This window comes from Bremerella sp. TYQ1, from assembly GCF_020150455.1.
Taxonomy (GTDB): domain Bacteria; phylum Planctomycetota; class Planctomycetia; order Pirellulales; family Pirellulaceae; genus Bremerella; species Bremerella volcania_A.
Genome location: NZ_CP083740.1, coordinates 5,246,633 through 5,361,975, shown reverse-complemented (window position 1 = coordinate 5,361,975; position 115,343 = coordinate 5,246,633). Strand labels below are relative to the sequence as shown.

Sequence of the window (115,343 nt, the reverse complement as noted above, 5' to 3'; positions counted from 1 at the left end):
CCTCAAAAGCAACTGACCAAAGATGACTCAACGCTGCTTCTTGTTGAACCGTAACGCAGCGATGGCAAGAACTTACGCCTGCCAGACGGAACAAGAATCAACAGCCTCAATAGTTCACCCCTGAATAACTACGCCGAGGAATGTCACATTGGCCACAGGCGGCTGTGCTATGGATCACTCTACTTCGTTAAGTTGCTTCAAGTAGCGATAGACTGTCGCATTCGACAACTGCAACTTTTCAGCAGCCTCAGCGACCTTAGCAGCTTTCTTTCCCGAAAGGGTCGGCCATAATTCGAGAAACTTACGTTGCTTTTGGGGAAGCGGAGGTGGCTCAAATGCGGCTTTCAACGCTGATGCACAATATTCTCGATACTCTAACTGCTTCTCGAAAAGCTTTCGCCAAGGTCGATTAGCATAGTGCTTATATAAGAGCTTATCTCCCTCGTGCGGAATTCCGTGAGCCAAGGCAACGCTTGCCACCGTCGCATTACCCTCATCGCCTCCGCACCAATCGCTAAACTGGTTTCGTAGTGTACCGGGTGGCAAATCGGCGACAGGTAATTCCAATCGCTCGCAGTCTGCTTTTAGTGTTTTGAAATGGCTGGCGAATCCACTTTGTCCATTTTTTGATTGGTCACGATAGAGTGGATTACCGCTTTCGGAAATGATCAGCCGATCTGTGCCACGAACTTCTCGACCAAGAATTCGTTCACATTCTTTCCGCCAATCCTTCAATAGTGCGACGGTCTCAGGCCAAAGTAGCCACCATCCAAGCACATCCGTTTTTGGCCTAAGGATACCTACCCAATTCCCGCCTTCCCAAATATTTAATCCCTTAGTTTTCCACGGGTGATCCTGATCGAGATATAAATCTTCCCAAAGGACCCGACCAACTTCTGCCGCACCATGAGAAGTATTCAAACACCAGACGATCCAAAGCTTTTCCGGCATCTTAGCAACCTGGATCAAACGCTTAAGGTCCTCCAAGCTGAAGGTTGCCATACCGCCATCTTGAATACTCTGTTTCTTGGCTTTCTCCTTGGCGATACTTCTGGAGAGTCGAAGAAAATTTTCCGGCTCTGTCCAATTGAATTCATCTCCCACATGTAGCCAATTGAAGAACTGACCTAGTTCACGCAACTGTGCCCCACTTCGCTTCTCGGTGTAATTGCCTCGCCCATCGTGACGTGGTGGACGCTGCCGCCAGTAGTCGATCATCTTGCGACAACTCTCGATGCCTAGCGTAGCAAGAGGCTGATCAGGATGTCGTTGTTTCAGTTGTCGAATCTTGGAATGCCTGTCCTTATTGGAAGGCTGCAATTTTTGAACGTAATTTTCGTATGCTGTCAGTGCCTCTTGGAGGTGGCCGGCAATAGGTCTCACCTCGCTCGCATTGTGACCGTCAATATCGGAGATGATCGCAACCTGTTCCTCCAATTGATTGGTTGCGAACTGGCGTATGCCGGCCAGAACATGCTTACTAATGCTCGTGTCACGTGATTCGCCCAGTGTCGCCCAAGGAATGGAAGGCATTTTATGGACAAGCAGCGAACGCCAGGGAACCCACGGTAGACGCTCGTGCCATAGATGCGTCGAAAGATCCATGGCTGGTAGTGGTACAGGAACACTGCCCTTCCTCACCTCGTCAGCGATGAAGTTGGAAAGGTCGTTCCACCCCCCACAGACATCGTAGACTTCTTTGAGCCGAATCGTCCGATCCTCGACCTCTTTGTCGGACACAGACCGAGAGAATTTGAACGTTCTATAGTCACCACGCCCACCAATTTTGATGACGCATTGCCCTTTGTCATTTCGCTTGGGCACCCGAGTCCGACGAGTCTCTGCCGTCATTTCTTTGAGATCCTTTACTTTCTCACCTGGGGAAGGATTTTGCGATCCATCGTATCCTTGTGGCACCCCATGTTCAATGCTGTGGCACCCCTTGTGGCACCCTTCAGACAGGCAAGAACCCTGCAAAAACGCCGAGAATTGACGCAAATCCAAAGAAAAAACCGAGTTGCGATTTCTCACAACTCGGCTCAAGTGGAGGCGGCGGGAATTGAACCCGCGTGCCGCGATATTTCCATGCAAGCGTCTACGTGTGTATTCGATTATTTAAGGTTCGCAATCCGGGACTCCAATCGACAGGATTCCCGGGAAGCTAGAGGAGAACTTTATTTAGCCTCAGGCGTGCTCCACGTGACCATCAGCGAGTCGGAATTGGCGTCCGACTTTCAGGTCTCTCCGACAAAGACCCTCAGTCGGGGCTACAACTAATTAGGCAGCCAGTGCAAAGTTATCGTTTGCAGTTATTGTTTGGTCGGCTTTTTACGTGGCCTGCTGACCAACCACGACACGCAACTTACACTTCAGACTATCCGGTCGATACCAGTTCGCCCCCGGTGTAAGCTTCTTCAATCCGGCGGCCACTCGAAATTCGAGTTTTCGCCCTCTACCTATCGGCAGTTGGCCCCGTCGGCTTGAAGAATTGAGTACAAAGAGACCGACGTCTCAGTTCAACGCCCATCTCCAACGTTAAGTTTAGGTTGTCCTTGTCCGAAAGAAAAGCGACCCAGCCGACGGAAAGTGCCAATCAAGCCTCGCTTTCTCCCGAAATACCTGCACCCGTGCGGCGTTTGGGCCATGTTTCCGGCCTTTTTGCCCTCGATCGGGGACTGTTTCTGCTTCCGTCCCGAATTGCTTTGGACGTGACACGTCGGCAGGCGATTGGGTTCATTTCGCATGCGCACATGGATCATGCGGCCCGACACGCCCTGGCGCTGTGTACCGAACCGACGGCCAAACTAGTACAGCATCGCTTCGGCAATGTGCCAACCAAGGTGATGCCGTGGGGGGAAAGCATCGACGTCGCTGGGCATTCTCTGAAGGCTTTGCCAGCAGGCCATATCCTTGGGGCGGCCATGCTGCATGTCGAACATGAGAAAGGCTCTCTGCTGTATACCGGCGACTTCAACTTAGGCCAATCGGCAACTGCCGAACCCGCCCAGCTTTGCCACGCCGACTATCTGATCATGGAATGCACGTTCGGCCATCCCCGTTATCGCCTGCCACCTCGCGAAACGGTCGTCGAGATGCTGGTCGAAAACGTCCGACAAACGCTTCGCCGTGGCGCTACCCCTGTCATCTCCGCTTATGTTTTGGGAAAGTCGCAGGAGGTGACGAAGATCCTTACTTCGCACGGCATTCCTGTTTTGCAGCATCCGGCGATCTACGAAATCAGCCAGATCTATCAACAAGCCGGCTGCGACTTGGGAGATTTCCGTCTCTACGGAGGAAGGCCGGTTACCGGCTGTGCGGTGATCGTTCCTCCGAAGCCGATCACCCCTGGCGGCTTGCCGGGGGCCGTTCATGTCGAAAAATACCATGTCACCGGCTGGGCGCAAGATCCGCAGCGGCGACGCTCCGCTCCGAATGATCACTGGATTCCGCTATCCGATCACGCCGACTTCGATCAACTCATCCAAGCGGTCGAGATCGTTGCCCCTAAGGCCGTTTTCTGCACCCATGGGCCGAAGACATTCGTCGACGAACTCCGTAGCCGGGGGCATGATGCTCGCTGGTTGGCTTGATGTTTGCCGGCTCGATAGATGCACTTGGTATCATCCACAAATATTGTCCAGCTGGCGAGCTTTTTTCGCTCGCGATGCTACCACAACGACTTACGTTCCATTCTCTGCGCCAATGGCGAAACCAGGAGGGCGGTCTGCCCTTAATTTTGCCTCGAATGTCCTCGCACAACGGCAATAACTCAGCATCACTGTACGTTCACTTTCCGAAGACTTGCTGCATTTCTTTTGTACACTTGGACAATACTTCGTTATAATTGGCGCAAGAGAGATCGCCTAAAGCTGCTTTTCTTTTTAGCGGCGTCCAAATCGACGTTACGAATCGCTGACCGCTTCTTCGATTTTTTCTTCGACGCTCGGCCGGGCCAGGTAATCGACAGCAAGAACCGCAATCGCCGCAACGATCATCAAACCGAAACAAATAACCGCTTCGTTGGCATACGGCGTTTCGATTTCGTCTCCCTGCCAGGGCCATAACTTTCTGAGGGCTCCGATCATGAATCCCCCCATCACCGACAACGTCACCGCTTCATGCTGATGCAACAACCACTTCAGCAGCTTGCTGAAAGAAAGCAGGCCAAACAGACAGCCTACCGCAAAACAGCCAAATGCGAAGAGATCGCCAAGAACGATTTCCCCTTTCACCAAAGCTTTGGGGACGCCGCTGAAGTAATGATAGGCTCCGAAGACAAGCAACAAGTACGAACCGCTGATGCCTGGCAGAATCATCGCGCAGATCGCAATCGATCCAAGCAAGAAGGAAACAAGCGGATTCGGGGCCGCATCGAATTCTTCCAGTGCCGGCAGTCCTGTCAGCCACCACGCAAAGCCAGCTCCGCCAATCCCGAGCAGCACGCACAGCACGCCATGTCCGGCACTCGCAGGACGCACCATCTTGGCGACCAAGTATCCAGACGCCACGATCGCCCCAAAAAATACCGCATACACAAACGGTCGCGTCGACGCGGGATGCTCCGCTTCGCCGATCAGTTCGTGCAAGACGACGACGAACGTCAGCAGCCCGCAAATAATTCCGCCGAGCAAAACCAGCAGAAAACGGAGATCGAACCGCTCGATCAATGTTCCCCATTGTCGTTTACGAAGCAGCGAGAACGCCTCGACGTTGACTTGGCTCACCGCATCGACAAGCCGGCGATAGATCCCCAGCACCAACGCAACCGTCCCGCCAGAAATGCCTGGCACGGCGTCGGCCGCTCCCATGGCGATCCCGCAAAGAAAGTGTCGGACTGCATCAATTTTCAAAGGAGCCATTCCAAAGTTCCACATTATCCAGCTGACGAAAAGTCCGAATTCTAAACCACTTAGCCCTTCCTTGGCAGAGCAGTATCACGCATCGCAGCGAGTGACTAGTCGGTGGCTTAACGGCTTCGATCGCGAGTTATTGCCCCAGGGCCGACTCGAGGAAATCGATCAGCTGTTAAGGTTTGACGAAATCAACGTTTCTGCCCAGGCGATTCCTCGGAGGCGTATCGCGACTTGGCTAGGATGAACCTTCGCCACTCACCTGTCGATGCGTGCTACCGCTGTCAATGCGCGGTCTTCCGATACCCATGTCACAATCATCCCCTGAAGTCGCTCCACATCGATTCTGGCTGGTCATCGGTGCAATCGTTCTGCTGACGTTCATCGCTTATCACCGCACGTTTACCTATCCATTTCATTTTGATGGGCAAACGAATATTCAAGCGAAATTAGCCGCGAAAGAGATCACCTGGGATAGCTTCCCGACAGGGCCTCGATCGCTGGTCGATCTAAGTTGGCAATTGAACCATCGAATTGGGGGAGAAAACACGCTCGGCTATCACGTGGTGAACTATATCATTCATGTGGCAGCCAGCTTGCTTCTGCTGGGGTTCGTCTATTCGACATTACGCTTGCCGAACATCCCGGAATCGTTTCAGGCAAACGCGCTGACTTTGGCGGCGACGATAGCCATTTTGTGGGCCATTCACCCACTGCAAACCCAATCGGTCACCTACATCACGCAGCGATACGAATCGTTGATGGGGCTGTTCTTTTTGCTGACCATGGTTTGTCTTTGCCGAGGCTCCACGGCGGCGCGAGCGACAGGATGGTACGTCGGCTGCATTGCGGCCGGGCTGGCAGCTACGCTATGCAAGGAAGTCGCCATCGTCCTGCCGCTGGTCATGTTGTGGTACGACCGAGCATTCCTTGCCTCGTCGTGGGCGGAGATCTTGCGAAAGCGATGGTGGGTGTATGGGGGCGTGTTTTGCGGATGGTTGATCTTAGCGCAAGTCTTTGGCGTGTCGCTCGACTCGCTGGAGCGGGGCGGGGCGGTCATCGTCGAAGATACGCTTTACACCGAAGCTGGCGTTGTCCGCCGCACGGTTGGTCCGCTGGAATACCTTTACAGCCAAGGCCGAGCCATTCCTTTCTATCTGCAACTGACATTGTTTCCGGTGGGGCAATCGCTCGATCATGGCTGGCGGGCATCGTTCTCGTTGGCTGAAGTGATTTGGCCAGGTATCGTCGTTGTGCTGCTGCTGGGGCTTACGATCTGGGCGATCTTCAAAGCTCCACGACTGAGCTTTCTCGGCGGGTGGTTCTTTTTAATCTTAGCTCCAACGTCCAGTATCTTGCCGATCCGTGACATCGTATTCGAGCATCGCATGTACTTGCCACTGGCAGCCGTTCTGTCGGCGATTGTCTTGGGCATATTCGCACTGCTGAAGTCGTGGGAAGGGGCCGGCAAGCGAGAGTCGATGCAGATGACCGCTTCGCAAGGATTGATGGTGCTGCTGGTTTTGTTGGTAGCCATTTATGGAAGTGTGACCATCGCGCGGAACGAGGTGTATCGTTCTGACTTCGCGATGTGGCAGGATGTCATCGATAAGAATCCACGGCATGCGCGTGCTTATCATGGCATGGCCCACAGTTTCGTGATGCGTGACGACTGGGAAAGTGCAATTCCTTACTTAGAAAAGACGATCGAGCTCGACCCGGAATATGCATTCAAGCCTTATTACGGCAAGCAGTTTTTCGCGGGGGCAAAGCTGGCGCTGGAGCATGACAATCTGCCGATGGCGGTCCGGCTGTTAGATCTGACGATCAAGATGGATCCGCAACATGTCGACGCGTACGTGATGCTCTCGAAATTGTTGTCGCGGCAGAACCGTCGCCGCTCGGTGGCGCTGCTGCAACTGGCCGTCAAAATCGACCCCAATCATGCCGAGGCCCAGCAAACGCTGCGACAGATGACGCAGTAAAAGAATAGGTGTTGTAGAGCAATCTTGCGGTTACCAGAAATGCCTGACGCATGCGAGGATTTTCCCCGCTTTCTGTAGGAAAAAGTACGCCAGGCAAACTCCTCTCGAATCGATGGTGATTTACCTTGACCGAGCTGGGAGGGAGGGATAAATTGCGTTAACACTCGCCGGTATCGGTGATAGTGTGCGCATTAATCGAAACAGAGAACTAGCTTCGCGTGACTCTTCCTTCCGTGGTTCCTCTGGCACACGCCCTGGGTTGGCGTTGTGATGATTGGCAAGAGTCGCACCAGGCACCGGCAAAGTGGCACGGATGTATTTCCAGCGATCGGCTTCCAGTGTATCCGTACTCGCTCCAGCGAAGATCAACCTTTTTCTAGAACTGCTGGGGAAACGGTCGGACGGTTTTCATGAACTGGAAACCGTGATGGTCGCGGTCTCGCTGTTCGATCGCCTGGAAGTTACCCCGACCGAAGCGCCTGACGTGGTGCTGGACTGTGCATGGGACAAGGGGCAAGAGGCGCAAGCCAGAAAGCTGGGCGACTATAGCCAACTGCTCGGCGACCTTCCACCTCAGGAAAGCAACTTGGTGTATCGAGCCGTCAAACTGTTGCAAGCCGAAGAAAATGTCCGCCTCGGCGCGAGAATCGTTTTACGAAAACGAATTCCCTCCGCGTCAGGTTTCGGAGGGGCATCGAGCGACGCTGCTGCGGCATTGTTCGCCGCAAGCCAGGCGTGGAACTTGAACCTTTCGATCGACCGCCTGAGCGAGCTCGCGGCGAACCTTGGCAGCGATATTCCTTTCTTCTTTCATGCCGGCCAACTTGGCAGCGGTCAGGCAATTGCCACTGGACGCGGGGAAAAGATCGAGACATTCGACGGCAAACGGCTGCACTTGGTGCTGATCCGACCTGCCGGAGGGATCTCGACCGCCGAGTCGTATCGCCGCTGTGTGCTGCCGGAACGCCCTGACTCGTCGGCCGAACTGCTGGCGAGTTTAAAAACGGATCAACATACGTCGATCCCACGTAATTTAACCAATCGCCTGACACGACCGGCGCGAGAACTTTCGACGCGGATCGACCAACTCGCTACCATTTGTGAACAATTGGATGTGGTCGCCCATCAAATGTCAGGCAGCGGTTCCGGCTACTTCGCCATTTGTCGGAACCGTACGCACGCGCGGCAAATCGCCGCCAGGCTGAGCGCCCAGAACGTCGGGATGGTGTTTCCCGTTTCGACGTGCGGGATGCGCTCGCTGCGAAACTGACGCCGCATTTTAACGTCCCGGGAGTATGCAACCGTGAAGATCACCGAAGTCCGCATCAAGCTGATGGAAGATTCCAGCGATCGGTTGCGAGGATTCTGCTCCATCACCTTCGACGATGCCTTCGTGATACGCGACTTGAAAATTATCGAAGGCGCCAACGGTCCGTTCGTCGCGATGCCCAGTCGCAAACTGACAGGGCACTGCCCCAGTTGCGGCTGCAAGAACCATCTGCGTGCCTCTTACTGCAATCAGTGCGGTATCAAGCTGAAACAGCCGCACATCGAACGGGGTTCGGACCAACGAGCGAAGCTGTATGCCGATATCGCCCACCCAATCAATTCCGAGTGCCGCGAGCAAATCCAATCGCGGGTCATCGAAGAGTATCTCAACGAAATCGAAGAAGCCAAACGCCCCGGCTACCGCTCGAAGTACGACGACTACTTCAGCGACGCCGGTGAAGATTACGATCACGACGACGACGATCAGCCTTCCTCCAGCAAGCCAGCGTCGCGCGACGATGCCGAGCCCAATCCCCCGACGTCCCACGAACGCTCGGAAGAGTCGTCGCAGCTGAAAGGCCCCCATTCCCGCCGCTCGGACAGCTCCTCCAGTTCGTCACGCCCCCAGAAATTCGGGGAAGGGATTTTTGACGATTAAATCCGCTTCGATCGAGCCAAGTCATTGTGCTGGGGCAGCCATGCGCCGGGCCTCTTCTTTCGCCTCGGATCGAACCGTTTTAAAATAGCGGTGTCTGTTTCCAACCCATAACAACCGGCAGGGTCAGAGGCGTTTCGCCCTGCCTGGTTCGAATCGTCGAAGAGGCCGAAGATATGTCCGAGTTCCGAACTGAAAAAGACTCGATGGGGGAAGTTCAAGTTCCCGCGAATGCTTACTACAGCGCTCAAACGCAGCGAGCCGTCGAGAACTTTCCGATCAGCGGGTGGACGCTTCCTCCGGCATTGATCCACGCCATGGGCTGGGTCAAATACGCTTGTGCGGTCGCCAACCGCGATCTCGGCAAGCTGACCGGCACCGGCAAGAATCCTCTTTCCGACGACCAGGTCAAAGCGCTGCTCGACGCCTGTATCGAAGTTCGTGAAGGAAAGCTGGATGGCGAGTTCCCGATTGACGTCTTCCAGACCGGCAGCGGCACTTCCAGCAACATGAACGTCAATGAAGTGATCAGCAATCGGGCCATCGAAATCATCGGGGGAGATCGCCTCGCCGCGACAAAGCCGATTCATCCGAACGATCACGTCAACATGGGGCAAAGCACCAACGACACCTTCCCGACGGCCATTCATGTAGCCGCGGCGATGCAGATCAAGTCGAGCCTGATTCCCGCCCTCGAAAAGCTCCATGCTTCGCTGAAGAAGAAAGCGGAAGCGTGGGACAAGATCATCAAGATCGGCCGCACGCACTTGATGGATGCCACGCCGCTGCGACTGGGACAAGAGTTCGGCGGCTTCGCACGGCAGATCGAACTTTCGATCAAGCGTGCCAAGATTGCGATGGAATCGGTTCTCGAACTTCCGGTCGGTGGTACGGCCGTCGGCACGGGGATCAACACCCATCCGCAGTTCTCGGACAAAGTTTGTGCGGCGCTCGCCGATGGGCTCGACATTCCCTTCATTGAAGCGGTCGACCACTTTGAAGCGGCTGCCAATCGCGACGGTTTGGTTCAGTGCCACAGCGAACTGAAAACAATCGCCACGACGCTGTTCAACTTCTCGAACAACGTGCGTTGGCTCGGAAGTGGTCCACGTTGCGGTTTCTATGAAGTCGCGCTGCCGTCGCGTCAGCCTGGCAGCAGCATTATGCCTGGCAAAGTGAATCCCGTGATGAGCGAAAGCATGATGCAAGTTACCGCCAAAGTGATCGGCAACGATGGCTGCATGGCGTTAAGTGGCGCCGCCGGCGGCAACTTCCAGCTCAACATCATGATGCCAGTGATGGGGCACACCGTACTGGAAAGTATTCATCTGCTGGCCAACTCGTGCGATGCGTTCGTCGACTTCTGTGTCGAAGACATGGAAGCGAACGAAGAGCAGTGCAACGCCGCCGTCGAGCAAAGCCTCTCGATGTGCACCAGCTTGAATCCACTGATCGGCTACGACAAAGCGGCCAAGATGGCCAAAGATGCCTTCGCGAGTGGCAAAACGATCCGAGAACTTGCCGAAGAGCAGGGCGAAATCGAACCGGAAGCCCTCAAGGATGCCCTCGATCCTTGGAAAATGACTTACCCGCACGAGTAAGCAGAATTCGTTTGATTGTCTGCTTTCGCCATTGATAAACTAGCCTCCGGGTGGTGCCATGCCGCCTGGGGGCTTTTTTTGTGCCGACGATCCAAAGGCTTAATCATGCGTGTTTCCTATCTGATCATTTCGGGCATCTTTATCACGGTGGCATCTTTTATGGCAGTCGCCCAGGAAGAGAAATCGTCAAACGCCGACACTCTCCAAAATCGCCTCCACGAATTACGGACCGAACGTCGCGATACGTTGGCCGAATCATTAGATCTATTACGAAGCCAGCTCAAAGCCAGTTTGATTCAGGTCGACGTTGTCTACGCGGCCGAAGCTGAACTCGTCCTGGCCGAGCTTGAACTAACGCCAGATTCCAAAGAGCGATCTCCGCTTCACAACAAGCGAATCTACTGCCTCCGCCAAAAAGAAGAGTTCCTGCAGACACTGCATCAAGCTGGTAAAGCCTCTGAAAACGAATGCCTCGAAGCGAAAGCGGAACGTATTCAGGCAGAGATCGAATTTCTCGAAGAGGGTGTTAAAGAATAGCGTTTTGGCATGGGTGACGTTCTGTTGGTCCATTCACTGTGTTGGATGGAACTTGCCTGGGGAAGGCACAACAGTAAGCAAAATTCGTTTGATTGCCTGCGTTCGCCATTGATAAACTAGCCTCCGGGTGGTGCCATGCCGCCTGGGGGCTTTTTTGTGCCGAAACCCAAAGGCTTTATCATGCGAATGCTCACTCTCTTTCTCGCACTCTCTCTTGCGGTCGTACACATAGGCAACATCTTCGCGCAAGAGGCGGCTCCTTCGAAGGAGGCAGAAGAATTGCGTCCAGACGACCAGCCTCCTTCCGAAAAGAGCGATGTCCCCAAAACTCGAACTCCACGCCTGCTTTCGGAACGTGGCACGGCAGAAAAAATCGAAGCAATGAAAGCGGAACGCCTGGAACTGCTGACGAAAGTCTTCGACGAAACAGAACGACAATATCAAGACGCCGACGCCAGTGTGGATGACTTGCTGCAGGCAGAAGCCGTGATGACCGATGCCGATCATGCGATACGCGGGACAAGGGCCTGGAACGCAAGTAGAAAACGTCTTAATGACCTGGCAGAAACATTAAGCCAAGATCCAACACGAACCATCGATGCCATGAAGGTCAAAGCACAGTACCTAAAGGTTTACGTAGATGGGCTCGAAGCGGTACAAAAATACAATGGCTGGGCGCCCTTTTCGCGACAGTAATTGATGCGCCGACGGAACTGCTTTGTACAACTATTTTCGTTACACTCCGCTTGGCACGATGGAGTGTTGGTATTTCCATTTTCGTGCTTCAGGAAAACTACCATGCGAATCGCTTGCTCGCTGATGGCCGTGACTGTTGTCGGTTTGGTTACCTTGTTGGCCTGGGGCCAGGATCAGGCCGAACCGAAAGCGGTATCGATCGAGTCAAAACTTTTGGAATTGATGAAAGAGCGGCGGCAGACGTTGTATCAGGCAGTGCAGTACCAACGGACAAGTTTCCAGCAAGGGACCGCCTCGATCGAGGATTTGCTGGAGACCGAAGTCGCGTTGGCCCACGCCGATCTGGCAATCGCTCCGACGCTCGAGACTCGGCAGATCGTGCACGAGCGACTTATCAATCAGCTACGAAAGCAGGAAAAAGTTGTCGAGGAACGCTTTGCCCTCGGGACCGTCACGCAAATGGAAGTCTTCGAGGCGAAAGCGGCCCGACTGCAAGCCGAGATCGACATGCTTCGCGATCGGGGTGAATGACGAACATGGTCCCCGCCACGGTGAAGGCTCCCTGGCGAAACATCGATAGAATGGATACGCACCAGGATGACTTACCTACTGTTTGCCGGGCTGAAAGTCTTCACGTTTGTGATTTGGCTGGTCGCATTGTGGCTTGGCCTGAAATGGGTGAAAGCCCCGGAGACTGCTTGGTGGCGGATCTTGCTGATTGGCGTTTTCATCCTGGGCGGAACGCAACTGCTCATCAGTTTCTTCCTGCCGATGATGGTCGCATCGGGCGCGCCGCCCCTTTTCATCTGGGCCATGATCGGTGCGTTTGCCCTGTTCGGCACGCTTCTCTTGGTCGGCAAGCAGTTTCGCCTGAGTAGGAAAGAAACGATCCTTGCGTCGCTACCGACGTTCGCCGCGCCGTTGTTGGTGCTGCTGCTCATCACTCAGTTCGCGAAACCGAACTTCGCCGAGGCGTATAAGATTCCGTCCGGAGCGATGAGCCCGACATTGCTCGGCGACCACATTCGCGCGGAATGCCCTGAGTGTGGTGCGCCGCGGTACGCCACCGCTCCGCGAGGCCCCATGCGGCCTGACTTCTTCGAGGAGCTTGAAATGATTTGTGACAACTTTCATATCACGCGTGGTTGTCCGCCGACCGACGAGTCGTTTCCTGGAGATCGCATTCTTGTCTCGAAGTTAAAAGCTCCGCAGCGGTGGGACCTTCTCGTGTTTCGAGCTCCCCCGCAACCGGAAGTGATCTATGTCATGCGATTAGTCGGCCTGCCAGGCGAAACGATCCACATCGAAAACGGTGCCCTCTATGCCGATGGTGAAAAGCTCCCGCTTCCGCCGGAACTGGAAGGCATCACCTATGCCGACCACTTGGAAGGCTTGGGCGGACTTACACTATGGGGTAGTGCCGAAGAACCTGCCACGCTCGCCGAAGAGGAGTACTTCGTGCTGGGGGATTTCACCACCAACGCAGCCGACTCTCGCCTGTGGCCGAGTCCCAAGCAAACCGGCGTCAGCCCTTACGCGGTTCCCAAGGAAAACATCATCGGCGTCGTGAGCGAGATCTATTGGCCGTACGACCGGGCCCGATCTTTTTTAAAATGACTTCCGCTCTAGAAGCCGCTGGCCGTGCTATCACTCTGCCGAATCGCTCTATCCCTCTTTCGGCGAACTCGGTAAAGTCCGCTGCGGTACCCTTAGGTTGAAGAGCCCCTGGCTCAGATTTTAGTGACGAGACAACGGTCATGCAGAAGATGCTTTGGCAATCGGTTGGGACATTATGCTTGTTGATGGGCTGCGCATCGCTTGGCTTCGGCCAGGACGTGAAGGCGCTGATCACCGAAGCGGCCCAATTGAGCGACACAGCCGAATCCCAAGACGAACTAACGCGGCTGATCGAGATCTGCGCCGAGGTCGAGCCGCTGGAACTTGCCCAGCCACAAGTCGACTACTTTGCGAAGCTTGAGGCCTGGGCACGCAACAAGCGAGGCGAGATCTACGCCGAAACATCGCTGATGACCGACGACGAAGAAGCGATTCAAAAGCTGGAAGCGGCGGCATTGAAAGACTTTTCGCTGGCCATCAAAAAGAACCCCAAGCATTGGCAAGCGATCCACAACCGAGCTCTTTCGTACGCAATGCTCGGCCAAACCCAACAGGCCCTAGCCGACTTGGACCTGGCCATTCAGCTGAACCCCAACTTCGAGACCGCATTGTTCAACAAAGCGGAGCTGCTGTACGAAGCGAGTCAGTTCGCAGCGGCGCTGAAGCAGTATCAGACGGTGCTGAAACTGAACCCCAAAGATGTCGGCGCGATGACCGGTCAGGCCCACTGCTTCTATCGGCTGGAAAGCTACGAAGCGGCGATGACCGCTTATAACCAGGCCGTGAAGCTGGCCCCGAACAACGCTTTGGTTCTCGCCAATCGAGCCGATGCCTACAGCGACTTGGGTTATTTCAAGGAAGCGATCCACGACTACAAACAAGCTTTGGTGCTGGAGAAAGATCTCCCCCGAGCCCAGCAAGGCCTCGCTTGGATCTTGGCGACTTGCCCCGACGATACGTACCGCAATCCGGAGCTGGCTCTACGCTTCGCCAAAGCTTCGGTGGCTCAGTCGGAACATGTCGACTTCCGCTTCTTCGACACGCTCGCTGCCGCTGAAGCTGCGATGGGCCAGTTCGACACCGCCAAACAACGCGTCGCCGAAGCCATGAAAGCCGCCCCCCGCTCCGAAAAGCCGTTCCTGAAACACCGCCTGGCCCTCTACGAAAACCGCCAAGCCTACCGCGAACCGAAACGGTAGACGCGTGTCTGACAGTTCACTACGACGTAGGATGGCTACGCCAGAAAACGGGAGCGAAGTTGACGCTTTCGGGACTTCTGAGGTTCGCCGCATTGATAAAAAACGGTGAAATTTTCGCCTTCCCCATTCGTGGGCCTTGGTATACAAATAGGGTGTTGAGTGGCTAGGGCGCTTTGGCGTCCCTTATTAGTTCGTGACCCCCGCTAAGGGTCGCGGTGTGACTTTTGAATGCCGCTCGTTGGTGTTAACTATTGGTCAGTTAAGCCTTTACAGGGATTTAGTCCCCCACATTTATGAAGACCATCCATCTTCTCATTCTTCCGACGCGACGTCCCATTGTGGTGGGACCAGGAATTTCAGCCGCCGCTTAGGCTGACGTTCCCCTCTCGACATATGCGCTGGCTCCTCCCCAAGTGACCTAGCGGGAAAAGCCAAAACCAGTAAGATGCTGGATCAATATACGCAGGCTCACTCCGCCCATACTAGGCAGACTGGGCCCGATGTCCGAGACGAGTCAGTAGCGGTTTTACCGGATTCTGTTTCCGATTCATGGTTCGGGGCTTCTCTTACTATCCCACCGAGACGACCTGAGCCCTTTCGCACCTTACACCTGTTTTTCAATTCAATCGTGACATTATGGACCTGAAGAAACTACGAAACATCGGTATTTCGGCTCACATCGACTCCGGTAAAACGACGTTGAGCGAACGCATCCTGTTCTACAGTGGTCGTATCCACAAGATCGAAGAAGTCCGCGGTGGTGGCGACGGCGCGACCATGGACCATATGGAACTGGAAAAGGAACGTGGTATTACCATTACCTCGGCCGCCACGAGCGTCGCTTGGAATGGTCACCCGATCAACCTGATCGATACCCCTGGCCACGTTGACTTTACCGTGGAAGTGGAACGTTCGCTTCGCGTGCTCGACGGTGCCATTCTCGTTCTCTGCTCGGTCGGTGGTGTTCAGGCTCAATCGCTCACCGTGGACCGCCAGATGAAGCGTTACAAGGTTCCCCGCCTGGCGTTCATCAACAAGATGGACCGTACCGGGGCCAACCCAGAAAGCGTCATCAAGCAGATGCGCGACAAGCTGGGCGTCGACGCGATCGCTTACCAGCTTCCCATCGGTGCGGAAGACAACTTCAAGGGCGTAGTCGACCTGATCGAAATGGAAGCCATTTACTACGATGGCGATCAGGGCGAAAAAGTCCGCAAGGAAGAAATTCCGGCCGACCTGAAAGACGCAGCCGTTGAAGCTCGCCAGGAAATGCTCGAAGCGCTGTCGAACTACAGCGACGAGATCATGGAACTGCTTCTCTCCGAAGAAGAAGTCCCCAACGACTTGATCTACAAGACCACGCACGACGCCGTCGTCGGTCTGCAGATCACCCCAGTCTTCATGGGTACTGCTTTCAAGAACAAGGGTGTGCAAACGCTTCTCGATGCGATCGTGCGTTACTTGCCGTCGCCACTGGAAGTGAAGTACCACGCCAACACGTTCGTCGAATCGGACGAGAAGATTCCACTGTCGTGCGATCCGAAGAAGGATTTCGTCGGCATGGCGTTCAAGATCGTCGAAGATCCCTACGGTCAGCTGACGTTCATGCGTATCTATCAAGGTACCATCGAAAAGGGTCAACCGTACGTCAACCAACGTACCGGCAAGACCGAACGTTTCGCTCGTATCGTGCGAATGCACTCCAACAAGCGTGAAGAAATCGATTCCGCAGGTGCCGGCGACATCATCGCCGTGACGGGTATCGATTGTGCTTCCGGTGATACCTACGCCAAAGAACGTGAGTACTGCTCGCTGGAAAATATCTTCGTGCCGATCCCGGTCATCAAGATCTCGGTCGCCCCGAAGAGCCGCGACGACAGCGATAAGCTGAGCAAGGCTTTGCAGCGTTTCCGCAAGGAAGACCCAACGTTCCACGTGTTCACCGATCCCGAGACGAACGAAACGATCATCGCGGGCATGGGTGAGTTGCACTTGGACGTCTACGTCGAGCGAATCAAGCGCGAATACAAAGTGGAAGTCGTCACCGGCCCACCGAAGGTTTCGTACCGAGAAAGCCCGACGCAAGCTGTCGAATACAACTACAAGCATAAGAAGCAGACCGGTGGTTCCGGTCAGTTCGCTCACATCGTGGGCAGCATGGAACCAATTCCGCAAGACACGGAAGACGCCGAAAACTTCATGTTTGAAGACAAGATCAGCCAGGGTCGTATTCCTAAGGAATACATCCCAGCGGTCAAAGCTGGCTTCGAAGATTGTATGGCCAAAGGCCCTGTCGCCGAGTTCCCTGTTGTGGGCATGAAGATCGTCCTGTCGGACGGTTCCTACCACGACGTCGACTCGTCCGAAATGGCATTTAAGACGGCCGCTAAGGGTTGCTTCCGCGAGAACTTCATGAAGATGAAGCCAACGCTGCTGGAACCAATCATGAACGTCGAAGTCGAAATCCCTGAAGCGTTCCAAGGCCCTGTCACCGGCGACATCATCGTCCGCCGCGGCATGGTCAATCAAACCGACATGAACGGTGACACCACCGTGATCCGCGCCGAAATTCCTTTGGCCGCCATGTTCGGTTACGCCACGGAACTTCGCAGCATGACCCAAGGCCAAGGTACCTTCAGCATGGAACTGGGTAGCTACAAGCCAACCCCAAGCCACATCCAAGAAGAAGTGGTTGCGGAACGCAAGAAAGAACTGGAAATGGCGAAGTAAGCACTGCTTACGCCGTTTTGAAATAACAAGCACCCCGGTTAGGTCACCATACCTTTCCGGGGTGTTTTTTTGCGCCCATAGATAAGAGAACCCAACTTCTCGGGTTGCCATAGATGCGTATTTTGGCGACTTTATAGGACGAGCGTTTACTCCGATCTTAAGTCCCGATGGGGATTGAGACGTAAGACCTCGTGTCCACAGAACCTCAGCGCTAGAGCTTTCCTCCTCGAGCAAAACCATGAAATTCTTCGCCTTCCATTTGATGCCTTGGGATCGCCTTCCGGATGACTTTTCCGAGAAGTACGATACCGCTTGGACTTGGCTTCCCAACGAAATGTTCGATCCCGAACATGGCGGCGAACTGTACAACAACTACCTCGACCAACTCGTGCTGGCCGACCAGCTTGGCTTCGACGGTGTTTGCGTAAACGAGCATCACCAAAACGCCTACGGCACGATGCCGAGCCCAAACCTGATGGCGTCGATCCTGGCTCGCCAAACCAAGAACTGCAAGATCGCCGTCGTGGGCAATGCGATTCCGTTCTACGACCCGCCAACGCGCTGCGCCGAAGAGTTCTCGATGATCGACTGCATCAGCGGCGGGCGACTGATCGCTGGGCTCGTCGTCGGTGGCGGTCCAGAATATTACAGCTTCTCGAAGAACCCAACGTTCGCTCGCGAGATGTACAAGGAAGCGTTCGACCTGATCATGCGAGCATGGACCGAGCCAGGTCCGTTCGAGCATTACGGTAAGCATTGGAAGCTGAAGTATGTGAATCCGTGGCCGCGACCGATTCAGCAGCCGCATCCACCGATCTGGATTCCCGGAGCCGGTAGCCGCGAGACGATTCAGTTCGTCGCCCAGCGCCGCTTCGCCTATATGGGCATCCCGTACTTCCACATGGATTTCTTCCAACGCAACTTCGACATGTTCCGCGACGAATGCGAGAAGTGCGACTACACTGCCGATCCGGAACAACTCGGTTGGCTGCTTCCGATCTACTGTGCCGAGACTGACGAGCAAGCCTGGGCCGAGTACGAGAAGCATCTGTGGTACTTCGTGAAGAAGCTGCTCAAAGGGCTGGTCGTCTTCCCGCCAGGCTATACATCGGCACGCTCGATCGCTGGCATTCAAAAGGGCCTGCAGCAGTTCATGAGCACCTGCGAGACCCGCGAAGATATCGAAAAGGGAGGCTACGCAATCGTCGGCAGCCCGGAAACGGTTCGCCAGAAGCTTTCCGAAAACATCCAGAAGCTGGGCGTCGGCAATTTGCTTGGCCTGTTCCAACTGGGAACTTTACCACACGACTTGACCTGCAAGAGCATGAAACTGTTCGCCGATAAAGTCATGCCAGGCCTGCGTGAAGAAATGAACGCCGCGCTGACGAGCTAGTGCCTGCCTCTTCTTGCTGAAAACTGAACACTGAAAACTGAAAACTGCCCCTGCATGAACATCGAAAACAAAACGCTCAACGTTGCCGGCAAGAAGACGCAGCTTACGATCCTGGGCGAAGGACCGCCGCTTCTTTACCTGCACTCGGCCGGGGGCGAGACCGAGCCTATCGAGTTCCACAAAAAGCTGGCCGAGAAGTACACCGTCTACCTTCCAGCTCATCCTGGCTTTGCGCTTAGCGAAGGGCTCGACCAGATCCAGGACATCCACGACCTGGCATGGCACTACGTCGATCTTCTTGCACAGCTGAACCTGGAAAACGTCCCTGTCGTTAGCTACTCGCTGGGGGCTTGGACGGCGGCGGAAGTGAAGCTTATTCGACCGAACCTGATCGGACCGATGGTAATGATCGCCGCGGCCGGACTGCACGTCGATGGCTCGCCGATGGAAGAGCTGTTCATCGACAGTTTCGACAAGCTGCGCGAACTACTGTTCTTCGATCCAACAACCCAGCAAGCGATTGACTACTTCCCCAGCGACACCAACGACCCACGCATCTTGATGTGGCTCCGGGCTCGCGAAGCGACGGCTCGCGTTGGCTGGAACCCTTACCTGCACGATCCAAAGCTGGCTGGTCATCTGCATCGTCTAAACAGCCCGACGCAAATCATCTGGGGTCGCCACGACAAGCTCATCCCACTGGCTCACGGCGAATACTACGCCGAGCATTTACCTCAGGCAAAGCTGACCGTCCTTGAAGAATGCGGACACATGGTGCCGTACGAAAAGACCGAGGAAGCCGCGAAGATCACGTTGGACTTCCTGGGATCGACGTAAGTGCCGAGCCCCTTAGCCAGCCCCAAAGGGCCTTGGCGTGATTCGCACAACAACGCATCGCTGCAGCAGGCGACTTCGCGTTACACGTACCGGTGCATCGGCAGGTCGTAGTGCGGGGCCCAGCCTAAGGGCATGGTGATGCCGGTAATCCAGCTCGCTTCGTCCGATACGAGAAAAGCCACCGCGTTGGCCACGTCATGGGGCACGCCGGCGCCCAACGGATGGCACGCTTCGATGTCTTGGCGGAGCCGTTCGACCTCTTCGCGGGTCTCGCATTCTTCGGCGAAACGCATGGCCATCGGCGTGGTAACGATTCCCGGAGCAACGGCGACCACGCGAATCTTTTTGGGGCCCAGCTCCCACGCGAGCGACTGCGTGAACCCGGTGAGCCCTGCTTTACTGGCGCTATAGACCGAGAAGCCGACGCAGCCCCCCAAACCCAATGCCGAGGCCACGTTCAACACCACTCCACCTGGCGAAGGAAGCAGCGGCAGAAAGGCCCGCGTCATTCGAATCGCCCCGGTCAAGTTAATGTCGAGCAACTCTTGCCATTGGCCCTCTTCGTAATCTTCCAGATTCTGGCAGAGCTCAATCCCAGCGTTGTTGATCAGAAAGTCGACTTTGCCAAACTTCTCGTGCGCGGCCGACTTCAGCTGGCCGATTTGCTCGTCGCTGGTGACGTCGCAATCTTGATAGAGATATGGAGTCCCTTGCCGTTCGAGACGCTTGAGAACCCGCTTCGGCTCATGCCGATTAGCTACGACGATCGACGCCCCTTCCTTCGACAGTCGCTCGACAATCGCTCCACCGATTCCTCGATCACTTGCCCCTGTGACGAGGGCAACTTTCCCAGAGAAGCGTCCAGAAGGGGTCGCGTCGCTCATTCAACGTGGACTTTCAGGGTGTTCTTAACCTTGCCCAAGGATGCCAGGTGTCATGCCCACGCGGACAAGGGCACGGCACCCAATCCATTGAATAATTTAGTGCGTCTTCGCAGGGCGATCGAACCACTTGCGAAGCGTATTGAACGTCGTATCGCGGCCGACTTTACCGATGCTCATTGTCAGCGGGATCTTCTTCGGACAGACGGCGACGCAGTTCTGGGCGTTACCGCAGACCTGAATACCACCTTCTTGGGTCAACGCTTCGAGGCGTTCGCTGGCCATCATCTTCCCGGTGGGATGCAGATTAAAGAGCACCACCTGGCTGATGGCGGCCGGGCCGACGAAGCCTTCGGTGTAAGCTTCGGTCTTACGGTTCTCGAACTCTTCTTCCGATTCACCCGAATGCGGCATCAGCTCGATCTTTGAGTACTGCGGACATGCCTCGACACAGCAGCCGCACGTCATGCACTCGCTGAGCGGGTACGCCATTTCCTGATTCGCACGCGACTGACGCGGGCCTGGGCCCAAGTCGTAATAGCCGTCGGCTGGGACCCAACCCTTCACGCGTTTCAACGCGGTGAACATACGGCTACGGTCGACGAACAAGTCTCGCACGACAGGAAACTTGGTCATCGGACGCAGTTCGATTTCGCTGCCAACTTCCAGCAGCTTGTCGACCAACGCCGAGCAGGATTGACGCACTTTGCCGTTGATGACCATCGTGCATGCCCCGCAAACTTCCTCGAGGCAACCACAGTCCCAACAAACCGGCGTGGTCTTTTCACCACTTGAGGTTTTCGCTTTCGCGGCGATCTTCTGCAGCACGCTAATCACGTTCAGTTCAGGCTCGTAGTCGAGCTCGAACCGCTGCCAATAGCTCGGCTTGCCCGGGCCATCCTGACGAAGGATCTTCACGGAGAACGTTTTCGGTGTCGTTTGCGAATGGGCGATCATGATGATTCGTTTTCAGTTTTCAGTGTTCAGTTTTCAGACGGCAAAGAAAATCTAATTCGCAGCGGTCGCTTCTTGAGCAGCGGCTGCTTTCTTCTTCGCTTTGCGTTCCTTCCACACTTCGCTGATTTCTTCGGCGCCGACCAAGCCGTAAAGTCGCGGCCGGGGCGGTTCGATGCTGGTATCGACTTCTTCGTAATCGACGGTAACGTCTTTGCCGTCGTAGGTTGCGATACTGCTATTGAGGAACTTATCGACATTTGCCTCGAATTTATCGCACCATTGTTCGGCTTGGCGACGACGCTCGACAGGCTCTTCGGAAGTCAATCCAGGCAGTTCAAATTCTGGCTTGTAGTGGGCACCGCGGCATTCGTCTCGCTGCAGAGCTCCCTTGAGAATCGCCTCGGCGATGGGGAACATATCTTGCAGGGCCTTGGTGAACAACACGTTTTGATTCGACCAGTTCCCGGTATCGCTGAGAGCACACTTCCACGCTCGCTCTTTGAGATCTTTGAGCTTGCCGATCCCTTCTTCGAGCTGTGCGTTTTGACGCACCACGGTGGCAACGTTCGTCATCATGTTGCCCAGCTCTTGATGAATCAGGTAAGGGTTTTCGTCCCCCTTCTGTTTCAGCAAGTTGTCGTGACGGGTCTGGTGCTCTTTAACGGCACTTTCGTACAGCGAACTAGGCTGATCGGCTGCCGAAGTGCCAGGGCCCATGCTGCCAAGAAGCGTCTCTAAACCAGGCGCGACAAACAACCCAGAGAAGATACACGACAGCAGCGAATTCGCACCCAAACGGTTGGCACCGTGGTAGTGGTAATCAACTTCGCCGATCGCGTACAGATTCGGGATGTTGGTCATCTGGTTCACCGGCGAACCAGCCACCAAACCGCCATCTTCTTTCTTGTCGTAGTTCGACCACAAACCACCCATGCTGTAATGGACGGCCGGGAAGATACGCATCGGCGTGTAACAAGGATCGACCCCTTGGAACTTACGGTAGATATCCAAGATACCGCCGAGCTTACGATTCAATTCGCTCGCTTCTATGTGCGTCAGATCCAGGTAAACGCACTGGCGATCCTTTTCAACACTCAAACCGCCGTTGACGCAGACGTCGAAAATTTCACGCGTTGCGATGTCACGTGGAACGAGATTACCGTATTGCGGGTAACGCTCTTCCAGGAAGTAATATCGTTCGCCTTCCGGAATGTCCTTCGGAGAGCGGGTATCTTGCGGCGTCTTAGGAACCCAAACGCGTCCCCCTTCACCACGAGCCGATTCGCTCATCAGACGCAACTTATCCGCGCCGGGGATTGCCGTCGGGTGAACCTGAATGCACTCGCCGTTGCCGTACTTGGCGCCGGCTTGCACGCAGCGACTCGCAGCCGAACCGTTACAGGTCATGCTCATCGTGCTGCGGCCATAGATCAAGCCGCAACCGCCGGTCGCAACCACCACGGCGTCGGCCGGGAAGCTACGAATTTCCATGCTGTAAAGATCTTGAGCGACCGCACCGACGCAAGTGCCGGATTCGTTTTTGATGGGGCCGAGGAAGTCCCACATCTCGTACTTCTTGACCAGCCCTTCCACTTCCCAGCGGCGGACTTGTTCGTCCAGCGCGTAAAGAAGTTGCTGCCCAGTGGTCGCGCCGGCAAAAGCGGTTCGCTTGTACAGCGTTCCACCGAAACGGCGACGGTCGATAAAGCCTTCCTGGGTTCGATTGAACGGAACCCCCAAGCGGTCCATCAGGTCGATCACCTTTGGAGCCCACATGGCCATTTCGTAAACCGGAGGCTGGTGGTTCAAGAAGTCACCACCGTAGACCGTGTCGTCGAAGTGTTTGTATTCGTCGTCTCCCAGTTGTCGGGTCGCGTCGTTGACGCTGTTGATCCCGCCCTGAGCACACACGCTGTGCGAGCGTTTGACCGGGGTCAGGCTCATCAAATCGACTTTGATGCCTAACTCGGCCAGTTTCATGGTGGCAGCCAAACCGGCCAAACCACCACCGACAACCAGGACTCGCTTATCTGCCATTCCCATCCACCTTTGGCTCTTGGGTTTTCAATTGGCGGCGTTTCTCTTTTCGTATTTAACCGAAAGGAGGCACGTAGCTTTAACGCTGCGACTCGGCCTTGGCGGCGTCGCCGTCATCTTCCGCGTGGTAGTACTTCGATTCTTTGGAATGCTTGTGATCGTTCGGCATGACGTCGCCGGTTTCGACCAGCAGTTCGTATGCTTTGTCTTCTTCCTTGCGGACTTCGACGATCTTCTCTTTGCTCATCGAATAGAGCCCGACGATCGACGTCATCCCCACGACAGCCAGCAGCACGAACACCACGTTGGCGAACATCTTGGCTCGCTCCTGAGCTTTGGCACTGATCCACAAACCCCAGGTAATCCCAAGGGTGAACAAGCCGTTGGCAAAGTGGAACGTGGTCGCCAAGACACCGATGGCATACAAGATCGGCACGATGATCGAGGCCTGCATCGCTTCGGCACCGCTACTGGCCGCGTTGTACGGCGAGAACTGCGAACCGAACAACGGATGGGCGACGTTCTTTACCCAGAAGTCCGCATGAATCCAACCATGCATATGGAACACGTGCCAGGCAATAAACAGGAACGCAATCAGCCCTGTTGCCCGCTGCATCGTGTAACGGAAGTTGCTGTTGTACGGATAGTTTTGTGTATTGGGGTTACCATCCTTGGTGATGATCAGCCCGTACACGCCGTGGAAAATGATCGGCAGGAAGATAAACGTCCATTCCACGAGCGGCAACAGGGGGCCGAGCGAGTGAATATGGAAGACCAACCGCTGAAATAAACGGGGCGATCCGAAGACGCTGGCGTTCACCGTCAGGTGCATCACCATGTACGCGCCAACGGGAACGAGGCCCGCCAAAGAATGCAGGCGTCGCAACAGAAATTCGTTGCGTTGTAAAAAACTAGGTGCCGAGCTCACCACAGACCCTTTCCGAAATCGAAATGCCACCGATAGGGCGGAAATTCGCTTGCAAGTGTTGTCTTTAGATCGGTTTACGGCGTTCAACACGCCCCTCGGCCGCTACTCCGACCAACCATCGAAGGGGGCCGCTCGCATGTCACAAGTTATAGCGGAATCACGACTTAGTTATAAGTACCCCTTAACAAGCAGACCGAAAATCGCTGCTAGTATCAACAACGCTGATAAAGTAGGCAACGTTTCTCAACGAAACTGTCAGATTGGCAGAAGGTGATCATGAATTGGCCATGTTCACCGGATGAAGTCGTGCAGAAGATTCCGATTTCGCACGTATTTACCGCAGTCGATCGATCGGTATTGCCCCTGTCAGGCATTCTAGCCAAAAATGGGAACTACATTTGCATGTTTATGCGTCGAAGCTTTTGTCCTGCCAACACGTTACGTGTGCGTCAACAAAAAGTGCCATGCGAAATATCGAACATCCCACCATGCTGATCACCGACGACGATCGCTCGTTCCGCGAGACGATGGCCGAAGTGTTTGCACGTCGTGGCTTCGAACCGATCTTGGCAGCCGACGGCGAAGAGGCAATCCACGTAGCCCAGGGAACTACGGTACACGTGGCACTATTCGATTTCCACATGCCCCAACGGACCGGGCTGGAATCGATTACCGTTTGCCGCAGCCTCGGAATCGACATTCCGTACATCTTGCTTACCGGCGGACTCGACCCAGCCATTGCGACTCAGGCCGAAAGCGTGGAGGTCTTCTCACTGCTGGAAAAGCCGGTCAGCATCCAAATTGTGACGGGCGTGGTCAAAGAAGCGATGTCGAGCCATTACCCCTGGTACGAAGCTAGTCGATAACGCCGCTTGAAGCTCTCCTCGTATCTGGCCGTCGTCACGATTGCTACGCCGCTTACGGGGACGCTTCCGCCACTTCCAACAATCCATCTTTCTGAACGACGCGATACTGCGTCACCTCTCGCCGAGTTGGATCAGCAATGTGGGTCGTCAATTCGGTGCTTCTGCCGTTGAAGACTTTCCCGGTAACAAGAATCGTTTCGTTATCGACGCGTTTCGCGGTATCGATTTGGAACAAGATAAGATCGTCTTGGTCTCGCTTGAGCTGACCGTACGAAGTGATCAACTGGGGAAACTTCTCGAACCTGGCTGCAAACTCGGCCGACGGCATATCTCCGTAAACCAACACCAACCAAGGAATCCGTTTCGCTTGAGGGTGATTCAGTTCATGGTCGATCTGATACTGCAGCGTAGCAGCCGCGACCTCCATCGCATCTTGCTCGGAAATCGACCAGGTATCGTATGGCGCGTCCGGGCCGGCACTAAATTGCCAAAACGTAACCGCAGCCCCAAACAAAATACCAACCACCCCACTGACCACACGCCACATCGCCTGCCCCCTCTGAAATCTGGTACGGATCGATAAGAGATCCTCAGAGAGTACCCAATCGCGATAGGATGTCGCAAATAAAAAAAGGCCAAGAGCGAGCGCCCTTGGCCTTTGATCGTTTAAAAGTGCGGAACGTCGATTCGCTCTCGCTTAACTCCCTTGGTCCATCGAACCCGCTGGCGGGATGTCGTCGGAGTTGATTTCCTTGGGGGTGCCGTGGCGTTTCATTTCGGTACCGGGGACGATGCGGGGCCCATCGGAGGTTTCTTCGATGACTCGCTTCAATTCTTCCGCGTCGACCACTTCCAGTTCCATCAAACGTTCGGTCAGCGCGATGAGGGCTCCACGGCGATCTTCCATCATGTCCTTCGTCCGCTTGAGGAGTTCGTCGATGATGCGTTTGATCTCCAGATCGATCTCGCGATACGTTTCCTCGCTATGCGATCTCGCACGTTCTTCCGACTGTTCGGGAATGAATGCCGATCGTCCGCTGGCTCGGAAGTTCACACGACCTAAGCGACTCATGCCGAAGTCGGTGACCATGCTGCGAGCGATTTCGGTGGCACGTTCCAAGTCGTTCTGAGCGCCAGTCGAGATCTCTTCGTAGACCATTTCTTCCGCCAGCGTTCCGGCTAAAAGAACCTGGATACGACTTTCCAGTTCGCTTTGCGTCATCAGGAAACGATCTTCGGTCGGACGCTGCATCGTATAACCGAGGGCGGCCAGACCACGGGGGATGATCGAGACTTTGTGCACAGGGTCGGTGTTCGGCAGACAGTAAGCTACCAACGCATGACCACTTTCGTGATAGGCCACACGTAGCTTTTCGTCTTCGTGCATCACGCGCTGCTTCTTTTCAAGACCCGCGGTGACACGCTCGACACCTTCGTCGAATTCTTCCATTCCGACAGCTGCTTTACCTTTACGAGCGGCCAGCAGCGCTGCTTCGTTTACCAGGTTAGCCAAGTCGGCTCCGGAGAACCCAGTCGTGATCGCGGCAACTCCTTTCAAGTTGACGGTATCGTCCAGCTTCACGCTACGAACATGGACACGTAGGATGTCTTCGCGTCCGCCGGCATCGGGTCGGTCGACCAACACCTGGCGATCGAATCGGCCAGGGCGGAGCAGGGCAGGGTCCAACATTTCCGGTCGGTTGGTGGCGGCAATAATGATGATCCCAGCATTCGCTTCAAAACCATCCATCTCGACAAGCAACGCGTTGAGCGTTTGTTCGCGTTCGTCATGACCGCCGACAATGCCGCCGCCACGAGCTTTCCCGAGCGCGTCCAACTCATCGATGAAGATGATACAGGGGCTCTTCGCTGCGGCTTGCTGAAACAAGTCACGAACACGTGCCGCACCGACACCGACAAACATTTCGACGAAGTCAGAACCACTCATGCTGAAGAACGAAACGCCAGCTTCCCCGGCAATCGCTTTGGCCAACAACGTTTTCCCCGTTCCCGGAGGTCCGACCAACAGCACGCCTTTAGGAATACGACCGCCCAACTCTTGGTACTTCTCTGGCGACCGCAGAAAGTCGACAATTTCTTTCACTTCGTCGACGGCTTCTTCAATACCAGCGACATCGTCAAAGCTGATGTTCAAATCGTCCTGCATGTGCAGCTTGCCGCGACTGCGACCAAAGGCGATGGCGCTGCCGGTGCCGCCGATGCGACGAATCATGAAATAGCAGAACGCAATCCCCAGGCCGATCATCAACAGCGGGCCGCCGTAGATCTCGAAAAAGTTAGGGGGACCGGTCGCTTTGTAATCGGAAAAGCCAACGCTATCCAATTGCGACTGAATCTTGCCTGGGGCATTCTCGCCGCGGACCAGGTAAGTAACAATCTTCTGCCCTTCGGTTTTTGCTTTGCTTGGATCTTTGCTGTCGGTATCGTAGCGATCGACGATCCCCACCACCGAACTCGGACCGATTTCGACATCTCGCAGGTTCGAGTAACGGATCTTCGACGATTTGCCGTCGCCATCTTTTCGTTGAACGACGATGCCAGGCTCGACACCTTCTTTCGATTCTTGACCGATCGAGCTGATCAGCCGCTCTAAATCAGGCTGCGGCAGTTCTTCCGAACCAGGCTGCAGCAGGTACATGGCCACCAGAAATACGGCCGCTCCTGCTACGAGTACGTACCACAGGTTGCCCGAATTTCCCTTATCGCTGCGTCGTTTGGGAGAATCGTCGTTGTTATCCATGTGCTTCCACTAGGTTTATGAAAAGTTTGGGCTGCCCCCAAGCAGTTGCTACCCGGAGAGTGAATCTCATAGTATACCGGGCATGCTCCTACGACTATCTTCGCCACCTGGCAAAAGCTGACAAGCTGCTAGCGATCGGGCCAGGGCATACCGGTTGGTACGATTGTGCGGACCAGCGATCACTTTAAGGGAGACGATCGCGACGCTACAAGAGAAACAGCACGACGAAACTTCTTCCTGACAGGTGCATCTGCGTGCTGGCATCTTTATATTAAGAATTCACCCTAATCCCCCAAGCACCGCAACGAACCACGCTGCGTTTACCTATCTTCTCAGGATGCTTGCCCCACAGCCGGCGACGGAATGCCATACGAATTTTTGAGACTCGCGACCCTTTTTCGTAGGTTTCCTGATGCTCCGCTCTTACTTGACCACGTGTGGCTTGCTCGTTGGCTCGCTGTTGGTGAGCTCGCCGTTAACGGCTGAGGATCATCTTTTGACCGTCGGCGGTGGCCCTGTCGCCGATGGCAATCAGATCTCGCTGGAAAACAACGTCCTTTACTTCCAACGCGTTCTTTCGCAGCTGGGCATGGATGAGGTCGAACATCAGATCTTGTTCGCCGACGGAACCAATCCGGCCGTCGATCTGCAGTACGAAAACGTCGATCGAACCGAAGAAGACATCCACCGCTTAATGGCCGAAATAGTCGGGCCAGGGCAGGGGATCAAGTACGATTACCGCTCCAGCACCATCCCCGGAATCAACGGCGAAGCAACGCCAGAGAGCATCGAAAAAACACTCGCCGATCTGTCCCAGCGACTGAAATCGGATGACCGCATAATCTTCTACTTCACAGGACATGGCGGCAAAGACCGCACCAAGCCCAAGCCTCCTCCGAAAGCTAAGCCAGAGGCGGATAAGAAACAGGAAGAGGAGAAAAACGACACGGAAGAAAGCGATCCGACCAAGGACGACTCATCCGAAGAAGCGGATGCCAAAGACGCCGACGACAAAGAGCCTTCCCAAGACAAGCATGACGAAGAAGAACCGTCAGAGTCGAGTGATGAAAAGGAAGAAGAGAAGCCTGCCAAGAAGCATCGGACCGAGCCCACGTACAGCGGCAACGTGACCCACTTGTGGTTTCGCGACAAAATGACTGCCACAGACTGGACTGAAAAGCTGGACGAACTGCCAACCGATGTCCCGTTTGTCGCCGTCATGGTGCAATGTTACAGCGGTGGATTCGGCAATCTGATCTTCAAAGGGGGTGATCCCGATAACGGCCTGGCCGACCATCCGCGGTGCGGCTTCTTTTCCACGGTGCCTGATCGCGTGGCAGCTGGCTGCACGCCCAACATTAACCAGGCCGAATACCGCGAATACTCTTCCTATTTCTGGGAAGCATTGAGCGGCGTCACGCGAACCGGCGATTCGATCGAAAAGCCAGACTTCGATCAGGACGGTACCACGTCGCTACTCGAAGCGCATGCGTACACAGCGTTGAACGCAGACACGATCGACATCCCGACGCGTACGTCCGACTTCTTCCTTCGCGAATATTCGACGCTGAAGGGGGAGAAAGATCTTTTCACCGTTCACACACCGATCGATCAGCTGCTGGAAGGTGCCGATCCTTGCGAGCGTGCAGTGATCGAAGGCCTGAGCAATCGCTTCGAGTTTTCCGATGCCGATCGCGGTAAGCAAGTCGAGGAATCCATCCGCGACAAAAAGGGAGCCAAGCGAAAGACCGACGGAGACGTTCGCAAGCAGTTGGGCAAGATCAGCGGGCTGAAACGCAAGATCCGCGACTCGCTGGAAAAACAGTGGCCCGAGATCACCAATCCGTGGCATCCCAAAACGGTCAGCCTGCTGACCGAAGAACCAGAGACACTGCGAACGGCGATTGTCGAGCATGACGAGTATGCCCCGCTCCGTGAAGCGAGCGAAGAACTCGACAAGCTTCGGGCCGATCAGGAAGCTCTCGAACTGGAGATCGTCAAGCTGGAACGCCTCAAGTTCTGGCTCGAACGTCGCGCACGCGTCATGAATCTTCCTAAGACGGCCGACAGCGACAAAGTCGAACGCCTCAACGCGTTGGTTCATCTTGAATCGCAGGCCATCTAGCGGCGCCCCCCCCAACCGTTCGCGGCCTGATCTCTACCTATCAGAGCCGCGAACAGGGCCGGTTGCGACAAGAACGCTCTTTCGCCCGCAACCAGTCTCAGCCCCCTGCCATCATTCTCAATAGGCGGGGCCACCTCCTTAGAGACAACGCTGAAAATAAAAGCGGAAGTTCCCGGCATTAATCCGTCGTTGTCGAACGCTAACTCTTTTGCCAGTAGCTAACTCCCCCCAGACAAACCATCTTTGGGCCCATTGAGGCAGCCAACCCCGCAGAGGGTGGTATTGTTTTCTTAGTAAAAGCCGCAATTATCTCAAAGCGGACTCCCAGCAACCCTAAAAGCTGATATAAAGCTGGCCAAGGCACCGATAAATTGTTTTTGCCTTATCTCCTCTTCTTACATCTTGTTCTCTTCTCATCTTGGGGAATCGCCATGAATCGCTCCTGCAAGCCGCGTGGTTTCACGCTGGTCGAGCTGCTTGTCGTCATTGCCATCATTGGGGTCTTAGTTGCCCTTCTCCTTCCTGCTGTCCAACAAGCCCGCGAGGCCGCTCGTCGGATGCAGTGCACAAACAATCTCAAGCAACTTGGGCTCGCGATGCACAACCATCACGACACCTTCAACGAGATGCCACCTCTGGGGAACTACAACGTCGACGGCAACTGGGGCTCGAACCGCGTGTTTGCCTGGACGATCTACGTTCTGCCGTACATCGAACAGAACGCTTTGAACGACGCCATGCGGGATCGTGCCGACAGTTCGTCCCTGCCGAATCCTTGGAGCACCGGCAACAACACTTGGGAGAATCAGTACTGGAAAGTCGACATCGATGCTTTCATGTGCCCATCGGACGCCCCGCCAACCAACCGCGGTGAAAGCCCTTCGGTACTCAACTACAAAGCCTGCGTGGGGGACGACTATCACCAGAACCAGTTCCGTCCAGCCGATGGTCGCGACAACCGCGGCATGTTCCAGATTGATCGCAAGCTGAACTTCTCGTCGGTCACCGATGGTCTTTCCAACACGATCATGATGGGCGAAACGGCTGGGAGTGGTGGACCACGTTCGATTCGTGGTGGTGTCGCATTGAACATGAAGAACTGGAACCCTCAGGCATGTTCCGCACGTTACAATCCCGCCACGAAAGAACTGACAGGGGACGTTCGTGCCGACTTCCGTCCTCACACCGGACGTGCTTGGGATGGTCGACCCTACTTCGCGGGATTCACCACCATGGTGGGTCCCAATGGTCCGACGTGCCACTGGGGTGGCGTTGATGGAAACGAACACATGGGCACACTCACCAGCTGGCACCCCGGCGGTGGCAACGTGCTGATGGCCGACGGTTCGGTTCACTTCATTCCTGAAACAATCGACACCGGAAACCAAGCCGCCGACAGCACGGCCAGCCCTTCAGGCGCATCAGACTATGGAGTCTGGGGTGCGTTGGGTAGCCGCAGTGGTGGCGAAGCCGCGCAACTTCCGTAAGCCCCTAGAGGGGCCGAGCCGACAGCTTGGCCCCTCGCTTTTCTTTGTTTCATTTCCAGGAGGCTTATCATCATGTCCAGCTTCAACTTGCCACAACTCGCGTGGCTGCCGACGACGCTCCTTTGCGTCATGCTGATCGGCTGTGCGGAAAGTGGTCCGCCGCTCGGGACCGTCTCTGGCACGGTCACCATGGACGGCAAACCGCTCCCCAACGCCATCGTATCGTTCGTACCCACCGCCGGAGGCCGTGCTTCGGTTGCGACAACCAACGAGAGCGGCGAGTACCAGCTCGCATTCATCGATCGCATGGGAGCCCTTATTGGCAACCACAAAGTAAGCATCACGACCGCGGTTCAGTCAGATGACGAGGACTTCTCCGAGATCAGTTCGGACGATCCTCGCTACGAAGAGATGCTGATGACACGTCGCTCGGACTACAACAACGCCGTCGTCCGCGAGCCAATCCCTGCGACCTACAACGCCAAATCAGAAATCGTAAAGGAAGTTGAAAGCGGCTCGAACGTGATCGACTTCCCATTAAACTCCGACGGTACTCTTCCGTAACGTCACTTCGTGCAACGGCCAATATGCTCTACGTAGGGCGGCCACCTCGAAAGCCAGAGTCATCCCCCAAGACGACTCTGGCTTTCTTTATTTCTTGTGTGAAAAGGAGACCTAGGAGTCCCCGAGGTAGTTCTTTCGTCGATTTTGCCGACGGTACTGGCTCGGAACGTCTCCCATCGTTCGCTTGAAGCTACGGATGAATGATTCTGTGTGGTTGAAACCGCATTGATAGGCAATTTCCGGAATGGCCAGTTCAGTATCCCTGAGCAGCACCGCAGCACGTTCCAGGCGGACTCGCCGTAAGATAATCGCTGGTGAGCGACCAACCGTTCGTTCGAAGCGGTTTTCGAGGACACGTCGCGAGACGTTAAGTGCTTTCTCCAAGTCTCGAACCTGAATGGGCCTCGAGGCATTGTCCCGAATAAATTTGATTGCTTCGGCAACCACTTCGTCCTGAAAGCCTGTCGCATCCGAAGACCGACGAGCTAAGACGCCGCGGGGTGGAACTTCAATGGGCTCTTCCGGCGGCGATTCCCCCTGGATCATACGGTCCAGCAGTTCCGCCGCGCGATAGCCGACCGTTCGCCCTGCCTGATCAAGACTCGAAAGCTCTACAGGTGCCAACGCCGACATGAGCGCGTCATCCTCGATTCCCAAGATGGCGATGTCGTCCGGCACTTCAATCGTTGCATTCGCACACTGTGTCATTACGGCACGACCGATCATCGCACTCCACGTAATCACACCCACAGGCTTCGGTAGCTCCAGTAGCCAACGCCGAAGATCGTTCGCGTTGCTTCGAACGCCATGCTCCCGTGGTTTGACTTTCTGTTTGCTGTAAGAAAAGACATGCAACGTGGCTTCGTCCTCATCGGTCTTTTCACGCAGTGCGTCGACCATCGTTGTACCGTACGGCATATGCGGCGCCGGACCAACGTACGCCACGTTTCGAAAGCCGCGATCAAGGAAATGCTTCGCCGCCATGTGCCCGCACGCACGTTGATCGGAAACAACGTTCGGAAATCGAAGCGAGTGCTTGCGCGTCCACGAAACATTCACGCACGGCAATTTTCGACGCGTGATGCTGCGAATCAAGCTGGGGTTCGTCAATCGACCGATGACCCCATGCCCTTTCCAGTCGGGCGGAATCTGCAGCGTGTCCCAGAAACCATGCGGCTCGATAAAGCAGTCCCAGCCTCCTTGTTCTGCCGCGTAGTCCGCCACGCCCCGCAAGACGTCGCGGCTCCATTCCGTTGCCGTTTGCACGACCAGTGCGATCGAACGCCGAGCTGGGACGCCCAAGAGAGATGTACTCATCGCCGCTCCGTTCCCCCTTAATTACCTCGTAACGTTGCTAGGATCTACGCCTCGCACGCTGTGGGAAAATGAGATGATTATTCTTTTAAAGATCAGCGAACACAAAGTGCATATTGTCAAACGTTGTGCGTATTTTGTCATGTCGACCAAACCACCTCAAGGCTACCATGTTCAGCGTTGCAGGAAAGCGACCCCACAAAGCCGGTTGATTTCCCGCACTGAAGATCATCTATCTTTCGTCTTCGCCTCATGAAAAAAGGTTTGCTCCGATGCCTCGAAAGTCTCGCGGATTTACGTTGGTCGAATTACTGGTGGTCATCGCGATTATCGGTGTTTTAATTGCCCTGCTGCTTCCCGCCGTCCAGCAAGCTCGTGAAGCAGCTCGCCGGATTAGCTGCACGAACAACTTGAAACAGCTTGGCCTCGCTCTTCACAATCACCACGACACCTACGGTAAGTTTCCGGCAGGTGCCAGTAACGAAGAAGACTCCTCCAGCGACGAAACCGGCGCCCATTGGAGTGCCCGACTTCTGCCGTTCGTCGAACAATCGAATCTGTACGAAGCGTTGACGCTTACTACCGATTCGGCCAACTTCGCTGCCGGCAGTGGCGGTGTCAGCGGTGCTTCCCTGACCAGCAGCAACGCTTCGCATCGCAACATTGCCGCTTGCGAAACACTAATCCCCGGTTTCCGCTGCCCGTCCGCTCCTATTCCGGAACACATTCGCGATACGTCCACCGACAACTGGACCGTTCAGAATCGTGTCCCGGCCAGCTACCTTGGCAACTGCTCGGGAACGCTTACGTCCGATCATCAATCTGGCCAAGGACAAGCCTGGTGGGGCAAATCGGCTAGCAACGAACTAAACGGCATCTTCCAAAACTTCCGGCCATTGCGTTTTGCAGACGTGACCGACGGAACATCCAATACGGTCGCGTTTGGCGAAGCGGTTCCCGACCCGCTCAACACCGGAGCCCGCGAAGACAGCGCCAACGGCAGTTCGGCCCAAAAAGATCACTGGATCATCGGTGGCGACGATGCCGACGTGCCGCAAGACTGGTCGGAAATGTTCGGCACGCTGGGCGTCGGTATCAACTTGCCGAAAGTCGCCCCCGGAGCATCCGGATTTAGCGAGTACGAATTTGGTTACAGCAGCAAGCACCCTGGCGGAGCCATGTTCTGCCTGACGGATGGTTCGGTAACCTTCCTGGCTGAAACCACCAATGCAGCCACTCGCAAAGGCTTCGGAACCCGCAACGGCGAAGAAGTCGTTTCCAACAACTAACATCCAGGACAACAATCAATGACGACTCACCACCAAGCAATTGTAGGGTCGTCCGCTGGTTGGGGAGTCAGCATCGCTGTGGTGCTGACTCTGCTAGTTAGCGGATGCAACGTCAAACCAGTTCCCCAAACAGCGCACGGAAAAGTCTCTGTCGACGGTCATCCACGTGGTGGCATCGAAATCACTTTCTGGGACGCTGCGGAAACCGATCGAATGATCCTTTCGACCTCGACGTCGGAAGACGGCACATTCGCGGTGCAAAACATCGATCTCGGCGGAACCCAACAGTGTGTTGTTACGTTCTCGAAGCCTGCTTTAAAGAATGGTGACGACCTGCCCAGCGATATGAAACCGTCCGCCGGCAGCACCATCGATTTGGTACCCGCCAAACTTCGCTCACCCAAAGAGTCAAACGTCCGCACGGACCTTCCCACAAGTGACTTCCAGTACGACATCGTCACCACGAAGTAATTCGCTGCGGACCGATGCGAAGCTTTACTCGACAAACGCCGCGCTATCGCAGCGGCGGAGTCGATGGGGCTCTGGTTACCGAGTTGTTATACTGGGGGTCGAAGTACCAGTACATGCCGCCGGGGCTTGAGATGTCTCGCAGCCATTCTCGTTGGGTTGGCCGGTGGGCGTTTTTCAGCAGGGCGTAAATGTCGCTGATCACCGTGGTGTTGTCGCCGTAATAGGCGTGTCCCATCAAGCTGGTGTCGATCTGCGTTACGTCGATCGTATCGATTCCGTTGAGAATCAAGATGTTCGCCCCGACGTCGCCTGCCCTGGGATAACCGTTCACCGCTCGCGACGCTTTCAGTGCCAAGTCGTTCTGCGATGCATACAGCGTCACATGATTGGCCAGCCCTGTCAGACGGGGAGCGATCTCTTCCTGAAAAATCTTCGCGTCGACATCGGGTGCCGCGAGGATCACTTCGTTAAACATCTTCTGGTTCTGCCCCAAGTCTTGCGCGAGCGACTCGACCGCAGCTCCGAACGCTCGGTTCCCCATGCTATGGGCGATCAGGTGAACCGATTGGGCACCACTGTGTTGATGCACTTTCAGCAGGAACTCCTTCAAGTGCGACGCGGTCCAGAATGAGTTACCTCGATCGACCACGTAACCCAACAGTTCCCCTTGCGATGGCCAGCTGAAAAAGACCGGGGCCCCTTTGAAATCCAAGTCGTGAGCGATCTGTGCCGTTCGCCGAGCGGCGTCTTCAAACGTGACGTTGTAACCATGTACGAAGATCAACAGATCTTGATTGGGGGACATGGCGACGCGTGTTTTGAGCATGTCGAAGAATGCTTGCTCTTCCTTCGACTTCACTTCCATCAGCATCACATGGTCTTCCGGTTTCTCTTCGAATTCCCATGAGATCACCGAAGGCGATTCCAATTTGCCGGCCTGATGCGACTTTGGAATGCTGACTTTGCACGTCCCAAGTTGCAGTTCGCCTTGCTCTTTGCCGTAGACGACCGAATCGTTGGAAAGAAAGCGATCGTACTTGTGGTACTGAACCCAACCTTCTTGGCCAACAACAACCGAGCCAGTCAGCGCCACCACCACCGTCAGTCCGGCAATGATGTATTGCTTGAAACGCGTTAGCACCAGACCGACCACCAAACCAAGCAGCACACACAACGCTGCTGGAAGGAGTGCGTGAAACTTGTGCGGCAAGACGCCGCCAGGCCAAAGCATCGGAGCACGGTCGGTTCCGTAAAAGACTTCCACCACATCGAACGGATCGTTGTTGGGCGCATTTGATTGAGCTTCCGCTTCCATGTTCCAACTTGGCGGATCGTTAGCCATTGACTGCATCGGCGGGCTCGTCTGGGGAGCCACTTGCGGCGGTGCTTGCATCATCCGCGGCTGCATCGCTTCGGTTTGCATCGGCTGAGCCGGCATGGCTTGCGACTGCATCGCCTGGGGTTGAATCGCTTGAGGCTGCATTCCCTGTGGCTGAGTATTCTGAGGAACGGATTGCGGCTGCGAATATTGGCTCATCCGTGGAGCCACGCTTCGCTGAAGATTGGGCGAGCTTTCGGCTGCCTGAGGTGCCATCGACCGGGGAGCGTACTGCGGAAGCTGTTGTGCCTGAGCTGGCATTCGTGCTGTCGACTGATCGGAAAATCCGAACTGCTGTTCCGGAACCGGCTGCTGCATTTGCGGTGGCGGAACCTCTTCCGGATTCACGAACGTCGGCCGGAACTCGGTCGGCGCTGGCGACGGATTCGGAGCGACTTGGGGAGGCGCCACTTGAGGAGGCGTCTGCTCGACCACTTCGACCGGCGGCGCGCTGCCCTGGTCGCCCTGTGCGACCTGTTCTTCCCCTTTTTCCTGCGCGCATCCAACCGTCAGCACGACAATGAGCATCAGCGACAGAATCCCCCCCGGTTGGCAGAGCGGTCTCGCGAAGTTTGCGCGTCGTATTGACGAAATGTGCAGGTTATCGGCGAAAGTTTGTCGATATTCGGTCGTTTTGGACATAGCCCAAACCCCCTATTACCATCCATGCTTCCAGGCCCTGCCTGGTTCAAAGTGGGGGCCGATCGTACCGATGAAGGCAGTTCGCGGAAAGGTCGATTTTCTCAGCAACAACTACCATGCAGCAACAGATTCAACGAAGCGAATTTAGCGTTAACTATTTGCTGCCAGGACACTTATGACGTAGAACAGAGGAAGCGATGAAAGGCGTAAAGATGCCTGGAAAACGGTAAAAACCATTTCCTGGCCTGAATCGTCTATGTCTGAGATAACAGAGCTACTCGGCAAACTCTCATCACACCACCAGCCCCGGGACCGTTCGATGTTGCCACCTCTTCGATTGCTGATCTGGACGTTCGCATTTGCGATACTTTTTTCTCCATTTGCGACAGCAGCAGAAGGAGACATCGAAGACGTAACCAGCGTAGAGAATACGCTTTACGTCTTAGCTCCGACGGCAATCCGCGATGCCTTGCAGGACCGAAAGTATGACGAAGCGATCGAGCTGATTGATGCTCAGTTGGCCAAAGATGGAGGAGATAAAGAGCAGCTGCTCTATCTCAAAGGACGAGCTCTCCACTTCTCCGGCAAGTACGAAGAAGCGGTCAAAACCTTCGAACAGCAGCTGAAGCGATTCCCCGATTCCAAGTGGTCACGTAAAGCTAACTTTGCCATTGGTTTAGCTTATGCCCGCAGTGGCAATTATCGCCTTGCAGAAGAGGCTTATCGCGAGCAGGCACGCTATCTGTTATCGCTGGATCGGAAGGAAGAAGTCGCCGAAATATATCTCAGTCTCGCCACCGTCGCCTTCGAGTGCGGCGAAGAAACCAAGGACCACAAAGAATACACAAAAGCCCTCCAGTTCTATCAAAAAGCCCTGGAAGTAGGTCCCAAACCGAAAACCAAGGACAAGACTAATCTTCAGATCGCTAGAAGCCACAAGCACTTAGGGCGACAGGGAGACGCGATCAATGTCTATGCAGCACTCGTTGCCGACAGCACCGATCGCCCCACGCAGCTGATTGCCCGCTATGAGCTGGGCGATCTCTATCTCCAATCAGGCCAACACGTTGCGGCCCGTAAAGCGTGGGAGGACCTACTCGCATTGCACGACGGCGAAGCATCTCCATTGATGGCCAAAGCCGCCTTCCGAATGGCCGAAACGTACCAATTTCCGAGCCCTCCATCCGAGCAAGATCTCGAGCTTGGCGTTGCCGCCATCGAGTCGTATCTCGTGAAATATCCTGAACATGAGAGCGTCCCTGAAGCCCATTTCCGGCTGGCCCGGGCCTACTCCAGCCGTAGTCGCGGCGACGATGCCGTGGCGGCGCTGCAGTCGTTTCTCAAGATCGAGCAGTACGCCGAAACCGACGCTTATGCTGACGCCCGATTTCTGCTTGGTTCCATCTATGCCCAGCAAAACAAGTTTGACGAAGCAATCGCCGCTTGGAGCGATTACCTCTCCAAGCACCCGACCCACTCGAAGTGGAGCGAAGCCCAGCAGCGAATCATCAACACGCAGTACCAAAAAGCGGAGTACGCCTACAGCGAGAAAAACTACGACGAAGCACGCAAACTTTGGCAAGAGTTCCTCGTTAAATACCCCATCGATTCCCGCTCGCAGCAGATCCAATTCCGCATTGGCGAAAGCCTCCATCAGGAAGAGAAATGGCAAGAGGCCATCGCATCCTGGCAGCAGCTTGCCAGCAAGTTTCCAGGTTCGCATATCGCTGCCCAGGCCAAGTATCACATCGCGCTGACCACTGAGCAAAAGCTCGACCAGTTGGCCGATGCAATGGAACTATATAAAGAACTGGCCAACACGCCGTTTGCGTCGCAGGCTCACCAGCGGATCACGCAGTTGTCCGGCGAACAACTAGAAGTCGCCACGCTGCGAAAGTTTCGGTCAAACCAGAAGCCTTCCATTCAACTGAAAACGCGAAACCTCGAATCGGTTCAAGTTCAGATCTACCCTATCGATTTGGAAACGTACTTTCGCAAGATGCAAACGACCGGCGGCATCGAAAGCCTCGACATCGCTCTGATCGATCCCGCAGAAAGCTTCACCTTCGAGGTTCCGAAGTATGAGAAATACCGACTTGAAACGCACTCCGTCGAGATCCCTATCCCCGCGCTCCATGGCGAAGACGAAAAGCTTGCCGAAGCAGGCGTTGTTGCGGTAACGGTAACCGGTGAAAAGAAGGAAGCGACGACGATCGTCCTACAAAGCGATCTCGACATGATCGTCAAAAGCTCGCGAGACGAAGTGTTTGTCTACGCCCAGAATATGAAAACCGGCAAGCCTTGGGCGGACGTTCGTCTTTTGATGTCCAACGGAAGCGAAGTTTTCGCCGAAGCCGCGACCGGAGAAGATGGTGTCTACCGTGCTCAGCGTGACGAGTTGCATGGGTCCGGCGATATCCGCGTGCTGGGGGTCGTCGACGGTCATTCGGCAGCGAACGTTGTGAGCCTCAGCGGGCTTCAAATGGCCAGAGGCCTACAGCGTCGTGGGTATCTTTACACCGATCGACCTGCGTATCGTCCAGGGCAATTGGTACATGTCCGCGGTATTATTCGCCACGTCAAAGACGACCGCTATGTCACTCCGGCCGGACAAACGTATCAGTTGGAAGTACTCGATCCACGCGGTCGATCCTTACTTTATCGCGAAGTCAAACTTTCCGACTTCGGCTCTGCCGGCGGGCACTTGCTGCTTCCCGCCGAAGCTGCGGTCGGCTCGTATCAAGTCCTCATGCGTTCGGCCAGCAATAAGTCTGAAACCTACCAAGGTAATTTCACCGTCGCGGAATTTCAGCTACCGCGAATCTTTCTGGAGATTGAAACGGAAGAAGACGTTTACTATCGCGGCGAAGTCGTGAAAGGAACGATCACCGCGAAGTATTATCACGGCGATCCTGTTATCAAGCGAAACCTCCAGTACTTCCTGGACGGCAAACAAATCGACGCGCAAACCAACAACCAAGGCCAAGTCGAGTTTGAACTGCCAACGCGCGATCTGCGCGACTCGAAGGCGATCAAAATCCACGCTCGCATGCCGAGCGAAAACGCCTCGACCGGAAAGAGTGTCTTCATTTCGGCCGTTGGTTTTTCGATGACCGCTTCGGTCGTGCGCGACACCTACATCCATGGCGAATCGTTCGACGTTACTGCCATGGTTAAAGACCTGGAAGGGGAACCGTTGGAGACCGACTTGACCCTTTCGGTGATGCGACTTTCCAACGATGAACCAGGTCAGGCTCAGGAAGTGCTGGTCTCGAAGCACGAACTGAAGTCGAACGAGAATGGAGAAGCCCGACAGACGCTCGCGTTGGAAAAAGGAGGACAGTACATCCTGCGATTCACCGGCGTCGACCGATTCAAGCATGACGTTTCTGCCCAGACGACGGTCAAGATCTCGGACGAGAACGATCGCATCCGACTTCATATTTTGGCAGACAGTCACTCGCTGAAATCAGGCCAAAAGGCGTCCATCGATGTGCACTGGCGCGGCAAACCAACGCTGGCGTTAGTGACGTTCGAGGGCTCGAAGATTCTCGACTACCGCTTGGTGGAATTGAAGGATGGGAAGAATGCGTTGAAGTTTGATGTCGACACATTCCTGGCCCCGAACTTCCAGTTGGCAATTTCGGCAATGACCGACGTCCCGCAAAAAGACATTGTCGACGGGAAAGAGGAGCCACTTCGATTTCATACAGCTGAAAGTGTATTTCAGGTCGAACGCGATTTACGTATCGAGTTGACATTGCCAGAGAATGCCCGACCAGGCGACACGGTGAACGCGCAGCTGAAAACCACGGATGCCTTGGGGAATCCACTGCCAGCCGAAGTGAGCTTGGCGCTCGTCGAGAAGAGCTTGCTCGATCAATTTCCACCGCATTGGACGAAGCCAAGTGACTTCTGGCAAGGCAACCCTCGGGTGTTCGCCATGCGTGCAAGTTCGAGCATCGATTTCCACTATCAGCCGAGCACAGAGCAAATCGACGAGCAACTTCTCGCCGAAGCAGAACGAATCGAAGCAGCCGAGGAAATCCGTCTCGAGCTGAACGACTTTAGTCGCGAGCAGATGCGTGCGTTCGACAACGCCGCAGACGCGGATCCGTTTGGTGGCAACCAGGCAGGGAATAGCAGCGATCCATTCGGAGGAAATCAATCGGGCAGCGGTGGCTCCGATCCATTCGCTCCCACCCCGAGTGCTCAGTATGCCCAGGGCGACGATTCATACGGTCGTCCGGCAGGCATGGGCGGCTTCGGCGGCGGAGGCGGAGGTGGTTTTGGCGGTGGAGGTGGAGGCTTCGGCGGTAGTGGCGGAGCATTCGGTAGAAGCCCCGGCAATCAGCCTAATGCGTCAGCTTCGCGCCCGCAAAGTCAACTCGCAGCACCCCAAATGGTCGATGGCTTGAGGGCTGAGAAACCGTCGCAATTGGCTGGCCAACGTTTTTCGTACGACTTCGATCAATCGAAGAAACGTGACTTGATGTGGGGTGGCAAAGATACGCAGTGGGAAGATCTCTCGACGCTTTCGGAACGCAATTGGTACTTCGATTCCAAAGGGAATGCGAACCTGGGGATTCAAGTGCTCGATGCCAACGGGGGCTATTCCAACCGAGCCATTGAGGTAAAAGATGCGGCGATTGCTCAAAACAAAAGCTTGTTGGCTTTGGTAAATGAAGCCGAAAAGAATGGTGATTTGCTGCTGCCAGGCCTGCCTCCGCAAGAGACAGCATTCTGGGTTCCGAGCCTGGTGACCAATCAAAACGGTATCGCTTCAGTCGATATCACCCTGCCGCCCAACTCGACAACATGGAAGATGCTGGGCAAAGGAATCACCGTCGAGACATTGGCCGGTGAAACGGAAGCGGAACTAACGGTCACCAAGTCGCTGTTCGCCGATATCAAGTTGCCCATGGCTCTGCAAAGTGGCGACAAGATTCAAGTTCCCGTTCGCGTCTTTAAAACCGATGGCAAGCCAGGCGAAGTCAAACTGGCTTTAGAGATTGAAGTGGGCGACAAGAAAGTCACCCAGAACAAGACGCTTACTTTTGATGACGGCAGCGAGCAAGACATTTTAATCCCGCTTGAGATCGATCCGGAGTCGGTCAAAAACACCAAGCAATCGGTTGCCGAATTCCGTCTTGAGGTGCAAGCCGGAGATATGGTCGATGTCCAGCGACGGTCGGTCCCAGTGCGTCAACGGACGTATCGCGTGGTTCGATCTTCTTCAGGGCAAGCGTCGAGCGATATGACCGCGGTCGTCAACTATCCGGAAGGCATGCCGTGGGAGAATCCTTCGCTTCAAGTCGTCATCGGACCGAACGTTCGTGCTGACCTGCTGAGCGTGCTCGATCCCCCAGCGATGCCGCTCTATCGCTGTGGCACGATCGCGGCGACTCCGATCGATACATTGACGAGCGACATCCTGACCGGCTTAGCACTGGAAGGCTTGTTGAAGCAAAGCCCCGATCAAGGTGGCCCTTCCCTGGAAACCGTTAAGTCGAAAGTGGACTCCGCGATCGCTTCACTGATTGTGATGCAAAACGACGACGGCGGGTTCAGCTGGAGTGGTGCCCAAAAGGGGACTAACCGCTATTCCACCGCACGAGCATTGTGGGCACTTGCCGCCGCTCGCAAGGCAGGCCATCGAGTCGACGACGACTTGATTCAGAAGTCGGTCTACGCATTGAAGAATGAAATTCCCAAGCTTCCCGTCGGCGACTACGACAGCAAGGCAACCTTGTTGCACGCTTTGACAGTGGCTGGCTCAGGTGACTTCTCTTTGGCCAACCAGCTTCATCGCAATCGACAATCGTTAACCGCATCGGGATGTGCCTATTTGGCGCTCGTGTTTGCCGAGATGAGCCGCGACGACACGGCTCGTGAACTTGCCGATCTCGCCAAAACCAAAATCGGCCAGGCCGGCGTTTCGGGCTGGAACAGTTCGACCGTGGAAGCTCAGGCCCTTTATGCATTGTGCGTTTTGGCTACCCAGCCGAAGTCGCCAGAAATGACGAAGGTCGCCACGCAAGTGCTGAAGGCTCGCCAAGGCCATCGTTGGCATCCCGACAAAGCGACTGGCCCTGCGATGATGGCTGTGTGTGGCTGGACGGCTGGCAAAGCCATGGCAGCCGACGAATATAAGCTGACCATTTTGGTAAACGACCAAGAAGTGAAGACTCTCAATATCGACGCTAAGAGCATCACGCAAACGGTCGAGATTCCTGCTGACTTGCTGAAACGTGAGAAGCAGGAAACGGTTCGCTTTCAACTGACAGGACGTGGCGATTTCACCTATCGCTGTGAACTTGCCGCCGACGTGCCGCTCGATAAGTTAAAATCGAACACTTCCCGTTGGTACGTCCGTCGCTATTACGACCCCGCTCCGCTTCGTTTCGATGGCGAAGAAATCCCGCGTGGATTTGGCGTTGTCAGTGGCAGCTATCAATCGTTCCGCAACGAACTGACTCAACTTCCGGGAGGAGATCGCGGAACGGTTCGCGTCAATATCTATCGCAGCAATGTGCGTAATGATGAAGAAGAGCAACAGATGGAGTACCTGGTCGTCACCGAGCCAATTCCTGCCGGTACGACGGTCGATCCAAGTTCGATCAGTGGTAGTTTTGAACGCTACGAAATCCACCCTGGCTATCTGTTATTCTATCTCGGCCCAAGCCGCAGCTCGCGTTACTTGACGTACGAACTCGTTGGCATTCAGCCAGGCGATTACTATACCGCTCCGACATTGGCCCAGGACATCTATCAACCGGAAAGCCTTGCCGTCGGAGCCGCCAAATCGCTGAACGTGTTACCGACCGGGCAAGCCAGTGGCGACGAGTATCGCTTGACGCCTCAAGAGCTTTACGAATTGGGACGCCGCAAGTTCGACAAGGGAGACATCGCGGAAGCCGAGTCACATCTGACCGAACTATTCAGTAATTGGTCGCTCGACAACGGTCCCTTCCGCGAGACAACCAAGATGCTGTTCGATATTCATCTGCAAGCTGATCATGCAGCCGAAGCCATTAAGTTCTTCGAGCTGTTGATCGAAAAGTTCCCTGACGAAAAGATCCCGTTTGCCAAACTGTTGAAAGTCGGCGACGCCTACAACGAGCTCGGCGAATATGAGCGCAGCTATCTCGTTTTCCGAGCCACCGTCGAAGCCAACTTCATGGTGGAAAGCCAAGTCGCGGGATTCCTTGTCGATCAAGGGGAAGCGATTCGCAGTATTCAAGTGATGGAAGATCTACTGAAGAATTCCCCTCAGGAACCGTACGCGGCAATTGCGGAGTATGCGTTGGCAACTGATGTCTACGGCAATGCGGCCCAAGCGGCAGCGTCTCGCGAAGGCAAGAACTTGAAGCTGACCAAAGTCCACTTCCTGAAGAAATCTCTGCAGATGCTCGAACAGTTCCTGACGACGCATCCAGAGGATCCTTCGGCGGACGAAGCGGCATTCACGTTGGCTTCCGGGATGACCGAACTGGAGCAGTATGAACAGACGATCAAGCTGAGCGAGAAGTACACGCGGCGTTATCCAAAGAGCGACCACTTGAGCAGTTTCTGGTATCTCACCGCGTTCTGCCACTTCGCCCTCAGCCAGCCGGAAGAGGCCCTCAAGATGTCGGACAAAGTCGCCGAAAGCGTGGATGCCTCGCAGCGAAACACAAACAGCGTTGCTGCGCAGAATCGCTGGCGAGCTATTTACATCATGGGTCAGATTTACCACTCATTGAATCAGGCCGCGAAAGCAATCGACAACTACTCGCAAGTGAAAGACCGTTTCGTCGACGCAGCTCAGGCAATCGACTACTTCACTCGCGAGGCGATCTCGGTCGAAGAGGTCACCAGCTTCCTGCCTGAAGAAGACGTGAAGCTGAAACTCGACTATCGCAACGTCAAAGCGTGCGAAGTGAAAGTTTATCGCATCGACTTAATGAAGTTTGGTCTCTTACAGCGGAACTTGCAGAAAATCACGACCATCAACTTGGCCGGGATTCAGCCGCTGCACGAAACGACCATCGAGCTTGGTGACGGCAAGGACTATCAAGACAAAGAACGCGACATACCACTTCCGCTCGAAGAAGAAGGTGCATATCTCATTGTTGCTCGTGCCGACAATCTTCACGCAAGCGGCCTCGTGCTGATCAGTCCGCTTCGCTTGGACGTCAACGAAGATCACGTCTCCGGTCGTGTTCGCGTGACGGTCAAAAACAAGACGAAAGACACCTACGTCGATGACGTCCATGTAAAGGTAATCGGAACAAGTAACTCCGATTTCGTCTCGGGAGAAACCGATCTACGTGGCATCTTCATCGGCGATGGAATCCGTGGTCGAACGACCGTCATCGCCGAAGCGAAAAAGGGGGAGTATGCTTTCTTCCGTGGCGCGACCGACTTGGCTCTGACGCCTGAAGAACTAAACCGTCGTAAGCAACGTGAACCACAATCTCGTGGCGGCATGGGTGGCGGTGGCATGAACCAAATGGATGCTCGACAGGAACTGCTCAAGGGCATTCAATCCGGCAACGGCATGATCCAACAGGAACAGCGGCGCAATCTGGATCGGTTCTATCGCAACGACGTGAAAGGGGGCATCAAGAACTTCAAGTTCTAATGCCCAGGCAGCATATGGTGCCGCTTCAATCGCGAAGCGGCGCTGACATGGCAGTCGCGATCGGGACGAAGATAATCAGCGGTAAGAAGGCCGCTAACGAGGTGGGGCGAATCCATGTGATTCCTCCCATTGCCTTACAGGCCAACGTAACCGCGTAAAAGCACATCACCAATAGTAGGCAGTAGCCAATTGCGATGAAGATGTTGCGATTCTCTTTTCGTAGCACAATCGGCAACCCGAGAAACAGCAACGTGATGTCCAAAAAGGGCTGAACGATTCGGCTGTGAATCTCAACACGCACATCCGCCCCCACGTCGAGACTTCGGTTACTCAGCGTCGAGACCAAACTGTAAGTCGAAGCGTAGTCGCGCCATTGGCTGCTCGCGGTAAGCTGCTCAAACGTCAATTCAGTGACAAGAAAGCATTGATTCGGTTTGAGCCAGTCATGATCGTCTGGCATCAGCACATAGGGAGTTCCCTCGAAATCAATCGAACTTAGCCCGGCAGTCGATTCTGGCTTGGTCACGTTGTCGATCAAAAAGCCGCTGGGGTGCTGATCGGTGGCCGCCTGATAAAAAGCGTTCTCGCCATTGATCTGATTGCCAATCCCTTCGTACGACTTATCGAGTCGAAAGTTCGGGCCCTCAATCCGGCTATCTGCGGCAACGGTCGATGCTCCGTTGAGCAGCACTCCCGTGCGGTTATCAAACTTCGGCTGGAAGGTCTTCTTCGAATCGCCCATCCAGTCTTGGGCGTTTCGCGTAAGCCGATCCATGTATTTCGGGATAAGCAATTCGCGGTTCAATACCCCTAAAACGGCAATCACGATCACGGCGATAATGACCGGGCGAACGATTCGAGCCTGAGAAATCCCAGCTGCCATCAGCGCCGTCATTTCGTTGTGACGCTGAATCCACGTGACGGTAAACATCGCCGAGATGAGCGTCAAAATCCCACTCGTCATCCCGAAGAACGTAAAGACTCGAGGGCTGTAGTAATCCCACAGAACCCCAAACGTGCTACCGGTTTGGTCCCCGTATTTCAGGAATTCGTCCAAGTTGTTGAACGAGTCGATGACAATGAACAGCCCTGTGAAACTGACAAAGAAAATCAGAAACGACTTGAGGAACTGAAACAGCAGATATCGATCGATCAATAGCATAGGGCAACAACGGGGCCGGTTTGCTAGCACTTGGGTAAGGAAACGGTCGGGCGTTTATACCTGTTTCGCTCTTTTCTCCAAAGACGAAATGTCGGGCGAGATTTGACTCGGCTTATCACAGGGATGATAACCAAACGAGTCTTCAGGCAAGTTTCGCTTTATCTTTGGTCCATTGGTGCCAGGTTCAATCGATGTCGACTCGCTCGATTTCAGAACCGCTTTATCGTCTGGGAAGTCGACTGGCCGATCTTTTCTTGCCTGGGTCTTGTTGTCTGTGCCAGGACGATGTGACTGCTTACCGTCGACCGAATGTCGTTTGCCAGACCTGTGAGTCGCAACTTGTTCAAGCAAAAAAGTGCCTCCGCTGTTCGGCAGTACTCAAGCACGAGAATTCGCTCCCTTCGGAAGACTGCCCATGGTGCCACCATCTGAAGTTGCCGTTCGAGAATATCACTTCTATAGGTAACTACGTAGGTTCGTTGAAAGAAGCCATTCTCGCTGCCAAGTCGCATCGTGGTACGGCTACGGCTTGGGATTTGGGGCAGTTGCTAGCATCGATCGGTGACTTGCAGACAGCAACTTTGCCCTGGGTTGTCCCAGTTCCCATGCACTGGACGCGACGGATCCGCCGCGGAACCGATACGGCGTTCATTCTCGCGAAGTCATTGGCCCATCGTCGAAAATGGCCGCTGAAAAGAATAGTCGCCTGCCAACGCCGACTGGCCAAGCAAAGTGAACTACCTTTTTCAGCCCGGCGCACGAATGTTCGAGGAGCGTTTGAACTCCGAGGTTCAATTCCTCCGGATCAGACGATTGTATTGGTCGACGATATTTTGACGACCGGATCAACGCTGTCAGAAATTGGACGAACGCTCCGCAGGGCTGGCGTTTCGGATATTCGCGTTGCCGTCGTGGCACGTTCGACTCCCGACTACATTGACGTTTAGGCGGACGTTGCTGGCAATATTCACGAAAATTGAACTGGTTTGACTATTTTCTCCGCGTAGAAAGTATCGAAGCAAGAGGGAGGGGCACCGACGCTTTTCAGGCAAAGCGGAAAAGTAGGACGCTAAAGATTAGCCCCCAACATGGATGGCCTTCCCTCGACTTGATGACCGTCAATCCAGATCCGAGCCGATAAGGTATCCCTTTTTATGGCCAACGAATTATCGAAGACCGACCAAAAACCGGTCAGCGGATTCTATATGTTCCGTCGAGCAGTCCTCCGCGGATTGGCCATCGCCGCACCTCCACTGCTCACGATTGTGATCTTCATCTGGATCTTCTCAACGATTCAGAACTACATCCTTTCCCCGATCGAATCGACCGCTCGCACGACGATTGCCTGGGCAATTGAAGATGTCCATCGCGATTTTCCCAACGTTGCTCCTGAAGCCACCAGTGCGGTCCACGATTCCGAAATCTACCGAAAAACGGCCAACGGACAGTGGGTGCCCGGCAAAATCTATGAATACGTCTATAACCACCTGGGCGATCAGCCGATGCCGGCTTCCGGGTATGGAATTTACGAGCAATACGTTCAACAGCGATGGCTGCAGCGAAAGTTCACGATCCCGTTGCTTCTAAGCATCTGTGTTCTTGCTTTGTATTTCACCGGAAAATTTCTTGCAGGCGGGCTGGGCCGTATGCTTTGGAATGCATCCGAACGGCAGATCATGCAACGTCTGCCGATCATCAGAAATGTTTACGGTTCGGTGAAACAGGTCACCGACTTTTTGTTAAATGAACAGGAAATTCAGTTTACCCGTGTCGTTGCCGTGGAATATCCACGTAAAGACATGTGGTCACTAGGTTTTGTGACAAGCGAAAGCCTGTTGGATATTAAAGACAAAGCTGGCGAACCGGTATTAACGATCTTGATTCCAACGTCACCGATGCCAGCCACGGGATTTACGATTAATGCTAAAAAGAGCGAAACGATCGAACTGAATCTAACACTGGATCAGGCGTTTCAGTTCATCGTCAGTTGTGGTGTGGTGGTCCCTCCCCAGCAGCAGACTCAGGCTTCCCCCGTTGCTGGTCAAATCCAAGCTCACCTCAAGGAAAAAGAGGATCCATCATCTCAGAGCGAGCCCCGCAAAGGAAATGCCTAGATGGCAGGGTGTTTTTGATGGATCGAATCATCAGTTTTGTCCATTTCTGCCATCCTCGACTTACCCCAACTCCCCCAGCACTCTTTTGTTTTGTATGCTAAGGACTTGTTCAGATGATTAGCCAAGCTAATGAGATTTTGGCGCAACGCCAAAAGTACGTAGCAAACTTCTGAACTCACCAACGAACGTCCTCATCATCTGAACTTGGTTTCTCGTTCGGATGACCTCCATCTCATCCCGCCTTCGATTCATGGAACGAAAACGCACGTATGAATGGTGAGCCTCTCCGCATCGGTACGCGCAGCAGTCCTTTAGCCCTTTGGCAGGCCAACTTCGTCGCTGAAGAGTTGAAACGCAGCGGTCAGCCTGTCGAGATCGTCCATGTTTCGACCACCGGCGATGTCACATCCGGGCCTTTGGGAGAAATTGGTGGCCAAGGTCTCTTCACCAAAGAGATTCAAGCGGCGCTGTTCGACAATCGCGTCGATGTAGCCGTTCACAGCTTGAAGGACCTTCCGACCGAACCAACCCCCGGTCTGGCACTCGCAGCGATTCCTTCTCGCGAAGCATGTGGCGACGTGCTGGTTTCCAAAGCAGGCTACCATGTCGACACGCTCCCCCAAGGAGCGATCATCGGCACCGGCAGCGTTCGTCGTCGCGCTCAACTGCTTCATGCTCGGCCCGATCTCGAGATTCGCGACATCCGTGGCAACGTCGAGACACGTTTGCGAAAGATGGACGATGGCGAATACGAAGCGATTGTCCTCGCCGAAGCTGGTCTTCGCCGTTTGGAATTAGCCGAACGAATCGTTCATGTGATCGACAAGCGTGTCATGCTTCCTGCTGTCGGCCAAGGAGCGCTCGGTATCGAAGTTCGCGAGAACGACCATCGTGCCAAAGCGGCCGTTGGAGTTCTTCATCATCCCGATAGCTATCACTGCGTCCAAGCTGAACGCGTGCTGCTAGCAGAACTTCGCGGTGGTTGCTTGGCCCCTGTCGGTGCTTGGGCTCGCTTGGAGCTGGAACGAGACCTACTGCATTTGGACGGCATCGTGATTAGCGGCGATGGTGTTCAGAAGATCTCGGCGTACGCGTGTGGTCCTCCATCGAAGGCCGCCGAAATTGGTCGTCAGGTCGCATCACAGCTTCTCATTCAAGGTGCACAGCGAATCATTAGCTACGCACGATCGACCGGCGGACGCGGCTAAACGGTAAACGCTTCCGCAATCTTTGCCGACCGAGCCCGGCAGCTTTTTCCGATTGCCGGGCTCACGGAAAATTCTGCCGCCATGCTGGCGGACTTTGCTATCAGTCACTCATCTTGAGTCTGTTACTTGACTTAGCGTCGTTCCCGCTATTTTCTTCTCGCGTGATGAGTCTTTGGCACACCGCTTGCCTTAGGAAAGAGCGTGTCCGGGGGGGCATGTTTAAGTCTGAAGATTCATCATGGTCTACGGCCTGTACATTTCGGCAGAGGGTGCCCAAGCCCAATCGCGTCGCCTTGAGGTGATTGCGAATAACTTGGCCAACGTCGACACGCCAGGCTTCAAGAACGAATTTGCGATCCTCGAAGCTCGTGATTCAGAAGCCATCAACCAACACTACGATTCACCCGGCTCCGGAACGATCAACAACATCGGCGGCGGGGTAATGGTTCGCGATACGCAAACCAACTTCAAGCCAGGGCCAATCACCCCAACTGGCAACCGTGACGACATCGCCATCCGCGGCGAAGGCTACTTTCAAGTCCAGCATGGCGACCAGGTGTTGCTGACTCGCGGTGGCAACTTTGTTTTCTCGCCTGAAGGCCAGCTAACGACGCAAGAAGGTTATCCGGTACTTGCCATTGATGGCACTCCGGTTCAAGTCGATCCAGAAGCCAAAGCGGTTCACACCGGCTCGTACTACAACGAACGCGGCGAAGTCATGATCGGCGGCGAACTGATCCCGCTGGCCATTGCGAAGCCTGAGTCGAATGCCGACTTGGTGAAATTCGGCAAGAACCTGTTTCGCTCGCTTGGTCCCGTCCAGCAGATTCCGGAAGAACAGCGACTCGCGGCTCCCGGCATGTTGGAACGATCCGCAGCCAATCCGATCACCGAAATGATGTCGATGATCGAAACGACGCGAGCCTACGAATCCAACATCAACATGATCAAATCGCAGGACGAAGCACTGGGCAACTTGCTCGGTCGCGTCCTACGACAAAGCTAAACTCCCCCGCACAACACACGCGATTCCAAGGCGAACAAGGAAGTAAGCCATGAGCGTTCAAACCTTATACACCGCAGCCACCGGCATGCAGTCGATGCAGACGAAGCTCGACGTCATCGCCAATAACCTGGCCAACGTTAACACGTCGGGCTTCAAGCGAGATCGAGCCAACTTCGAGGACTTGTTCTACAACCACGAAGTGCTGCCAGGCAATCCAGACTCGACCGGTAACCTGACTCCAACTGGCACGGACATCGGTCTTGGTGTGCGAGTCTCCAGCGTTCAGACTGACTTCGAGCAAGGAGCGTTCACCAGCACCGACCGCCCCTTGGATATGCTCATCGAGGGTGAAGGGTTCTTCCAAGTCCTCGATCCAAACGGGGAAATCTATTACACGCGAGCCGGTAACTTCTCGGTCAACGCCAATGGACAAGTCGTGACTGGTTCGGCTGGTATCGGCCGCCCACTGGAACCTGCGATCATTATTCCGCAGGACGCAACCGCAGTGGAAGTCAGCCCTGACGGAATCGTTTCGGTACAACAGCCAGGCTCGAGCACGTTGAATGAAGTCGGTCAAATTCAATTGGCCACGTTCATCAACCCGGAAGGCCTGCTGAAGCTAGGTGAAAACCTCTTCGCGGAAACGGGAGCTTCCAGTGCTCCGATTACCGGCAATCCCCAAACCAACGGACTTGGCCAGGTTCGCAAAGGCATGCTCGAAGCCTCGAACGTCGAACCGGTTCAAGAGCTGATTGACTTGATCACCACGCAGCGATCGTTCGAGTTGAATTCGCAAACGATCCAAGCCGGTGATCAAATCTTGCAACTTATCTCGAACCTGCGTCGATAGGATTTTGACTTAGAACCATGACTTTCGTTCATGCAACTCGATTCACATTCAGCCTACTGATGGTCGCCGTCTTCGCATCACTTGCAACGGCCCAGACGGAACGCGTCGCCCTGAAGGCGTCGACATCGATCAGCAGTTCCATCGTACTGCTAGGTGACGTCGCATCGATCGAGGTAAGTAACGTAGCACTTCGTGAAGAACTGGCCAGCATGGAACTGATGCCAGCTCCGAGTGCGGATCAAACCACTTACCTGACGATCAATGACGTTCGTTCAATCCTTGCTGCTCGTGGCATTTCGAGCGAAATCATCGAAGTGACTGGCTCGAGCCGAGTCCGGATGCAAGCCGCGGCTGAAGGCAACGTTGCCCCAACCAATTCCACTGCCAAACGTCTTCCACGACGTACATTCGGCGGTCGCCAAGTGATTGACCAACCTCAAGAAGTCATCACGGTAGCCCATGTCGTTCGCAATGTTCGCCGCGGCGAAGTCATTCAAGCGAGCGACGTCGAAATGCGAGAGCTTACCGTGATTCGTCGCGATGATGCTTATCCAACTTCGATTCATAACGTGATCGGCAAGCAAGTCACTCGTGGTATCGCCGCCGATCGCCCAATTGCTTCGGAAGATATTCGCCAGCCAGTGATCGTTCGACGCAACGAAGTGGTCACTGTGTTTGCACACGCCGGTAACGTCGTCGTTCGCCGAGAAATGATGGCCCTGAATGATGCCGGCCTGCAGGAACTTGTCGAAGTTCAACCCATCCAACCAAAACATTACGGCCGTGCTCGCGAAGTGGAACGCTTCCAAGCCCAAGTTTCCGGCCCAGGCGAAGCAATCGTTCTAGGTGGCCATATCAATGTTCCCACCGCGAAGCCCCTTATGCCTCTGCCGAAAACGGAGATCAATCGATGAAATCAATTTTCTTCATCATGGCGTCGCTGTTTGTTGCCATCTTGAGCAATGCCGCTTTGGCTCAACAAGGCGGACCGATTTCAAGTCTCAGCCAACGAAACTTGCCAGAAGGCGAAATCGCTCAGCGAATGCCTTACAACCCAACGACCAAAGAACTGAGTTGGATGTACCGCGAGTTGCCTCCGCCACGCCAGGTACAAGTTCATGATCTGATTCACATTCGTGTCGATGAACGTGCACAAGCTTTCTCGGATGGTGAAATCGATCGAAAGAAAAGCGGTCAGTATGCAGCGGTTCTCACTGATTGGCTGCGACTGGATGGCATCGACTCGATTAAGCCTTCGGTCCAAGCTGACGGTAATCAAACCGTGGCCGGCACGCTCAATCAGCGTCTGAAATCGGAAGCGGAGATGGAAACCTCCGAAGGTCTCAAGTTCACCATCGCCGCCGAAGTGCAAGAGATCTTGCCGAACGGAACGCTCAAGCTGGAAGCCCGCAAAACTATCACCGTCAACGACGAGATCTGGATTTATCATCTGCGAGGCGTCTGTCGCACCGAAGACATCAACCCGAACAATACGGTTCTTAGCGAACACCTCGCCGACTTGACCATCACCAAAGAAGACCAAGGTTCCGTTCGCGACGCTTATCGCCGCGGGTGGTTGCTTCGACTGTGGGACAAAGTCCACTGGTTCTAAATCACTCGGCGAACCTCCGTACAAAGCATAATGATCATGAATAAAACGATTCGACAACTTGCCTGCCTGACAACGTTCGCCATCTTGGCAACGCTTGCCTCCTGGGCTGAAGCTCAAGTCTCGCGAACGCAATACAGTTCGATCGATTCGCAACGTTTCCAGATCAATCGCCCGCTCTCCGACTTCGTCCGCGTGAAAGGCCAGGAAGGCAACTATCTGCAAGGGGTTGGTCTGGTCGTTGGCTTGAAAGGGACCGGCGACACCGATTTGACACCGACCCATCGAGCCCTGTCTTTGATGCTGAAGCACATGGGCAACAACGCCGGCAGCGGTCCTGAAGGGGAATACCTGGCCGAAGAGCTGAAGAACATTAAGAACATGGCCCTCGTGCTCGTTCGAGCCAACATTCCGGCCGAGGGTGCCGAAGAAGGTGATTTCATTGACTGCGAAGTCAGCTCGCTCGGAGCCAAGAGCTTAAAGGGCGGCACGCTGGCCATTTCAACCCTGCAAGGTCCTAACCCTCACGACAAGACGGTGTGGGCTTTGGCAAGCGGTCCTGTCGAGATCGCCAACCCCGAGATCCCTACGCGTGGCTATGCCAAGAAGGGCTGCCGTATCGAACAGACGATCCGCAATCCGTTTGTTACCGCAGACGGAAAGATTTTCCTGGTCATCAACGAAGGCCATAAAGATTGGCGAATGGCTCAGGAAATCGTCTTCGGTGTCAATAACCTGGAGCAAAACATCAGCCGTGGCACCAGTGGCCAGATCGCTCGGGCACTCGATCAAAAGACCATCGAAGTCACCATTCCACCGCAATACAAAGAAGAGCCTGTCTTCTTCGTCTCTATCCTGATGGAGACGCCGATTGTCGACAGCCTGCTGAACAACAAAGTCGTAATCAACAAGCAGCAAGGGCTGATTGTAATTGGCAGCGACGTCGAGATTGGCCCGGTAGTGATCAATCATAACGGCATCAAAGTCGAGACAGCCAATCCTGAAGCATCCAAGTTTGTAACCGTTGACACGCAAAAGCAGTACGCGACCCGATTGAAGGACCTGGAAGATGCACTGACTACGCTGAAAGTGCCAGCCACCGACATTATCGACATTGTTGAAGCACTGCATCACCAAGGCAAAGTTTACGGCGAACTGATCTACGTCAACTAAGTCAACGAAAAGTACTTCCCATGAACGTTAGCTCCTTAACATCGACTTCCGCCGCTGCTGCTCCAGAAGGACAGTTGCGTGAGAAGTTCGACCAGTTCGTCGGCGAATCGATGTTCGGTCAGATGCTCAAGAGCATGCGACAGTCGCTCGGCAAGCCAGCCTACCTTCATGGTGGCCGAGCCGAAGAAGTTTTCCAGTCGCAGTTAGATCAGTTGCTCGTCGAGAAGATCTCGGATGCCAGTGCCGAGCAGATCGCGGAACCGATGTACGAACTGTTTACTGCCAACATGGGCAATCGCCACAACGCTTCGGAACTTTCCACATTCGTCAGCGAAGAAGATGCCCAAGCGGCAATCGGCCAGCTAGACGACGCCGTCCAACGAAATCAGGTTCAAGACAACCACGCCGATTCGGCTGCCGTTTCGCAGCTGGATGTTTCGTTCTAAATCAAAATACTTCCCACGCCTTTCCAGTGGTTTTTGTAGCTATGACTTCCCCAATTCCTTCCACCGCAGAAGTTTCGATGCCTCTCGATCTCGAGAACGAGACCGCGACGTTTCTGCAGGAACTGTCCGACGTTCAAGCCGATTTGCTAACCGTCTTGCAGCGAAAGCGAGAGCAAATGGTCGCCAACGACTTGGAGGCCATGCAGCAAACGATGAACAGCGAACAAGAGCTACTGGATCGTCTTGATCAACTGCGTGACTCGCGGCAATCGCTACTCGCCGATGCAAGAGGCAAAGGATTGCCGGCCGACAGTTTGCACTCCTTGGCGAAAGCCCTGGATAGCAATGCTGGCGAGCTATCAAAGAAAGCACATACGGCTAAAGATGCAATGCGGCATATTCAAAACGAAACGCTCACAAACTTCGTGCTAGCCCAACAAACCGTGTTACATCTTTCGCAATTGCTACAAATCATTGCGACTGGCGGAAAGATTAAACCGACATATGAAGCGGAGAATGCCTCGAATCAGGGTGGGACCCTGGTAGATCAGGATGCTTAGGTCGTGCTAACGCGGCTCGCCTAACGAGGTAAACAAGGATGTCTCTCTTTAGCTCTCTACAACAAGCGAACAATGCCCTGAATGCGGCCCAAGTTGGGTTGCAAGTCACCGGCAATAATATCGCGAACGTCAACACGCCCGATTACCTTCGGCAGCGTGTGATTTATACGCCTGCGCCGACTCAGGCCGTGGGCAACTTGCGTCTAGGGCTTGGCGTTCAAGTCGAGGCGATCGTTCAACAGGTCGACCACTTCCTGGAAGAACGCCTCCGTGGTTCGCGTAGCGATCTGGCCAAAGGTGAAGCCGAAGAAAACACGTTCACGCAGCTTGACGCACTGATTGGCGAACTTAGCGACACCGACCTCAGTACGTCGCTCAACAACTTCTTCGGGTCTATCAACGACATTCTAAATCAACCGGAAGACCTGGGCGTTCGTAATCTGACGATCCTGCGTGGCGAAACACTCGCTGCGGATATCAAGCGTCTCTACGAGCGTGTGCAACAAGTTCAAATCGACACAAACGACCGGATCCGCGATGCCGCAGGTGACATAAATGGCTTGCTAACGGACATCGCCGATTTGAATGAGAAGATCACCGAGATGGAAGGGGGCGTAACCAAAAGCGACGCCGTAGGCCTTCGCGATCAACGCCAGCGGAAATTAACAGAGCTTTCCGAGCTGATCGGTATTCGTGCCGTCGAACAGGAAAATGGTGCCGTCTCGGTCTTCGCTGGGGGCGAGTACCTGGTAACGGATGGCATTGCCCGACAAGTTTACGCCGACGAAGTTCCCAGCGATGGCATCAACTTCGTGGAAATCAAGATCGCCGATTTTGAGTCTCCTATTCAATCAGACACTGGCAAACTAGCTGGTCTCGTTAACTCGCGGGATCATATCCTTGGCGACTTTCTAACGCAGCTGGACGATTTCGCAAAGTCGTTCGCGTTTGAATTCAACAAGGTTTTTAGCAGCGGGCAGGGTCTAACCGGTTATGAATCGGTTGAAGCGGAACACTTTGTCAGTGCGGATCAACTGACAGATGCCCTTGACCAAGTTGGACTGCCGTTCACTCCTGAAAATGGATCGTTCCAAGTAAAGATGTTAAATCGACAGACGGGCGTATCGGAAACGCACGACATCTTTATCGAACTGAACGGTACCAACGAAGACACGTCGCTTGAAGACTTGAGAGCTTCGCTCGATGCAATCGATGGACTATCGGCGACGATCACCCTGGAAGGTCAACTTCAGATCGAAGCCGATGAACCGAACGTCGAATTTGCGTTCGCCGATGATACCAGCGGCGTATTGGCAGCACTTGGGGTAGGCACATTCTTCACAGGTTCGTCGGCGCTTGATATGGGCGTGAACGAGATGGTGAGCAAAGATCCTTCCAAATTCGCCGCTAGTAAATCAGGGATTGGCAAGGACACCGAAAACGCGTTGGCTTTGGCCTCGTTCTCGGACCGAGCTCTCGATTCTTTCGGCGGGACTTCGGTCGCGACGTTTTATAAAGATCTCGTGGGTGGAGTCGCGCAAACTTCCGCGGTCACCAAGGGAATCACCGAAGGCTTTCGCGTGTTTAAAGACACGTTAGAAGGCCAAAAACTAGGCGTCAGTGGCGTGAACCTCGATGAGGAGGCAGTACGCATGATTACCTATCAAAGACAATTTCAAGCCTCGTCACGAATGATTGCCACACTCGACGAGCTATTAGAAATTTTGGTCAACCTGTAAGGAAGGCCTTTTGTCGCGAGTCCTTAATAGGAAGCGAAAGTTCCACCTCGCGACAACGGAATACAATCCATGACACGAATCATCCCGGTACCAGCAGGTCGAACAAGCGACTACTTACTGTCGCAGCGTTTGACCAATCAGATGTCGTCCGACCAGCTCGACTTGTTGCGTCTGCAAACGCAATTGAGCACCGGTCGTCGTGTCCTTTCGTTAAGTGATGACGCGCCGGCCGCAATTCGTGGCGTGACTCTTCAGTCGCTGCTGGAACAGAAATCACAGATCCAAACGAACCTGATTACCAGTCAATCGTATCTTTCAGCCACCGATGTAGCGTTGGCAAACGTCCAGACGACTTTAAATGACGTCAAAGGTTTGGCCGTTCGTTTAGCGGATACAACATTTTCCGACACAGAACTTGCCGCCGCCGGAGAACAAGTTGAACGAGCCATCCAACAATTGCTGGACTTATCGAACCAGCAGTTCCGTGGCCGATATCTATTCTCAGGATCGAACACCACAACAACACCGTTTCAGTCACTTGAAAATGGTTTAATCCAATACCAAGGCAACACGACCGGACTGCAAAGTTTCGCCGATATCGACTTGCTGTTCGACACGACCGTCAATGGGCATGACGCGTTTGGAGCGATCAGTCAACAAGTTCAAGGGTTGAGTGACTTAAATCCGATCGTTAGTGGCTCGACAAAGCTGGCCGACCTCAGGGGAGGGAAGGGGATCCAGAAAGGAAGCTTCCAGATTTCGGACGGACTTTCCCCGCCGGTAACGATTGACATCACCAAAGCGAACACGCTTGCTGATGTCGCGAAATTAATTGAAGCGAACCCACCGGCAGGTCGTACCGTCACCGCGAGAATTAGCGATAACGGTTTGATCGTCGACATTGACGACGCCGGTGGTGGCAATCTAACGATTCGCGAAGTGGGTGGAAGCCGAGTTGCTGCTCAGCTTGGGATTCTGAAAACAGAAGGCAATCTGACCAATCCTATCGTCGGTGCCGATCTCAATCCGCGAGTGACGTTAACGACGAAAGTTGAGAACCTTCTTGGAACGAAGTCCAAAACGATTCTGGAGTACCCCGGCTCGAACAACGACATCCTGATCAAAGCAAATGCAAATGGCGAGTCGCTCAACGGGACCAAGATTCAACTTGTCGACGACAACTTATTGAAGGCCGGCACGGGGATCGCTCGTGGCAATGAAATTGTCACCAAAGGCGAAGACCTCTTGCGTCCTCAAGTGACGCTCAATCTTGACGGAGCGGATAACGATCTTCTGCTCACAGCCAACTCCACCGACGGCAGTCTCGATGGTGCTCAAATCGTTTTCGATGCATCGAGCGACATCGGAGACACCGCCGTTATTGGTCCCACGACTCTCGTTGATGGCGTTCCGACGATCACCGTTCAAATTGACGACAGTGATGAGACGTCGCTCCAGTCGTTAATGAATGCATTCGCGACAGATGGTCGCTTCGCTGTCGGCAAAGCGACTTCCACCGGCGAAGGGTTCAATCCAACTTCGGCCGTCACGACAGCGAACGACGGGCAAATATCGACGGCTTATGTCACCACCCAAGCTGTCAAAGCTCGTGCTTCGTTGCCATTGGTTGGTGGCGGCAACGACTTAACACTGATTGCCAATCAGGCTGGTGATCTGTTCAACGATGTCGAGATCGTCATCGACGCCTCGAGTGATCTCGGCGACGCGGCGACGGCAACGTATACCGACGATGGCACAACACGCCGTCTGACCATACAAATTGACGACACGAACGAAACGACTGTTCAGTCGATTATGAATGCCATCGCCGCAGATGGCACGTTTTCGGTGACAAGCGATAATGGCAACGGCGAAGCATTCAACTTGACCGCTTCAGTCAACATCGCCAGTGCAGGAACCATCGGCAACACAGGCAACACGGGCGGGGAAGTCGACACCTATTTCGTGCAAGTTGCCAGCGGAACAACGACTGCGAACGATCTGATTCGTGCCCTCAATAATAACGCGAAGTTTTCAAGCGAGTTTACTGCCGAGATCGATCCGAAAGACACTACCGCTGACTTTCTGACTGCCAGTGGAACGGTCAGCACCAGTGTCATCGGCGAAACGACAGGCGGGTCAGGAACAACGTTCGACAAGAACTCTGGCATTCAAATTCAAAACGGCGACGAAATCACGACTCTTACGTTCGAAGATGTCGAGACCGTTGAAGACCTGCTGAATGTCTTCAACGGTAGTGGAGCGGGGCTCGTTGCTGAAATCAACGCCAATGGCAATGGTATCAATGTTCGCTCCAACGTCAGCGGTGGCAATTTCTCAATCGGAGAAAACGGCGGCGAAACGGCCACTCAGTTAGGTTTACGAAGCTTCACGTCTGGAACGTTGCTTTCCGATTTGAATTTTGGCAAAGGGGTCAACGGTACCGACGGAACCGATCTGACCATTACCCGAAACGACGGTGTCGAACTAGAAATCGATTTGGCGAGCGCTAAGACCATTGGTGACGTGCTGAATCAGATTAACAATCATCCCAAGAACCTCGACAGTCCCAATAATGTGACGGCCCGACTTGCCGAGTTCGGCAATGGAATCGAACTGATCGACGACAATCCGCCTGGCTTCGGCCGTCTCACTGTTTCTCAGGGAGTGTTGAGCCAGGCAGGAACCGATCTGGGGCTTATCCCGGCTGGGCAGACCGAGGCGACCGTATCTGATTCACCAGATGCTCAACCAGCGACTGCAGTCGTCAAGTTTACCGCCCCAGACGATGTCAATAACGCTTTTAAGCTAACCGCAAATCATCCAGGCACCAGTTACAACAACGTCCAGATTGAAATAGTCAACAATGCCGCCAATGGCAATGAGGCCTTGGTTTCGTATGACGCGGCCACGCAGAAGCTAACGATCGATGTCGATCCGACGCTGACCTCCGCGAACACGGTAATCGCCGCCATCAAAGCGGAAGGAACATTCAATGCCGAGTTGCATTCCAGCGACGATGTAACGAACGCCGGCACCGGGCTCATTACGCAAACCGGCGTCATGGCATCGACCAACGGTGGAACCCCGGTCGCAGACTCGGCCGCCGCAACTGCCGATATTTCGTTTGCCTCACCGAATCACTTGAACTCCGCGTTCTCAGTGGTTGCGAAATATCCTGGAACACGCATGAACGACGTTCAAGTTGTGTTCGAGGATTCGCTTTCAGGTGGTGTTCCCAGTGCGGCTTTTAATCCGGCCACCAAAACACTGACAGTTCAGATTGAAGCCGGCGTTACCACTGCCAATCAGGTGATCGCTGCTATCGACCAGCAAGGCGATTTCGACGCCAAGCTCAATTTCACAAACGACCTGACGAATTCCGGAACGGGGATTATTCATGCGGCAGGAACCGTTGGCACAACCGCCGGAGGTTCCGCGGAAGTTCTCCAAGGTCGAAACACGAACCCACTCGAAACCAAAGGCATCTTCAACTCGCTGCTTCGTTTGAAAGACGCCATCGACACGAAAAACGTCCAAGAGGTTTCCCGTATCGCAGGACTGATCGAAGAAGACATCCAGCGGCTTAGTTTTACTCGAGGCGAACTGGGTGCCCGGGATCAACATGTTGACGTTCTCAAAGCACGCGGCGAAGACGAAATCTTGGAACTAAAGACCAATCTTTCGTTGGAAATCGATGTCGATATCGTACAGGCCATCACCGAGATGACCGCTAAACAGGCATCATTTCAAGCGTCGCTTCAAACGGCCGGCCAGCTGTACCAGTTGACGTTGTTAGACTTTATTTAGTCTGACTTTGACGATTGTGTGGATTCCTCCGAATGAAGAACCGATAAAGAGAATAGGGCGTTTTCTTCGCGTCCGTAACTAGTTCGTCGCCAAGACCTTGCAAGGACGCCAGGGGCCATGGAAGTTCAAACTACCCGATTCGGTAAGCTCGACATTCGCCAAGATGAAATCATCACCTTCGCAGGTGGCTTGATTGGATTCGATACGCACACTAAGTGGGCGATTTTGGCAGATGAATCCAACGAATCGGTCGGCTGGCTTCAGTCGATGGAAGACCCTGGCTTAGCGTTTGCGGTCGTCAGTCCGCGACGATACATCCCTTCCTATAAGGTCCGAATCAGCCCAGAACAGGCCAATTCGCTGAAGATCGACGCCGGTATGGAAACTTTCGTCCTGGTGATCGTTAGCCGCGAATCGAGCCTGGTGACCGTAAATCTGCGGGCTCCGCTCTTAATCAATCTTTCTTTGCAGGTAGGCCGTCAGGTCATAACGACCGACGAACAGCCGCTGCGGCATGTCATTGCGACTGAAACAATCCCACTTCGTCGCAGTGCTTGAACATCCGGACTTGCCGTCAGAACAGTATCCGTGAATCGAAAACTGATTCCTGCTCTCTAGGTGTCCGATACTCAACACGTCGAGTCATAGCAATGCACTGCTATCATTGCTGGCGAGCGACTGCATCACTGCGGTCATTCGGGGCTGGACGGAATCGAACAAGCACCATATGCCCTATACCTTGATTGAAATAAAAGTAGGAAGGAGCCAGAGATGCTGGTACTCTCGAGGCACCGTGACGAAAGCATCATGATCGGCGACAACATTGTCATCACGATTGTGGATATTCGTGGAGACAAAGTTCGTCTGGGGATTGCTGCCCCTCAAGACATCCCGGTTCATCGCCAGGAAGTCTACGAAGCCATCAAACGCGAAAACATGCAGGCCTCCGGTATGCAACCGGAAGATACGGCCATGATGAAAAAGGGACGCAAGTAAGCGCGTCGGTACGTACGGAGGTCGACCATCCTGAGTCGATTCAGGCGACCTCCCAGCCTCTCCCTACCGACACAGTCCGCGCAGCACGGCCCGCCTTGCGCTGCACTGTCTTCGGCAATCCGTAGTGCGGTATTGCCGGAGAGCACTCTCCCACGGACATTTTGCACCCTTGACTGCTTACTCGTGCGCGACCGCTGAGATGGTCCTCTTGCGCCACCAATCTGTACGCTCATAAAGCGTTTTTCTTCGGGAATCTTCGGCCATTCCTTCCCCTACGTTTGGGAAATGGCAATCCAGCTAGCAACACTCTTTATCTCAACCGATGCCCGGTTGTACTGGCTGTTCTGACGTTGACGAATAGACAAGGCAAACAACTTCCGTCAACTCGTACGTCAACGAAAAAGAATCTCTTTATCTCAAGCTAGTGTCAAAGTGTGACGATCTTCCCATCTAGACGTTTCGGAATCCTCGCACAAGCTGCGCTGACCACGTAGCTAGCTCGGTTTTTAGGACGTCGAACGGGGCAGGCCCCGCTGGCGACGACTTTCGTCAACACCATGCATGGCCAAACTCGAGATTGACAATCGTTCGTTCCCATATATTTCGGGGCTGCGTTTTGCAGCCGCACCAGCTGAGTCACGACTCCCCGTCTCGGTTGGAACCAAACGTAGTCCTCAACTAGGAGGGGTGTCTCAAAATGACCCGAATCAATACTAACGTCAGCTCTCTCATTGCTCAGAACACCTTGTCGCGTTCCAACAGCGATTTGCAAACCGCTCTGGGTCGTTTGAGCACCGGTCTCCGGATCAATCGTGGTAAAGACGATCCGGCCGGTTTGATCGCCAGTGAAGGTCTTCGAAGCGATATCATCAGCGTCGAAAAGGCCATCACCAACAGTGAGCGAGCCAATCAGCTGATCGCAACTGCCGATAGTGCTCTCGGCCAGGTGAGCCAGCTGCTCAACGACATCCGTGGTCTGACCTCGGAAGCCGCGAATACCGGTGCGTTGAGTGAAGAACAGATCGCAGCTAACCAGTTGCAGATCGACTCGTCGCTTGAAGCTATCGATCGTATCGCCCAAATCACCTCCTTCCAGGGCAAACGTCTCCTGGACGGTAACCTCGACTTCATCACCAATGGCGTCGACAACAACTCGATCGAAGGTCTTCGCGTCGACCAGGCCAACTTCGGTTCGTTCAGTGCTATCGGCGTCGAGGTCAACGTCGTCAAGCAAGCGACCCGTGGTCAACTGAACTACAACTTCGGTGCGATCGCTGAAGATCTCGTGCTGCAAATCGGTGGCGGCAACGGTACAGAAGCCTTCAACTTCGCCAAGGGTTCGACCATCGAAGAAGTTGCTTCGGCCGTCAACCTGGTCTCGGACGCGACCGGCGTGGAAGCCATCGTCGAAACGGCTGCCACGAAGGGTACTCTAGTCGCTTCCAGCTACGGCGAAAACAACGACGTCCTGCTGACCGCCAACGAAGCTGGCTTCGACGCCGGCGACGTCCGCGTCAAGTACGTCAAAGGTTCGTCTTCCTCGACCACCGCGAACTACTCCGGTTCGGTCGGCGACGATCCAGCCACCATCGAAGTCGCCCTCGGCGTCCGTGATTACGAAGCAGCATCCGTTACCGTCGACACCGCTGGTACGGACAACGACTTCACGATCACCGCCGATCAGCTCGGTGCCGACTTCAATGACGTCAGCATCATCTTTGCCGACGGTGCGAACACGGGCGAAGAAACGGCAGTCTATGACGCCGACGCCAAAACGTTGACGATTACCAAAAACGCTGCGTCCACCGCTGCCGACATCGTCGCTGCTGTGAACAACACGCACGCCCTCGCCGACACCCCGACCGCAGTCGTTGGTACCGCCTCCGGTGGTAACTCGCTGTTCACGTTGACGTCGGATTCGACCGGCTTGGCGAACGACAACGTTACGATCAACTTTACTGATACGGCTACAGCCGGTAGTGAAACGGTTACCTACGACAATAGCGATCCTGATAACGTTGTTATCACCGTCGGTATTCAAGATGGTGTGTCGACCGCTAACCAAGTGATCACTGCATTGAACGGCGACGCAACAGTCGGTCCTTTGTTCACCGCAGCTGCCAACGTTACCGGTAGTGACGGTTCCGGTACGATCGCTGTCGCAGACAGTGGTGCTGTTACCGCAACCTCCAACAATGCAGCCACCGCTGCTTTGTTCACCGCTGCTTTGGTCGAAACCAACGGCACCGGTGCCGGTGCAGTTGCTTTCACTGGCACCTATGGTACGGCGACTGCCGGTGGTGTTGACGGTGGCGACGTGATCGCAACCGCCAATGACGTCATCGAAGCAATCAACTCTGCTTCGGGCAACGACAAAGTCACCGCTTCGCTGCAAGCAGGCAACAATGGCTACGGCGTTGTCTCCGAGTTCACCGACGTTGCTAACAGCGGTGTCGCCGAACAGAACAACTCGCTGCAGTTCCTGGCCCCAGAGTCGAATCCAAACATTCGTTTCGTCTCGAATCCAGGTACCGGCCTGAGCATCGACACCACGACCGATCCTCGCGTCGAAGGTTATTCGACCGCCGTCATCCAGAATGCCGATGCCAACGGATCGTTCGAGATCAAGTCGAAGCTGAAAGGCACCGACTTCGATGGCTACACCATTAGCTTTGTCGACAACGCTTCGGTCACCGGCGGTGGCAACGAGTACGCTGTTCTCGATAAAGAAAACAAGACGATCACCATCAACATCGAAGATGGTGTCACAACTGCTGACGACGTCTTGACCGCCATCAACGATGACGCTTACGTGAGCCAGTACTTTGAAGCATCGAACTTTGGTTCGAGCGACGGTACCGATGCTATCACGATTGCCGACCTCGACATTCCTGCTGGAACTACCGGTGGCGTCGAATCAGAAGGCACGCTGGTCATCAACCTGGCCACGGATGAAAACGGCACCATCACGACGACTGCGAACGATCTGATCGCATTCTTCGATGATCCAAGCCAATTCATCGAAGACGGCACCGAAGCTGCGAACACGGCTGCTTATCTGGCCGAACGCGGTATCAGCGTCACCAACTCGGGTGGTAGCGACGGTTCCGGTGTCCTGGCAGTCTCCACGGAAGACATTTCGTTCTCCACCAGTGGTACTGACTTGGAAGATGCCCAGGCAACTGGCACGACCACGGCTGTCAACGGCGAAGACGCTCAGCTCACGCTGACTGCGATCAACGGTGGCGAAGAGTACGATGACGTGACCATTCAGTTTGTCAACGATGCCACGGTCACCGCTGGCACCGACGAACGTGCTGAATACGATGCGGCATCGAAGACGCTTACCTTCTACATCGAAGAAGGTGCGACGACCGCTGCCGACATCGAAGACATCTTCGATTCCGGTGATGGTAATTACGATGCCGATGTCGCTGCGTTGTTCTCGGCAACCGCTGGCGGTAGTGGTGCTGGGGTTGTCACAGTTGACGACACCGCAACGCTGACCGGTGGCGTGGTCGATAACGGCTCCGTCCAAGGTGCTGCTCTGCAAGGCAACTCCGACCTGGAAAACACTGGTCTGACGTTCCAAGCAACTCGCTACGGCTCGGATAGCTTCGTTAGCGTCAAGGCTCTGAGCGGTACATTCAGCCTGACCGATGACACTGGCGAAACTGCTGACCGTTCGGTTGGTACCGACGTCGACGTCCGCATCAACGGTATCCAAGCTGTCGGTGACGGTCTCAAGGCTTCGATCAACACCTCGTCGCTCGACTTGAGCTTCTCCTTGAATGCTTCGGTCGACGACAACTCGAATCTGAGTTTTCAGATCTCGGGTGGTGGTGCCCTGTTCCAACTCGGCCCAGACGTGGTTAGCAATCAGCAAGCCCGTCTCGGTATTCAGAGCGTCAGCACGGCAACCCTCGGTGGTGTCAGCGGACGTTTGTTCGAGCTGCGTTCGGGTGGTTCCAAGAGCCTGACCGCCGACGTGGGTGCAGCCGCTAAGATCGTTGACGAAACGATCACTGTGGTCACTCAGCTTCGTGGTCGACTGGGTGCATTCCAGAAAACGACGCTGGAATCGAATATCTACACCTTGAACGATACGCTGGCCAACCTGACCGAAGCTGAAAGCTCGATCCGTGACGCGGACTTCGCCGCTGAATCGGCTAAGCTGACGCGTTCGCAGATTCTGGTTCAGTCGGGTACTTCGGTGTTGGGTATCGCCAACCAGAACCCACAGAACGTCTTGAGTCTGCTCCGTTAATCGTGGCTCAAGCGATTTGACAATAAAAGAAACGCCCGGCCTTTTGGTCGGGCGTTTTTTGTTCTTGAAGTGGCCATTCAAAACTACCTAATCGGAAAATTCCTCCAGCGAAGCAGGCTATCTAGTCGATAACGTTGAGTAGCGCGGACTCTTTCTGCGGAACTTTTGCGTGGGCGACGGCCCACCTACGTGGCACATAACCTCATGGCAGGCATACAAGCAAATACCGGTTTAATCACCGGGATTCCGATCGCGGAAACCGTCAAGCAACTGCTTGAGGTCGAAGCACAGCCGCGCGAAGCCCTCGTCACGCGTACCGAGGCGATAAATGCCGAAGCCAAGGCCATCGCGGAACTTACCGCGAGCGTTCTAAGCTTTCAGTTCACCGCGAAGAAGTTCGAGAAGAGCACGCTCTTCACTACCGCCAAAGCAACGAGCAGCAACACGTCGTTCCTTTCGGCTGCTGTCACCGGAACGCCGAAGACGGGCAACTATCAGTTCACGCCCATCCGTACGGCCCAATCCCAACAGTTTCTCAGTTCTGGTGTCGCTTCCGTGACACAACCGTTGAGTGCTGGGAAAATTCAGATCAGTCACGGCCCTCGCTTGGACGATGGTATCTCGCTCGATCAACTGAACGGCGGCCAGGGTATTCAACGTGGCAAGATTCGCATCACTGACCGCAGCGGAAGCAGTGCCGCGATCGACTTAAGCTACGCCCAGACGATCGACGACGTTCTCAGCGCAATCAACGACAACGATACCACTCAAGTCACTGCCACGGTCGATGGCGATCGCATCAAGCTGACCGATACCTCGGGACAAACAACATCTAATTTGGTTGTTCAAGCGGTTGGTAGCAGCAGCACGGCTGCCGATCTTGGGCTGGAGGGCATCAACACGGCCTCGAATTCAGCGACCGGGGCGGACTTACTCAACCTGCACGCGAATACACAGCTTTCCGCACTGAATGATGGCAACGGTATTAGCGTCAACCGAAGTGCGGCCGACCTCTCTGTTTCACTAAGAGATGGCACTTCGCTGGAAATCGATCTTGGACAGGCCGCCGCGCCAGAGGACTTCGCCACCGCAAGCGTCAAGTCAGGCGATGCACGACTCAGCTTTACGTCGGTACAGTCAGGAAGCGACTACGACGGTGTCCAGATCATCTTCCAAGACAACGCTTCGGTAACCAAGGGTAGCGAAACGGTCGTTTTTGACGAAACGGCGAAGACGCTTACTTTTCAAATCGACGCAGGCAAGACAACCGCTGCCGATATCATTTCGACTCTGGAAGACGATGCGACGGCCAGTCAGTACTTTACGGCAAGTACCGTCAACAATGGTCTCGGCAACGGCATCATCGATCCTGCCAAAGATTCCGTCACGACGAGTGCCACCACCGGAACGGCCTCCGCGACAACGACGTCGGTCGACCCTAACGCAGTCATTACTTTAACGGCAGGTGGAACCGGCGGCAGTTACGACGACGTCACGATTATTTTCGTAGACGACGCCGGGGTCACTGCCGGAGCGGAAACGGTTACCTACGACGATTCCGATCCAGATAACAAAACGCTCACCGTTCGTATCGATGCTGGCAACTCGACCGGCGCGAACGTCATTGACGCGATTAACAACGACCCGACCGCAAGTGCCCTTTTCACCGCGTCGAACGGTTCTGGAAGCGATGGTAGCGGCCTGGTCGATGTTTCAGACACTGCCGTTACCGCTGGCGGCGTCCTGCAATCAAGTGCCACGACTCCCGATGATGCGTCCAATGGGCAAGTCAACGTCACGGCGAAAGTCAAGGGAGCAAACTACGACGACTTTGAGATCTCTTACGTCGCTGACGGTGCGGTTACACAAGGGAATGAAGTCGTTGAATTCGATGCGGAAGCGAAAACTATCACGGTTCGTATTGCTGAAGGAGCAACGACCGCGGACGATGTCGTCACAGCACTGAACGGCAACACCGCATTTGCGGCAACATTCACCGCCTCGAAACCGACCAGTGCGGCCGGCGATCGAATCATCGACGCTTCCGTCAGCGAAACAACTTCCAAAGGCGAAGCTTCCGAGGCGTCGGAACCGCAAACTTTGGGACAACTGATCGATGCGATCAACGCGGCGGATCCAACGAAATTACGAGCACAGATCAGCGACGATGGCGACAGCCTCGAACTGGTTGATCTGACGACCGACAGCGGTGGAACATTCGCGGTTACCAGCATCAACAACAGTTCGACGGCGGAAGATCTCGGGCTTACGGGAACCGCCTCCGGAGGTACGCTCGCCAGTCGCCGCCTTCAATCTGGTCTTAAGTCGACATTACTGACATCGCTCAACGGCGGTCAAGGACTTGGCACACTCGGCACGATTTCGATCACCGACCGGAGTGGGGCTTCGGCCAATGTCGATCTTTCGTCGGCAGAAACGGTCGAAGACCTGATCGAGTTGATCAATGGTTCCGGCCTGTCGGTCAGTGCCAAAGTGAACACCTCCGGCACCGGCATTTCACTGAACGATGCCAGTGGCTCGTTCGACAGTAATTTCATCATTGCCAACGCGGACGGCACCAACAGTGCCGAGTTGCTGAACATCGAGCACGACTCTACTTCGCTGACCGTCAATTCAGGCAATCTTGGACAACAGTTCGTCAACGAGAACACCAAGCTCGACGACCTCAAAGGAGGTGCTGGAATCGAGCGTGGCAAGTTCTTGATTAAGAATAGTGACGGCAACACGCGACTCTTTGATTTATCCGACACATCGATTGAAACTGTCGGTGACTTGATCGATAAGATCAATGCAGAACTCAGCCTCAATGTCGAAGCCCGGATTAACGACAACGGGGACGGCATTGCGTTAATCGACAAGACTTCCGGCTCTGGGAAGCTGACCGTCACCGAAGGCAGTTCCATCAACACGGCGGCAAGCCTCGGCTTACTAGGCACCGGGGTCGAGAAAGAGGTTGACGGAGTCACTCGGACCGTTATCGAGGGGTCGCAAGTCACCACTATCAACATTGAAGATGGGGACACGCTGCAAGACGTCATCGATCAAATCAACGATGCCGACATCGGTCTTTCGGCCAGCTCGCTAAACACTGGAACCGGCACCAATCCGGTCCGCCTGTCGCTGGTTAGCACCACCTCCGGAAGCAAGGGACGTGTGGTCATCGATTCGAGCGAATCCCAGTTCCGCTTCGATGAGATCGTGGAAGCCCAAGACGCGCTGCTGCTATTTGGTTCGGCCAGCAACGCTTCGGCAGGTATCCTTACCTCGTCCAATACGAATAAATTCAGCGAAGTTCTCGAAGGCGTTTCGCTCACCATCAACGAAGCTTCAACGTCGCCAGTCAATGTCAACATTCAGATCTCAGATGAACCGCTGTTGAAAGCGGCTCAAGAGTTCGTTGACCAGTACAACGCATTGCGAACCAAGCTCGACGACAACACCTTCTTCAACGAAGCCGACAACTCGACCGGTGTTTTGTTTGGTTCTAACGAAGCGTTACGTGTTGATACCGAGCTAGGCAGTTTGATCACGTCGCGTCTCGTTGGAAATGGCCAGTTTCAATCGCTGGAGCAACTTGGGTTCGAGATCAACGACACCGGCAAGCTGAGCTTGAATACTACCAAGCTGCGGAATGCATTCGAGTCGGATCCGGAAGCCGTTGAGACATTCTTCACCAAAGAAACCACCGGCTTCGCTCACAAGGTTTTCAATCTTACCGAGCAGTTTGCCGGGGCTGGTAGTTCACTGCTGGTCAGTCGTGCTCAAACGTTGCAGGCCCGCGCCGACATCAATACTGAACGCATCCTGGCAATGACAGCTCGTCTCGAACGGAAGTCGGAACAACTGCTCAAGCAGTTCTACAATCTGGAACTGACCATCGGCAAGCTGCAAAGCAATACGTCGGCTTTGGAAGGGATTCAATACATCTCGCCTGACGGAACGTAAAAGCCGCAGCCGAATTGGATTCGCCGCAAGACATGCCGTGCTATGGTCCGATAGTACGAATAGACCCACTTTTCGACCTGACCCAAGACGAGACCTATGAGCTTCCAAAGCGATTCGACAGAAAACTACCTGGAAACCGAGGTCCTTACAGCGACCCCGCAGAAGCTCCAGTTGATGATGATCAACGGGGCCATTCGCTTTGCCTATCAGGCCCAGCACCTTCGCAAGCAAGAAGAAAAAGAAGAAGCTTGGGAAAGCTTGCTTCGCTGCCGCGAAATCGTCGCGCAGATTTTATGCAGTATCAAAGACGACGGAAGCGACTTGATGCGCAGCGTTGCTGGCGTGTACTTCTTCTTGTTTCAAGAGCTGACCGAACTGCATGCCCAAGACGAATATCATCGTCTGGAAGGGGTGCTGAACGTGTTGAACGAAGAACGCGAAACATGGGAAGAACTGTGCCGCCAGATGCCGGAAGCACCGGAGCGTCCTCGCGAGGAAGAACGCGAAATCACTTCGTCGGACGCGGAAGAAATGATGGGTTCGCTTGATCAAGCCAGCGAGACTCAAGAGCAGCGTTCGCCTACCGCGTTTGGCTACGATCCGCATAGCGATTACTACCCCAACAGCGGTGGTGGCATCTCTTTCGACGCCTAAATCCTTTTTCGCCCTCATGTTCCACCAAAAAGGGGTGTTATTGAGGGCGTTTCCACTCGGTTCCCTGGTTGATGGAAGACGCCAGTCCACGCAACAATGGACGGTTTCGTATTCCCGTTTCACCCCAACCAGGGACATTGAATCTTGGCCGAGAAAAAACTGATCCGCGTAGGGCACAGCCCTGACCCGGACGATGCCTTCATGTTCTACGCACTGGCCTGCGACAAGATCGACACCGGCAACTACCGGTTCGAGCATGAACTCGTCGATATCGAAACACTCAATCGTCGGGCTTTTTCCGGCGAACTGGAACTGACCGCAATCAGTATCCATGCTTACGCCCACCTGCACGACAAGTACGCGATCTGCTCTTGTGGTGCCAGCATGGGTGACAACTACGGCCCCATGGTGATCGCCAAGGAAAAGTTCACGCAGGATGAACTAAAGACCAAAACGATTGCCGTCCCTGGCACGCTCACGTCCGCATTCCTCGGTCTACGCATGTATCTCGGGCAGGAATTCGAGCATGTTGTCGTTCCATTCGACGAGATTATCGAAGTCACTGCCGCTGGCGAGTACGAAGGCAAAAAGATCGATGCCGGTCTGATCATCCACGAAGGTCAATTGACCTATCAGCGACAAGACTTGCAACTGATCGTCGATCTCGGCGTCTGGTGGCACGATCGCACCGATGGGTTGCCACTTCCACTGGGTGCCAACGGCATTCGCAAGGACATGGGCGAAGAGACCATCCGCGAAGTGACCCGACTGCTGAAGGAAAGCATCGTCTACGGCTTGGAAAATCGCCAAGCGGCTCTCGACTATGCCCTGCAGTTCGGTCGTGGCTTGGACAACCAACTGGCGGACAAGTTCGTTGGCATGTACGTAAACGACTGGACGATCGACTTCGGCGAACGTGGTCGCGAATCGGTCAGCCGCTTCCTGAAGGAAGGCCACGAACTAGGTGCGATTCCGGATTTGATTACGCCGGAATTTGTCGACGGTTAGTTCTTTACCGCCGGCTGGACGGGAATTCCCATCCAAATTGATGATGAACGGTACTCCAATTGCATGGTAAGATTGGAGTACCGAGATTCAACAACTGGATGAGGAAAGTCCCCGCAGCATGACAGCCTGGCAATCGAGACTGAGTGCGGAGATCGACCAGCTAAGCGATCAACTCATCGATTTCCGCCGAAATCTACATCGCAATCCGGAAGTTTCCGGAGAAGAATTTCAGACCAGCCTGACTCTCTATCAGTTGTTAGGCGACTTAGGTCTAAGCGTCCGTATGGGGCCTGACGGACGAGGGGTGATCGCCGATCTCGACACCTTCGAAAGCGACGGCACCACCGCGATCGCGCTACGTGGCGATATAGACGCCCTGCGAATTCATGACTGCAAGAAGGTCGACTACTGCAGCCAAGTCGATGGCGTAATGCATGCTTGCGGTCACGACGCCCATACAGCCGTCGTATTAGGCGCCGCTCAAGCTGTGCAAGCATTGGCCAAACACAACAAACTTCCTTGGCCGATTCGTGCTCGGTTCATCTTTCAGCCAGCGGAAGAAATCTGCACTGGCGCACGCGACATGATAAAAGCTGGAGCACTGGAAGATGTCTCCGCGATTATGGCGACCCACATGGAGCCCAGCCTGCCGTTTGGCAAAGTTGGTTTCCGCAAAGGGGAACTCACAGCCAATTGCGAAGAGGTACATATCAAAATCCATGGCTCCAGTGGACATGGAGCTCGTCCCTATGAGGCCAACGATCCGATTGCCGCGGCGGCCCAGCTAGTCAACACACTTTACTTGGCGCTACCACGCGTTACCCAAACGCACGAAGCGGTCGTCATCAGCTTCGGGCAGATCCATGGCGGCTCGAGCCCCAACGTTATCCCGGAAACCGTCGAGCTCCAAGGGACGATGCGAACGCTGCTGCCGCAGACTCGACTCGATACGATTCGACATATTCACCGCATCGCCGATGGCATTGCCATGGCGACACAAACCGAGATTGAAGTCAGTTTCGATCTCGGCACCGCTGCGGTCCGTAACGATTCCAACATGATCGATCTGCTGAAAGAGAACTGCGTCGAACTGCTTGGCCTTCCTTCAGTTCACGAAATTCCAAGAGCCAGCATGGGAGGCGAAGACTTCGCTTTCTACCTCGACAATCTGCCGGGGGCGATGATTCGCTTAGGCTGCGCGACGCCGGGTGTCGACAACTGGCCCCTGCTGCATAGCACAACGTTTGACATCGACGAGCGTGTTCTTCCCTTTGGAGCGAATCTTCTGGCCCGCAGCCTGATCGCCTGTTTCGAGCCAGGATCGCGGTGGAGCACGCAACTCTTACAGTCTCGGACGACCTCTCACCCCGATTCGGCTTCAGGTTAGGACGTACCCATGTCGAAAATCGAATTTCGCGCCAACAATTACCCCACGCTCGGTGTGGAACTGGAACTAGGGGTTATTGATGCCCAGACGATGGAACTTTCGTCTTCGGTTCAGAAAATCTTGGACGCATGCCCGGAAGAAGAACGGGAACAATACAAGCCAGAACTGATGCAGTGCTGCCTCGAGATCAACACCGGCATCTGTCATACCGTCGGTGAAGCCGAGCAAGACTTGTCGGCCAAGATCAAACGCATTGAAACGGTCCTCGACAAGCTGGGGCTCAACCTTTGGTGGGGTGCAACGCACCCTTTTTCTCGTTGGAAAGATCAAACCGTCACGCCGAATCAGCGTTACTTAGATCTTCTCGAACTGCTGCAAGAGATGGCGCGACGCCTCGTCACGCAAGGCTTGCACGTCCATGTCGGTGTTGAATCAGGCGATAAAGCCGTGATGCTGTGCGACCGGATCATGCAGTATCTGCCGCTTCTTTTGGCGCTCTCCAGTTCCAGTCCCTACTGGGAAGGCCGCGATACGGGTCTTTCATCCCACCGCAGCAAAATCATGGAAGGACTCCCAACCGCTGGCATTCCAACGTTGATGAGAAACTGGAGCGAATACGTTTGGATCGTCAACCACATGGTCGACACAGGGTTTATTAATACCATCCGTGAAATCTGGTGGGACGTTCGCCCTCACCATAACTTCGGCACTGTCGAAGTCCGAATCTGCGACATGCCAGGCAACTTTGAAGATGTCCTGGCATTGACCGCAATGACTCAGTGCCTGATTGTTCATCTCTCCCGTGAGATCGATGAAGGAGCCTATCAGCACGACTGCCATCCAATGATGGTGCGGCAAAACAAATGGCGAGCTGCTCGCTTCGGTACGTCGGCCCGCTTGGTGAACTCGTTCACGTTTGACGTCGAAACGGTTCCGCAAATGACCAAGCGGCTTGTCACCGCACTGGCTCCGTTGGCCAAACGCCTGCAATGTGCCGACTATCTTGAGCACTGCAACGTCATCGCCAATCGCCCCAGTTGGGCCACTCAGCAAAGAACACTGCTGCAAGAAACAGGATCAGCGGCCGAGATGGTCCGAATTCTTTCGCAGAAGTCGAGACTATCCAAAGCCGCTGTTTCCGAAGATTCAACTGGCTAATTGCCAGTCAAATTAGGCCGTACCGGCTGGATTGAAGTATTCCGGTTCTTTCCCGGCAATCCACTTAATATTGCAACCAATGCTGGGCATGTGCGGTTCGGGAACTGGCTGTCCGGCGACGACTGCATCAACCGCTTTGCGAAGGTCTTCCCCCGTCACGGCGACATCGTTACCAGGTCGACTGGCATCGAACTGACCGCGATAAGCCAACTTCTGCTCGCCATCGAAGACATAGAAGTCTGGCGTACAGGCCGCCTTGTAAGCCTTGGCAACGCTCTGGTCTTCGTCATACAAGTATGGAAACGTGTAGCCGCGGTTTTCGGCTTCGTGAACCATCTGCTCTGGCGAGTCGTCCGGATAATTCGCGACGTCATTCGAGCTAATTGCGACGACGGCGACGCCTTTCTCTTGGCACTCACGACCAAACTTGGCCAGATCGTCGGCCAGGTGCTTCACGAAAGGACAGTGGTTGCACATGAAGATCACCACCAATGCCTTGGCATCGGCAAAATCAGCAAGAGAAACTGTCTTTGAGTCGACGTTCAGAAGCGAGAAATCGGGAGCCTTCGTTCCCAACGGAAGCATGGTACTAGCAGTCTTAACCATCGCAGAAATTGTCCTGGGCTAATTGGGTGCAATCAATCGTGAACCGTTCTCGTATTCTACCCCAGTGGCCAATGCTCTCAACCAAGGGCAACATGAAGCCAGCCGTTAAGTCGACTGAATACCAAACAGCTTTCGTGCGTTGTTGGTCGTAACACGTGCCAGCTCAGCAGGTTCCATCCCCCTCTCACCAGCCAGACAAGTCCCCGTATGTACGACCAACGCTGGCTCATTGGGCCGTTGTTTGCGACAGGGTTCCGGGCTTAAGTAAGGACAATCGGTTTCCACCAACAGGCGTTCAAGCGGAATCGTTTTCGCGACGTCGCGAAGCTCCTGGTTCCGTTTAAAAGTCAGCATCCCTGCAAAGCTAATATGCATTCCGCACGCGACACCTAGTTCGGCCAGCTCGACGTTTCCGGTGTACGAATGCAAGATTCCAGAGAGCGGTCCATCTGCTTTGGAAGCCTCTAACCACTCGACAATATCTTGTTCGCATTCGCGCATATGAATCACGAGCGGCTTTTGATACTGGCGAGACTTCTCGACATGCCACTGCAAATATTCCTTTTGCAGCTCGATCGGGGCAAAGTCCCAGTAACGATCGAGTCCCGTCTCGCCGATCGCTACCACTTTGGGATGCGTCATTAGCGATTCGACCGCATCCAAATCGCCTTCCTTCGCCTCGGCACTATGATTGGGATGAATGCCGACCGACGCGTACACCTGTGGAAATCGTTCAGCCAGTTCGACGCAGATGCGGCTATCTTCCAGCGTGGTGCCAATGGCGACCATCGTTTTTACGCCTGCTTCATCTGCCCTGGAAAGGACGTCTTCGATTTGAGGCAGAAGACCTTCATCGAACAAATGGGCATGTGTGTCAAACCATTCCACGGCAACTACTCTTCCGACAGAGTCCAACGGCGAAGCAGAAAACGGTTCATCCTAACGGGCAACGCCCCAGGGCGAAACGCCTGACAAGGCTCAGGTCTTCATCGCGGGAGAATCACCGTTGGCTTCGGCCAGGTTTTCCAAATGACCAACGGCCAGACCGATTGCCATGTTCACTAGCAGAAACGCGTCCGAGTCGCGATCGACCCACGTGGCGATGTCTTCCAGCGTATGTAGCAAACGGCGTTCGTAATGCGTCAGCTCCTGAAGAATAAAGTCGAGCGACAGATCGTTCAAATCGGTATAAGCCATCGGAAAATCCCCCAGAGCAATCGGTCGATCTTCCGCTTCAAGCACACGCAGTATGCGTTCGACTAAATCGTGATGATCCGCGGCAATGTCGTCGATGATCGCCGCTCGGTCTTCACTGCCAACTTTCACCCATGGACGCGCGTACGTCAAATAGGTCGGTAGCGACCGATGATGCAGCGCGGCGATGCGATTCAGGATTTGAAACTCTTTGATCGGCAACATAGGCGACGATTAAGTCCCTTCCATCACGAAATCAGGCCACGAACAGCCTGTTGAATCCAAACGTTCAGGAAGTCCCATCCCACGATCAGCACCAACACCGGAACGGTCAGACACCACAGATAGCCGGTCTGCAAAATGCTGGGAGAGTGCCGCATCGGTGCTGTATCAGAATCGACAGGATCCATCGTCATCGTCTTCACAATGCGAAGGTAATAGAACAAGCTGATCGCCGTATTCACGCAGCCAACCGCCAACAATACCGCCAAGTAGGTTTCGCCGCTGGCCAGGTAACCACGTGCGAGTCCGGCGAACACAGCAAACTTGCCGATGAAGCCTGCCAAAGGAGGCAAGCCGACCAAACTTACCAGCAAGATCGTCATACAAATCGTGATCGACTTGCTACGGTAGATCATGCCAGCATAATCACGGATCTCTTCGCTGCCGGTCACATCACGGACGAACGCCACAACGGCAAACGCCCCTAAATTCATCAGCAGATAAACCGCAATGTAAAGCGCTAAGTATCCAGCACATGCTCCCGCCGCGGCCGGATCGATGGAAGCTAACGCCAAAATTGGTGGAACTCCCATCATCAGATAACCGGCATGGGCAATCGTTGAGTAGGCGAGAAGCCGCTTGATGTTGGTTTGTGCGAACGCCGCCAAGTTGCCAAATGTGCAAGTCACCGCCGCGATGATGGCAATCAAAACCGCAGCAAATGACTGAATGCCATCCATCCCGGATGAAGTCGTATCGGCGAGCGAATTCCCTTCCCATGCCACCAACGGATCGGCCGCCCCTTCCACGCAGGTCAGTCCAATCGCCACTCGCACCAACAGGGCCAAAGCGGCTGCCTTCGACGCGACCGATAGAAACGCTCCGACTTCGGCAGTCGCTCCTTCGAACACATCAGGGCACCACTGATGAAACGGAACCGCCGATAGCTTGAACGCCAGACCCACCATGACCATCAAAGCTGCCATCACCAACATTACGGTTTCGGCCGGAGAGATCCCGGCGGCGGCCATCTCGGAAAGCTGCACCGCCATCGTCGGCAAATGAGCGGAATTCAACAGACCGCAAAGCAAGCTGATCCCATACAGCATCACTCCGGCCGTTCCTGCCCCGTAGACCGCGTACTTGAGCGCCGCTTCCGATGCCTTTCGATCGTGTCGGTGCATGGCCACCATCGCGTACGAAGGAACCGACGCCATTTCGATCGCAAGAAATAACATGAGCATATGATTCGACGAGACCATCAAACACATGCCGAGCGCTGAACCCAAAATCAGCGTGGTGAAATCAGGGCTGTCTGGCTTGCGATGTGCCTTGGTGAGTTTCACGAGTCCAAAGAACAGCAGCAGGAACAACAGCAGCATCGACTTGATGACGACCGAAAATCCATCATGCACAAGCATCCCCGTGAAGATCTCGACACGAGGCAATTCGCCCATCGAAACCATCTCGGCAGGGCTTTGGGAAATGTCCCATGGCGCAAGAGGCGATAGCACGCATACAGCGACAAACGTCCCGATCATCGCCAACCAGGTCGAGTCGATTCGCTCGGTCAGCGGAAACATGCGAGCCAGCAAGATAACCAAGACCGTCGCGCATAAGACCAACTCGGCCCCAAAGCCTGGAAGGCTGGCCAATGTGTCGGTCGTCAGATGATTCACCAGGGTGAAAAACATGGAGCGTGATGATCTATCTAAGGGGCATTCGCAGCAACGTCGTTGTCGGCTTCTTCACGTTCGGCTCGCAATTTCGGCAGCTTGACTTCTTCCGTCCACTGAACCAGGTCGTTCACTTGTTGATCGACCGTCTGATCCATATAGCGGAAGATGGTCGCAGGAAAAATCCCCAGCACCACGGCCAACACACACAGAGGCAACGCAATGAGCATTTCGCGAAGGTTGATCTCGCTTAACGCTTCTTCATGGGGCCCGCGGTATTCCGGTCCCAAGTAGACTCGCTGCACCGCCCACAAGATATATCCGGCCGTCAATATCACGACCGCCGCGGAAATGACTGCCAACGTCGAGCTCAACTTCCAGACCGAAAGTACGACAAACACTTCGCCAATAAATCCACACAGACCAGGCAAACCGAGACCGGCAAAGAACAGCAGCATCGCCATCGCCGTGTAAACCGGCATCTTTCCATACAGTCCGCCGAACTGATTCAGATCTCGGTGATGAACACGGTCGTAAACCACGCCCACCATAAAGAACATGCCTGCCGAGCTGACGCCATGCCCGATCATTTGGAACAACGCTCCTTTGACGCCCATGCTCCACGAGATCGGATCGAATACGCTTCCTGCCGTTGCACTCCAAACACCTAGTCCCAACACGACGTAGCCCATATGGCTAACCGAGCTGTAGGCGACCATCCGTTTGAAATCTTTTTGAGCCAACGCCGCGAACGCGCCGTAAACCATGCTGATCACACCGATCGAGCAGACAATCCAAACCAGATCGTAGCCGGCATCGGGACAAATCGGGTAGCAAATCCGCACGATGCCATAGCCACCCATCTTCAGCAGCACGCCGGCCAGGATCATTGAAATTGGCGTTGGAGCTTCCACGTGGGCATCGGGCAGCCAGGTATGCAGCGGGACGCTCGGCACTTTGATGATGAAGCCAATGAATAGCAGCACAAACGCCCACCATTGAATCGACTTGCCGAACAGCAATGCCTGATCGAACACGTCGGTATGCTGCCCCAACTGTTGTAAGGCCATGATATTGAACGTGTGGACTGGGTACTCGCTCGTGTCGATTTGCTGCTTATATGCTTCCGCCGAAAGTAACTCGCCAGATTCGTCCCACGCGGCAACATGAGCTGTTTGCAATTGATCGACCGAAAGCTCTCGCAAGTCACTGTTGAAGTACAGCATCAGGACAGCGATCAACATCAACACGCTGCCAAAGAGCGTATACAAAAAGAACTTGATCGCGGCGTACTCTTTCCGTGGCCCACCCCAGACGCCGATCAAAAAGTACATCGGCAACAGCATCACTTCCCAGAAGATATAGAACAGGAAGAAATCAAGCGACAAAAATACGCCCATCATTCCCGCCAACAGCAGCAAGTACAGCACGCAATAACTTTTGACGTACTTGTCGACCGTCCAACTCGCCCCCATCGCCAGGCACGAGATAACAGCCGTCAACAAAAGCAACGGAAAGCTGATGCCATCGATCCCCAGGAAAAACTGAATATCGAACGACGGTATCCACGAAACCTGAACGACATTCTGCAGACCAGCTTCACTCGTTTGAAAGCTGAGTGATTCACTCCATGGCAGGGCCATCCAAATTGTTGGCAGCAGCACCAACAGGGTGACCAGCAACGTGAACCAGCGCATCGCCGACTTGCTTTCCGCGGGGAAAAACAACAGCCCAATCGCTCCCACGACCGGCGTGAAGATTAGCGATGTCACGATGAAGTATGCCAGGTTATCCATGCAACTGCCTCAAGGGCAAATCCAAGTGGCTGTTATCGAGCCAACGAATAGGTCCAAAAACTCAATATCACAAACAACGCCACCGTGCTCACGACGATGAACATTACGTACTGCCGCAAGCTACCTGTCTGCAGCGTACGAAGACTACTGCCCAGGCGATACGTTTGCCGCGAAAACCAATTCACCGCACCGTCGATTCCACGACGATCGATCCATGCATCGGAAAGGTTCGCAACTTGGATCGCCAGCCATGCCAACGCATCGACCGTGCGATCAATCACCTGGCGATCGAACATCGCCACGCAAGCAGCTACCGCCAACGTGCTACGCACGAAGACAGCATTGTAGATCTCGTCGAAGTACCACTTCTTGACCAACAAGCGGTAAACCGGATCGAACGATCTGCGCACGTCGCTCGGATCGAGCGTCTTCCACAAGTAGAAGATCGAAGCCAACAGGATTCCGCTGATCGCCGCCCCGAATGCGAGCAGTCCCACAGGCCCTTTCACGGCCGCTTCGTGCCCTTTCGACTCTTCCGGCATCATCACATCGATATGATTGCCAGCCATGTCTTGCCAAATGCCATGCGGTCGGGCCTGTTCGATCGTTCGCGTCAAGTTCGGCAAACTAAACCAATCGTAAATCGGCCAGGCCACAACCACTGCAGCCACCGCCAACAGCACCAACGGCACCACCATCACACGTGGCGATTCGTGAGCATGCTCGAACTTCTCGCGCGAACGTGGTTCTCCTACGAATGTCAAATACCACATACGGAACATGTAGAACGCCGTCAGGCAAGCACCACCGCACGCCGCTACGAAGAACAACGTTCCCCATGCCGGATTGAAGTTTCGGAACGAGAAGACTTGCTCCAGAATGGCGTCTTTCGAGTAATAGCCACTCAATCCGATCGGCAGGCCGACAATCGAAGGAATCCCGATTCCTGCGATGGCCAAGCAGCCGACCAGCATGGTGTATCCCGTCCATGGCATCTTACGAATGAGCCCGCCCATTTGCGGCATCTCGTTGGTATGGACCGCGTGAATGACCGAGCCAGAACACAAGAAGAGCAGGCTCTTGAAGCAGGCATGCGTCACCAGGTGCATCACACCAGCCGCCCAGCCGCCGACCCCCAGCGCCAACATCATGTAGCCCAGCTGGCTAACGGTCGAATACGCCAAGACTCGTTTGATGTCGGTCGCTACGATGGCAATCGTCGCCCCGAGCAGCAGCGTCACGCAACCTACGCAGGCAATCACCAGCAGCACTTCCGGCAGGAAGATAGGATACGATCGCGCGACGAGAAACACGCCAGCGGCAACCATCGTTGCGGAGTGTACCAATGCCGACACCGGCGTCGGACCTTCCATCGCGTCCGGCAGCCAGACATGCAGTGGGAACTGGGCACTTTTACCGACGCAACCGCAGAAGATTCCCAGTCCAGCCACGATCAACAGCGTATAGCCATACTTCGTTGTATCTCCTTCGGTAGTTCCTTCTCGCCAGGCATTGAGCGAAGCGTCGACTTGGGCAGCCAGCTCTTGCTCGCTGAGTGGCTTCGGTGCGGCAAGTGCCATCTCTTCGATCCGCTGAGCAGCGGCCAGGCGAACCATTCCGTCCGGCACGGCCAAAGCGTAATGATTCGCTTCCTCTCGCATTTGCGAAAACACGCCTGCTTTGCCGGAAATGTCTCCGAAGTTAAACGTCCCGATACTTGCCCACAGCACCATCAATCCAATCAGCATGCCGAAGTCGCCGACACGATTGACGATGAATGCTTTGTTTGCGGCTGTCGATGCCGATTGACGTTCGACATAAAACCCAATCAGAAACCAAGAGCAAACGCCCACGAGTTCCCAGAAGACGAACGTCATCAAAAAGTTGCCGGAGATCACTAATCCCAGCATGCTGAAGCAGAAAAGCGACAACGCCTGGAAGAATCTTGAGAACCGCCCTGGCCGGCGAACCGATTCACCGTCGTGCCGTACCGCTTCATGATCGACCACTTCGTGTAGCTCATCATGCATGTACCCCATCGAATAGAAATGGATACATGTCGCGATGAACGTCACCATGCAGAACATCAAGATCGTCAGCGCGTCGATGTAATAATTGATCCCCACGCTCACGCCATCAAAGCTCGCCAGCGTGTATCCCTCGCCAGTTAGGATCGGCGGCAAATGATGCTCTGCTTCTACGTGCTCAATGGCGACGTCGTCCGTCGACGCGTGCGCTTCGTCGTGATGCTCGCTCGCTCCATGACGCGGAGCCGGCGTTTCGTACGCGGCGAACCAAACCGTGGCCGCAAAGAATGAAAGAAGCGTCGACGCCAAGATAGCTCCCGTGGCGACCCATGCCGAACCTTTCCCACGTTGCCCTAGTCGTGGACCTGCCAGCAAGATCACGCAGAACGAGACCAACGGCAACAAGACCGCGGTCGCAAGGAGGTTCGGAAGGTACGGCAGAACGGCGTCCATCAGCCTTTCAATTCATCAGCGCGATCGACGTCGATCGTCGCGTGGTTGTTGTAGAAGTTCAAAGCGATCGCCAAAGCTACGGCCGCTTCTGCCGCCGCAAGGACAATCACAAACAACGCGATCATATGCCCGTCCAAACCCAGGTTCTCATCGCGGAAGTAGGGACTCGCGAAGCCAACGAAATTGACAATCGCACCATTAAGGACCAACTCGATTCCCATCAAAATCCCCAGGGCATTTCGCTTGGTGGCCATGCACACCACCCCGGTCACAAACAGAAACGCTCCCACGACCAGGTAGTGCGACAACCCGACAGGTTCGCTCAGCAGTTCCATTAGTGGCCTCCTCCCTGGTGATGTCGCTTGGCGCGTGCCAAGTAAGCCGCTCCGACCAACACCACCAATAAGTGGACCGAGACAATCTCAAACGGCAGCAGGTACCCGGAAAGCCCTGATTGGTCGCTCTCGATCTTGTCGGCTCGGACGCCCAAAAGTGCCAGCCCAATCTCTCCGGTTCGCTGCGGCATGCCTTCGTTTGCCTTGGCCAACAAACCTTCCAGGCGACGCTTTTGTTCGGCGGTCACTTCTTCGCCACGCTCTACTTGTTGCTTAAGCTCTTCTGCATACGCTTGCAAATGCTCGTCTGCAGACGTCTGATAGTGCGAGCTTTGCCACTGCGGAATCAAAAAAGCTAACTGCACTAAGACCGCCAGGAAGGTTCCTCCAACGAGCAGCCCAAGGACCCAGTCTCCTGCTTTGGTTCGCATGGTGATGAACGCCTTCTGCGCTGTTAGCATCACCCCGAAGATCAGCAGCACGACCGTTCCGCCCACGTAAATCATCAATTGCATCGCACCAACAAAGTAAGCCCCAGCGAGGAAGAGCAGGGCACTCGTCGCGGCCAACGAGACAATCAGGGCAAACGCCATTCGGACGATGTTGTTCGTCGTCGCTACGATCACCGCGAAGCCGCACGCACAAAGCGAAACGACATAAAACAGCACGGTGTGCCAATTGATGGCGGCTTCGGACGTGGCGGCCAAAAGCGAGATCATTCCACCTCTCCTTCCTGTGAAGAAGCGTCCGCTTTCCACGACTCGATAAGACGATCGGCGTTCTTCTCGCCGGCGGTGACCCAGCCTTCGCGTACCAATGCTCGCTCTTGAGCCGGCAGCAAGTCGTTAAAGAACGGGACACCCAGTGCCGTCCAGAACATCACGCCCAGCAAGCAAACTGCTGCGATCGGCACGCAGTACTTCAGGCACATCGTAATCACTTGATCGACGCGCAGACGCGGGAATGTCCAGCGGACCCACATCATCGCGATCACACCAATCGACGCCTTGATCAGCAAGTTCACCACGCCAATGACATTGGCAAACGAACTGAAGTACCAGCAGTTGCCCAGGTAATCGGGAAACGCGTCCATCAGTCCGCTGAAGATCGGAATGGGGCCGTGCCATCCGCCAAAGAACAGAATCGCAGCCAACGCCGACACAAGGATCATCGATCCATATTCGGCCATGAAGAACAAGCTCCACCGCATGCCGGAGTACTCGGTCAAAAAGCCGGCCACCAGTTCGCTTTCCGCTTCGGCTAAGTCGAACGGGGCTCGGTTCACACTAGCCACCGCACAAGTAAAGTAAACCCAAAACACGATGAAGATAAACGGATCGTGAAAGATCAGCCAATTGGTGAATAGCCCACGCTGTTGATCGCCAATCGCCACTAGATCCATCGTGCCGCAAATCATCAGCGGTATGATCACGCAAATGCCCAGCGGGACTTCGTAGCTGACCACTTGAGCTGCTTGCCGCATCGCACCGAACAACGACCACTTCGAGCCCGACGAATAGCCGGCCAGGATGACGCCGAAGACTTCCAGCCCCAGCACGGCAATCAAAAAGAACAACCCGATATTCAGGTGCAGTGCTACCCAGCCGGAAGCGAATGGTAACGCCATAAACGCGGAGAAACTAGCTGCGAATGCCACATACGGAGCCAGCTTGAAAAGGATCGGATCGGCGTCCTTCGGCATCAAGTCTTCTTTCGAAAGCAACTTGATCCCGTCGGCAAGCGATTGCAGCCAGCCGAACGCTCCCCCAGTCCGTGTAGGACCGAGACGGTCTTGAATGCGGCCAGAGACTTTCCGTTCGGCCCAAATGAAGACGAACGCCCCGAGGGCGATCACGTTGACCAGCAAGAAAGCTTGCATCAGCGCGGCGAGCGTGTACCCCAGGAATTCCCATCCTGCAGGAAACCAGCCTGCGAAGAACTCTCCCACGTGCGCGCTTTCCTTGTGCGTTAAAAAACCGGGCAAAACCTCGTCTTTTCCCGGCCCTCATGATACCGGGCCAAGCCCCCGTCGAAAACTACTCCGTCGACAATATCTGCTTTTCCTGAAAAGCTTTAGCACCATCACCCAGTGGAATCCCCAGAAACTGGACCAACTTGGCGATTGGCGGCTTTGTCCGTACATTGAGAGAACCCTGCGATAGGCAACGCCTCCTGAATATGCGAATGCCTGGAACACCCCGTTATTGCGGTCGCTTTGCTCAAAAGCTGGCCCCTCTCTTTGCTGCCTGCAGAAAGTTGAAGCCCAGTGGAGGCCCCTCCAACTCCCGCGACAAGCCTTTACCGCGAGGCGATCCGAGCCGCCTTACTAGGCCTGGTCGTCAATCTTACGCTGGGCATCGTCAAATTGGTGGGTGGCATCGCTGGTGGTTCGTTCGCATTGATTTCCGACGCGGTCAACTCGCTTGGCGACTCCCTGACTTCGATCGTTGTCCTCGGTGCCCTATGGTATGCCCAGCGTCCAGCCGACCAAGAGCACCCCTACGGCCACACCAGAGCAGAAGCGGTTGCCGCCTCAAATGTCGCTCTGCTGATCCTCATATCTGCCTTGTTTGTGGGGTGGGAAGCTATTTCTCGCCTCAATACGCAGCACGATATCCCGCCCAGCTGGACATTGTGGATCGCAGGCGCCAATGTGATCATCAAAGAGGCTCTTTACCGCTACAAACGACGAATCGGCCAGAAAACAGGCTCCGCTGCCATTCTCGCCAATGCGTGGGACCACCGAAGCGACGCATTGTGCTCGCTGGCCGTGCTGATTGGTTTGAGCATTGTCCTGTGGGGCGGACCGGCTTGCATCTGGGCCGACGAAATGGCGGCGTTGCTTGTCGTTGCAGCAATTGCCTGGTCCAGCGGACTACTCTTTCGCAGCAGCGTGAGCGAACTGCTCGATCCTCAGGCCGACGAAAAACTGGTCGCACAAATCCGCGACACTGCGTTACAAGTCCCTGGCGTGCGGCACGTCGAGACCCTGCGTGTTCGCAAGACGGGGCTCGAATATCTGGCCGACATTCATATTCAAGTCGATGCGAATCTGACCGTCGACGAAGGGCACCGCATCGGGCACCGCGCGAAAGATCGACTTCTTCACGAGTTCGCCAGCCTTCGCGACGTGCTGGTCCACCTGGAACCGTACCCGCACGAACACAACGGCGGATAGCTTTGCTGCGTGCGATTCGACTACCGGTCGATTTCGCCCATCACGATATCGAGCGAACCGACAATTGCAGGGATATCGGCAATAAGACAGCCGCGGCACAGCTCTTCAACCACCGACAAATTGCTGAAACAACTACTGCGTGCCCTCGCGCGACGCGGGATCGAGTCGCCCCCATCCGCGACGACATAAAAGCCCATCTGACCGCGGGGACACTCGGTCTCCAAGTAGGCCTCGCCGGCTGGCAGCTTCGTCATCAGCTTGATCGGAGTCCCCCAGTCGCCGCTCGCCTTCTTATAGAACTCGATCCCTTGGCGGATCAGCTTGATCGCTTGAATCACTTCCAGCATGCGGACATAAAAGCGATGCCAACAGTCTCCCAGGATCGCCTCGCTGGGCACCGCCGGATAGACCTGATCTTTCGGGTAGCTGCCATCCTTCTGGACGATCACCTCGAAATCGTACCCTTCGTACATCGACGTGTAACGCGGCTCACCGTCGCGGCGCAAGTCGTGATCGATTCCGGAACCTCGCAGGACAGGGCCGGAACAGCCATAGGCGATGGCCATATCGGCCGACATAATTCCAATCCCGGCCGTTCGCTTGATGAAGATCGCGTTGGTCGTCAACAGCGTGTGATAGTCAGGTATCTGCGGCTCGAACTGATCGAGAAACGCAAGACACTTGTCTAGAAAGTCAGACGGCAAATCGGCCGTCACGCCACCCGGCGTGATGTAGCTGTAAGTCAGTCGCGCCCCACATACCCACTCCAGCAGGTCGAGAATTTTTTCCCGCTCTCGAAACGCGTACAGAAACGGACTGAACGTCCCTAGATCGAGCCCGTACGTTCCCATGCCCACCAGATGACTGGCAATCCGGTTCAACTCGGCAATGATCACACGCGTATGCCGAACTTTCTCGGGCAAGTCGTACTGCATCAGCTTCTCGACGGCCAACGACCAACCGAGATTCATGTTCATCCCTGCCAGGTAATCCATCCGGTCGGTGTACGGAACGAACTGCCGTGGCGTGAGATTCTCGCCGATCTTCTCGGCACAGCGATGCAAGTAACCAATGTGCGGAACCGCTTCCGAGACCACTTCACCGTCGGTTCGCAGCACGAGCCGCAACACGCCATGGGTGCTGGGATGCTGCGGGCCCATGTTCACCAACATCTCGTCGGTGCGGACGTCGAGTTCGATTACTTCAGAATGGTTTGTGCCAGACATTCACACACTTTCAACGAACTAACGTCCTCGGATGCCGTGATATTCGAGCGGCATTTCATAGTCTTTCCGTAGCGGGTAACCGACCCAATCTTCGGGGCATAAGATCCGTCGCAAGTTTTGATGCCCGACAAACAGAATCCCGGAGAGATCGTACGTCTCGCGTTCGTGCCAATCGGCGGTTCGCCACACCGTTGCCACCGAAGGAACTTCCGGCAGCTTGCCTTCCACGCCATCCTTCCAGCGCGGCAGCATCACCTTCAGCACTCCAGTCGTTTTGTGACGAATGCTCGAAAGATGATAAACCAACTCGAGGTGCGGCTCCCACTTCGCTTTGGCAGCCTTCTTAGGATCGGTCTCGCAATAATCGACCACGCAAATCGAGTTCAAATAATCAAACGCGATCGCCGGATCGTCTTTCAAGTAACGGCAGACTTCTGCCAATGCCTCCGGCGAAACTTCAACCCAAGGGTCAATGCTCTCGAGATTCGCCCCGGTAATCTTCTCGCCGAAGCGCTGCTTCAATTTCTGAACGAAGGGTTCGTCAATCGCCATGCGAAGTCTTCTTTCGTGAACGCTTACGGAGCAGAAACGACCTGGGTGGAATCGTGCCAACTCGCTTTCGATTGAGTCCGCGTGTGCGCATGCCCAGCCATGGAGCGAACCCAGTCGAGATCGCCTCGCTTCCAGACGTAGGCAAATCCGACCATTAACACCGCAAAGAAAAGCATGATGTCAGCAACACAGGTCCACACCAACTTGGAAGCCGCCGATTGCACTTCGGCGTTCTTCTCAGCTACATCTTCTGCTGTAAGAAGTTGCTGGTCTTCGATCGGCAAGCCCAACTCGGTCATCAAGCCGGCATAGGCAGGCCCGACTGCTTTGGTGCCATCTTCCATCTCAACAATCGCAGGCATTTCCGGCTGAGCCAGTTGCGTTGACTTGCCAAAGACAACCGCCCAGGGAAAGAAGAACGCCACTTCAACGTCGAAGATAATGAACAGCAACGCCACCACGTAAAAGCGGAGATCGAACTGCACAAAGCTCGAGCCGATCGTTGGCTCGCCACACTCGTAGATCTCTTGCTTTTCTTCGTGCGGATTGTTGGGCCGCAAGATACTTCCCAGCAGCAAGTTCACCAGCACAAACCCAAATCCACCCAAGGTGAACAGGATCAGGTAGGCGACAATCGTGGTAGATAAACCCATCGGTGCTCGGCTTGTAGGGAAGGACAATAACTGCGAGCCCTCATTTAAGGCGTCTCGCGCGGTTCGTGCAACTAGCCAGCCTGTTCCGCTGGGCCGCCGTGGACCGGTTTCAAAACGGCTTTCGATTCAGCCACCGCCGTCGGATTCAGCGTCGCACGCCCCCATGCAACGTCGATCGGCAATCTTGAGTAGTCGACCAATGCACCATCGCGGCTGTAGGAACTTAAATCGAGCGTTCCCCCCATGAAAATACAGTCGACCGGGCAAGGCTCGACGCACAAAGCACAGAACATGCACTTGGTGTAGTCGATGGTGAAATGGGTCAGCTTGAACCCTTTCCCATTCTCGACTCGCTCTTTACCGATGTAGATGCAGTCGACAGGGCAGGCCTTCGCACACTGATCGCACCCGATACATGTCGTGACATCGAAGCGATGAAAGCCACGATAGCGGGGGGCCACATGGACAGGGAGCTCCGGATACTCGAAATGCTCGGTAAATGTTTTCCGGCTCGGGTCATACGTCGATTTCCAGACTCGCAGGGTGACCAGCAAGCCTTGAATAACCGTTGCAACCGCACGAACCAGATTTTTCCACCAACTCGTCATGCTATCCTTTCGCATTGGGCAAACGGTGGACGAACGTGACCACGTATCCCCTTAACCAAGCAAGACTTCCCTGTAACGGGCCTTCCTTCAGTATTAGCGATCGATGCCCTTCTGGCAACGTGAAACCAAGTGGCCACATCGTGGGGAATTCTCGCTCAACTCCAGGCACACTAGACAAACCAGGCAGACAAGGCAAATGCTCCGGTTTTTTCGGTACATTCCTCGGCAAGCGCACCAGATTTCATTAAAGTCCGAGATTTGCTTGCTTGACGCGGCTAATTTAGCGCGTAGAGTGAAGTGAGAGTTTCCTCGCGCACAACAGGCTGTTTTGTTGCGCGGATGGAGATTTTCGAGGATGTCGCTGTTATCGGTCGATTTGACTCGAACCTTTTGATTTCTGCTCAAGTCTAACGAAGGCACCAAGAAGGTTCAAGCATTCGACAAGGCAGTGCCGCCAATTTTATGAGAGAGTATTTCCCCCTTGGCGGTTGCGTGGAGAGCATAAGATGCTGGTACTATCGAGGAAGAAAAACGAGAGCATTGTCATCAACAATGACATCACCATTGTGGTTGTTGAAATTCGAGGCGATAAGGTACGCCTGGGGGTAGAAGCCCCGAAGGAAGTACCAGTCCATCGTCGCGAAGTTTACGATGCCATCAAACGTAACGAGAACGAACAATCGTCGGCAGATGCTTCGGCCAATTTGGACTCCGAATAATCGCGGCGGCTTTGTTTTTCGTTTACCCTCCCCTTTGAACTGAATGTTTCGCTTAGATTCGCAAAATTCTTTGCCGCATTCTGCTGCGGTAGCGCGTTTCGAAGTTGTTAAGCGGTTACCGATTCGGTTCTCCCAGTAAGATTTTTTCGTGAGAGTCGGCTTCCCCCACTTGAAGTCCTCTGCACTGCTCGGGTATATTTAAGCCCTTCAACAAACGGCCCCTTCGTCTAGTGGTCTAGGACACCGGCCTTTCACGCCGGTAACACGGGTTCGAGTCCCGTAGGGGTCACTTTGAAAGCCTGTCGCTTCATCAAGCGAGAGGCTTTTTTTATGCCTTGGCGAAACCGAAAACCTCGCTGGCAGACGTCTTCCCCGTTTCGACTTATACCTGCGATAGGCAGTTACTCGCCGCTTTCCTCTCCACGCACGTTGAATCGTCGCTACGATTACGGGTAACCTCGTTTAACTACGAAGCCTAGCCCCCACAGCCAAGCAGCCATGACCGCACAACCCTACGATGCTTTACTTGTCCTCTCGTTTGGTGGCCCTGAGAAGCCGGACGACGTGATTCCGTTCCTGGAAAATGTCCTTCGCGGGCGAAACGTACCGCGGGAACGCATGCTCGAAGTGGCCGAGCATTACTATCACTTCGGCGGCAAAAGTCCGATCAACGATCAAAATCGAGAGCTGATCGATGCCCTGACTGCAGAGCTCAAACAGCACGAAGTCGACCTGCCGATTTATTGGGGTAATCGCAACTGGCACCCCATGCTGGCCGACACCATGAAGCAGATGCATGCCGATGGCCATCGCAACGTGCTGGTGTTTGTTACGTCGATCTTCAGTTCCTACTCTGGCTGCCGGCAATATCGCGAAGACATTATGAAAGCCCAAGCCGAACTAGGACTGGAAGAGTCGATGACGTTCGGCAAGATCCGCACGTTCTACAATCACCCCGACTTTATCAGCACGATGGTCGACCGAGTAAACGACGCCCTTGCCGAGCTTCCCGCGGAAGGATCCGACGAACGCCTGATCCTGTACACAGCCCACAGCATTCCCAACGCGATGGCTGAAACTTGTGCCTACGAACGTCAACTGACAGAAAGCTCGCGGCTGATTTCCGAAGCGGTTGGGATCGAAAACTGGTCGCTCGTTTATCAAAGCCGTAGCGGCCCGCCGCAGCAGCCTTGGCTGGAACCGGACGTGTGCGATGTCATTCAGGAAGTGTCCGACAAGAAATCGGCGAAGCAAATCGTGCTGGTGCCGGTCGGTTTTGTTTCCGATCATATGGAAGTGATTTACGATCTGGATGACGAAGCGGCAACGCTTGCCAAGGAACTGGGCCTGCCGATGTCGCGAGCCAAGACGGCCGGCATCCACCCGCAGTTCATCACCATGATTCGTAAGCTGATCGAAGAACGCCTCGGCCGCACGGTCGACAAAGAAGCGATCGGCAAGTTTGGCCCGTCGCACGACGTTTGCCCGGTCGATTGCTGTAAATATCAACCACGCCGGCCTGGCCCACCGCAACCAGCTAAATAGTAGACCGCGTGATGCCTCGGATTTTGATTACCGCCTTCGAGCCCTTTCTCGACTATCCCACCAATGCCTCGATGCAAATCTTGCAGCATTGGCAGGAAGATCGACCTGGCACCGAGCGGTCCGAGATAGTTACAGAAATTCTTCCGGTCAACTACCAGCAAACCGAACCGCAATTGGCTCAGTTGCATACGGCCCCGTTCGACTTCGCGCTTCACTTGGGCCAATCGCATCAGTGCGACCGATTTCACCTTGAAATGGTCGCACTGAATTTGAAGCACGATCACGAAACCGCCGTGAGCCCGCTCAGCGAATCAGGCCCAGTCGCTTTCACGACAACCCTTCCGCTGACTGCGTGGTGCGAAGATCTGAACGCGCATGATTTGCCCTCCCGTCTCAGCTTTCATGCCGGCACCTATCTCTGCAATGCGACCTATTACTGGTCGAGCGAAACCTATCTTCGCCGGGGCCAAATTGATCGCAGTTTGTTTGTCCACGTTCCTCTGATCGACATGAATAGCGAAGACGCTCAGCTACAGATTCGCCGCGGTTCGCGGATGCTTTCTCGCTTGGTGCAACTGATCGAATCGCACCTGGAATCGGATGCTTCGCCACTCGCGTAACGGCGGAAACGAAAGCCACAACATCAATCGCTCGGCACGCCCCTCCACGAAGGTGCTCTGCCCAAAAACAGTGCGAAAAGCGGCCCACGATCGGCAAACCATTCCCCTCCGCGTAACGGGTAATCGCCCTTTCACGCGGAAATCTGGCCAGCATCGGCCCATCGATCGACGCAGGGGAAGAACCTCCGACTATCCCCTTGGCTTACTGCGTACGTTTCAGGCAAGCTCTCTTTCGGTTCTCAGTCAGAACGGAATGCCAGAAAGAATTTCTTTTTTCATTAGGAGGAAATACCAGGCCTTGCTACCATGCGAGTGGCTCCCAACTTTCGGCAAGTCTTTCCCAGTGCAAAAGCTTGTCCGATCCCTGCCCGAATCGGCATGTCATTTGTGTTAATTAAAAATGACAAACGTGCCTCCCTCCTCATGCACTGCCTCGCCATCCAATCGCCTCCTTATTTTTTCTTCCAAGGGATGAACGACCTATGCCACGTCCATCAATCCAGCGATCTGCTTTTACCCTCGTCGAACTGCTGGTGGTCATCGCCATCATTGGCGTTCTGATCGCTTTGCTGCTTCCCGCTGTGCAACAAGCCCGTGAAGCCGCTCGACGCCTGCAATGCACCAACAACCAAAAGCAAATCGGTCTCGCGGTTCACAACTACCACGACACCTTCCTGAAACTTCCCATCAATGGCATCCCGCAAAGCAGTTCTACGTCGCTTTATCGCGGCCCTTCGTGGCTGGCCCGATTGTTGCCGTTCATCGAACAGGGCAACGGCTACGATCAATTGGTCTACGAAGGAGACTTCACCATGCAGGACGGTAGCTACCCTGCCGCCCACATCCTGAACGAACTTCGCGTGCCGATCTACAACTGCCCATCGAGCCCGCTCCCGCAAACCGAAACGCAAAACAACGGTCCCAGCGGTGACGAAGTCGAACTGCAAGTCACCAACTATGTCGGCATCACCGGTTCTTACTGGCGTGGGGGAACGATCGGCAACACCGGCGACGAATCGACCGCACCATACGACGAAAATTACGCCGGCCGAACCGTCTATAACGGCATGATCTCGACGCTGACCGATCAAAGCGATGCCATCGGCCTGCAAGCCGCCATCGACGGTACGAGCAACACGATGATGCTCAGCGAACAAAGCGATTACTTCTACGACGCCAGCGGCAACAAAGTCGATCGCCGCAGCGCCGGTTACTACGGCAAGACATGGGCTTGCGGCGTCGGTGCTTACAACGGGGCCGGCGATTGGACACAAACGGTAACCACCATTCGTTACCCCATCGCCACCGAAGGGGGTGCCGGCAATCAGGCCGAATATCAAACCAACATCGCACTCACTTCCGCTCACCCAGGCGGCGTACTGCTGACGCTGGGAGATGGCTCGGTTCGCTTCCTGGCCGAAACCGCCAACTTCTCGATCCTGACCGCATTGGCTGACCGCCAAGATGGCGCGGTCATGGAGAAGTTTTAATCACCTGACATCATCGGTCTGAAAACCGAACGCAATCCTTTCCCCGCCGAGCCGCTTCACGTGTGATCACGTGGCTCGCGGGGAATCGGACGTCCCCCCTTCTCGACATCCTACATTTCGGCCAGCGAAATCAATTCCTCCGCGAACCGAAATCGGCACAGGGCACAAACCATGAAATCTACCCACGGTCGCACTACGGCCTTCCTGCTGACCCTTCTGCTCAGCATCTCGGTAATTGGCTGCTCCAGCGGCGACGACGGCAACTTGGGCTCCGTCAGCGGCACCGTCACACTGGACGGCAAGCCTTACCCGGGCGCAGTTGTCACGTTCACCCCCAGCAACAACCAAGGCCGCCCATCAAAAGGCCTGACCGACGAAAGCGGTCAGTACGAATTGATCTACATCCGCACCACTCGTGGAGCTGAAAAAGGGGACCACCGCGTCCGAATCACGACGCTTCCTCCCTCTGGACCACCCGAGGTGGTCTCGAAGATCAAGTTCAAAGAAACGGTCCCCAAGAAGTACAACACACGCTCGGAACTGACCGCCACCGTCGAATCTGGTAGCAACGAAATCAACTTCGAGCTCGACTCGAAGTAAAGCTGCTCAGCCCATTTCACTTCCCCTCTCACTCGGCGTCTCGACGCGCGATTGGAGTTCCGCTTCTTGAACAGCGGCCATTCTCCACCAATCCAAGCGACGAGCCGATTCAGCAAAAGATAACGTAAGATGACCCACCACTTCGCATTGCCGTTGGCATTGATCACGTTCACCGTACTGCTGGGCGGCACCCAAGTAGCAGCCGCTAGTCCGGAAACACCTAGCACTCAAAAAACGATCGATCCGCTCGATGGGCCTCCGTTTGTGACTTGTAAAGCTTGGGCCATTGCCGACGCAAGCACCGGCCAAATTACCGCAGGCGACCACCAGGACGAACCGCGAAATCCGGCCAGCATCACCAAGATTATGACGGCACTTGTTGTCATGCGAATTGCCGAGCAGTCGCCAGAAGTCTGGAACGAGACGATCACGTTCTCCGAGAAAGCAGACAAAACTTCAGGCTCAACGTCTGGACTGAACGCCGGCGAAAAAGTCTCCGTCACCGAGCTTCTCTACGGCTTGCTGCTTCCCTCCGGAAACGACGCTTCCGTAGCACTCGCCGAACACTTCGGGAAAAAGCTGACCCAAGAGAAGGAATCGAGTTACGACGCATTCATCCGCACGATGTGCGAAACGGCCAAAGACCTGGGGATGACACAAACCAGCTATCGCAACCCGCATGGTTTGACCGCGGAAGGCCATCTCACCACCGCCTCCGACATGATCAAGCTCGCTCGCGAGGCGATGAAGTACGAGAAGTTCCGAGAAATTGTCAGCACGGCTCGCCACAGTACCACCGTCAAAACGCCTGAAGGTGGCGAGCGGGAAGTCGAGTGGAAGAACAGTAACAAGCTGCTCGCTCACGCAGGCTACCTCGGCATGAAAACCGGCACCACCAGGGCCGCCGGCGCCTGCCTGGTTTCATGTGCCGAACGAGACGGCCAACAGCTGATCATGGTCGTTCTGGGCTCGACCAGCAGCGACGCCCGCTATGTCGACACACGCAATCTGTACCGCTGGATCTGGAACGAACGCACCCAAGCGACCAGCGTCCAATAAACACACTGCTGGCCCTTTGGTCCGCCAGTTCAACTACCTCGAACGGAAGGTATACCTGTGCCATGCTGCTGGCATGGCACGGGAATAGTTACACCGATTCCGGCACCACGAATGGGCTTCGGTCTTCGCGGCGAAGCAGTCCGTTCGCGGCCGTTAGGTTGTCGCCGGCGGTGAACTGTTCCTTGGCGTTGTCAAACGTGAGCGTCGGTCCCATTCGCCATGGCGTCTTCTTGGTATCGACTTCCCACAACTGAAGCTGCTTCGAGAAACGATCGTACACCTCCGCCGCCAAAGCGTTATCGCTCAGACGCTCGGCGATCTCTTTGTCTGGCGTCTCCTGGCCAGTTCGAACCGCAATCCCTGCCAAGTGGGACATGCAGGAAGAGTAATAGCCACTCTCGATCGGCGATCGCAGACTTCCGGGGTCGTTTGTGCGAATCGCATCCACGAAATTTTGCTGATGCCCCATTCCGGAGTCGCCTTTGATCTCTTCGAGCTTTTGCCCACGCTTGTCGTAGAAAGCACCGCCCCCGCGACCGCCTCGATACGAGCCGTTTTCACAAGTGACGTGAATGCCGACGAAAGGACCATAGCGGAACCGACCGACTCCGTGATTTTCTTTCTGATAGAGATTGCGAACTTCGAAGATGACCGGAATCCCATCTCCATAGTCGAAGACGGAACATTGCATGTTCGGCGTATTACCGGCATCGTCCCAGCCAAAGCGGCCCCCGAAACTCATCACCTTCGCAGGATGCGTCGGATCGCCAAGGGCCCAGCGGATCAAGTCGAGTTCATGGGGACCTTGGTTTCCCATGTCGCCATTGCCGGTGTTGAAATCCCAGTGCCAGTCATAATGAAACTTCGGACGCATGATCGCTTGATCCGCGGCAGGGCCAAGCCACAAGTTGTAATCAACACTTTTCGGTGGCGTGAGAGGCGTTTCCAACTTGCCGATACTGTTTCGCCCACGATAGCAAAGTCCGCGTATTTGCTGGATCGCTCCGAACTTGCCGGAGTGAATCATCGGTATCGCCTTCATCAGTCCGGTGTCAGAGCGGTTCTGAAATCCGGCGGCAACAATCCGATCGTATTTGTGCATCGCCTCGACCATCTTGCGGCCTTCCCACATCGAGTGGCAAACCGGCTTCTCGCAATAGACATGCTTGCCGGCCTGGCAAGCTTCGATCGCCATTAACGAATGCCAATGATTGGGTGCGGCGATGGCCACCGCGTCGATGTCGTCCCGCTCCAGAATTTTGCGGTAGTCGGTGACCGTATCGACTTTGTCCTTGCCTGACTTGTTGAGCTTCTCGGCCTGCTCGCCAACGCGCGACTCGTCGGCGTCGCACACCGCAACAATTTTAACTCCGCTGGCTTTCGAGAACGCATCGATAAGCTGACCACCTCGCCATCCGGTCCCAATCACACCGAGCCGAACGACGTCGCTTCCCCCCTTCGAATCACCAAAAGCCGGAGCCACCCCAAGCCCCCAGCAAGCCGCGGCAGCAACAGAACCCTTTATAAGATCGCGGCGGTCGAATCGTTGATTTGATTTTTGAGCCATGCTAACCGAATGCCTGCGTGCAAGAGGAATGAGAATCGCCAACGGCCTGTCGACGCCTTTTAATTGCCAATTGTGCAATTAATTCACTTTACAACAGACATCAGCCCACAATCAACTTTTTAGCACCGCCCTTGCGCTGGATGAGCTACGTCATCAAGTTCGCCGACGAAGCGAGGTCGGTGCTATTAATCATCTGGGATGTAGAGAACCTAGTCATCGTTGCCGAATAGCCCACACCGCCCCCCTTTTCGGATATCCGCAATCCACCCGACACCGCGAACTTCTTGTGCCTTCAAGGTTTTGCATCTACAAGATATTGATATAATCGATGCAGACGAGCAATTCGAAACCCGCGAACATCCTATCTGGCCCCAGAAGTCCAATAATATTTGAGACTGTGAATTAGCGCTGGAAGTCCTAGCAGGGTCTAGTAGTTCGACAGAATTTGAACATCGCGATACGTGGTGCTCATTGGCGTTCGAGTACGCCTTAAGGAATAACTATGGAAATGGTCAAGAGGACCGAGCCATTGGAATGGCATCGATCAATTTATTCAGTAGAAAAAATAAACGCGAGTCGTAGAGTGCGCTAACACTCCGCGATCTCGCGTTTTTTTATGTCCCAAGCCAAAGGAGTCAGCAAAGGGACGGTCCGGTGCATAACACACGGTTTGACAGCTAAGTGTTCTGTGCCGGACTAAATAGAGACTCTAGGTCTCCAAACGGATGTGCCGTGCAAATTTAGTCCAGCATAAAGGAAGAACTTATGCAACTCGGAAGAAAGGTAGTCTTTGTGCGTTCTTACCTACGGGTACGGGACGGAAGACTTGAGCATGTATGCTCGCATTTCCGAAGTTGGCCAGGAACAAAGTTTCTGACTAACTAAGCGATGTTCGCAGTAGCCCGTGGTTGCTCATGGGCTACTGCCTTTCTTCATCATATGACATTAGGTCTTTATTGTTAATCTATCGACTATCGTTCTATCAAGATTGATTCCAATTTTTTCCAACTGTGGCAGTCGTGCGGTTTTGACATCCGGTCGTTTTGGTTGCCCATAGTGAATATGTATCAAGGAAATCAACAGTTGTTTATCTACTTGGCTTCTGCTTGCCGGGCGTGGATTTCTTGGAAGCCTCGGTAGTTCATCGCTGCTTTTTGACAGGCAGAGCGGAAGACTTCGGGGTAGGGGACGCCGGGCAGGGTGAATGCTTCTTCTTCGCCGCGAAGGAACACCAAGTCGGCCGAGCGGAACCAGGCCTGGCCGGGCTGCTGGCGGATTTCGATTTGGTCGAACGCATCGAGAGCAATCTGCCGCTCCATGGTGCCTTGGATGCCTCGTTCGACATTCACGTGCCGATTGGTAATGCGATAACGCGTGCCAACGACCGGAAGGGCATTCCACAAATAAAGCGGCACGGCAATGGGAATCGAAAGCAGGACCAGCAGATTGCCGATCGTAAAAATCGAGAAGCCGGTTTTGTTTTCGTAGAGACGCCCGAGCATTTGCCCGGTACGACTCGCCGACACCGATGGCCAGACAATTTGCAGGGTCGACTCTTGTTGGGAACTGAGAGTGAGCCCGGGAATGGCTTGTTTCATGTTCGTTATGCTTGACGCTCGTTCTTATGCTGAAAGCCACAGACCGCGAGCGATACGGAATTGTCCGTTGGGATATGCCAAATTGTCTTCGGCGCCGCTTGCCCACGCAGACGTGAGCATGGCACCGGTGAAACTCGTCTAGCCGGCTTGGCCGTTTTCGCCCTGGGTGTGCATCGCTCCGCTACGGAACGCTTCGGCCATTGCCTTGGGAACTTCTGCTTCGGCGAAGACCAGCTTGGCCCGATTCATGGCAACTTTGGCTTTGTTTTCCTGCTCAGAAGCGATTGCCTCGGCACGACGTTGCTCTGCTTTAGCGCGTGCGACGCGGGTATCTGCTTCCGCTTGATCGTTCTGCAGACGAGCCCCGACGTTTTCGCCAACGTCGATATCGGCAATGTCGATCGAGACGATTTCATACGCCGTATGAGCGTCCAATCCGCGAGCGAGCACGGCCCGGGTAATCACGTCGGGGTTTTCCAGCACATGCGTATGATGCTCGGAAGAACCGATGGCGGAGATAATGCTTTCCCCGACACGCGCGATGACCGTTTCTTCCGTTGCTCCGCCGATCAGTTGTTCCAGCGAAGTCCGTACAGTAACTTTGGCCCGCACGCGAAGCTCGACACCATTCTTGGCGATCGCGCTGAGCGTGTTCTTGCCGCTACGGCGAGGATCGGGACATTCGATCACTTTCGGCAAGACGCTCGTCTTCACCGCATCGACGACATCGCGGCCGGCCAGGTCAATTGCCGCTGCACGATCAAAGTCCAAATCGATCCCGGCTCGCTGCGCGGCGATGATCGCATGAATCACATGCATCACGTTCCCGCCAGCCAGGTAATGGGCTTCGAGCCGCTTGGTACTGATGCCTCTGGTCCGATCGATATCGAGGCCAGACTGCTTGGCCATGACTTTGGCTTTGACCATCAAGCGGCTGTTCACCTGACGCAGGCTCATGCCGACCAGGCTCCAAAGCGAAACGTCAGCGCTGGACATATAGGCTTGGAACCAAAGCTGCCCATAGTTCAACAGAACAATGATCACGACGATGCCGAAGACAACGAGCATGAACGTCGCGAGGGCATAGACGTACCACATGGTTCCGCCATCCCCTTGGGCAAACATCAGCAATGCGTCAATCATGAGTGGACTTCTCGGTTGGTGCGTGTCGCATGAAGAGGCTTGGGTGAATTCACTGCCCGCATCATATCCGATTGGATAACAAGACTCCAGCAATCGCCGGGGAGGGAGGAGGAGAAAAACAGAGCGCCCACTCGTCCCATTTTCCGCCGCGGCGACCGCGATTTCATCATTTTACCGGAACGTGCGCACAGTCTACAAGAAGTATTTCCGACCTCTTGAACAACCGTACGCACAAATGGGCGAATCAGACGCTTTTTTGCGTCCATTCTCCATCAATAAACCGCCACGTTTTGCCGGTCGGATTCTCGTCTTGAAGGACGCGTGGCAGTCGGTGAGCGCGGACATTGTCGTAACAATAAAGCGCCGCAAATCGATGAATCGAAGCCGGAATCCCCACCGCGGTAAAACCAGGATGCCCCGTCGCAGGGAACGGTCCGCCATGGTTCATCGCCGCCGAAACGGCAACCCCCGTGGGCATTTTATCGTCGATCAAACGCCCCACTTTTGGTCGCAAATGATGAGCAACTTGATCGTAGGCCGGATCGTCTGCTCCTTGCGTTTCGGAGTAAATCGTGCCGGTCAAATTGCCTTCCAGCGAGTCAATGACACTGCAAACTTCGGCCAGGTTTTTGGCCTTCACGATGAGCGAAGAATTACCGAACGCTTCGGTCTGAAAGGCTTCCGTATTGGAGAGAAACTTCTCAGCGGTTACCGATAAAAGCGTGTTCGGGCAAGTGTATCCGGACGACGATCCTTCGCCACTTCCACTTGCTTCGACATCCGCGCCAGCATCGATAAGCACTTTCAAATTTTGCGTCAGTCCAGCTTCAACGCCCTTGGTCAAAAGGGTGCCACTTGGTGCGGAAGCGAAGCCTGATTTAACGGTCTCGATGAACTTGCCGGAGTGCTCATCTTCTAGCAGGATGACCAGCCCGGGGTTCGTACAGAACTGTCCGGCCGCCATCAAACAGCTTGTTTGAAATTCGCCTGCTAAAGCATCGCCACGTTCTGCGAGTGCGCCTGGCAAAATGACAACCGGATTTACACTCGACATCTCGAGATAGATCGGCTTGCCAACTTGGTCGGCGGCTTCCTTCAGCTTGAGGCCCGCCGTTTTACTTCCGGTGAAACCGACCGCACCTAAGCGTGGATCGGCCACCAATCGCAAGCCATCTTCGTTCGCCATGTGAAAGACCAGCTGAACGGCAGCCGGCGGCAATCCACTTTCATCCGCCGCTTGATGAGCCAGCTTGGCCAACTCACGCGTTGTGCCTGGCTGAGCAGGATTGGCTTTGATAATGACCGGATTTCCAGCCGCAACGGCTGCGGCGAAGTCCCCTCCGGACGCTCCATTGAAAGCGAGCGGAAAGTTATTCGGACCGAAGACAGCAACCGGCCCCAGCCCTGAAAAACAGGAGCGAATTCCCGTCTTCGTATCAATCGTTGCGGCACGCCAGGTTCCTTCGACGGCAGCACTCGCGGCGAGACGCAGTTGATTGATCGTCCGTGGCATCTCGACATCAAGCAATCGCGGCGAGACCGGCAACCCACTTTCTTTGTTGGCCAGTTCGCACAACGCCTGCTTGTTTTCGTCCAATAGCTCGGCGAAACGATTGAGAAACAATTCCACCTTCTCGACCGCCATGCGGCGCATTTCCGTGTAGGCCACAGCCGCTGCTTCCAAGGCTTCGTCGATGTCTTCCCAACTGCTGACAGGGTACTGCTCCGGCAGTGCTTCCTTCAGCGCGGGGTTCTCTGCCTGGAACGTTTCGGTATGCTTCGCGTCGCGCCATTTACCGCCGATGAGAACCTGTTCAGCCGCCATGAATCCGATAACCTTTCCCGATACAAAATGGCCTGACTTAACCCTGAACGATTTCGCTAGTCAGGGTGCCAATGCCAGAGATTTGAATGCTCACGATGTCTTGCGGCTGCAGCGTGAAGTCGTTGTCAGGCACAATTCCAGTTCCTGTCAACAGAAACGCGCCACGTGGAAAGTGCTGATCCCGGAAGAGATATTCCACGAGACCTTCCAACGATCGAGCCAATTGATCGAGGCTCGTTGCGCCCTGAAACACTTCGCTGCCAGACCGAGTAATGCTGAGCTGCACTTCGATCTTGCCGAGTTCGGAATACTCTTTCCAATACTCGGAAGCCAGTACCACCCATGGTCCTAATCCGCAGCATTGGTCATAAACTTTTGCCTGCGGAAGATAAAGGGGGTTCTCTCCTTCGATGTCGCGACTGCTCATGTCGTTACCGATCGTGACACCGACGATTTGCCCGCGAGAATTCAGGGCCAAAGCGAATTCCGGTTCCGGAACATTCCACTTGGAATCTTTGCGAATTCGCAGCGTTTGTCCGGTACCTGTTACACGATGTGGTGTCGCTTTGAAGAACAATTCAGGACGATCCGAAACATAAACACGATCGTAACAGTCGGCCGCCGCTTCGGACTCTTCCATGCGTGCCGTTTGACTTCGCTTGTAAGTCACCCCAGCTGCCCAGACTTCCTGCTGATCGATCGGCGGCAGCAGGACAACTTTGTCCAACGGTACGGAATCCTGCGCACTTTGAAGTAACTGCTCGACCTTTTGCACAGGATCGTCCGCATCCAGGATCGTGAATAAGTCGTTCACCTCTTGGTTTGAAAACTGAACGACTTCGTTTTCCCGAATCAAACCAACCGCCGGACTTCCGTGGGTACCGATAAACTTAGCGAGGCGCATAGCCATTTTTCTTTCGATGAATGGGGACGAATTCTTTCGACGTATTCTACCCTTCCGCAGAGCCCCGTGCAGGCACAGACTTTCCTGCGAAGCGTTGCCCCGGAAATAGGCATCCCAGGCGCGCATGCGAAGCAGTAAGCATGAAGAATTAGGACAATCGCGGTCACAAAATCACCGCCCGCGGTATCTAACTCTCGGTACAGTCAGTGCCTACGACATGTGGCCAAAGTATGACCACCTAAGGGTTTAAGAGGTGCGGCATGCTGTTTGCTTCCCATTTTTCCGTCCGTGGCGCTGTGATCTCGACCTCCCTCTTCGTTATCTACCGATAAACCACCGAACGGCCCAAAAGTGGTCTTTTGGAACATGTCCCGGGATAACCCCGATTGGGATGTTGCCTCCATAGTCGCCGCGAGGAGCTATCTTGCGGCTGACGTGCGCACCGTTGCCGGCCGGTGATTTGGTTGTCGGGAGAGGGCACCTGGTTGCCGGATCGGCGCGGTGCGACGTAGCCTACCAGACATGCTGACAGCAACGCTTCTATGCGAACCTTTCTTTGTCGCTGGTGTATAATGAGCAGCGTCATTCTGTTGTCGGCCAGGATGCTTTTTCTTTTGTAACTCGCCGACCTGCCAGCGAATTGACTGGCTGTTTCTCATGGCACAACCGTCGAAACTGCGCCGCCAGATTGCCCATCAGGCTGCGCGTCTTTTGTATGATCGTTCGGAGTCGGAGTATTATCAGGCCAAAATGAAAGCGGCCCGACGTGTCCAACGAGGCTGGGTCAAAGAAGCCGACCTGCCAACGAACTCCGAGATTCGTGACGAAGTTCAGTCGATGGCTCGGATGTTTGAAGGGGACACGCGGCTTGATCATCTGCTGGCGATGCGTCTGGAGGGCCTTCGCATGATGCGCCTGCTCGATCGATTTCGCCCCAAGATTGTCGGCAGTGTTCTGACCGGCCATGTTCGCCGCGGATCGGACATCGACTTGCATGTTTTCAGCGATAGCATCTCTTCGGTCACCGCAGCTTTGGAAAACGAAGGGATTCGCTTCGATTTCCAGCGCAAACATGTCAATAAGCCCGGCGCCGCTGGGGTCTATACGCATATCCATGTCCGCGAGGAATATCCTTTCGAGCTAACCGTTCGTGCGACAAAGGATGCCTCGGTCGTTTCGAAAAGTTCGATCACCGGCAAACCTCAAGAGCGAATGACGCTGCCTGAGTTTGAAAAGTTTCTAAAAGACACCTACGACCCGCAGCAATACGAAGAAGGCCTCGCAGCCGTCGAGAATCAAGTAGATCGTTTTCTGCAGTACGAAGCGATGTTACTTCCGCTGGAAAACGTGAAGCAAAACCCTAAGTGGCACCCGGAAGGAGATGCCCTGTACCACAGCTTACAGGTCTTCGACTTAGCCCGAGACCAACTGCCATACGACGAAGAGTTTCTGCTGGCGGCACTGCTGCACGATGTTGGAAAAGCGATTGACCCGCACGACCATGTCGAAGCAGGCCTCGAAGCATTAGGGACCGATATTACCGAGCGAACCCACTGGCTGATCGCTCATCACATGGAAGCACAACTCGTTTTGGATGGCACGATCGGGGCTCGAGCGAAACGACGGCTTAAGGAGTCGGAAGACTACGACGAGCTAATCTTATTGGCCCGTTGCGATCGCGAAGGTCGGCAAGTCGGCGTTGACTGCAGCGAACTGGAAGAGGCAATCGATTATCTGCGTCAGCTTTCGTACGAATGCGACGCCTGGTAACGACAATTACAGCGGAACGGGATCGTCGATCCATTCTTCCAGATGCGCACAAGCACTCGACTTGCGCAACTTTCGAAGGGCGGCGATCTCGATCTGCCGAATTCGTTCTCGCGTGAGCGAAAACGCCTGGCTGACTTCTTCAAGCGTTTGCGTTTTCCCGTCTCGGATACCGTAGCGGCGACAAAGAATCTCTTGCTCGCGTTCGTTAAGTATCCCGAGGACTTTGGCCAACACCTTTTGAATCATTGCATGGCCCGCTTCCGACATAACAGCACCATCCATCGGTGCAGGAAGCATATTCGCGAATTCATCGTCGTCGTTCAGCTTCGCGTCCAGCGACAGCGGTCCTCGCGTCAGCGTATCCGCATGTAAGACATCTTTCTCCGCAACGTTTGCCTGCCGAGCGGTCTCTTCGATCGTTGGATCTCGATTCTCTTTCAGACGAAACTCTGCCTTGGAGGTCAGCACATTTTGAATGCGTTCCTGCATCCGCACAGGGACGCGAATCAACTTGCTCTGATCACCAATTGCCTTCAAAATTGCCTGACGAATCCACCACGTCGCATACGTTGCAAACTTGTAGCCCAGCGATTGATCGAATTTCTCGACGGCACGCATCAAGCCCAAGTTGCCCTCCTGAATGAGGTCGAGAAAGTTCATGCCGCGATTGCGATAGCCCTTGGCAATCGAGACGACCAAACGAAGATTCGCCGCAACAAGCTCCTGCTTCGCCTGGCAATATACCTGGTGGGCTTCTTCGATCTTCGGCCACTGAAACGCCAACGTACCTGGCGTTTCCTGATAAAGCTCGAACAGCTCTATCCCTTCCGGAGAAATGGGCATCGCAAACATACTGTCCGGCGTGTTCACTGCAGACGAGTTCGGCAAATCTAACTGCGTCAGCTTTTCTTCGACCGCGCGATGCCACTGCGGCAAAAACTTTTCTCGCAGGCCAAAGCCTTCCAGAAAGCATGCTGTCGCATGCCGTCGCCGCATGAGACGTTCGATGGCGCGTTGACGCCGCTGAGAAGACTGCTCGTCGACATCCATGGCAACACGAAAGTCGTAACGATTTCGATGAACCGTTTCGGTGAGTTGTTCGATCGCTTCGCGGACTTTGATCAGCAATTGTGCCTTTTGTCCGGCACCCTGGATGGTGACTTCCAGCGTTCGATCAAGACGCCGCGATCCTTCAACCACTTCGACAAGCAGGTCGCAAACCACTGTCGAAACAATTCCGCAGCCGTAGAGACGGCGCAAGTAACTTTGGCGGGCCTCCGATACCCGACACGTTAGCGTTTGCTCTTGCTGTGAAGTAAGTCGCGGAATCTTGCCCATTTCGGCAAGATAAGACCGCAACGCCTCTGGCTCCCAAGATGGCAGCTGGGCTGATCTTTTTTCCGCATCGGCAGTAGCTCGCGGCGTTGATTCGGTGCGGCTTTCTTCAGCGCGAGATGAAGCATGCAGAATCGACCAATCGGTTGAATCCTGCTCGACGCTTTCGCCTCCATAACTCATCTACGACGTTCCCCCGTGCGTTGAAAATCGACATACGGCTTTCACACCGCGAACATCGATGTTTCAACAAGACTCTCCTTCACTCCATTCACAGCATGCTGGCCGGCTACTGGAACGGCGTCGTAATTCTATGCATCAATCGCCTCGAAGAAAGCGATTTTCCCTTCGAATGCCGACACCCGCAGAAAGTCGGGTACGGTTCACCGCAGGCCAAATAGTTCGGCGAACAGTTATTGTTCAACGGTTGATCAAAGTTCCTGCGTTTCGATCGCAAGATAGAGTTCGTATGCGGAAAGACCATTGGGTCCCGCATTTTCAAGCTGAGGTGCAAGAGCTTGATGCTTTTCTTTCAGACGCATCAATTCGCGACCTGCTAGCTGCCCGTTTCCATCGCGGTCGAACTGACTCATCAGCGCGGTGGTTTGATCGTACGTCTTAGGGTTAAGAATTTTCTGTTCCCAGTTTTTCAGTAGCAACTGAATCTGCTCCGACGACAACGCCAACTCCAGTCGCGTCACTTTTCCGTCGCGCGAACGATCGACAAGAGCGTGCCATTGGGCAAGCTGCTGAGCGAGCGATGGCATGCCCTTGGGTGCGAAACGAGCATTCATTGCGAAGTCGTCTTGCGACCAGACACCATCGGCATTGGCATCCAAACGGTACCAAACTTTCCGCATGCTTTCGCTGGTATGCCAACGCGACGAGGCAACCGCCAAATGGAATTCAGCCGTTGAGATCTTTTGATTCATGTCTTGATCGATAACGAACAGCGCTTCTTCACTGAACGCTGGCACAGAGCCTTCGGTCTGCATGAATCGCATCCAGGCTTGCTGAGCTTCCATGTCCGAAACCTGACCATCGTCGTTCAGATCGACCCAAGAGGTGATCTCTTCCAAGACGTCGTCTCGTTGGAAATTAATCAGATCGATACGATCGAGTTCAGGATCTTCCTGAGGATCCAAATTGAATACCGAACGTGCCAATGCGGCAGGGCGAGCCATGCCAACATCAGGCTTTTTCATCTCGCCTGGCTTCGTGCGAACGTTGACTCGAATACCAATCGGACTTCGTTCCATCGATGGATCGTCGGTTGGAACATCCATGATTGGAGCATTGTTTTGCTGTCCGGCCAATTCTTCCACACTTGGGAATGGCGAACGATTACCGTCATTGACTTCTTCGTCAGGCTTCACAGGGTCGCCGACAGGATCGGTCGATGCGACAGCACGATCATCCGGCAGTGTACCTGGCGTAACTTGGGGATCTTGCTGAGCGAGCTTCGGATCTTGGGAAGTCCCAAAGATGCCAGACTGCATCGCAATACCAAGCCCGACAGCCACTAGCAAACAAGCCGCAACCGTAATCCAGATTGAATTGCTGGACGATGACGAACTGCGACGTCGTTGGCTGACCGAAGAGGTTGATCTTTCCGCGACAACCACCGGAGCTGGACGGCCTGACTGGCCATCGACTTGCTGCCGTGCGGCGATCTGAGCGAGAATGTCCTGCGAGAAATCGCGAGGCAACGGCGACTCAGGAATGGTCCTAACGGCGTTCACCGTCTCTACCAATTGGTGGTACCGAGTACGCCATTCTGGTGAATTTTTGAGCGCGGTTTCAATTTGCAAACGTTCCTCGTCCGAAACTTCCCCATCTAGGAAAGCCGAAAGAAGTTCGTCATTTAGCTGCAAACTCATGATACCGTGCCGAAATGCTGGCAAATGTGGAAGCCAGTGAAATCACCTAAAGTCTTTTGCAATAGCAACTTATGCCATGTCGCCCGATCTCAGTCTAGCGAGCCATCGTGTTGCTGAAATGGTAGATGACCTTTTACCGACGAAAGTTCCGCGAAACCATGGCAAAACTTGCGACGTTTTGTGACATGCTTGCGCAAGCAATGCAGACCATTTAAAGCAGCAACTACGTTTTGGCAGCCCTTACCTTAAGTTCTTGCGATTGCCGCACAAGATATCGCGGCGGCAAGAAACCAAAATAGGTCGAGCTTCGTCTTAGATTGTGCCAGATCCCTAAGAGGCATATTAACCTCCCGCATTTTAGGGGAAATAACTGGCAATTTGTTGATCACATTGCACGGTTGAAAGATAATGGCGAGCACATCCTCATAGTGCCAAGGTCTTATCCAAACTCCTTCCATATCGGAAGCCCCATGCCGTTCCGAAATACCTACGCGATTGCTTGTGTAGGCTTCATTACTGCTCTAACGCTTACCGCAGTCCAATCGGAACTTGCTTCCGCGCAAGAAGGAGCGTCTATCAGCCGCGAGGCTGTGCCAGTCGAAATGCATTCAGGCCCTTCAGGCAGGGTTCGTGGTCCCGGACCAAGGCCCAACTCGGAAGGCGCCAAACCGGCTGAAGGTAAACCCAATCCGATGCCCGAAGGCGAAAACCCCGACGAGAAAAAAGGGGACGCGAAGCCGACGGACAATCCGATGGGCGAGAACAAAGGCCCCATTCAACGCAAAGATGATCCGGCCGAGCCTGCCGATCCAGAAGAACTGAAAGTACGCCCAGACGAAAAAGGAATGGTGCGGTTCAACTTCCGCGGCCAAGCCTGGCCTGATGTGCTCGATTGGTTGGCCGATATTTCCAACGCCAGCTTGGATTGGCAAGAGCTGCCAGGCGACTATCTCAATCTCACAACGCAGCGTGCCTATTCAGTTGATGAAGTTCGTGACCTGATCAACGAACGCCTCATGACGCGCGGGTACACCATTTTGAAGCAGCAAGAAGGGCTTGTTGTCGCCAAGCTGGAAGGCTTGAACCCGGCCCGCGTTCCCCGAGTTCACCCGGAAGATCTACGATATCGCGATACGCACGAGTTCGTAAAAGTCTCTTTTCCGCTGAGCTGGCTGCTTGCCGAAGATGCTGTTGAAGAGCTGAAACCGATGTTGAGCAAGCACGGGGCGATGTCGGCGTTGGCAACCTCGAATCGCCTTGAAGTGCTCGACGTAGTTTCCAATCTTCGTGAGATTCAGCATGTCCTACAGGAGGAACAATCGTCCGAAGTCCGTTCGTCGAAAGTTCACGAGTTCTACCTTCGCTATACACGAGCCGAAGATGTGATGACCCAGCTTCAATCGCTGCTAGGTATCAGTAAATCAGGCGGTGGCGGCGGTGGCATGATGAACCCGCAAATGATGCAGCAGGTGCAACAAATGCAGCAGCAGATGATGCAGCAAATGCAGCAACAGCAAAACTCCGGCAACAAATCGCGCCGCCGTCCCAGTGGAAACGATGAAATCCACCTGGTCATTAATTCGCGGCAAAACAGCATCATCGCGAACGCTCCGCCTGATAAGTTGGTCGTGATTGCGGAAGCGGTGAAGATGTTTGATGTGCCTCCGCAACCAGGGGCGACTGTCGGGGCTAATTTCCAGCGAGTGAAAGTTTATCGCCTGGCTCAGCTCGATCCGAAAGCCCTTCAAGCGATGCTGCTTCAAGCAGGCAATCTCGATCCGTCGACGCAGTTAGTGACCGATGACAAAAACAAAGCGTTGATTGCCTACGCGACTCCCGCAGATCAGATCACCATCGAATCTTTAATCAGCAAGCTCGACGGCACCGGACGGCAGTTTAAAGTCATTCGTCTGCGGCGACTTCAAGCCGATTACGTCGCAGGCTCGATTCAATTCATGATGGGTAGCGAAGAAGAGGAAGACGACAATAACTCTCGTCGCGGCGGCTACTACTCGTTTTATGGCTACGGGCGTCAACAGGAAGAAGAAAAGAGTAAGGATAAATTCCGTGTCGATGCCGACGTAGTAAACAATCGGCTTCTGCTCTGGGCGAATGAAATCGAGCTGGAATCGGTCGAGAACTTATTGGTTCAACTCGGCGAAATCCCTGCCGGTGGTTTGGCAGAAAGAAGCAAACTACGCTCACTCGATTTTGGTTCCAGCGAGTCGGCCGAAGAGATGCTGAAAAAGCTCAAAGAGGTCTGGCCCCAAATTTCTTCCGCCCCACTCAAAGTCGAAACAGCCAAGCCGAAGGAAAAGAACACCTCAGAAGCCAAGCCTACTGAGAAAAAGCCTTCAGAGAAAACGAAAACGACAGAGCCTGAAAAAGACAGCTCGGTATCGCATCGTCCCAAAATTCATGTCCCGGTACACTTGGCCGCGGTCATGCAGAATGAAGCTGAGGAAGTCACCGAAGAAACATCCGATGCCCCAAGCGAAAAGCTGGAGGGCCTTTCTCAGGAAGAGTTGATGCAGCGTTATTTCCCAGACGAATCCCCCGCAAAAGACTCTGACGGGGCCACATCGGACAAGCCTGTAGTAATTCAAGTCGACGAAAACGGTCGGGTGACAATTGCCTCCGACAACCCCGCCGCACTCGACTTGCTGGAAGATGTACTCGCCGAAATCACTCCACCGCCCAAAGAATACGAGGTTTTCGAACTGAAGCATGCTCCCGCACTCTATGTTCGGTGGAACCTGGAAGACTTCTTCGAGGAAGAGGAAGAAGAGGAGAGCTCTGTCCCTTGGTTCTGGAGCATGGACCGTGACGACAACAAAGACGACTCACGGCGGCTTTCCCAGCGGGCCCCGATCAAGTTTCTCTCCGATGCGGACACGAATACGATCCTGGTCCAAAACGCGAGCACCGAGCAACTGGCAACCATCCGCGAATTGATCAAGCTTTACGACAAGCCGGAGCCTGTCGTTGAAGAAGCGAAACGTCTCAACGCAACTTATGCGGTGCGTTACTCTCGAGCCTCCGCAATTGCGGAATCGGTCAAAGAAGTCTTTCGAGATCTGCTGTCTTCCAATGACAAATCGCTTCAAGCACCTCAGCAGCAAAATGGAGATCGTGATCGCGATGACCGATCAGCGGCAAGCTTGCTGCCTCGCAGTGGCTCGGCTTTCAACGGCAAGCTTTCCATTGGCGTAGACGACATCTCAAACACGCTGCTGATTTCGACCGAAGGCGAAAGCTTGATGAAGCTCGTCATGGACATGGTCAAACGAATCGACGAAGCCGCCAAGCCAGTTTCGACGGTTCGAATCGTGAATCTTAAGACGGGGATTGGCGGCGACAAAATGCGGGAACTGCTCAATCGCCTTTTAGAAAAGCAAGACCCGCAACAGCTTCAGCAGCAACAACAGCAGCCCAATCCCAATGGCCAGCCGAACGGCAACGTTCAACCCAATCTCCAAGGCAACGGTGGCCCCCAAAATTGGCAGCAAGCTCGTGAACGCCGACGTGGCCGCAACAACGATGATTAAGCCTGAAGGCGACTAAAGTTCGCGGCCTTCTGTCTTAGTTATCAGCTGGCGAACTTCATCGGGAATAACAATTGGCCGCTGGTTGGCGTAATCGAAATAAACGACGCCTGACTCGCCATCAGCCACGATGTGCTGCTGTTTGACGCTGTAGACGACATGCTCGACTTTCATACTGGTGCCGCCCAACTTCACCATCCGTGCACCAATCAACACTTCGTCGGGATAGCGCAGTTGCTTGCGATAATTGCAGTGGACCGAAGCCAAAATTGGCCCACAGTCGGTCGCTTCCATGATGGGATTGAGACCGGACACTTCCAAGTAACGAACTCGAGAGGTCTCAAACCAACGCAAGTAAACAATGTTGTTCACATGCTGAAACGAGTCCATGTCTCCCCATTGAACTGGTACTTTGGCAACGGCCGGAAAGTCTGCGAGTTCAGCAGGTAAGTCATTTCGATCAATCATGCGTACTCATTGTTTCTGTTGATGGACTTCGTCGGAGCCGGAAATCAATTAGTCAAGCCAAGAGCGTTCTGCCAGGCGAGCCGGAACGTACTCTTCAGTAACGTAACTCACCCCTTGGCTAATCAACGCTTCCACTTCCAACTTAAAGCCGTTTTCGAGCATCTTCTGGATTTCCTTTTGCCAAGTCTTTTTATGCTCGAACCAGGGATAGCTGGCAATTTGTTTGGCTCGCTTGCGATCAGAATCGTTCAACGCGATCTGAACACTTGGCGAAAGATTGCAGCGTTCATAGTCGATCGACCGCAGCCCGATGAACTTGGCATCCGGAACAGCCATCCGTTTTGACTCGTAAGCCAGATTGATCGACCCTTGCTTGATCACGCTGTAGATGTAATACCCCCAGGGATCATTATCGAGCACGCAGTAAATCGGCAGGTTCAATTCGTTATTCAAACGAGACAGAAGCCGGCGAACACCACGAGATGGCTGACCGCCGCCGTGCGTCAAGATACAGTTGTGCGTTCTCCAGAACTTGTCTTCGTTGAAACGCTGCCAGACCGTACCTTTTTCGACATGCAGGACAAAATCGGCTTCGCACTTTACAAACTCGATCGTTTCCGGCTCGACGATCGATGGAATCCCGTAGCCGCCGCTCCCCATCCGCGAACAGTCGATCTCGTCCCCTTTGTCACGTAGGACAATGTTGCCGACCATGTCCCCTTTCTTTTGGGCGTACAAGTGCAACTCCTCGCGAAGGACGTTCAGCAAGACCTCGACGTCTTCGATAATCGGATCGCTTTCGGCCTGATCAGCAAATGTCTCTTCCTTCGTCCCAGCGATGGTATGCTTGAGCAGGTAATAGAGACCTCGAATGCTGGTCGACTTGCCTTCTTCGATCAGCCTCTTGCAGCCGCTGCCAACCAGCATGGTCTGCATATAGCTTTTGGCCTGGTTCAAGTTGAACAACTGCCGACCGGTCGTGTTCTTTCCCATCTCGATGATACGCTGCGATTTGTTGTATCGCACGTTCGAGAGGCTTCGTGTCGGAATGTCCATCTTCGGATCACGGACACGACCAGCTGCCGCCACCACGCTGTCGGCCAAACCGACCAACTGCTTCATGGTGTAGACATCTTTTTTGCTAAGATCAACCTTCCCCTTGGTTTCCGTCTTGGGTGCCGCCTTCTTCTTGGGGGCTTTCTTCTTGGCCATCCGCTGCCGCCTGATCGTATGAAACTGTGGAACTTAGAGAAAATATCCGTATCGCGAAGAACGTATCAGGATACCGAACTTCGGCGGATGAGAGAATGGGCATCTAAGGGGATGCCGTTAGTTGGCGGCTCGCAGCGCTTCGATCGGATCGAGATCTGCCGCACGACTTGCCGGATAGAGCCCAAAGACGACCCCGACGACCACGGAGATACCGAACGCCAATGGAATCGATAGTGGCACGATCTGAGGTCGCACGTCGCGGATCGAGTCTGGTAACTGGGCCACCATCGCAGGATCGTACGAATTGGCCAGGAATCGAGCAAAATCGACCGCTGGAATACACAACAAACCGCCCAACACCCCAGTCAGCCCACCCACCACCGATAGCACAATGGTTTCAACGAGGAACTGGCGAATGATATCCCCCCGTTTGGCCCCCAAGGCTCGGCGAATACCAATTTCGCGCGTACGCTCGGTGACCGTTGCCAGCATGATATTCATGATGCCGATACCACCCACCAACAGCGAGATCGCAGCGATCAGGCCCATGAATACCATAAACATGAATTTGGTCTGCCGGGCCTGCTCCAGCAGTTCTAGCGGAACAACCACCGAAACATCACGCATCGTGTTGTGATGCTCGAGACTTTCCCGAACTAATTCGGCCGTGTTCATGACTTGTTCCGACTCGGCGATCTTCAGCGTGACCTGATTGAGTTCGACGATTTCGCTTGAAAACGTTCCCCCTTCGATCGTCACAATATGATCTCCGATCCGCTGCCACAGCGTACTGATCGGTACGTAAACATCCTTGTCGAACGATTGCCCAGACAAACTACCACCGACAGCGGCGGTTGCAGCCTTCGGTTTCAGCACCCCGACAACTGTGTAGATGTCGTCGTTCACATGAACCGTTTTGCCGATTGGCTTTTCAAAACCAAACAGCGTGTCGGCGACTTCGGCAGCCAACACGCAGACGTTCGACTTTTCTTCGACTTCGACATCGGTAATGAAGTGACCTCGGCGAGGTTGAACTTCCAGATGATTCAACCGTGCATAGGCCGGCGTGCACCCGACAAGACGCCCATGAATTTGATTCGGTCCACGACGGAACTGACGTCGAATCTCGCGAATTGGTGTTGCCGTCTCGACCGAGTGCAGCGTTTCATCTAAGAGCTTCCAGTCGTCCCGCTTCAAGCCATACGTCAGCGGCCCGCGTTGTTCGGACATCGCTTCCGAAGGAGGCTTCACGGTGCGAACGATAATGTTCTCGGCGCCCAGTTTTTCAATTTGCTGCTGAGCCTTTGCGCTTATTCCTTCGCTGATTGCTAACAGCCAGATCACGCTTGCGACGCCGATGAAAATACCAAGAATCGTCAGCAGCGACCGCATCGGGTGCAGCAGCAGACTTTTGATTCCAAGTTTCCAAATTCGTAGCCCAAGCATGGGAAAGCGTTCCTCGGCGTTACATCAAATTCAATGCTGAAGTGTCCATCGTCCCCACGGCGTTGGCCGAGCGTCGGTCTTCGACCTGGCGATCCTCTTGAATCCCACCGTCCATCAGACGAATGGCCCGCTTGGCATGCTGCGACACATCATCTTCGTGGGTGACCAGGATGATGGTTCGTCCTTGATCATTGAGCGTTTCAAACAGCTGCAGGATTTCCTCGGTCGTTCGCGAGTCGAGGTTACCCGTCGGTTCGTCGGCAAGGATATAGTCAGGGTTATTGATCAGGCTTCGCGCTACAGCAACACGCTGTTGCTGCCCCCCGGAAAGCTGCGTCGGTCGATGCCCCATTCGGTCGCCGAGCCCTACCATGCGTGCCAATTCCCGGGCTCGTTTGTGATCCGCCGCGGTGACTTGCCCGCGATAGAACAACGGCACCTCGATGTTCTCGATCACCGTCAACTGTTGAATTAAGTTGTAAGACTGAAAGACGAAACCAATGCGAGAGGCACGCAGCTGCGAAAGCTGATCGTCGGTCAGCGTGCTTGTGTCACGGCCACCCAGGACAACTTGTCCCGAGGTAGGACGATCGAGACACCCCAGCATGTTCAGCAAGGTACTCTTGCCGGAGCCGGAAGTTCCCATGATGGAAACGTAGTCACCCTCGGGAACATCAAAATTAATCCCTCGCAGTGCGTGAACCGTTTCGCCTTTGAGGTGGTAGATCTTCTTGAGGTCAACTACGCGCGTGGCGTAATTCACTGAGCGCCTCCCACAGGTTGTGGCGACTGATCCTCTGCAATGCGGACAGGATCTTCCTCAAGGGCTTCGTTGGAGCTCGTTGCCGCAATCAATTCTTCGCGTTGAACTTGTCCGTCGCCATTTTGATCAGCGCTGACATATTGTTCACCACCGTTGGCCGAGAGTTCCTCGGTCGAGAGGATTCCGTCGTTGTTCGCATCAAAGTTTTGCAAAACTTTGTCAACCAGCTGCGTGCCCTGATTAGCAGGGCCTGATTCCCCAGGGCTTTTCTGCGGACCACTTTCGCTAGGGGCACCGTTAGCGTCATCTTGAGGATTCAACTGTTCAGGCGAAAGCTCTGGCATCTCGACCGAGTCAACCAAGCGTCGCGGGCTCAACGAGACGAACTCGCCTTGCTTTAAACCACCGTTGATCACGACAAATCGATTGTTGTTCGACCCAACGTCGACTTTGCGTGGCTCGATCTCTTCGCCGGCTCGAACCATACAGTAGTAGTCGTCGCCGTAAGGGAAGACCGCTT

Annotated in this window: 86 protein-coding genes, 1 tRNA gene and 1 other RNA gene (2 of these 88 running past the window's edge); 51 read left to right on the top strand and 37 right to left on the bottom strand. The window is 54.5% G+C overall.

Annotated elements, in window-relative coordinates; translation table 11 throughout:
* Nucleotides 1-54: the end of a protein kinase gene (locus LA756_RS21800; RefSeq protein ID WP_224436836.1), read on the top strand. It extends 1,584 nt beyond the left edge of the window; only the last 54 of its 1,638 coding nucleotides appear in the window; its start codon lies beyond the left edge, outside the window; it ends in the stop codon at nt 52-54.
* Nucleotides 55-174: 120 nt separating this feature from the next.
* On the opposite strand, the gene LA756_RS21795 is transcribed toward LA756_RS21800, so the two are convergent.
* Both LA756_RS21795 and ssrA read right to left on the bottom strand, forming a co-directional pair.
* Entirely contained in the window at nt 175-1,140 is a 966-nt protein-coding gene (locus LA756_RS21795) for a hypothetical protein (protein ID WP_224436835.1), read from the bottom strand.
* 901 nt (nt 1,141-2,041) lie between these two features.
* Nucleotides 2,042-2,401: a transfer-messenger RNA gene (gene ssrA / locus LA756_RS21790) on the bottom strand.
* A 151-nt stretch (nt 2,402-2,552) separates the two neighbouring features.
* On the opposite strand from ssrA, the gene LA756_RS21785 reads away from it, so the two are divergent.
* The gene (locus LA756_RS21785; protein ID WP_224436834.1) at nt 2,553-3,590 is read left to right on the top strand and encodes an MBL fold metallo-hydrolase; all 1,038 of its coding nucleotides are present in this window, start codon (nt 2,553-2,555) and stop codon (nt 3,588-3,590) included.
* A gap of 312 nt (nt 3,591-3,902) precedes the next feature.
* Here LA756_RS21785 and LA756_RS21780 read toward each other — a convergent pair whose 3' ends face one another.
* A complete protein-coding gene (locus LA756_RS21780; RefSeq protein WP_224436833.1) occupies nt 3,903-4,859 on the bottom strand; it encodes a DUF368 domain-containing protein in 957 nt (318 codons plus the stop codon).
* Between the two features lie 299 nt (nt 4,860-5,158).
* On the opposite strand from LA756_RS21780, the gene LA756_RS21775 reads away from it, so the two are divergent.
* The 12 genes from LA756_RS21775 to LA756_RS21720 all read left to right on the top strand — a co-directional run bounded on the left by LA756_RS21775 (nt 5,159) and on the right by LA756_RS21720 (nt 19,369).
* Complete coding sequence (locus LA756_RS21775) at nt 5,159-6,835, top strand: lipopolysaccharide assembly protein LapB (RefSeq protein ID WP_224436832.1); 1,677 nt, start codon at nt 5,159-5,161, stop codon at nt 6,833-6,835.
* Between the two features lie 274 nt (nt 6,836-7,109).
* On the top strand, nt 7,110-8,105 hold the full coding sequence (gene ispE / locus LA756_RS21770; RefSeq protein ID WP_224436831.1) for a 4-(cytidine 5'-diphospho)-2-C-methyl-D-erythritol kinase: 996 nt from the start codon (nt 7,110-7,112) through the stop codon (nt 8,103-8,105).
* A gap of 33 nt (nt 8,106-8,138) precedes the next feature.
* Complete coding sequence (locus LA756_RS21765; RefSeq protein WP_224436830.1) at nt 8,139-8,762, top strand: SpoVG family protein; 624 nt, start codon at nt 8,139-8,141, stop codon at nt 8,760-8,762.
* Nucleotides 8,763-8,935: 173 nt separating this feature from the next.
* Nucleotides 8,936-10,360 (top strand): aspartate ammonia-lyase, encoded by a 1,425-nt coding sequence (locus tag LA756_RS21760; protein ID WP_224436829.1) that lies wholly within the window; start codon nt 8,936-8,938, stop codon nt 10,358-10,360.
* Between the two features lie 105 nt (nt 10,361-10,465).
* Nucleotides 10,466-10,897: a hypothetical protein gene (locus LA756_RS21755; RefSeq protein WP_224436828.1), complete on the top strand. Its 432-nt coding sequence runs from the start codon at nt 10,466-10,468 to the stop codon at nt 10,895-10,897.
* Nucleotides 10,898-11,077: 180 nt separating this feature from the next.
* Entirely contained in the window at nt 11,078-11,593 is a 516-nt protein-coding gene (locus tag LA756_RS21750) for a hypothetical protein (protein ID WP_224436827.1), read from the top strand.
* Nucleotides 11,594-11,695: 102 nt separating this feature from the next.
* Nucleotides 11,696-12,124, top strand: a complete 429-nt coding sequence (locus LA756_RS21745) for a hypothetical protein (protein ID WP_224436826.1) — start codon at nt 11,696-11,698, stop codon at nt 12,122-12,124.
* A 66-nt stretch (nt 12,125-12,190) separates the two neighbouring features.
* Nucleotides 12,191-13,210 (top strand): signal peptidase I, encoded by a 1,020-nt coding sequence (lepB, locus tag LA756_RS21740; RefSeq protein WP_224436825.1) that lies wholly within the window; start codon nt 12,191-12,193, stop codon nt 13,208-13,210.
* A gap of 140 nt (nt 13,211-13,350) precedes the next feature.
* Nucleotides 13,351-14,409, top strand: a complete 1,059-nt coding sequence (locus LA756_RS21735; protein WP_224436824.1) for a tetratricopeptide repeat protein — start codon at nt 13,351-13,353, stop codon at nt 14,407-14,409.
* A 636-nt stretch (nt 14,410-15,045) separates the two neighbouring features.
* A complete protein-coding gene (gene fusA, locus LA756_RS21730) occupies nt 15,046-17,139 on the top strand; it encodes an elongation factor G (RefSeq protein WP_224436823.1) in 2,094 nt (697 codons plus the stop codon).
* 238 nt (nt 17,140-17,377) lie between these two features.
* Nucleotides 17,378-18,532: an LLM class flavin-dependent oxidoreductase gene (locus tag LA756_RS21725; protein WP_224436822.1), complete on the top strand. Its 1,155-nt coding sequence runs from the start codon at nt 17,378-17,380 to the stop codon at nt 18,530-18,532.
* A gap of 54 nt (nt 18,533-18,586) precedes the next feature.
* On the top strand, nt 18,587-19,369 hold the full coding sequence (locus tag LA756_RS21720) for an alpha/beta fold hydrolase (protein ID WP_224436821.1): 783 nt from the start codon (nt 18,587-18,589) through the stop codon (nt 19,367-19,369).
* 80 nt (nt 19,370-19,449) lie between these two features.
* On the opposite strand, the gene LA756_RS21715 is transcribed toward LA756_RS21720, so the two are convergent.
* The 4 genes from LA756_RS21715 to LA756_RS21700 all read right to left on the bottom strand — a co-directional run bounded on the left by LA756_RS21715 (nt 19,450) and on the right by LA756_RS21700 (nt 24,130).
* Nucleotides 19,450-20,253, bottom strand: a complete 804-nt coding sequence (locus LA756_RS21715) for an SDR family NAD(P)-dependent oxidoreductase (protein WP_224436820.1) — start codon at nt 20,251-20,253, stop codon at nt 19,450-19,452.
* A gap of 96 nt (nt 20,254-20,349) precedes the next feature.
* On the bottom strand, nt 20,350-21,207 hold the full coding sequence (gene sdhB / locus LA756_RS21710; RefSeq protein ID WP_224436819.1) for a succinate dehydrogenase iron-sulfur subunit: 858 nt from the start codon (nt 21,205-21,207) through the stop codon (nt 20,350-20,352).
* 51 nt (nt 21,208-21,258) lie between these two features.
* Nucleotides 21,259-23,244 carry a succinate dehydrogenase flavoprotein subunit gene (gene sdhA, locus LA756_RS21705; RefSeq protein WP_224436818.1) on the bottom strand — a complete coding sequence of 662 codons (1,986 nt, stop codon included), beginning with the start codon at nt 23,242-23,244 and terminating at the stop codon, nt 21,259-21,261.
* Nucleotides 23,245-23,323: 79 nt separating this feature from the next.
* Entirely contained in the window at nt 23,324-24,130 is an 807-nt protein-coding gene (locus LA756_RS21700; RefSeq protein WP_224436817.1) for a succinate dehydrogenase cytochrome b558 subunit, read from the bottom strand.
* Nucleotides 24,131-24,636: 506 nt separating this feature from the next.
* Between LA756_RS21700 and LA756_RS21695 the strand changes: the two genes are divergently transcribed.
* Nucleotides 24,637-25,038: a response regulator gene (locus tag LA756_RS21695; RefSeq protein ID WP_224436816.1), complete on the top strand. Its 402-nt coding sequence runs from the start codon at nt 24,637-24,639 to the stop codon at nt 25,036-25,038.
* Nucleotides 25,039-25,090: 52 nt separating this feature from the next.
* On the opposite strand, the gene LA756_RS21690 is transcribed toward LA756_RS21695, so the two are convergent.
* The gene (locus LA756_RS21690; protein WP_224436815.1) at nt 25,091-25,585 is read right to left on the bottom strand and encodes a hypothetical protein; all 495 of its coding nucleotides are present in this window, start codon (nt 25,583-25,585) and stop codon (nt 25,091-25,093) included.
* 150 nt (nt 25,586-25,735) lie between these two features.
* Nucleotides 25,736-27,799, bottom strand: a complete 2,064-nt coding sequence (gene ftsH, locus LA756_RS21685; protein WP_315858324.1) for an ATP-dependent zinc metalloprotease FtsH — start codon at nt 27,797-27,799, stop codon at nt 25,736-25,738.
* A 412-nt stretch (nt 27,800-28,211) separates the two neighbouring features.
* Between ftsH and LA756_RS21680 the strand changes: the two genes are divergently transcribed.
* The 3 genes from LA756_RS21680 (at nt 28,212) to LA756_RS21670 (ending at nt 31,975) form a co-directional block, all read left to right on the top strand.
* Entirely contained in the window at nt 28,212-29,924 is a 1,713-nt protein-coding gene (locus tag LA756_RS21680; RefSeq protein ID WP_224436814.1) for a hypothetical protein, read from the top strand.
* Between the two features lie 431 nt (nt 29,925-30,355).
* Nucleotides 30,356-31,411, top strand: a complete 1,056-nt coding sequence (locus LA756_RS21675) for a DUF1559 domain-containing protein (protein ID WP_224436813.1) — start codon at nt 30,356-30,358, stop codon at nt 31,409-31,411.
* A 72-nt stretch (nt 31,412-31,483) separates the two neighbouring features.
* Nucleotides 31,484-31,975, top strand: coding sequence for a carboxypeptidase-like regulatory domain-containing protein (locus tag LA756_RS21670; RefSeq protein WP_224436812.1), 492 nt, complete (start codon nt 31,484-31,486; stop codon nt 31,973-31,975).
* 111 nt (nt 31,976-32,086) lie between these two features.
* On the opposite strand, the gene LA756_RS21665 is transcribed toward LA756_RS21670, so the two are convergent.
* Nucleotides 32,087-33,292 carry a DNA-binding transcriptional regulator gene (locus tag LA756_RS21665; protein ID WP_224436811.1) on the bottom strand — a complete coding sequence of 402 codons (1,206 nt, stop codon included), beginning with the start codon at nt 33,290-33,292 and terminating at the stop codon, nt 32,087-32,089.
* 269 nt (nt 33,293-33,561) lie between these two features.
* On the opposite strand from LA756_RS21665, the gene LA756_RS21660 reads away from it, so the two are divergent.
* Nucleotides 33,562-34,578: a DUF1559 domain-containing protein gene (locus tag LA756_RS21660; RefSeq protein WP_224436810.1), complete on the top strand. Its 1,017-nt coding sequence runs from the start codon at nt 33,562-33,564 to the stop codon at nt 34,576-34,578.
* Nucleotides 34,579-34,596: 18 nt separating this feature from the next.
* The gene (locus LA756_RS21655) at nt 34,597-35,049 is read left to right on the top strand and encodes a hypothetical protein (RefSeq protein ID WP_224436809.1); all 453 of its coding nucleotides are present in this window, start codon (nt 34,597-34,599) and stop codon (nt 35,047-35,049) included.
* A gap of 43 nt (nt 35,050-35,092) precedes the next feature.
* Here the strand turns inward: LA756_RS21655 and LA756_RS21650 are convergent, their stop codons facing one another.
* Nucleotides 35,093-37,069: an alpha/beta hydrolase gene (locus LA756_RS21650; protein WP_224436808.1), complete on the bottom strand. Its 1,977-nt coding sequence runs from the start codon at nt 37,067-37,069 to the stop codon at nt 35,093-35,095.
* A 319-nt stretch (nt 37,070-37,388) separates the two neighbouring features.
* Between LA756_RS21650 and LA756_RS21645 the strand changes: the two genes are divergently transcribed.
* Entirely contained in the window at nt 37,389-45,695 is an 8,307-nt protein-coding gene (locus tag LA756_RS21645; protein ID WP_224436807.1) for a tetratricopeptide repeat protein, read from the top strand.
* 25 nt (nt 45,696-45,720) lie between these two features.
* Here the strand turns inward: LA756_RS21645 and LA756_RS21640 are convergent, their stop codons facing one another.
* Nucleotides 45,721-46,857, bottom strand: a complete 1,137-nt coding sequence (locus LA756_RS21640; protein WP_224436806.1) for an LptF/LptG family permease — start codon at nt 46,855-46,857, stop codon at nt 45,721-45,723.
* A gap of 191 nt (nt 46,858-47,048) precedes the next feature.
* Between LA756_RS21640 and LA756_RS21635 the strand changes: the two genes are divergently transcribed.
* The 20 genes from LA756_RS21635 to LA756_RS21540 all read left to right on the top strand — a co-directional run bounded on the left by LA756_RS21635 (nt 47,049) and on the right by LA756_RS21540 (nt 74,808).
* On the top strand, nt 47,049-47,804 hold the full coding sequence (locus LA756_RS21635; protein ID WP_224436805.1) for a ComF family protein: 756 nt from the start codon (nt 47,049-47,051) through the stop codon (nt 47,802-47,804).
* A 207-nt stretch (nt 47,805-48,011) separates the two neighbouring features.
* Nucleotides 48,012-48,971: a DUF502 domain-containing protein gene (locus tag LA756_RS21630; RefSeq protein ID WP_224436804.1), complete on the top strand. Its 960-nt coding sequence runs from the start codon at nt 48,012-48,014 to the stop codon at nt 48,969-48,971.
* A gap of 269 nt (nt 48,972-49,240) precedes the next feature.
* On the top strand, nt 49,241-50,179 hold the full coding sequence (gene hemC / locus LA756_RS21625) for a hydroxymethylbilane synthase (protein ID WP_224436803.1): 939 nt from the start codon (nt 49,241-49,243) through the stop codon (nt 50,177-50,179).
* Nucleotides 50,180-50,417: 238 nt separating this feature from the next.
* Nucleotides 50,418-51,185: a flagellar hook-basal body protein gene (locus LA756_RS21620; protein WP_224436802.1), complete on the top strand. Its 768-nt coding sequence runs from the start codon at nt 50,418-50,420 to the stop codon at nt 51,183-51,185.
* 49 nt (nt 51,186-51,234) lie between these two features.
* Entirely contained in the window at nt 51,235-52,035 is an 801-nt protein-coding gene (gene flgG, locus LA756_RS21615) for a flagellar basal-body rod protein FlgG (protein ID WP_224436801.1), read from the top strand.
* A gap of 17 nt (nt 52,036-52,052) precedes the next feature.
* Nucleotides 52,053-52,949 carry a flagellar basal body P-ring formation chaperone FlgA gene (flgA, locus tag LA756_RS21610; protein ID WP_224436800.1) on the top strand — a complete coding sequence of 299 codons (897 nt, stop codon included), beginning with the start codon at nt 52,053-52,055 and terminating at the stop codon, nt 52,947-52,949.
* A complete protein-coding gene (locus tag LA756_RS21605; RefSeq protein ID WP_224436799.1) occupies nt 52,946-53,647 on the top strand; it encodes a flagellar basal body L-ring protein FlgH in 702 nt (233 codons plus the stop codon). The genes flgA and LA756_RS21605 overlap by 4 nt, the downstream gene beginning before the upstream one ends.
* Before the next feature lie 36 nt (nt 53,648-53,683).
* Nucleotides 53,684-54,817, top strand: coding sequence for a flagellar basal body P-ring protein FlgI (locus LA756_RS21600; protein WP_224436798.1), 1,134 nt, complete (start codon nt 53,684-53,686; stop codon nt 54,815-54,817).
* A gap of 20 nt (nt 54,818-54,837) precedes the next feature.
* Nucleotides 54,838-55,263: a rod-binding protein gene (locus tag LA756_RS21595; RefSeq protein WP_224436797.1), complete on the top strand. Its 426-nt coding sequence runs from the start codon at nt 54,838-54,840 to the stop codon at nt 55,261-55,263.
* Nucleotides 55,264-55,340: 77 nt separating this feature from the next.
* The gene (gene flgN, locus LA756_RS21590) at nt 55,341-55,823 is read left to right on the top strand and encodes a flagellar export chaperone FlgN (RefSeq protein ID WP_224436796.1); all 483 of its coding nucleotides are present in this window, start codon (nt 55,341-55,343) and stop codon (nt 55,821-55,823) included.
* A 38-nt stretch (nt 55,824-55,861) separates the two neighbouring features.
* On the top strand, nt 55,862-57,562 hold the full coding sequence (flgK, locus tag LA756_RS21585; protein ID WP_224436795.1) for a flagellar hook-associated protein FlgK: 1,701 nt from the start codon (nt 55,862-55,864) through the stop codon (nt 57,560-57,562).
* 69 nt (nt 57,563-57,631) lie between these two features.
* Nucleotides 57,632-61,372: a flagellar hook-associated protein FlgL gene (gene flgL / locus LA756_RS21580; RefSeq protein ID WP_224436794.1), complete on the top strand. Its 3,741-nt coding sequence runs from the start codon at nt 57,632-57,634 to the stop codon at nt 61,370-61,372.
* Nucleotides 61,373-61,489: 117 nt separating this feature from the next.
* Complete coding sequence (gene fliW, locus LA756_RS21575; protein ID WP_224436793.1) at nt 61,490-61,930, top strand: flagellar assembly protein FliW; 441 nt, start codon at nt 61,490-61,492, stop codon at nt 61,928-61,930.
* Between the two features lie 213 nt (nt 61,931-62,143).
* Nucleotides 62,144-62,368 (top strand): carbon storage regulator CsrA, encoded by a 225-nt coding sequence (csrA, locus tag LA756_RS21570; protein ID WP_105354695.1) that lies wholly within the window; start codon nt 62,144-62,146, stop codon nt 62,366-62,368.
* A 697-nt stretch (nt 62,369-63,065) separates the two neighbouring features.
* On the top strand, nt 63,066-66,635 hold the full coding sequence (locus tag LA756_RS21565) for a flagellin (protein ID WP_224436792.1): 3,570 nt from the start codon (nt 63,066-63,068) through the stop codon (nt 66,633-66,635).
* Nucleotides 66,636-66,839: 204 nt separating this feature from the next.
* Nucleotides 66,840-70,601, top strand: coding sequence for a flagellar filament capping protein FliD (gene fliD, locus LA756_RS21560; protein WP_224436791.1), 3,762 nt, complete (start codon nt 66,840-66,842; stop codon nt 70,599-70,601).
* A gap of 96 nt (nt 70,602-70,697) precedes the next feature.
* Nucleotides 70,698-71,255 (top strand): flagellar export chaperone FliS, encoded by a 558-nt coding sequence (gene fliS / locus LA756_RS21555; protein WP_224436790.1) that lies wholly within the window; start codon nt 70,698-70,700, stop codon nt 71,253-71,255.
* Nucleotides 71,256-71,399: 144 nt separating this feature from the next.
* The gene (locus LA756_RS21550) at nt 71,400-72,263 is read left to right on the top strand and encodes an MqnA/MqnD/SBP family protein (RefSeq protein ID WP_224436789.1); all 864 of its coding nucleotides are present in this window, start codon (nt 71,400-71,402) and stop codon (nt 72,261-72,263) included.
* Between the two features lie 118 nt (nt 72,264-72,381).
* Nucleotides 72,382-73,650, top strand: a complete 1,269-nt coding sequence (locus LA756_RS21545; RefSeq protein ID WP_224436788.1) for a M20 family metallopeptidase — start codon at nt 72,382-72,384, stop codon at nt 73,648-73,650.
* Nucleotides 73,651-73,659: 9 nt separating this feature from the next.
* A complete protein-coding gene (locus LA756_RS21540) occupies nt 73,660-74,808 on the top strand; it encodes a YbdK family carboxylate-amine ligase (protein WP_224436787.1) in 1,149 nt (382 codons plus the stop codon).
* A 12-nt stretch (nt 74,809-74,820) separates the two neighbouring features.
* Here the strand turns inward: LA756_RS21540 and LA756_RS21535 are convergent, their stop codons facing one another.
* The 9 genes from LA756_RS21535 to nuoH all read right to left on the bottom strand — a co-directional run bounded on the left by LA756_RS21535 (nt 74,821) and on the right by nuoH (nt 85,065).
* Complete coding sequence (locus tag LA756_RS21535) at nt 74,821-75,414, bottom strand: thioredoxin family protein (RefSeq protein ID WP_224436786.1); 594 nt, start codon at nt 75,412-75,414, stop codon at nt 74,821-74,823.
* A 105-nt stretch (nt 75,415-75,519) separates the two neighbouring features.
* Nucleotides 75,520-76,302 carry a TatD family hydrolase gene (locus LA756_RS21530; protein WP_224436785.1) on the bottom strand — a complete coding sequence of 261 codons (783 nt, stop codon included), beginning with the start codon at nt 76,300-76,302 and terminating at the stop codon, nt 75,520-75,522.
* A gap of 90 nt (nt 76,303-76,392) precedes the next feature.
* Nucleotides 76,393-76,833 carry a hypothetical protein gene (locus LA756_RS21525; RefSeq protein ID WP_224436784.1) on the bottom strand — a complete coding sequence of 147 codons (441 nt, stop codon included), beginning with the start codon at nt 76,831-76,833 and terminating at the stop codon, nt 76,393-76,395.
* Nucleotides 76,834-76,856: 23 nt separating this feature from the next.
* Nucleotides 76,857-78,524, bottom strand: coding sequence for an NADH-quinone oxidoreductase subunit N (locus LA756_RS21520; protein WP_224436783.1), 1,668 nt, complete (start codon nt 78,522-78,524; stop codon nt 76,857-76,859).
* Between the two features lie 17 nt (nt 78,525-78,541).
* Nucleotides 78,542-80,302: a NuoM family protein gene (locus LA756_RS21515; protein ID WP_224436782.1), complete on the bottom strand. Its 1,761-nt coding sequence runs from the start codon at nt 80,300-80,302 to the stop codon at nt 78,542-78,544.
* A 32-nt stretch (nt 80,303-80,334) separates the two neighbouring features.
* A complete protein-coding gene (nuoL, locus tag LA756_RS21510; RefSeq protein ID WP_224436781.1) occupies nt 80,335-82,782 on the bottom strand; it encodes an NADH-quinone oxidoreductase subunit L in 2,448 nt (815 codons plus the stop codon).
* Nucleotides 82,782-83,117, bottom strand: a complete 336-nt coding sequence (gene nuoK / locus LA756_RS21505) for an NADH-quinone oxidoreductase subunit NuoK (protein ID WP_224436780.1) — start codon at nt 83,115-83,117, stop codon at nt 82,782-82,784. Before nuoK ends, nuoL begins: the two co-directional genes overlap by 1 nt.
* Entirely contained in the window at nt 83,117-83,836 is a 720-nt protein-coding gene (locus tag LA756_RS21500) for an NADH-quinone oxidoreductase subunit J (RefSeq protein ID WP_224436779.1), read from the bottom strand. The genes nuoK and LA756_RS21500 overlap by 1 nt, the downstream gene beginning before the upstream one ends.
* On the bottom strand, nt 83,833-85,065 hold the full coding sequence (gene nuoH / locus LA756_RS21495; protein ID WP_224436778.1) for an NADH-quinone oxidoreductase subunit NuoH: 1,233 nt from the start codon (nt 85,063-85,065) through the stop codon (nt 83,833-83,835). Before nuoH ends, LA756_RS21500 begins: the two co-directional genes overlap by 4 nt.
* A gap of 318 nt (nt 85,066-85,383) precedes the next feature.
* Between nuoH and LA756_RS21490 the strand changes: the two genes are divergently transcribed.
* On the top strand, nt 85,384-86,295 hold the full coding sequence (locus LA756_RS21490; protein ID WP_224436777.1) for a cation diffusion facilitator family transporter: 912 nt from the start codon (nt 85,384-85,386) through the stop codon (nt 86,293-86,295).
* Nucleotides 86,296-86,315: 20 nt separating this feature from the next.
* Here the strand turns inward: LA756_RS21490 and LA756_RS21485 are convergent, their stop codons facing one another.
* From LA756_RS21485 to LA756_RS21470, 4 genes are all read right to left on the bottom strand, one after another.
* A complete protein-coding gene (locus LA756_RS21485; protein ID WP_224436776.1) occupies nt 86,316-87,521 on the bottom strand; it encodes an NADH-quinone oxidoreductase subunit D in 1,206 nt (401 codons plus the stop codon).
* Nucleotides 87,522-87,539: 18 nt separating this feature from the next.
* Nucleotides 87,540-88,073 carry an NADH-quinone oxidoreductase subunit C gene (locus LA756_RS21480; protein WP_224436775.1) on the bottom strand — a complete coding sequence of 178 codons (534 nt, stop codon included), beginning with the start codon at nt 88,071-88,073 and terminating at the stop codon, nt 87,540-87,542.
* 23 nt (nt 88,074-88,096) lie between these two features.
* The gene (locus tag LA756_RS27365) at nt 88,097-88,726 is read right to left on the bottom strand and encodes an NADH-quinone oxidoreductase subunit A (RefSeq protein ID WP_224436774.1); all 630 of its coding nucleotides are present in this window, start codon (nt 88,724-88,726) and stop codon (nt 88,097-88,099) included.
* Nucleotides 88,727-88,797: 71 nt separating this feature from the next.
* The gene (locus LA756_RS21470; protein ID WP_224436773.1) at nt 88,798-89,334 is read right to left on the bottom strand and encodes an NADH-quinone oxidoreductase subunit I; all 537 of its coding nucleotides are present in this window, start codon (nt 89,332-89,334) and stop codon (nt 88,798-88,800) included.
* A gap of 506 nt (nt 89,335-89,840) precedes the next feature.
* Between LA756_RS21470 and csrA (LA756_RS21465) the strand changes: the two genes are divergently transcribed.
* The 7 genes from csrA (LA756_RS21465) to LA756_RS21435 all read left to right on the top strand — a co-directional run bounded on the left by csrA (LA756_RS21465) (nt 89,841) and on the right by LA756_RS21435 (nt 95,367).
* The gene (gene csrA, locus LA756_RS21465) at nt 89,841-90,053 is read left to right on the top strand and encodes a carbon storage regulator CsrA (RefSeq protein WP_224436772.1); all 213 of its coding nucleotides are present in this window, start codon (nt 89,841-89,843) and stop codon (nt 90,051-90,053) included.
* Nucleotides 90,054-90,269: 216 nt separating this feature from the next.
* A tRNA-Glu gene (locus LA756_RS21460) sits at nt 90,270-90,342 on the top strand.
* A gap of 209 nt (nt 90,343-90,551) precedes the next feature.
* Nucleotides 90,552-91,598, top strand: coding sequence for a ferrochelatase (locus LA756_RS21455; RefSeq protein WP_224436771.1), 1,047 nt, complete (start codon nt 90,552-90,554; stop codon nt 91,596-91,598).
* A gap of 11 nt (nt 91,599-91,609) precedes the next feature.
* Complete coding sequence (locus LA756_RS21450) at nt 91,610-92,218, top strand: hypothetical protein (RefSeq protein ID WP_224436770.1); 609 nt, start codon at nt 91,610-91,612, stop codon at nt 92,216-92,218.
* 482 nt (nt 92,219-92,700) lie between these two features.
* The gene (locus tag LA756_RS21445) at nt 92,701-93,708 is read left to right on the top strand and encodes a DUF1559 domain-containing protein (RefSeq protein ID WP_224436769.1); all 1,008 of its coding nucleotides are present in this window, start codon (nt 92,701-92,703) and stop codon (nt 93,706-93,708) included.
* Nucleotides 93,709-93,879: 171 nt separating this feature from the next.
* Nucleotides 93,880-94,308 carry a carboxypeptidase-like regulatory domain-containing protein gene (locus tag LA756_RS21440; RefSeq protein WP_224436768.1) on the top strand — a complete coding sequence of 143 codons (429 nt, stop codon included), beginning with the start codon at nt 93,880-93,882 and terminating at the stop codon, nt 94,306-94,308.
* Nucleotides 94,309-94,437: 129 nt separating this feature from the next.
* Nucleotides 94,438-95,367 (top strand): D-alanyl-D-alanine carboxypeptidase family protein, encoded by a 930-nt coding sequence (locus LA756_RS21435; protein ID WP_224436767.1) that lies wholly within the window; start codon nt 94,438-94,440, stop codon nt 95,365-95,367.
* Nucleotides 95,368-95,455: 88 nt separating this feature from the next.
* Here the strand turns inward: LA756_RS21435 and LA756_RS21430 are convergent, their stop codons facing one another.
* The 5 genes from LA756_RS21430 to LA756_RS21410 form a co-directional block, all read right to left on the bottom strand.
* A complete protein-coding gene (locus LA756_RS21430) occupies nt 95,456-96,934 on the bottom strand; it encodes a Gfo/Idh/MocA family protein (protein WP_224436766.1) in 1,479 nt (492 codons plus the stop codon).
* Nucleotides 96,935-98,025: 1,091 nt separating this feature from the next.
* On the bottom strand, nt 98,026-98,532 hold the full coding sequence (locus LA756_RS21425; RefSeq protein WP_224436765.1) for a PH domain-containing protein: 507 nt from the start codon (nt 98,530-98,532) through the stop codon (nt 98,026-98,028).
* A 138-nt stretch (nt 98,533-98,670) separates the two neighbouring features.
* Entirely contained in the window at nt 98,671-99,675 is a 1,005-nt protein-coding gene (floA, locus tag LA756_RS21420) for a flotillin-like protein FloA (RefSeq protein WP_224436764.1), read from the bottom strand.
* A 244-nt stretch (nt 99,676-99,919) separates the two neighbouring features.
* Complete coding sequence (locus LA756_RS21415) at nt 99,920-101,500, bottom strand: aldehyde dehydrogenase (NADP(+)) (protein ID WP_224436763.1); 1,581 nt, start codon at nt 101,498-101,500, stop codon at nt 99,920-99,922.
* 37 nt (nt 101,501-101,537) lie between these two features.
* Nucleotides 101,538-102,404, bottom strand: coding sequence for a fumarylacetoacetate hydrolase family protein (locus LA756_RS21410; protein ID WP_224440419.1), 867 nt, complete (start codon nt 102,402-102,404; stop codon nt 101,538-101,540).
* 657 nt (nt 102,405-103,061) lie between these two features.
* Between LA756_RS21410 and LA756_RS21405 the strand changes: the two genes are divergently transcribed.
* Nucleotides 103,062-104,174 carry an HD domain-containing protein gene (locus tag LA756_RS21405; RefSeq protein ID WP_224436762.1) on the top strand — a complete coding sequence of 371 codons (1,113 nt, stop codon included), beginning with the start codon at nt 103,062-103,064 and terminating at the stop codon, nt 104,172-104,174.
* Nucleotides 104,175-104,180: 6 nt separating this feature from the next.
* Here LA756_RS21405 and LA756_RS21400 read toward each other — a convergent pair whose 3' ends face one another.
* Together LA756_RS21400 and LA756_RS21395 are read right to left on the bottom strand one after the other, a co-directional pair.
* Nucleotides 104,181-105,692 carry an RNA polymerase sigma factor RpoD/SigA gene (locus tag LA756_RS21400; RefSeq protein WP_224436761.1) on the bottom strand — a complete coding sequence of 504 codons (1,512 nt, stop codon included), beginning with the start codon at nt 105,690-105,692 and terminating at the stop codon, nt 104,181-104,183.
* Nucleotides 105,693-105,940: 248 nt separating this feature from the next.
* Complete coding sequence (locus tag LA756_RS21395) at nt 105,941-107,389, bottom strand: zf-HC2 domain-containing protein (RefSeq protein WP_224436760.1); 1,449 nt, start codon at nt 107,387-107,389, stop codon at nt 105,941-105,943.
* A 470-nt stretch (nt 107,390-107,859) separates the two neighbouring features.
* Here LA756_RS21395 and LA756_RS21390 point away from each other — a divergent pair, with 470 nt between their 5' ends.
* Complete coding sequence (locus LA756_RS21390; protein ID WP_224436759.1) at nt 107,860-110,937, top strand: secretin N-terminal domain-containing protein; 3,078 nt, start codon at nt 107,860-107,862, stop codon at nt 110,935-110,937.
* A gap of 12 nt (nt 110,938-110,949) precedes the next feature.
* Here the strand turns inward: LA756_RS21390 and LA756_RS21385 are convergent, their stop codons facing one another.
* The 5 genes from LA756_RS21385 to LA756_RS21365 all read right to left on the bottom strand — a co-directional run.
* Nucleotides 110,950-111,402 carry a thioesterase family protein gene (locus LA756_RS21385; RefSeq protein ID WP_224436758.1) on the bottom strand — a complete coding sequence of 151 codons (453 nt, stop codon included), beginning with the start codon at nt 111,400-111,402 and terminating at the stop codon, nt 110,950-110,952.
* 48 nt (nt 111,403-111,450) lie between these two features.
* Nucleotides 111,451-112,614 (bottom strand): DNA topoisomerase IV subunit A, encoded by a 1,164-nt coding sequence (locus LA756_RS21380; RefSeq protein ID WP_224436757.1) that lies wholly within the window; start codon nt 112,612-112,614, stop codon nt 111,451-111,453.
* 117 nt (nt 112,615-112,731) lie between these two features.
* A complete protein-coding gene (locus LA756_RS21375; protein WP_224436756.1) occupies nt 112,732-114,060 on the bottom strand; it encodes an ABC transporter permease in 1,329 nt (442 codons plus the stop codon).
* Between the two features lie 19 nt (nt 114,061-114,079).
* Entirely contained in the window at nt 114,080-114,823 is a 744-nt protein-coding gene (locus tag LA756_RS21370; RefSeq protein WP_224436755.1) for an ABC transporter ATP-binding protein, read from the bottom strand.
* Nucleotides 114,820-115,343, bottom strand: the 3' end of a protein-coding gene (locus LA756_RS21365; RefSeq protein WP_224436754.1) for an HlyD family efflux transporter periplasmic adaptor subunit. Its footprint extends 1,255 nt past the window's final position; 524 of the gene's 1,779 nt are visible here — the last part of the coding sequence; its start codon lies beyond the right edge, outside the window; the stop codon is at nt 114,820-114,822. The genes LA756_RS21370 and LA756_RS21365 overlap by 4 nt, the downstream gene beginning before the upstream one ends.

Bases quoted from the DNA above. Each gene is read 5' to 3' on its own strand.
- csrA (WP_224436772.1), top strand. From the start codon at position 89,841: ATGCTGGTACTATCGAGGAAGAAAAACGAGAGCATTGTCATCAACAAT.
- LA756_RS21445 (WP_224436769.1), top strand. From the start codon at position 92,701: ATGCCACGTCCATCAATCCAGCGATCTGCTTTTACCCTCGTCGAACTG.
- LA756_RS21385 (WP_224436758.1), bottom strand. From the start codon at position 111,402: ATGATTGATCGAAATGACTTACCTGCTGAACTCGCAGACTTTCCGGCC.
- LA756_RS21780 (WP_224436833.1), bottom strand. From the start codon at position 4,859: ATGGCTCCTTTGAAAATTGATGCAGTCCGACACTTTCTTTGCGGGATC.
- LA756_RS21400 (WP_224436761.1), bottom strand. From the start codon at position 105,692: ATGAGTTATGGAGGCGAAAGCGTCGAGCAGGATTCAACCGATTGGTCG.
- LA756_RS21680 (WP_224436814.1), top strand. From the start codon at position 28,212: ATGCTCCGCTCTTACTTGACCACGTGTGGCTTGCTCGTTGGCTCGCTG.
- LA756_RS21525 (WP_224436784.1), bottom strand. From the start codon at position 76,833: ATGTTGCCGATCAAAGAGTTTCAAATCCTGAATCGCATCGCCGCGCTG.
- LA756_RS21665 (WP_224436811.1), bottom strand. From the start codon at position 33,292: ATGAGTACATCTCTCTTGGGCGTCCCAGCTCGGCGTTCGATCGCACTG.
- LA756_RS21455 (WP_224436771.1), top strand. From the start codon at position 90,552: ATGACCGCACAACCCTACGATGCTTTACTTGTCCTCTCGTTTGGTGGC.
- LA756_RS21540 (WP_224436787.1), top strand. From the start codon at position 73,660: ATGTCGAAAATCGAATTTCGCGCCAACAATTACCCCACGCTCGGTGTG.
- LA756_RS21670 (WP_224436812.1), top strand. From the start codon at position 31,484: ATGTCCAGCTTCAACTTGCCACAACTCGCGTGGCTGCCGACGACGCTC.
- flgL (WP_224436794.1), top strand. From the start codon at position 57,632: ATGACACGAATCATCCCGGTACCAGCAGGTCGAACAAGCGACTACTTA.
- LA756_RS21415 (WP_224436763.1), bottom strand. From the start codon at position 101,500: ATGGCGGCTGAACAGGTTCTCATCGGCGGTAAATGGCGCGACGCGAAG.
- LA756_RS21430 (WP_224436766.1), bottom strand. From the start codon at position 96,934: ATGGCTCAAAAATCAAATCAACGATTCGACCGCCGCGATCTTATAAAG.
- LA756_RS21565 (WP_224436792.1), top strand. From the start codon at position 63,066: ATGACCCGAATCAATACTAACGTCAGCTCTCTCATTGCTCAGAACACC.
- flgG (WP_224436801.1), top strand. From the start codon at position 51,235: ATGAGCGTTCAAACCTTATACACCGCAGCCACCGGCATGCAGTCGATG.
- LA756_RS21745 (WP_224436826.1), top strand. From the start codon at position 11,696: ATGCGAATCGCTTGCTCGCTGATGGCCGTGACTGTTGTCGGTTTGGTT.
- LA756_RS21440 (WP_224436768.1), top strand. From the start codon at position 93,880: ATGAAATCTACCCACGGTCGCACTACGGCCTTCCTGCTGACCCTTCTG.
- LA756_RS21470 (WP_224436773.1), bottom strand. From the start codon at position 89,334: ATGACGAGTTGGTGGAAAAATCTGGTTCGTGCGGTTGCAACGGTTATT.
- LA756_RS21650 (WP_224436808.1), bottom strand. From the start codon at position 37,069: ATGTCCAAAACGACCGAATATCGACAAACTTTCGCCGATAACCTGCAC.
- LA756_RS21720 (WP_224436821.1), top strand. From the start codon at position 18,587: ATGAACATCGAAAACAAAACGCTCAACGTTGCCGGCAAGAAGACGCAG.
- flgA (WP_224436800.1), top strand. From the start codon at position 52,053: ATGACTTTCGTTCATGCAACTCGATTCACATTCAGCCTACTGATGGTC.
- LA756_RS21500 (WP_224436779.1), bottom strand. From the start codon at position 83,836: ATGATCTCGCTTTTGGCCGCCACGTCCGAAGCCGCCATCAATTGGCAC.
- LA756_RS27365 (WP_224436774.1), bottom strand. From the start codon at position 88,726: ATGGGTTTATCTACCACGATTGTCGCCTACCTGATCCTGTTCACCTTG.
- LA756_RS21655 (WP_224436809.1), top strand. From the start codon at position 34,597: ATGACGACTCACCACCAAGCAATTGTAGGGTCGTCCGCTGGTTGGGGA.
- LA756_RS21600 (WP_224436798.1), top strand. From the start codon at position 53,684: ATGAATAAAACGATTCGACAACTTGCCTGCCTGACAACGTTCGCCATC.
- fliS (WP_224436790.1), top strand. From the start codon at position 70,698: ATGAGCTTCCAAAGCGATTCGACAGAAAACTACCTGGAAACCGAGGTC.
- flgK (WP_224436795.1), top strand. From the start codon at position 55,862: ATGTCTCTCTTTAGCTCTCTACAACAAGCGAACAATGCCCTGAATGCG.
- hemC (WP_224436803.1), top strand. From the start codon at position 49,241: ATGAATGGTGAGCCTCTCCGCATCGGTACGCGCAGCAGTCCTTTAGCC.
- LA756_RS21390 (WP_224436759.1), top strand. From the start codon at position 107,860: ATGCCGTTCCGAAATACCTACGCGATTGCTTGTGTAGGCTTCATTACT.
- LA756_RS21760 (WP_224436829.1), top strand. From the start codon at position 8,936: ATGTCCGAGTTCCGAACTGAAAAAGACTCGATGGGGGAAGTTCAAGTT.
- LA756_RS21660 (WP_224436810.1), top strand. From the start codon at position 33,562: ATGCCTCGAAAGTCTCGCGGATTTACGTTGGTCGAATTACTGGTGGTC.
- LA756_RS21755 (WP_224436828.1), top strand. From the start codon at position 10,466: ATGCGTGTTTCCTATCTGATCATTTCGGGCATCTTTATCACGGTGGCA.
- LA756_RS21450 (WP_224436770.1), top strand. From the start codon at position 91,610: ATGCCTCGGATTTTGATTACCGCCTTCGAGCCCTTTCTCGACTATCCC.
- LA756_RS21645 (WP_224436807.1), top strand. From the start codon at position 37,389: ATGTTGCCACCTCTTCGATTGCTGATCTGGACGTTCGCATTTGCGATA.
- LA756_RS21640 (WP_224436806.1), bottom strand. From the start codon at position 46,857: ATGCTATTGATCGATCGATATCTGCTGTTTCAGTTCCTCAAGTCGTTT.
- LA756_RS21405 (WP_224436762.1), top strand. From the start codon at position 103,062: ATGGCACAACCGTCGAAACTGCGCCGCCAGATTGCCCATCAGGCTGCG.
- LA756_RS21380 (WP_224436757.1), bottom strand. From the start codon at position 112,614: ATGGCCAAGAAGAAAGCCCCCAAGAAGAAGGCGGCACCCAAGACGGAA.
- LA756_RS21620 (WP_224436802.1), top strand. From the start codon at position 50,418: ATGGTCTACGGCCTGTACATTTCGGCAGAGGGTGCCCAAGCCCAATCG.
- sdhA (WP_224436818.1), bottom strand. From the start codon at position 23,244: ATGGCAGATAAGCGAGTCCTGGTTGTCGGTGGTGGTTTGGCCGGTTTG.
- LA756_RS21695 (WP_224436816.1), top strand. From the start codon at position 24,637: ATGCGAAATATCGAACATCCCACCATGCTGATCACCGACGACGATCGC.
- LA756_RS21435 (WP_224436767.1), top strand. From the start codon at position 94,438: ATGACCCACCACTTCGCATTGCCGTTGGCATTGATCACGTTCACCGTA.
- LA756_RS21630 (WP_224436804.1), top strand. From the start codon at position 48,012: ATGGCCAACGAATTATCGAAGACCGACCAAAAACCGGTCAGCGGATTC.
- fliD (WP_224436791.1), top strand. From the start codon at position 66,840: ATGGCAGGCATACAAGCAAATACCGGTTTAATCACCGGGATTCCGATC.
- LA756_RS21480 (WP_224436775.1), bottom strand. From the start codon at position 88,073: ATGGCGATTGACGAACCCTTCGTTCAGAAATTGAAGCAGCGCTTCGGC.
- LA756_RS21725 (WP_224436822.1), top strand. From the start codon at position 17,378: ATGAAATTCTTCGCCTTCCATTTGATGCCTTGGGATCGCCTTCCGGAT.
- LA756_RS21375 (WP_224436756.1), bottom strand. From the start codon at position 114,060: ATGCTTGGGCTACGAATTTGGAAACTTGGAATCAAAAGTCTGCTGCTG.
- fusA (WP_224436823.1), top strand. From the start codon at position 15,046: ATGGACCTGAAGAAACTACGAAACATCGGTATTTCGGCTCACATCGAC.
- LA756_RS21535 (WP_224436786.1), bottom strand. From the start codon at position 75,414: ATGGTTAAGACTGCTAGTACCATGCTTCCGTTGGGAACGAAGGCTCCC.
- LA756_RS21485 (WP_224436776.1), bottom strand. From the start codon at position 87,521: ATGTCTGGCACAAACCATTCTGAAGTAATCGAACTCGACGTCCGCACC.
- nuoL (WP_224436781.1), bottom strand. From the start codon at position 82,782: ATGGACGCCGTTCTGCCGTACCTTCCGAACCTCCTTGCGACCGCGGTC.
- LA756_RS21715 (WP_224436820.1), bottom strand. From the start codon at position 20,253: ATGAGCGACGCGACCCCTTCTGGACGCTTCTCTGGGAAAGTTGCCCTC.
- LA756_RS21690 (WP_224436815.1), bottom strand. From the start codon at position 25,585: ATGTGGCGTGTGGTCAGTGGGGTGGTTGGTATTTTGTTTGGGGCTGCG.
- LA756_RS21605 (WP_224436799.1), top strand. From the start codon at position 52,946: ATGAAATCAATTTTCTTCATCATGGCGTCGCTGTTTGTTGCCATCTTG.
- LA756_RS21520 (WP_224436783.1), bottom strand. From the start codon at position 78,524: ATGTTTTTCACCCTGGTGAATCATCTGACGACCGACACATTGGCCAGC.
- fliW (WP_224436793.1), top strand. From the start codon at position 61,490: ATGGAAGTTCAAACTACCCGATTCGGTAAGCTCGACATTCGCCAAGAT.
- nuoK (WP_224436780.1), bottom strand. From the start codon at position 83,117: ATGGAACTGCTGAGCGAACCTGTCGGGTTGTCGCACTACCTGGTCGTG.
- floA (WP_224436764.1), bottom strand. From the start codon at position 99,675: ATGATTGACGCATTGCTGATGTTTGCCCAAGGGGATGGCGGAACCATG.
- sdhB (WP_224436819.1), bottom strand. From the start codon at position 21,207: ATGATCGCCCATTCGCAAACGACACCGAAAACGTTCTCCGTGAAGATC.
- LA756_RS21675 (WP_224436813.1), top strand. From the start codon at position 30,356: ATGAATCGCTCCTGCAAGCCGCGTGGTTTCACGCTGGTCGAGCTGCTT.
- ftsH (WP_315858324.1), bottom strand. From the start codon at position 27,799: ATGGATAACAACGACGATTCTCCCAAACGACGCAGCGATAAGGGAAAT.
- flgN (WP_224436796.1), top strand. From the start codon at position 55,341: ATGCCTCTCGATCTCGAGAACGAGACCGCGACGTTTCTGCAGGAACTG.
- lepB (WP_224436825.1), top strand. From the start codon at position 12,191: ATGACTTACCTACTGTTTGCCGGGCTGAAAGTCTTCACGTTTGTGATT.
- LA756_RS21425 (WP_224436765.1), bottom strand. From the start codon at position 98,532: ATGAAACAAGCCATTCCCGGGCTCACTCTCAGTTCCCAACAAGAGTCG.
- LA756_RS21545 (WP_224436788.1), top strand. From the start codon at position 72,382: ATGACAGCCTGGCAATCGAGACTGAGTGCGGAGATCGACCAGCTAAGC.
- LA756_RS21775 (WP_224436832.1), top strand. From the start codon at position 5,159: ATGTCACAATCATCCCCTGAAGTCGCTCCACATCGATTCTGGCTGGTC.
- LA756_RS21515 (WP_224436782.1), bottom strand. From the start codon at position 80,302: ATGGATAACCTGGCATACTTCATCGTGACATCGCTAATCTTCACGCCG.
- LA756_RS21635 (WP_224436805.1), top strand. From the start codon at position 47,049: ATGTCGACTCGCTCGATTTCAGAACCGCTTTATCGTCTGGGAAGTCGA.
- LA756_RS21595 (WP_224436797.1), top strand. From the start codon at position 54,838: ATGAACGTTAGCTCCTTAACATCGACTTCCGCCGCTGCTGCTCCAGAA.
- LA756_RS21410 (WP_224440419.1), bottom strand. From the start codon at position 102,404: ATGCGCCTCGCTAAGTTTATCGGTACCCACGGAAGTCCGGCGGTTGGT.
- csrA (WP_105354695.1), top strand. From the start codon at position 62,144: ATGCTGGTACTCTCGAGGCACCGTGACGAAAGCATCATGATCGGCGAC.
- LA756_RS21735 (WP_224436824.1), top strand. From the start codon at position 13,351: ATGCAGAAGATGCTTTGGCAATCGGTTGGGACATTATGCTTGTTGATG.
- LA756_RS21750 (WP_224436827.1), top strand. From the start codon at position 11,078: ATGCGAATGCTCACTCTCTTTCTCGCACTCTCTCTTGCGGTCGTACAC.
- LA756_RS21395 (WP_224436760.1), bottom strand. From the start codon at position 107,389: ATGAGTTTGCAGCTAAATGACGAACTTCTTTCGGCTTTCCTAGATGGG.